Source organism: Limnobaculum xujianqingii, assembly GCF_013394855.1.
Lineage (GTDB): Bacteria > Pseudomonadota > Gammaproteobacteria > Enterobacterales > Enterobacteriaceae > Limnobaculum > Limnobaculum xujianqingii.
In genome coordinates, this window is sequence record NZ_JABMLK010000001.1 from 346030 (window position 1) to 461372 (window position 115343).

The window sequence follows — 115343 nt, forward strand, 5'->3', positions numbered from 1 at the left end:
TCCGGCGGATGCCATTAACAGTAATTGGCAAGTTGTTAGTATCGTCCATCAGGGAACCTTGCCTCAATCAGTCGCAGAAGAATCTTCTGACGCTGTTGCGGTAATAACCAATCAATTTAGTTTTATTCCGGGTTCTGTTGACTGGCGAGCACCGTTTTCACCCAAGCCAACTGTATATGGTGATGAGACAGCTACTGTTGTTGGACCGGCAGGTGAAGAAATCTACGTGAATGAATACGGTCAGATAAAAATTCATTTCCACTGGAATAAATATGATGCACCTGATGAGAATGCATCTTGCTGGATTCGGGTATCACAAAACTGGAATGGTGACGGTTTTGGATTTCTATCCACCCCACGAATAGGCCAGGAGGTTGTTGTCTCTTATCTGAATGGTGATATTGACCAACCTATTGTCATGGGTACGACTTATAACGGAAAAAACAGCCCACCGCTGGACCTTCCCGCCGCTAAAACTCAAATGTCAATAAAATCGAAAACCCATAAAGGGGACGGTTTTAATGAATTACGCTTTGAGGATTCAAACGGTAAGCAAGAGCTGTTTATGCACGCACAGCGGGATATGAATACCAGCGTGCGTAACAACCGAACTACTGACGTTGATAAAGACCATACCGAAAATATTGGTCAGCATCAGACGGTTAACGTAACGTCAAATCAGAGCGTTAATGTGGGGGGGAATCAGTCAATTGATGTTAAAGGTCAGCGTACAGACCATGTGGTGCTGGATGAGACCGTCAACATTGATGTCAATCAGACAATTACTGTCGGTGCCGATCAAAAAATTGAGGTCGTGGGGAATCGTACCGATCATGTCAAAGTTAATGAAACGGTAAACATTGATGGCAATCAGGAAACCACAATTAAAGGAACGCATACCGTTAAGGTTTCCCAAAAACAAGATGTCACTATTACCGGGCCAGAAACTACAACTTACGAAAATACCCATAACTTCACCATCAACGGCGTGCAAACCATTACGGCTAAACAGGCAAGAAATCTGACGGTTAACGGCAAGCTAACTGAAAAATTTACTGCTTCTCATGACATGAATGTCACAGGCAATCAGAAAATTGATGTGACGGCAAAACAGTCAACACATGCCAAGGTAATTGATCTTAACGGCGATGATGAAATCAATATTACCTGTGGGGGTTCATCATTACAGTTAAAGTCAGATGGAACTATTACGCTGAAAGGTAACAAGTTTGTTGTTGAAATGGCGGATAAAATGAGTGTTGATGCAGGCAAAATTGAGCTTAACTAGAACTTATCAAATAAGGGAGCGATGATTTATGTCGGTTGAAATCAAAAATCCGGTTGAGCGAAAAATAGCAGAGATTGAACAGCGTTGGCTGGAGGCGTCATCAAATACTGATGCAAGATTATTCATCTGGCGGGTGCCTCAGGAATCCGATCGTTTGATCCACGGTTTCTTTGCTCTACAACAGCAATCCGACAATGAATACAGTACTCAGGATCTGTTTATCAATTTTCAGGAGCCTTACGAAATTGCCTATCAGTATTGTCACGCTATTGAGCAGGCATTTATTGAGCGTTATGAATTAACTGATATTGAAGGTGAAAAGTGGGCGTATTCTTCATTAACACCCTGCTATCGTTTTACTGAACTCAATGTTTTATTAGAGAGCTTTATTGCCCATCACGGTCAGTTTTTTCGTTATTTGACAATTGTACTTATGCCTGGACAAATCAGTCAGAGCAATGCCTTTATTACCTGGCTTGGTGAGTGTTTAGTCGCGCCAGTTATGGACCGAATTCGCTTCGTGGTTACTGACACTACTGAAGAAAAAGTCTGGCAGCCTCTGATTGATGACCATCCGAAGTTCACTCATCTTATTGAAATTAATATTGATGAAATGGAGTTAATGCGCCAGATCCTCAACGAATCTCCCACTACTGATGGTGTTGATATGTTGCGTTTCAGGCAACTGATGGTTGATACCTTTATCGGTTTAAGCAAAGGCAATACCAGTCAATTAGGTGTTCGTGCGCAAAAAGCCATTGATATTGCAGCGAAAAACAATTGGTTCGATCAGCAAGTTGTCATGTATAGCATGCTGGCTGGCGTTTATTTAAAAAATGCCGACATTCCTGATGCCGTTAAAAATTACAGGCTAGCGCAGCAGGCGGCGACAAATATTCCATTAGAGCCTCAGCAACTGCTTCTACAGACTCAAAGTCTGTTTGGTGAAGCGGGAGCCTGGTTTATGGGCAAAGAGTATTTACGTGCTTCTGAGGCCTATTATTCAGCAGCGCTTTTAGCTCAAAAACTTCCTCAACCACTCTGGGTTATTGAAGGGTATCGAGTGTCGGGATTTAGCCTGTTGGAAGCCAAAGTTAATGAACGACCAAATGAAGTGGTTGATCGCTATTACCATGCATTTATGGCAGGTATTGCGTTGCCTGCTGATGAAAGAATGCAAAGTACATTTATGTTTATTTTTCAGGATATTATGCGGTTGGTGGATAATTCTTGCGTCGAGAAGTTGGTTCAATTAGCTGAAGTTTATTATCAGCGTCAGGGTGAAATTATCGCATCAATTGAAGAACGCCAAAAATCACTGAGTTATCCACCATCAGCAAGCCAGATTGCACAATATGATGATGAGTTGGAACAACAAATGGTGAAGCTGTTCTATTTGGTGTTACAGGCTCGTGAAGATTTGATTGCTCAGGCTGACGAGTCTTTTAAGCAGCTTATCAGTATCGCCCGCTTTTATTCACATCCTTACTGGAGTGTTCATCAGGATATTGTCCACCCGTTTGATGAGCCGAAAGAAGAGTGGCTACCGTTAACAGATTATACGGCCACCATTGGAATTGAGGACGATGATGTACCAGAAGCATTTTATGCGTTACTCAAACACATCATTATTCCTGATAAAAACCAAGGAGAAGCGGCATGAGTTGGTTTACCAAAAAATGGCTAATCATGGCGGTACTGATACTTATCGCAATCGCTGTCAGTTATTTGTGTCCTGAATATGTAAACGAGTTACGTGTTTTTTACGGCAAGTTGGTCGGGCATTCTGATTAATCGATAAACAAAAAGGGATTTGTTGATGAATGGAAGTAAACATTTCGACCCCCAATTAGGCGTTGATTTTCATACTTATATTGTTCCCCCTTGTGGGGGAGTGATCAATATTACATAGGTTAAGGGAAAGCTGGATAAGTCCGACGCCTTTAATTGCAAGGCTTGAGGCTCAGATTGATAAAATCTTGCTATTGCATAGGAATGATTAAAACTGAGCTTTCTTGCGCTATTTATTGCATAACTATAAGCAGAAACTAAAAAGGTTTAAACAGGTTTTAAACCTTATTTAATTATCACTATAAATTCCGACCATACCAAACAACTTTCCCTATGATGCAAAAATCGTTCGGCGGGTTGTTCAAATCAACGGTAAATGACTCGTAAGCCGGGTTAGCGCTGGAAAACTTTAATATCTCCCCCGGTAATCGCTGGACTAGTTTTACGAATAAGTGACCATCGATTCTAAGTACATAGATTCCCTCTTTTGCGTCAACATCAGCATGATTAATCAAGATAACATCTTTATCATTGAGAATGCCTTCCATCGAATAACCCTGAACAGATATGACGGATAGTTGTTTAGGGTCTGCGCGTAGATACTGCTCAATCCAATACTTGCGAAATGCCATTAAAAACGACGGTTCCTCTGTTTCATTCCAAGCCCCATCACCCGCCGCCGCACTGACGTTATAACGGGGGATAAAAGCAAACTCAGACGTGACGCCGCTATCATCTTTAAACTTCGGCCCTTCACCAGTAGCCAGCCATTCTATTGAGACACCCGTGTATTTTACGAGTGATAACAGATTATCTAATGTTGGTAATGTAGCCCCTGTTAGATATTTGTGTAATCCACCATAAGAAATCCCCACATCTTTAGCAAATGCACGAATACTTTGTTTAGGGCCGATAAGTTCTTTTAACCTAGTTGAAAAACTGGTTCCTATTTCATCCGCTTTAATCGGAACATTGATTCCTTTTGGAGTCGCTAGTTCCTTTGGTTTGTAACTCATTGATTCTTTTCCTCAATTAAAGCTAATAATTTAAGATTAAAAATATTCACAAAAAGAACCATTAAAAGCTTGATTGGTTCCTTTTATTGATCAATACTATTATTACTTTGTATAAGAACTATGGGTTATTACTATGCATAACTGTACAGAATCGCAGAAATTGACTCCGAATGGAATCAATAATCTTATTGACTGGCACCCAGCGGATATTATTTCAGCATTAAAAAAACGGGGAACTAACTTATCAAGGCTTTCTCGGGAGTCTGGTTTAGGCTCTCGAACACTACACAACACCTTGTATCGTAAATGGCCCAAAGGTGAAATTTTGATAGCAAATGCTCTCAACGTACAACCTGATGTTATTTGGCCTAGCCGGTACTAATGGGGTTGTTATGTGGATTACTGTTGCTGATCTTGTTGGCTGTAAAGGACTTCCATCAACTGAAAGAGGTTGCCGGAAGTTATTGGATAAAGTAGCCCTCAATATGCCCGATATTCGCCGTAAAAAGGCAGGCTCAAAGGCGTTTGAATATGACGTAAGCTATCTACCTAGTAACATTCAGTCACTAATAGAACCACACTTATTAAAACACGTCATCACATCAAGAGCACCTCAACGTAATGTGGCAAAACTGGACACAAAAAAGACAAGTAATTCATCAACACTGGATTTAATGCGTCAGTGTCCTTCGCTGCTTGAAAATAAAATAAATGAACTCACAGATAACCAGCGTCAAATTGCAGACGCAAGAATGAGTTTAGCTATTGAAGTTCTAAGAATTGAAGAGCAAGCCAGTACAAGTCGAATTCGGGCTATTCGTTTCATCATTGAACAGGCTAAAGCGGCAACGTTACCAGAAAGGTTAATGCTTGCTGTGAATAGAGCAAACGCCCGAAAAGGTTCTACAAGAGTTATTGGTGAGCGTTCTTTAAATCAATGGGTTGTTGATTATTTGCGGGGTAAGGATGCTGCTGAACGCCTCGCATTGTTAGCTCCCGGACATCATAAAGCCAAGAAGGCTGTTGAAATATCATGGCTTCCGATGTTTCTCGCCATCTACCGTCAACCGAACGGGATTTCAATTGCTGAAGCATATCGTCAATTTTGTGACGAATGGGCGGCAGTATATGAGGGGCAACCCGCAATGCTAAATGTGCTTCCCTCTCTTGATGCGGTACACCGTGCACTAGCTAAACTAAAATCACCCGAATGAAAGGCCGTGTCACTGGTGCTGCTCTTCGGGCAATTCAAACCTATGTTAAGCGTGACTGGTCACAACTAACTGTTAACGATGTTTGGATCGGTGATGGTCACGGATTAAAAATGAAAGTGGCACACCCGGAGCATGGACAGCCGTTTATTCCAGAAGTTACGCTAATTATGGATGGTGTATCACGATTTGTTGTGGGCTGGAGTATCAGTTTATCAGAAAACACCATTGCGGTTGCTGATGCTTTACGGCATGGAATGTCCCGCAATGGGCTTCCATTGTTCTACTATTCAGATAATGGTGGCGGCGAGAAAAACCATCTGTTCGATGCTGATATTACAGGTATTTTGCCACGTCTTGGCGTTGGTCATGAAACAGGTATACCGGGTAATCCGCAAGGCCGAGGCATTATAGAACGTGCTCACCAAACCATTTTGTTTCGCATTGCTCGCCAGTTTGCAACCTTTCACGGCTCCAGTGCTGATCGTGATTCTGTCCGTATCACATCACGTCAAATCGTGTCCGCAGTTAATGCAAGAAACCAAGACAAAGAGTTATCGACAACCCAACGAAACGCACTTGCAAACTTGCCCTAGCTGGAATCAGTTAATAGACGCTATTGAAAACGGTGTCGAGTGGTACAACAGCCATCATGAACACAGCGAGCTACCAAAACGCAACGGACGTCATATGACACCTGCGTCATATCGCGCAGAACTGCTGGAAAAAAACGAGTTGCACTATTTGTCTGAACTTGAACTTCGGGACATGTTCATGCCGCAAGTTGTACGCGTGGCGCAACGTGGGTGGCTTTCTGTATTCAATAACGAATATTTCGCCGAAGAGCTTATCAATGTTGATGGCGAGCGTGTTTCTGTTGCTTTCGATATTCACAGCGCAGACAGGGTCATCGTTAGAAAACTGGACGGAACGTTCGTTTGTGAAGCTGTGTTCAATGGCAATAAGCGCGCCGCATTCCCTGTCGCCTTCGTTGAAAAAGCCAGAGCAGAACGGACGAAACGCCGCCTTAATCTGGTTGAAAAGAAAGCTGAGGAAATCAAAGCAGAGTTACGCCCGGTTATTGGCATTGAAGATAAAGACTTTAGCTCCCTGCTGTCAGGTGAGTTCCAGCATATATCCGAAAATCCAGAACCGATTTTTATGTTTGAGTCAGAGCGCGAAGAGTATCGCGCAAAACAACTGAAAACCGCGAGGTAATACCATGTCTTTAATCAAAAATGAGTTAACAGAACTAATGGTGAACAAGGGCTTTAGCCAAGCCAAAGTAGCAAGGGCTATCAGTGTTAGCGGTTCAACGCTTAGCCAATATTTGAGCGGTAAATATCCGGGCAATATTACGGCGTTAGAAACCGAAATCAGCGCTTTTATTGAACGTTGCAATGAACGTGACCGGTCACACAATATTACTATTACATTTGTGATGACGCCATCCGCAAAAAAAGGATTAGAACTGATTAAACTCGCCCATGAGTGCAAGGAAATCAACGTTCTTTATGGTGAAGCCGGACTCGGAAAAACCATGATTTTAAAGCGCTATGCGGAGGAAAATAAAAATACCGTCATTTTGATTGAGGCCGACCCCGGCTACACCGCAAAAGTATTGCTTGGTGAACTATGCCGCCAATTAAATTTATCTGTTGTTGGCAACTTGCATGACCTGATTGAAGCCTGTGTCGGTAAGCTCAACGGTTCAGATATTGTCCTTATTGTTGATGAAGCAGAACTCCTGCCATTTCGAGCGCTGGAAGTCCTGCGCCGGATTTATGACCGTTCCGGAGTCGGTGTCGTTCTTGCCGGAATGCCTCGTCTGATTTTGAACCTGAAAGGCAAACGCGGGGAATTAGTCCAGCTCTATAGCCGCGTGGGATTTGCCTTGAATCTTGGAAATAGCTTACCGCGTTCTGATGTGAAGGCTATCTCAAGCAGTGTTATTGACGAATTAGACGAAGAAACTGAAGACGCTTTCTTCACTGCATCGAAGGGAAATGCCCGGCGCTTATCTAAGCTGCTGCGTGGTGCTGTTCGTGTTTGTCGTATTAACGATATGAATATCAATGCTGCGGCTGTTCAGCAATTCGCACAAATGCTGATTAATTAAGGGGGAATCATGTCACAAGTTAATAAAAATAATGCAGTGTTCACAGGCTCATTACCGAAAGTTGAATCAGCTTTGTTAGAGCTAACAGCTCAAGGAATTAATGTTACTAACGTTAATTTATGCCAGCCATCCGCACCAACAATTCACGTTGAATATAGCCCGTCTCTGGCTCGGTTTATTACTGAACGAATCGCGGTTTATTACGCTTTCGGGTGTAAAGAACGCGGGAAATATAAACAAGCTCAATATCCGCTACATGGCTGTCGTGTGGTGTGGGTTGAGTATCATCATTAATCAATAAAACAGGTGAAATATTATGGCTAAAACTCCTAAAAAACGTCTTAAATCTGCGGCAGCGGTTTATGTATCTCAATCCCGAGATGATGCTATCGCTGATATTAAAAAGATTGGCGACATAACTCGCGAGCTAATTCGCACGGAAACTGAAATGAATGATGAAATTGGCACAATTACCAAGCGTTATGTACCTGTATTAGAGGGGTTCAAATCTCAGGTTGAAACCCTTCAAACTGGCGTTCAAACGTGGTGTGAAACTAATCGTGACGAATTGACCAATAAAGGAAAAACCAAATCAGCAAACTTGATAACAGGTGAAGTTCAATGGCGAAACCGCCCACCATCTATAACCATTCGGGGTGCTGAAACGGTCATTGAAAATTTACGTCGTTTGAAGCTTGAACGATTCATTCGCACGAAGGAAGAAGCAAACAAAGAAGCCATGTTGAACGAACCAGATATTGTTAGGGGTATTGCTGGAATTACAGTCAACACAGGTATAGAGGATTTTGTCATTGTTCCATTTGAACAGGAATCCCGATAATGACTAATCGTGCTTTTCGAATTGTTTCACAACGAGCTGTCAATGCTGAGAAGTCCGGCAACTATGCGGCAGCTTATACCTACTGGCACGACGCTTCCTTGTTAGCCGTTAAGCCCGTTAACGTTTGGCATGCAGAAACCCGCCGGGACTTTTGCGCGACCTGCAACCGTTACGGATGGGGGAAGAAATATGCGAGCTAAAGAGTTTAATCAAAAATATCCGATCGGTACTGGTTTTATTTATCAACCAAATAAAATTTTACGGGGTGGTCGTGCTGTCCGAACGCTCGACAAGGCCAGAGATTTAAGCAATTGCACCACCGTTGAAATTAATTGCGAACCGTATTGGGTGAATGTTGATTCATTAACGGCAATTTCTGGAATAACTAAACAGTAATATTTTAATCAATATTTAAAGGCATTTTAAAAATTAATTGGCGTAAACCCGCCGGGGCTGGCTTACGCCAAAATCTAGAGGAATAGCAATGAAAGACAAAGAAAAATACTTAGCCAAAATTAAAAAGTTATTGAATTTGGCAAATCGCAGCTCAAATGCAAATGAAGCAGCAAACGCATTAAGTCAAGCGCAAAAAATGATGAATCAACATGGTGTTACATCAACCGATGTTGAATTGTCAGAAATCGCGGAAAGTGCCAGTAAAGGTGCGCCATCTGATGCAGCGACAATGCCTCGTTATATGAGCTTATTGTTTGGGATGATATGTCGAGCTTTTGGTGTTGATGGCTATTGGAGTTATCGAATTTCAGGTAAGTATGGAATTCCAAAACGCATCGCTAAATTTATTGGTGTGAATGAACGACCACAAATCGCAGCTTACGCCTTTGATGTGTTATCGCGACAAATAAAACGCGCTCGTAAAGAGTTTTTAACCACACAAAATAAACGAATTAAGACCAGCACAAAAACAGCCCGAGCCGATCAGTTCTGTGAAGGTTGGATCTCCGGTGCCTATAAAGCGGTAACGCCATTCATTATCCCTGATGATGAAAAAAACTTAATGGCTGTTTACATGGATAAACTTACAGAAGAACACAATTTAAAGGAAGGAAAGACCCGAGGCGCAAAAGATTGTCGGGGAAGTGATGACGCTCGCTTTTCTGGTTATTTAGCTGGTCGTGACGTTAAGTTACATGCAGCAGTTAACGGGGCAACCAATACTACTGTGTTATTGGGGGATTCATTATGACATGGCTTTGCACAGTATCAGGCCGTCAAGTTGATTACCTGAACCCAACCGCAGACAGTATCGATATTTCTGATATTGCACAAGCACTGGCCCATACGTGCCGCTATTCCGGACACGTTCGGTCATTCTATAGCGTTGCTCAACATTCCGTCATTGTGAGTCACATTGTACCAGAGTCGTTCGCTCTTGAAGGTTTGTTGCATGATGCCGCCGAGGCTTATTGCTGCGATATTCCCTCACCACTAAAACGCCTGTTACCTGATTACAAACGCATAGAGAATCGCTTTGATTGGGTTATTCGTGAAAAGTTCGGATTACCTTTACTCCCAAGCCATGAAGTGAAACAAGCTGACTTAATCGCACTGGCAACAGAGAAACTCGATCTCGGAATTGACCCACATAGAGAGTGGCCCATTTTAAACAACGTTGCTGCTATGCCCTTCAATATTGTTCCGCAATCCTCACACGTCGCAGAGGTGCTATTTATGGCTCGTTTTCGTGAGTTGTGCGGCGAACCATGCACAGGAACAGATTTACAAACCCTACAAGCGTTTGTCGCTTGCGATGGTGATGACGGCGAAGGTCAACGGCTTAACGAAAAGTTAACCAGTTTGATTAATTCCGCAGTGGAAGAAATCAAACATTATCGTTATGGGGTGAATAATGGCTAACCTCATTCAATTGATCCACATTGGAAAAAATGCGTTGCAATGGTCTGATGATGTTTACCGGGATGTTTTATACAGAATTACGGGCTGCACCAGTGCAAAGCAATGTAAGCCCGAGCAGCAACAGAAAATCCTTGATTACATGAAGGAGCAAGGCTTTACCCCAGAAAAGAAAAAAGACCACGGACGCCGCCCTAACGTTTCCGCCGGACGTCAGCGGACATTAAATAAAATCGAAGCTTTACTCACTGATGCTGAACGTTCTTGGGGGTATGCAGAAAGCATGGCGGGTCATATGTTTAAACAGCCTGTTATTGAGTGGTTGACCGACTCACAGCTAACAAAGCTTATGCAAGCTTTGATTGTTGATGCACGTCGCCGGGAGGATAAGCGATGAATCTTGAAGAGTTAAAAGATTTCTTGCCGGGTAATATTCAGGAAGCCGCCGAAATCATCGGATATCCGGCAACGTTGAAGCTGGTCGAGAAATTGGGTGGAATCACTTTTCCGTTTAGTAAGGGAGTAGGCGCATTCGGTAAAACCCGAATTGCACTGTTAGTTCAGGCCATTGGGAAAGATCACGCAGATAAGTTAATGTCACATTTCGGCGGAGAAGATTTTTATATCCCTCGTTGTGCGGAGGCACTACGCGAACACCGTAACCGCCAATTTTTATCCGCATTTGATGATATGAAGAACGCGGGAGAATCAGCATCAATGAGCCTGACAATTCTTTGCCCTCAGTTTGGTTTTTCTGATCGTTTTGCGTGGGAGTTATTAAGTAAGTACAATCGCACCGATGCCAATAAACAAGACACCTTATTTTAAACGGAGTTAGCGCCATGAAGTTAAAGGTATTCGCAGCCACAACATTGTTAATCAGCCCATTGTTATTCGCTGGTCAGGTTGATAACTCCGCGATGGTTAAGAAGTATCATGCGCAGTTAGAGGATGTAAAAAGTCTTTTAAATGAAACAATAGTAACAACAGTCCTTAGTGTTCATATTGCTGATGCTTATCGACAGTTTGGCGGCGTTCTGCCAGAAGTTACCGCACACAGCAAGCACATTCAACGATTGAAAGAAGATGCCGAACATTTGTTCGGGAATGCATTAACTGAGACGCCATTTCCAAATTGTCGAGAACTGGTTTATGATGCCGACAAGATATGGGGATTGCGGTTGGATTTAGCGAAAACCAACAAAACACCGGGCAAAGAGATATCTTCCGCCGAGGATAAGTTTGTGAAAGCTCAAAGCGCATGTGTTAATGAAATTAAAACACCGCCTCCAGCAAAAAAAGACGAGTCAAAAACGGCGATTATCGATATAACCTCTTAACCCCCTGAACCCCATCACACCGCCTAAAACCACATAAAAAGTAACACTAACACCATCTTTAATCAGATGGTGTTTTTTTATGTCATATATCAACCGAATTGTTATCCACTGCGCCGCGACTGCCAACGGTCGCCGCCTCGCCAATGCTCGGGAAACTGCCGCCGCTGTTATTGACCGTTGGCATAAAGACCGGGGCTTCCGTCGTTCAACGCCGTTCGTTAATGAATTTAGTCCCGGCCTGCGTCATATCGGTTATCACTTTGTCATTGATACAAATGGAACCGTTGAAAAAGGCCGGGCAATTGGTGAAACCGGCGCTCACGCCAAAGGCTACAACACCGGCTCAATTGGTATTTGTCTTGTAGGTACGGATAAATTCACGCAAGCACAGTGGGAAGCACTGGCGCTGCTTTATGCTGATTTAGTCGAAAAGTATCCTCGCGCCGTTGTTTGTGGTCATCGTGACCTGTCCCCCGACCTGAACGGCGATGGGAAAATCACATCAAACGAATGGACAAAAATTTGCCCCGGCTTTGATGTTGCCGGTTGGCAAGCCCTTTTATTGTCGCCTCGCTCTGAATGGGTTTGCGAGGAAAAGCCATGAGCAATCAGAAATACCAGTCCAAAAGTGATATGACATCAATAACTGAGCGTCTGTTACAGCTCATTACCAATCCGGGAAGCGGACGGCTTTCAACCTCCGATACGTTGTTAGTGGGTGCCTTCGTGGCATCAACTATCGTGTTGATTTATTGCACCTTTACTGACCATTTAACTGAGTGGCTTTTCGCCGGATATATGGCGGCATGGGTTGTCCAGTCTCAAGCCTCAAAGCAAGCCGCTATTAAACGTGATCGGGAGGCTGGAAACCATGAGTAGCTTTCTTTCATTTGTGATGAATCACAAAGCTGTCTTTATCAAACTCACTATCAGTACCTTGCTCTTTGGTGTTGGCTGGGTTGCCGGGGCGAAGGTATCTGCCATAGCTCATAACATGACGCTTAATGACTTACAGGCCAAACACGCAAAAGCTGAATTGCAATGGGAGTCTGAGCGGAAAGCCGCCGCAGAACGCCAAAATCGGGCGTTAGATGCTGCCGTTCAAAAGCAACAGAACGCCACCACAGAAAGTCAGCGAATAACAGCACAACTGCTGGAGACACAACAGCAGTTATCAAAAACTGAACGTGAACTTAAAAAAAGGATTAATGATGCGACTAAAAGTGATGGGCGCAATTTTAATGGTATTGGCCCTTACAGCTTGCAACTCTACCGCGCCGCGCTCGGATATCCCATTGATAGTCGATGTTTGTCCGCCAATACCAGCGGCGCTACTGATTCTGCCAGTGAAACCACCTGCCCCGGAGCCGGGTTATCACCAGAAGATATCCTCGATCATATCACCGACTACGGCACCTACTGCCGCACAATCGAAAAGCAATTAATCAGCATTGAAAGTTGGGAGCGCAATAAATGACTGTTGATATTGCATTTCAAATTGCGCTAGCGCTTGCCGGGGTGTTCGGTGGGATATGGGTTAAACGTTTACAGGATGATATTAGCCGACTACAGAACGAACAGCAGGCATTAAGAAAGGAACTCTACGAACGCTACCAGCTAAAAGAAGAAGCCCACAAAGACGTAGGCTCCATCAAAGAGTTAATCGGAGAGCTGAAACAGCAACTTAACCGCATTGACAGCAAACTCGACAGGAAAGCTGATAAATGAGTAAAGCAAAAAAGACCAAGCGCTTAACCAGTCGGAGCACTGCCACAGAACTGGAAGAGTTACGAAGCATTAGCGCCCAATTAAACCGGATAGAAAGTCGTATTGACGCCATCCATCCGGCATCAGTGAAAAGCGGTACCATTGCCGGAGCTGTGGCGGGTGGTATGTCCGGCGGTCTGGTGTATGCCGCCATCGAAATTATTAAAACAATATTAAAGGTTTGACGTAATGGCGCACCCACGCGAAACAAGAGACAGGCTCCGCCGTTCCTATGTGTTTGATGGGTTATCAATGGAGATTGCCGCAGCACAACTGAGCGTTTCATTTGCAACGGCTCGCCGCTGGAAAAAAGATGCGCTCGACAAAGGGGACGATTGGGAGAAACAAAAGTCCGCGCACATGATGGCAGGAGGTGGGCTTGAGGATGTTTCGCGTTCACTGCTCTCCAATATGGTTATTCAGTTTAAAAGCACGATGGAAGCTATCAACGGCTTTGATATGTCTGTCATTGAGCCTGAAAAGCAAATGCCTTTGCTGGCAAAGCGCGTCGAAATGCTGGCAAGCCTCGCAGATGCTTATAACAAAAGCATATCAGCCAGTAAACGCCTGTTACCTGAAACCAGCCAGCTAGCCCTATCTCTGGAAGTTTTACAAAAGCTAGGTGTATTTATTTCAGAACACTACCCGCAGCATTTGCAAGCCTTCGCAGAAGTCCTAGAACCGTTCGGCGAGGTGATAGAGAAATCCTATGGATAAATTTAACTATACCCCTGAACGATTAAATGTATTGTCATCTGGAGGCGGTACACAAAGTAATGCGATTATATGCCTAATTCATGCTGGGGTACTGCCTAAGCCTGATATCATCGTAATGTCTGACACCATGCGCGAAGCGTCAAACGTCTTCACTTATCAGCGCGATCACATCGCGCCGTTATGCGATGAAATAGGCTTGGAATATGTAATTATCCCTAAGTCAGATTATGCCACCCATGACTTATCTATATCTCCCGCACATGCGCCTTTACCGGGCTATTTCACCGAAATGAACGGCAGAAAAAAGACAGGTTATTGCTCTGGAAAACAACCGGCGTTTTGTTCGGACAAATGGAAAAAGGAAGTCATTCAACGCTATTTAAATCAACGCTATGGTGAGAAGTATTTAACCCGACGTGGTGTGGATATGTGGATCGGCATATCCGTTGATGAAGCAGCCCGCCGCGCAAAAACGACTAAGGGAAAATGGCGTCGCCGCTATCCACTCATTGAACTGAACATCACTCAACCGCAGTCAGTTAAACTGGTTGAGGATTACGGCTTACCAACGCCCCCACGCTCACTGTGTTGGATGTGTCCAAATCGGTCTGATGATATGTGGTTATGGATGCGAGACAATGTCCCGGAGGATTTCGAACGCGCTTGCCTGCATGAGCGCGAGATTCAGAAAAACTGGCCTCATTTATGGCTCACAAAATATGGCGTTCCGCTTGCTACTGCCCCGATATCGAATGGGGTAACTCATGGCTAAGAAATTCTCTATCCGCGAATTTAAAAAGAATCTGGCGGAGTATGCCGCCAGCGTTCGTCGAACCATTGAGGCTAATTGTGTAGGCTTTGACCCTGACCCGCTCGCAGTACAGGAGCGCCGGAAGTTAGTCAATGAACCGGACAGCGGCTATGAGTATTTCGTTAATAACTACTTTCCACACTATGTCCGCCACACCGACAAAAGCGAACTACACAAGCACCTGTTTAAGCGACTGCCTGAAATTGTATGTCAGTTATTAGGCCAAAATGATGCTATCGCCGCCCCGCGTGGTGAGGCAAAGTCAACGCTCGTCAGTCAATTATTTGTGCTCTGGTGCATCATTCGGGGGATAAAAAAATACCCGGTTATCATAATGGACAGCATCGACCAAGCTTACCCTATGCTAGAAGCCATCAAAGCCGAGATTGAATTTAACCCACGAATAGCAATGGATTTCCCCGAGATTGCCGGAGGGGGGCGCGTATGGCAAGCCGGAACCATTGTGACCCGAAATGATGTTAAGGTCACTGTTGCGGGTAGTGGTAAGGAAATTGCGGGGGCTTCGTCATGGTGCTTATCGTCCAGACTTGGTGGTGCTGGATGATATCGAAAACGACGAACAGGTCAGAAACCCGGAGCAGCGCGAGAAGCTGGAAAACTGGTTGAAAAAAACCGTGATGCCGTTGGGAGCCGCAGGGGGCAAGCTTGATATCGTCTATATCGGAACTATCCTGCATTACGATTCCGTATTAGCCCGGACGCAGAAAAACCCACTTTGGAAAACAGCCAAGTTTCAGGCCGTTATTGACTGGCCCGATAGTATGGATTTGTGGGATAAGTGGGAAGAAATACTCCGCAATGACAGCCCGGAAGCGGCAGAACTGTTTTATAAACAGAACGAAAATGACATGCTCAAAGGTTCCCGCGTTAGTTGGGCGGCTCGTCCGCTGTATGCCCTGATGTTGATCCGCGTTCGGGATGGTCATTCAACCTTTGACAGTGAGTATCAAAACGACCCGGTATCCGGCGAAGATGCCATCTTTAAAGGTTGCATTAACTTTTGGATTAACCGTTTAGCCGAGTGGGTTTTCTATGGTGCCGCAGATCCAAGTTTAGGGTTGAAAGGCGCGGGTCGTGACCCGTCAGCGTTACTTGTTGGGGGAATGAATCGGACAACCGGCATTCTGGACGTTGTTGAAGCCTCAATTAGAAAGCGGCTCCCGGACAGGATTATTGAAGATATCATCACGTTTCAACTTGAATACGGTTGCGTCTTATGGGTTATTGAAACCGTACAGTTTCAGGAATTTTTAAGAACGGAACTGGTTAAACGCTCCGCAGAACGCGGCATCCCCGTACCGGCTCGGGCTGTAATACCGCACACAGACAAAATATTGCGAATTGAATCCCTTCAACCGCATATGGCAAACAGCTTGATCCGTCTCCATCCATCACAAAAGACATTAATTAGCCAGCTTGAGCATTTCCCCAAGGCCGATCACGATGACGGGCCAGACGCCCTGCATATGCTGTGGGCGGCGGCGCAATCAGGCATCGGCGGTCAGTTCAAATACACGCGTGTACCCGGCAAACGCGGCTCGCGATTCGGCTCTAAGGGGGCTGGTAAATCATGGCAGTATCTAAGATAGTGGATGCTAACGGGCGTCCGTTCACCAAAAAGGATTTAAAGAAAACACAGACGGCAGAAATTGCCGGGCTGCGTCATTCGTTCACCGAGCACCCCTCAAAGGGACTGTCGCTGCAAAAGCTGGCCCGCATCATGGAATCCGCAGAGCAAGGCGACCTAGCAGCACAGGCAAGCTTATTTAACGATATGCTGGAGCGTGACGGTCATATCTTTTCAGAAATGCAAAAACGCAAAAATGCATTGTTAAAACTGGATTGGAATATTAATCCCCCCGAAGATGCAACCCCGACGGAGAAGACGTTTGCAGCAAAAGTCGCGAAATGGTTTAAATCAATTCCTGATTTTGAAGACGTTATCTTAAATGCGTTGGATGCTATCGGTCATGGTTTTTCCGCACAAGAAATTGAATGGGAACAGTATCAGGGCGACTGGCTACCAAAGAAACTGCATTACAGAAAACAGACATACTTTAAAACCACCACGGAAGACGGCAACACTTTACTATTAAATGACTCGATTGAAGGTTCCCCGCTATGGCCTTTTAAATGGTTTGTCCATAAGCACAACGCAAAATCGGGCGATATTGCAGAGTCAGGGTTTGTCCGAGCGCTAGTGTGGCCTTACCTGTTTAAGAATTTCGCTATCCGTGATTTAGCCGAGTTTCTCGAAATTTACGGCCTCCCGGCCAGAATCGGAACCTATCTTCAAGGCGCTACCGAAGAAGAGAAAGACGCGCTACTCGAAGCGCTGGTTACATTGGGCCATGATGCCGCCGGGATTATTCCTTCCGGGACGGAAATAGAGTTTCAATCCGCCGCCGAGGGACAAGCGGCAAACTACGAAGTCATGATTAATTGGTGTGAGCGAACACAATCAAAAATCATTCTTGGTGCAACGCTCACCAGTCAGGCCGATTCACGCTCAAACACGAACGCCCTTGGCAATGTGCATAACGAGGTCAGGCATGACCTGACGGTCGCCGATGCCTGCCAGTTGGAAAGCACGTTCCGTGAACTAATCTTGATGTTATGTCAGCTTAATTGTGGTGAGGACTTCGACGAACGTCGGTTGCCCCGGTTTGTTTTCGACACACGAGAGATTGCCGACTTAGTAAAACTCGCGGACAGTGTGTCGAAACTGGTTGACGCCGGGGTCGATACAATCCCGGTATCATGGGTGCATGAAAAAACCGGTATTCCTCTACCTAAAGACGGTGAACCAACATTAAAACGACGGGATACTATCAATCCGGTTGCGTTATCCCAACGATATAAATCGTTTGCAGCACTCAGCCAGAAAGCCGACGACGATATCGATCAGGCACAATCCGTGCTTGATGATGCACCGGCGGCCCCTGATGCTGTTAATCAGGCTATGTTAAAGCTGATTGCACCAATGGTCACAGCATTGCAACAGGGACAAACGCCGGACGAAGCGCTCGACATTATCGCCGCCAGCTACCCGTTATTGGATGACAAAGAGCAACAACAACTACTGATGCAAGCCATCTTTGTTGCTGATGTATGGGGGCGGCTCAATGCCAACAGCTAACGGCGTTGATTTAAGCTACGTAATCGGCGTGCCGCCCGCAAAGGCTATCGAATATTTCGAATCAAAAGGCTATGCGGTTGGTTTCAACTGGCATGATGTCGAAGCCAGCGCCCACGCAAGCGCCTTCACGGTTGCCGGAATCCTCAAGCAAGATATTTTAGAGGATATCCGAAACTCATTAAACGAGCACCTAAAGAACGGCGGCACGTACAGTGATTTTCAAAAACAAATTATCCCCATTCTTGAGAAAAAAGGCTGGTTGGGTTCGGGGCTGGTTGCCGATAGCGACGGCGTGTTGCAAGGTAAGCGCATACAGCCGCGCCGATTAGAAACTATTTATCGAACCAATATGCAGGCGGCCTATAATGCCGGGCGTTATCAGGAACAATTATCCAATAAGGACAGTCGCCCTTATCTGGAACGTGTCGCCATTGCAGAACGCGCCCGGCGCACCTGTCGCTAAATGGTTTTATTGCTCACATTGACGACCCTATATGGGCCATTCTTTATCCCCCCGATGGTTATCGCTGCCGCTGTCGTTGCCGTGCTCGCTCGGGTCGTGACGTCGAGCGCTTGGGGCTAACGGTACAATCCAGTGAGGGACTATTGGTGGAGGTGTCGCAACCGTGGGGAAATGGTGAAACGCGCACCGTTACCGCGTTTAAAAATCCGCATGATGGCAAACTGTACACGCCGGACGCGGGATTTGGTCACAATCCCGGACAAGGCTATCTGTCATCATTGGGACAGCGTCTGCTTGATCGTGCCACCGTCGCAGATGTCCGCCTTGCCTCAACGGCGGTCAATGAAACACTGAAAAACCCGGCGTTATTAAACGCTGTTTCAAAGGATGTTAAAACGTTTATTGATAATACGTTAATCAATAAGCAAGCCAAAGGAATGCAACGCCATGTCGGAGCGCTCCCAGCCTCAACACTCGACCGATTATCCGAAAAAGGATTACATCCTGAATCAGCCGTTATCACCCTGACGGATAATCATTTGTTAGAAGCTCAAGCGGGGTCAGCCAGTTTGCCTGCGACATTCTGGCAACAATTACCCGCACATGTGCATAAGCCGTCAGCAATATTATTTGACACACAACAGGAAACCCCAAAGTTGCTGTATGTTTTTGATATCGATGATGCCCCCGGAAAACATGTATTGTCAGTTGCAACCCGCTTTAAAAAGCGCGACACACCTCAAGTGAAATCAGACAGCCGGGCAAATCCTATCACTCATGCAGAAACCCTACCCGATGCCGGGACGTTACGTGGCTATGAAATTTTATTTGGTGAGGTGAAATAGATGGTCAGGATTGTTATTGATATCACCCGTGCTGAAAGTGCCTTAAACGATGTGCTCGACAGCCTCGAACACAGGGAACCGTTGATGCGGGAAATTAGCGGCATCATGGCGGATGCAGTGGAAGAAAATTTCGCACAGGAAGGCCGTCCCAAATGGCTACCAATAAAGCGGGACGGAAAAATCTTACAGGATAAGGGGCATCTTGCATCCAGCATCACACCGTTTTCTGATAATGATACAGCGGGTGCGGGGTCTAACTTGAAATATGCAGCAATACAGAATAACGGTGGCACTACTCGCCCACACGTTATCCGCCCCCGAAATAAAAAGGCGTTGGCATTTGGTGGGCGCTTTGCTAAAAAAGTTAATCATCCGGGGTCAAAGATTCCGGCCCGAACGTTCTTGAGTTTAATGGATGATGATTACGACGAAATAGAAAACACCGGGATAGATTATTTATCCCGGCCTTTTGATTAAATGAAAAACGCGCTGCAATTATCGTAGCGCGTTTTTTATGACAATTTGGTAGCGTTACATAGTCCACCCCACAATAAATCCTCCTGAGAGTTTTTAAACGACGTTTAAACGCGGTTGCAATGTCTCGTTTGAATGTGCAAGATAGATTTAATCATTTCCCCTCTTATAACACCCCCTGAACCCCATCACGCCGCCGCCGTTTAATCGGGCTGTCATCATGCCCGAATGAAACTAAAAATCGCCGCATTAACATTCGAACTTCAAGACGCCGGTAACACCATTCAATTACTCCCGGCGGGTAAGTTTCGCGCCACTGATGGTCGCCCGTTTGAGTGCGACGATTGGTTTATCGATGCCGATATCGCCGCAAGCTTGATTGCAAAAGCACAGGCAAAAGCGAATCGCCTCCCCATTGATTACGAACACCAGACATTAAAATCCGCGCAGAACGGCAAACCGGCCCCGGCTGCGGGTTGGTTTAAGCAGATGGAATGGCGCGACGTTGTTGGCTTATTTGCTATTGACGTGGACTGGACAGCCGATGCCGCAAAAATGATTGCGGCAAAAGAGTATCGCTATATATCAGCGGTATTTATCTATGACAAAACCACCGGGCGAGTAATTGAGGTGTTACATGCTGCCCTGACCAATACCCCCGCTCTTGATGGCATGGAAGAAGTAACCCTCGCGGCGGCGTCTTATGCTGCGGGCTACCTTGCCGACTTATCCCGAAACCCACAACTTAACATTGAGGATACAACCGCAATGGAAGACTTACTCGAACAGCTCCGCTGGATGCTGAACTTGCCCCTGTCCGCGACACTGGAAGAGGTAAAAGCAGAGCTGCAAAAGCTGATTGATAAACTTACTGACGGCGCAGGCACCACGGCTGCAAGCGTTAATTTAATCACTTTGTTACAAGAGAAAGAGCAAAAAATCACAGCGCTTTCTCAGCAAACAACCGCGTTAGCCTCGCAGGTTGCCACGCTATCAACCAACGTCCCACAAGACGTCGTTATTAAGCTGCAACATGAAGTTGCCGACCTGAAAGCCGATCGCGAAAAGCGCGCAAAGGATGAAATGGAAAGCGCGATTGTAGCGGCATTATCTGACGGACGCTTAACTAAGGCGCTGGAACCGTGGGCGCGTGATACTGCAAAAACCAATCCGGATGCGGTGAAATCCTTCCTCGCCTCTGCCAAGCCGATTGCATCACTTAATCAGATGCAAACTGACGGTAAAGATTTTGCTCAGTCAGATAAAACCTACGGGCTGGACGCTGACGCGCTGGCGATGTGCGCCACCTTAGGCGTTAGCCCTGAAGAGTTCGCCGCAACCATGAAGGGGGATGCGTAATGGATAGAAAAACCAGCTACCGGGATGGAGAAATTATTCCGGTTCAAATTGCCGCGAACACGGTTATTTATGCCGGGAATATGGTTTGCACAAACGCTGCCGGATTTGCTGTTCTGGCAAGTACTACAACGGGCCTGACAACCGTTGGCATGGCAACAGAATTTATTGATAACCGTGGCGGTGCAAACGGTGATGCTTTTGTCCTTGTGCGTCGGGGTAAAGCCTTCAACTTTGCGAATAGTTCATCCGCCCCGGTATCGCAAGCCCTTGTCGGCAAGTCATGTTATGTCGCGGATAGTCAGACTGTCGCGGCAACGGGAGATATTGTCGCCGGGAAAGTGCTTTTTATCGATGCTGACGGCATTTGGGTTGAGATTTAACAACGGAGAAATGAACTGTGACTATTAACGGTGGAGCAATTAAGAATATTTATGTTGGTTTAAAAACGCTTTTCCAAAAAGCATTTAAAGAAACCAACTCCGATTGGGAAAAGTTGGCAATGAAAGTCACGTCAACAACCAGTGAGGAGCATTACTGGTGGTTAGACCGCTTCCCAAAATTGAAAAAATGGATTGGCGAAAAAGTCGTTAAAGCACTGGGCGCGTTTAAATACACGTTGGTGAATGAAGACTATGAAGCCACCGTCGCCATTAAACGCAATCACATTAAAGACAATCAACTTGCCGGATATAACATTCAAGCCAGTGCGGCGGGTAAATCGGCGAAAGAATGGCCCGCTGATTTGGTTTTTGCATTATTGCCCGGTGGTTTCATTAATGAATGCTACGACGGTCAACCGTTCTTTGATACTGACCATCCCGTCGGCAAAAGCTTTGTTTCCAATAAAGGGAAAAAAGCCTTATCCGCTGCTACGGCTGCGGCAGCAAAAGCCAGTTACGGGGCAGCAAGAACGGCAATGCGAAAATTTAAGGATGATGAAGGAGCTGCGTTAAAAATTAAACCCAATTTATTAGTGGTTCCGCCAGCATTAGAAGATGTCGCCCGCACGATTTGTGAGGCTGAAAAGTTCGAGAACGGCGACCGCAACATCTACAAAGGCACCGCAGAAGTATTGGTCGTTGATGACTTGGACGACGACGCACAATGGTTCCTGTTTGATACTAATCAGATTATCAAACCTCTGATTTTCCAAGAGCGCGAAGCGCCAGAGTTTGTTAATCAAACCAACATAGACTCTGACGATGTATTCAATAAAGCAGAATACAAATTCAGTGTTGAGGCTCGCGGCGCGGCTGGGTATGGATTCTGGCAAATGGCTTACGGTTCAACGGGAGAGGAAGCGTAATGAAAGTTCGTATTACTGCAAAACGTGACGGCTTTTGCCGTTGCGGCATGTCGCACTCAAGCGAAGCAACAACCCACCCGGAAGGCACATTCACGAAAGCTCAAATCAAAGAGCTACAGGAAAGCCCACAACTGGTCGTTGAGTTATTGAAGGATGACAAGGAAGCCACACCACCAACGGATATCACTGCGTTGTTAGTTGCCGAGCGTCAGAAAATAGAAGACGAATATAATCGCCTGTTGGTGGAGGAGAGAACCCGACTGGCGGAGGAAAGCGCCGCTGCTCTGGAAACGGAAAAAGCCAAATTAACGGCAAGTCTCGAAGCTGACAAGGACGATAAATCCAAACAGAACGAGGCTGACACTAAAGAAGACAAAGCCGCGAACAAAGGTAAATAGCAATGTACGCACAGCGACAGGACATGGAAGACGTTTTTGGATTGAAAGAAGTTATCACCCTGACTGACAGAAACCGGCTGGGAGAGATTGACGACGTGGTTTTGCGAAAAGCTTTAGCGCGGGCCAGTTCTGAAATTGATAGTTACATCGGTAGCCGTTACACGCTCCCTTTGTCTGCTGACATCATCCCGGAGGCGTTAGTGGATCGTTGCTGTGATATCACTCGTTTCAAGCTCTGCGGAACAAGTGGCGTACAACTGACAGAGGAAATCCGGGCGCGTTATGAAGACGCCGTCCGGTACTTGGAGCAAATCGCGTCAGGCAAAATCAAACTAGGCACAGGCGGGATAGGCACAGCAAAGACCACTAACACAGTGAAATTTGCGTCCGGTGGTCGCCAGTTTGGCAGAGATAAAACCAATGGAGGTGCATTTTGAATCCAAGTGATATCGAGCATGCTATTTGTGAGCGTCTTCGGGCTGGACTCGGCAGGATGGTTGACAGTGTACAAAGCTATGGCGGCGAGCTGGATGGCAATCCGCATGAAATTATCCGGGTATTGCCGGGCGCGTGGGTGACGTTTGGTGGCATTCACAAGACTGAGAAAACCAACACTACCGGACGTAAATTTCGTGACCATGCACGCTTTGCGGTGATAGTTGCTGACCGAAACATCCGCAGCGAAACAGCCTCGCGACAGGGTGGCGTATTGGAAAGCGAAGTCGGAACAAACCTTCTTGTGACTGCCGTTCGTCGTTTACTGACTGGACAGTCATTGGGCTTAAAAATCTCTTGTTTGACTCCGGGTCGTGTTCGCTCGCTGTTTAATACACAGTTAGAACAACAGGCCGTATCAGCGTTCGCTTGCGAATTCGACACCAGTTGGTTCTATTCCTCATTGGACGATAGCCGATTCCCTGAAACCCCATTAAACCCGGCTGGCGAAGTAGACATCACGCATCCGGATTACCCGTTCACCCGTTATCGGGGTGCGATTGATGAGCCGTACCCGGACTTAAAAACCATCAAGCTGAAAATTGATGAAGTCAACACCCCGTTAAACCCTGACTTAGAAGGACAAGTCACCTATGACTAAGACATTAACGGTCATTGCTGCAACGGGCGTTGAAGTCCCGATGTATGCAGACCCTAAACACTATATTACTGATGCAGAAGCGGTCACGGTTGAGGATAACGCCTATTATCGCCGCTGTATTAAAAGCGGTGATTTAGTGTATCCACCTGCGCTGCCGGAACCCGAAGTCCTGACAGTCGCAACCGACAGCAAAGCCAAGAAAAAAGGGGCGACAGATGGCGAGTGATAACATTACGCTTGAACAAATCCCGGCAAGCACCCGTAAACCCAGCAAGCATATTGAATTCAATTTAAAACTAGCAGTAACAACGTTACCCACTAACCGTCAGACAGTATTAATCATTGGTCAGATGTTATCACCGATTGCCGGAACAATGGTGGCACCACTGACAACACAATATGTGTTTTCCGATGATGAAGCAGCAAGCTATTTCGGGCGTGGGTCGTTGGCGCATTTGATGGCAAAAGAAGCCATGACCGCGAATCCGTATATCAATTTAAGCGTTATCGGGGTTGAAGATGCGGAAGGAAGTCAGGTCGCAAAAGGTTCATTAAAACTGACCGGTACGGCAACCAATGCAGGCGTAATCAGCTTGTATATCGCCACCACTCGAATTGATATAACCAGTCGTAACGGTGATGACGCAGCAACGTTGATGGCGTCACTTGTCACCGCTTTAAATAAAAACCCTGACTTACCCGTCACAGCGGCAATCACAGCCGAAACGGTGACAATTACAGCTAAAAACAAAGGCGCATTTGGTAACGATATTATTTTGCGGGCAACCTCTACCGTTGCCGGAATTACCAGTGAATTAACGCCGATGGCAGGTGGACTGCTGGAAGTTGATATCCGCGATGCATTAGCGGCTATCTTCGCCGCACGATTTAACATTCTGGTTTGCCCGTTCTCGTCTGAGGATGCGTTAACCGCATTACGTGACCACTTGGACAAGGTAAGTCATCCGATGGAGCAACGTCCCGCGATTGGCGTTGCAGGTTGGCGTAAATCGTTTGCAACCGGAACCACACTGACCAAGAAAATCAACAGCGGGCGAGTCATGGTCGGTTGGCACAATGATTCAGCTCTGATGCCGTGCATTATTGCAGCAGGATTTGCGGCAGTGACCGCCAGCGAAGAAGATCCCGCCCGCCCGTTAAATGGCCTGCCGATTTTGGGGCTGGACGTGACGTCGCTTGAATCTCAACCGGGACGAACAGAACAAGAAGCCACGCTCTATAACGGCTTGACACCGTTAGAAGTTGGGCCGGGAGACAAAGTTCAAATTGTCCGGGCCATCTCAACATATACCGTTAATGATTCTGGAACGGATGATATCTCACTATTGGATATCACCACGATCAGGACTCTGGACTATACCCGAAAAGCGATTGTTGAGCGCTGGAGCCTACGTTTTCCGCGTGAAAAACTGAGCGAAAGAACCCCACCGAAAGTGCGTTCTGAAACGCTGGACGTTTTATTCCTGCTTGAACGATTAGAGATTCTGGAGAACGTTGAAGCAAACAAAGCTAAGTTGCTTTCAGAGCGCGACTTACAAAATCCGGGAACGCTTAACGTTAAGATTCCTGCGGATGTGGTTAACGGCCTGCATGTTATCGCTGGCGTTATCGACCTGTATTTATAAGGGGGGTTAAATGGCTGATGAATACGTCGGCGCTATCTCGCTGGAACTGGATAGTCGCGAAATCGAAGTCACCGAAGTTTCGGTCAATATACAAACAGGCCGAAAACTGGTTAAAACGATGAATAAATCAGGCCGTGCGAAGGGCTTTGCGCGTGGTGTTGAAGAAATTGAAATCGATGTTACCGCCGTTGTTCCGCTTGATGGTGAAGTCGATTGGAAAGGCATTGAAGGTGCGAAGATTACCACAACGCCAATCAGCGGCAGCGGTGGTAAACGAACGTCTTATCAAGACTGTTTTACAACCAGCGTTGGTCGTCAGTACACCGTTGATAATGAAGCTCGCATCAATTTAAAAATGAATGCACTACGTGAGGTTATCGAGTAATGAACGGTATACGCATAGCGTTAGATTATGGTGTTGAATTCGACGGTGTTATCCACTACGACTGTGAAGTCGGCTTGCCGACGGTGGGAGCTTCCAGTGCGGCGGTGGTTGAAACGGTAAACCGTTTCGGCTCAATGGATACGCAGGAAGCACAGACATTCTATTCTGTTGCACTCAAAGCCTATTCATTAATCAGTTTGGGAGATATCCCGAAAGAGGAAATCACCGGAGCACTGATTGATGCCGCCTTATTGGACGATGATTACGACCTGATTGTCGCTGCGATTAATGACCTGAAAAAAAAGCGCAAGCGCGGGAAGACGCGCTCGCCGGATACCGTCTCGCCGTCCTTGCCCTCGGACGATACGGAATCACCGAAGGCCAAATCGGGCGAATGAGCATGACAGAGCTTGAGGGATATCTTTCCGCGTTCGGCAAGTTAAACGGCAAGAAAACCTCTCGCTTACCTTCTCGGGATAAAGACGGACACACAAAGCGCTTTATATCAAAACGTCAGAAAAAAGGAGCTTAACGCGCCATGAGTAATCGAAACCTTGAAGTTGCAATGACGCTGACAGCAAACGATCGGGCATCAAAGCCGGTATCCGCTGCTGTTAGTCAGTTAGTCGAGGCGACAAGCAAAGCAACCAAGGCAAGCGAAAAGCAAGGCGCAGCACAGACGAAAGCCGCTGCCGAGGGTGAAAAAGGTACAAAACAAGCATCCAAAGCAGCGGCAGAACTGGCAAACAGTATCGGTAAGACTAACCGAGCCAGTGAACAACAGGTTAATGCACAGCGAAAAGCCTCAGCCGAGGGAATTAAAACAGCCCGAACGCTAATGAGCGAACAACAAAAAGCTGCACGAGCAAGGGAAACTCTCGGCATTCGCTCTGAACATAGTATCCGTCGGGAAATTCAACAAACCGAGGCCGCTTATAATCGTCTAGCCCGTTCAGGCACCCTGTCTGCCCGTGAGCAATCCCGCGCTTACAATCAGATGCGCGGGCGTGTTGCTGAACTACGAAAAGAAATGCAAGGCGTTACCCGGTTACAGCAGATAAAAAACATCGGTTCTGGTGTGGCGCAAATTGGTGCAGGAATCACCGCAGGCGCAATGGTGCTGGCTCAACCGGTTAAAAATCAAATGAGTTTTGATCGCCGGGTTGCCATGATGGCAAATACAGCTTATGAAGGTGAAGGTATCGAAGGCCGTATTAAAGGCAAAGAAACACTATCTAAAAGCATTCGGACGGCGGTTGAGTATGGAGGCGGCACAAAAGAAAGCGCCGCCGAGGTGCTCGATAAGATGCTAGCATCCGGCGCAGTTAGCGCGGATTCTGCAAACAATTTACTCCCTATTTTACAAAAATACTCGACGTCTACCGGGGCCAGTACTTCTGACTTAGCCGGGATTGCGATTAGTTTAAAACGCTCATTTGGTGTTGAAGATAAAGACATCGAGAAAGCGTTAAACATGGCAATTGTTGCCGGGCAAGCGGGTTCATTTGAATTGGCAGACATGGCGCAATATTTACCCAACCATTTAGCCGCCGCCGGTAATGCCGGTATGAGGGGGTTAGATGATTTCGCAACGTTGCTGGCCTTTAACCAGACATCAGCAATTACCGCTGGCAGCAGCCCGCGAGAAAGGCGTTAACGCAATTGATGGTTTTGTCGGCATCATTGATAAAGTGGTCGCCAATGACAATCAATATCAGGCATTGCAGGAAAAATTAAAAACCGCTAAAGGGGCTGATCGTCTTGAAACATTGAACTCGATGTCCTCAATTTTGGAAGGTTCAGCCGTTGGTAAAATGGTTAACGACCAACAGGCACTAAAAGCCCTTATCGGTTATCGGGCCAACCGGGATTATGCAAAAGAAGTGACCGACGCGAGCAACGCTCAACGAAACCTATCCGGCGACCAACTGGCAGGTAATGTCAACTTTGAGGTGATTAAATCAACCAATGATTTTCAAACAGAACGCCTGAGCAATGCAAAAGATTTCGGCAGCATGGATGCCATGACGCCGCTATCAAATGCTATCGGAAAAGTATCTCAGGAGTTAAGCGATTTAAGCTTGAGATTTCCGGATTTTACCGCATGGGTTGCAGGTTCCACCGATGGATTAAAAGCGCTTGCCGCTGCTGCAATGGCTATCGGTGGCGCAAAAATGTTGTTAGGTAATGGTGGTTTGAGTGGTGCTGGTGGTGGCTTAGGTGGCCTTACTGGCTCCGGTGGTGGTGGCGTGATGCGGTTTCCAGAACGTTTATTAAACGCGACACAGGGAACCACAAACGCCGTTCCGGTGTTTGTAACCAACTGGCAGGATAACCAAGGCTCAGGTAATGACGACTTTGAAAAACCAGACCTTGATACAGGTTTATTAAATGGTGCGTTAGCATTGGTTACAGAGCAATGGAACATTGCGGAAGAGGCAAAAAGACAAGGTATTTCACCGGCTGAACTTGCCGCCAGGCGCGGCGAAGAACGCGGAGAAAAGGCCAATAAATGGTTAGAGGAAATTGGATTTAACCCGAATAAATTTCTTGAAGAAAACGTCTTTTCACCTGTCTCTGGTTGGTTCAACTCCCTTGTATCTGGCGGCAATGTAAATCAGCCTCCGGTTGTTCAGGAAACCGCACCCATTAACCTTAGTAATATAACGAAATTAATTGTTGATGGACGCACTCTGGCGGAAGTGGTTAACCAGCATAACGATATACAAAATAAACGTGGTTATGTGGGAGCAGAATTATAATGGCATGGTCTGAATATATGCTTGATGCTTCATTTCGGGGCGTTCGCTTTGATGTCATTCAGACGCGGGACTCTGTATCACGTTCGGTGGCTGTTCATGAATACCCTTATCAGGACGGCGGCGACGTCGAAGATTTAGGCCGTCAGCCTCGCAATAGTCGCATGACTGCGCTGTTTTGGGGTGATACTTACGAACAACAATTACAAGCCTTTATCGTCGCACTGGATACTTACGGAAGCGCTGAACTGATACACCCGATTTTTGGTTCAATGCCTAATATGCAATGTATCGAATACGGCATCGACCACACCGCCGACAATGTCGATCATTGCTATGTTGAGCTGGTGTTTCTCGAAGCTACCCCGGCAACCCGTTTTTTATGCAAGAGTTCACTCTGTCAAAACTGGACGAAATACGCAATAAAATTCAGGGGTTACTTGATGGGTTGCAAGGTATTTTAGATGCAGTTATTGCGCCATTAAAGACAGCACAAAAATACATGGCAAAGATTAAAGCGCTTGGCTCTGTCATGGTTAATATGGTGACGGTATTTCGTGGTGATATTGTTGGTTTTATCAGTAGTGTGAAGGATTTTATTAACTATCCGGGCGCATTTCTTAGCGACCTGCGCTCCGCTTTAGACTTAACCTCGTTGAGTTCAAAATCATCAACAACAAACAGTATTACCGCATATAGTGATAATACGATTTCAGACTGGAAAGAAACCAAATATCAATTAAACGCGATTGCGGCTATCCCTAACGCCATGATAACCGGTGAAACTGACGCGCCGGTCAGTATGCCTGCCGGTGCCACACTGGATGATATCAAAGAGCTAAACGCCATTGTGACTGCCGAAGTTGCCGCCGAGCTGACAAAAAATGCCGTAGAGATTTTGACCGACAAAGAACAGCTTGAAAAGCTTTCCCCTGATGACATCGAAATGATTGTGAATGATGTCCGGGAATCACTACAGAACGTTATTGACCAACATCGCGAACTGTACGAGCCTGAAATGCAAAGCGTCAGCAGTAGCCCGACAGATATTGCGTTGCGCTGGCAACCGGTCGTCTTGTCGTTAAAAGATATCGCGCTTGATGTACAAAATCTTGGCAATGCCGCCATTATGGCCCGCCCACCACTGGTACGCCGACGCATTGAGTCTGACTGTAATTTCCATTTACTCGCGCATAAGTTATACGGGGATTATCAACGCGCCGCCGAACTGTATCGGTTAAATCCTACTATCCGGGATTCTAATAATATCAAACAAGGTGATTTCATTTATGCCTACGCCAGATAATCAAACTCAAGACAATATCGACATTAACACGGTGAGCGTGATTATTAATGGGAAAGCTCACAGCAGTTGGACGCAATACAGCATCGACTCAGATTTTCTGACCCCTGCGGATGCGTGGAGCGTGTCTCTTGGTATCCCGGACGGCATTTTCCCGGATGATATCGCCGCAGGGATGCCCGTTACGGTTCAGGTTGGAAATGATACGGTTTTAGACGGTCGCATAGACCGCCGCCGCCGTTCTGTTCGTCGTGGTCAGACTACGCTATCGCTTAACGGACGGGATAAAGCCGGGATGTTGTATGACTGTTCCGCCCCCATATTTACCGCAAAACAACTGACATTAGAAGAAATTGTCGCCAGTATTGTTCGCCCTTTTGGTATTACAAAAATCCGTATTGATGCTGAGGCAACCACTATTAGCGACAAAATCAGCGTTGAACCGGGGGAGTCAGCTTGGGAAGCGCTGACCCGTGCTGCTAAAAATAGCGGCTTATGGCCTTGGTTTGACCCTGATGGGACGTTAGTTATCGGCGGGGCCGACTACACAATGCCGCCTGTAGCGTCGTTAATAATGCGTTTTGAAGGGGACGAAAATAACGTGATTTCAATTGATGAAACCACATCAATTGAAGGCAGTTTTTCTGAGTTAACGTTATTGGGACAAGGTCACGCGCAACGGTCATCGGGTAGCAGCAAAAGTAAAGATATTGGCATTGTTGATATCAGTTCCAACGAAAGCAGCAATAATGATTATGTGACCAGTTCTGCCGAAATTGGCTCACACAACATGAAAGTGGTTGTCTCTGACCTTGACATCCCATTTTATCGACCTAAAATCGCTACAGCAGGCGATATTGATAATATTGAACAGTTACGCTATCAGGCGCGAAAAATGCTTTCTGATGCGAAGCTGAACGCGTTTGATTTGGTTGTCGAAGTCAGAGGCCACAGAACGTCTGATGACGTTTTATGGTCGCCCGGACAGCGCATTCATGTTATTAGCGAACCTCACGACATAGACAGCGTCTATTTTTTGATGTCTCGCACGTTTATTGGTGGGCGCAATTCTGGCACCTATACCGTATTGGGACTTAAACAAGATGGTGTCTGGATACCAGATGCATACAAGAAAAAGAAAGAAAAACGCAAAGCAAAAAAAGGCAGTAAAAAAGGCAAGAAGGAGATAGGCATTGTCGACATTAGCTGAAATCAGTAAACAGGTTAACCGTCAATTAAACGGCATTAGACAGGCATTTAGAGGGGTGTTAACTCGCGTTAACAGTACTGGAGCCGCACAGGCTGTGCAGGCCGAAGCTCTGAACAATGAACCGTTGCAAGACGTCGAATATTTCCAACATTACGGCCTGACCAGTAATCCGCCTGCCGGAACGGCGGCAATCATGCTACCGCTGAACGGTAAAACGAGCTATAGTATTGTTATTGCGACAGAGCATGGACAATATCGATTGCAGGGTTTGAAATCCGGAGAGGTGGCAATCTATACCGATGAAGAAGCAAAAATTGTTTTAAAGCGTGGACGAATCATCGAAGTTGATTGTGATATTTACCGGGTTAACTGCCTGTCATTCGAAGTCAACGCCAGTGATAAAACAGATTTTAATACACCCATGCTGACTACTAGTGAACAAATGACAGCAAAAGCCAAAATCACCGGGCAAGGTGGCATGGCGATATCTGGTGGAAATGGCGGCGTAAGCGCAACTATTGACGGAACGTTAAAAGCCACGCAAGATATTGTCGCTGGAACCGTTAGCGTACAAAAGCATATTCACAACGGCGACTCCGGCGGCACAACCAGCCCGCCGAAACAATAAATTCCCCCCTGAACCCCATCAACCCGCAATTGTTTATCCATGCAGCCATAATCGCTGCATGGATATGCTAATTGACCCAAAAACCCGCGATTACAACGGCTGTACAACTGACACACTGGCGAACGCCGTTTATTTGCGCCTGATGACTCCGCTTGGTAGTTGGTGGGCTGATCCGACATTAGGGTCACGACTTCACGAACTGGAGCGGGAGAAAGATTTATCCAGAGTTTATCGACTGGCGAAACAGTATGCCGAGCAGGCATTACAACCGCTAATTGATGATAAACGCGCTCGCTCTGTTACTGTCACGACAACCCGCTACCGAACAGGACTTTTGTTATTAAACGTTAGCGTTATTGATGCGACAGACAAAGAACAGGTATTTAAACACCCGGTGAGGCTGACATAGTGCCGTTCTTAACCAAGACTTTTGCCACTTTGCGCGATGAATTGTTGCGCGACCTGAAAAACGGTATCCCGGATGCTGATATCGACCCGGATAGTGATTATTTTATCCGGGCATCCTCTATCGCCAGTCTTGTTGCCGGAATTCATCGCGATCAGGCGTGGATTGTTCGTCAAATATTCCCCGATACAGCGGACACGGAATACTTAGAACTACACGCCCGGACGCGTGGTTTAAGACGTAAAAGTGCTACTTTTGCGACAGGTTCAATCACGGTTACTGGTGAACCGGGTTCCAGCCTTCCTGCGGGTTCCGAAATTAAGCGTGAAGCCCGGTCATTATTTACGACCGACGATGCCGTCATCGCTGATGATGGCGTCATTAATGTTCGCATTCAAGCGTCTATCGCGGGGACTCAAGAAAACACCTCTGCGGCAATGAATGGGACGTTAGTTAGTGCGCCGTTCGGTGTCGATAGTACAGTCATTATTGAACCGCTATCCGGGGGAACTGATAACGAAACCGACGCCGATTTACTCGCCCGGCTCTTAGAGTTAATCCGCCGCCCGCCTGCGGGGGGGAATAGATATGATTTTAGACGCTGGGCGATGGAGGTTGACGGCGTAACTGGTGCATATGTATATCCCTTACGGCGTGGTCTTGGTACAGTTGATGTTGTTGTCATCAGCGGTGCCGGTTTGGCATCACCTGAAATCATTCAAGCTGTTCAAGACTATATTGATGACGTCCGCTCAGTAACGGCAAAAAATATTCTAATTCTGACGGCAACATTAAAACCTGTTGATTTCGATATCGAAATATCGTTATCCGGTTTAACTGTAGAGGACGCATCAGCGCAAATCGTATCTGTTATTGAGGCTGCAATTACTCGATTAGCACCGGGAGAAGCCTTAATTATAAGCCAGATTGTCGCGCAGATACTGACCATAACAGGCGTTATGGACGTTAATATTGTTTCTCCTACTCGCAATATCTTGCCGACCGTTAATGAGCACGTCATTGAGTGGATTAAAGCAGGTAATATCCACATTAGGAGGATGTCCGATGAATAGCGCCAACCTCTTGGCGTTATTATTACCGCCAGTCAGTTATGATGATAAAGGCCCAAGGATAAGCGCTGAATTAGCCGCAGAAGGTGCACAACTCGATGCAGTGAAAGCAAAATCAATAGAGATATTAAGCGCGGTAACACCTTTTAATGCCGGAAATTTGCTTGCAGACTGGGAGCGGGTTTACGGTTTGGTTATACATGCTGAGGCAACTTATCAAGAGCGGTTATCTCGCGTTCTTGCAAAGATGGCGGAGACTGGCGGTTTATCTATTCCCTATTTTATCAACCTTGCTGCTGCAATGGGGTATGACATCACTATTGATGAACTACAGCCTTTTAGGGTGAGCGCTAATCGTTGCGGAGACACGCTCTACACTGAGGATATTATTTGGGTATGGCGTGTAAACATATTGAATTCAGAAATACCAACCTATCATTTCAGAACTGGCGCATCAGGTGCAGGCGAGAGATTATTAGCGTTTGGCGACTCACAACTTGAAACGGTTTTTAATGATCTAAAACCAGCCGAAACGTTGTGTATTTTTGCGTATCAAAAACCCCCTGATTTATCCCCAATTGATTTAACAACTCCAGAGTTAGATCTTCGCGTTCGTTATTTGTGTGCCAGTCCTCATGCTGAATGGGGTGAAGATGGCCTTCTACACTATGCGCCCCCTAACATCTGGCCTCTCGCATATAAGAATGGTATAGCTGTTGGTAGGCATGAGCCAGAGCGACAGTCCACGAACTATTTCCCACGAACAACCACACCAGAAACCGCGCCCAGCTCTAGCTCTGGCGCAGGCTCCGCGTTTTCTTCATCAAGAAAAACTATTGCGGGAATTCCTACAGCAACATACAGGTTTACGACCGCATCCAATTTAACGACTGCATATTCGTTAGTGGGTGGTACCAATTTCTTATCAGGTGGCGGGAAAATAGCGTATTCAGTTTTCGTCAGCACAGAGCAAGAGAATAAATCCATTGTTCTATATGCTGACATAACCGATTACACCCCCATTCCGATATCAAGTATGCCAAAGCGCCTCATGATTAAGCACGATAGACCGGTGGGGCAGCCGCGATTCTGTTGGCTAGGGCTTCGCGGAATAGCAGACGTCTTAATCGCTGATGTAAATGGATTTCAAGTCGAGGCTGGGGATATATGTAGTTCTCCTATACTGACGGGATCATCATCAGCAACACGTGAACAAGCTGATGTTTTCGTCCAAGCCATTGGCGCTAAGGGTATCAGGCTAATTTTCACCAACGGTGACGTGGAAGAACATCCGCACAATGGCGCATTTGAGTTCCAATTACCTCTATCTACTCGCGACTGGGGCACCAGATACTGCAAGCGGATTGAATTTATTACTAATTAATAAAAGGAGTGTCATATGAACAATCCTATGCCACCTATCAACACCCCGGACAATAAATTCCATGATGGAAATCCGTTAACTGGCGCTCAGGGGACAATTGTCACCGCTGATTTCATGAATAACACACAATCATCTGTTATTAATGTTCAGACTGAGTTAAAAAACATATTAACAGCCGCAAATATCCAAGCTAGTGATACTCAAACAGATCAAGTATTACAATCATTACGTTCATTATTTATGCAATGTGATAATAATTTTAATGATATTAATGATATAGCTACTGCCCGTCAAAATCTTAACTTGAAAGATGCCGCGCTCCGGAGCGTTGGCACTGGTGTGAATCAGATTCCTGATATGTCTTCGTTCAGCTCAAGCGTTGGCACGGGCGGAAGTTTGGGCGCTGCTGGCTTTCAGCGCCTCCCCGGTGGGTATATTCGACAATGGGGAACATCTGTTGCTAATGCCAGCGGCGACGTAACAATAAACTATCCAGTTGCTTTTTCGGTAAAACCGGATGCGGTTTACTTTGGATATAAGCAGTCGTCAGTGCCAACAGCCATACAGTCAATTATTGTCAATGATGCTGCGTCTTCTAATATTGGAGCAGTTTGTCGCGCTTATAAAATTGATGGGACAGGAGTCATTACGGGCAGTACTAATGCATTTTATTGGGTCGCAGAAGGAAAAATATAATGTTTTATTACAGTAAAGAAATGAACGCATTTTATCTGGCAGACGGTAAAGATAACTATCTTTCTGCTGGAACATGGCCTGCTGATGCCGTTGGCGTTTCACTAGATATTTTTAACGAATTTTCTGATGTGCCACCAGAAGGCAAAATTCGTGTAGCTGGTCAGGATGGATTACCTAAATGGCAAGACATTCCACCCCTTACGAAAGAGCAATCAATAGAATTTGCTGAAGTAGAAAAAAGTCGTCAAATTAGTAGTGTAAATAATTACATAAACAGTAAACAATGGCCCGGAAAAGCAGCAATCGGTAGACTAAAAGACGATGAACTGATGCAATACAATTTGTGGCTGGATTATCTCGACGCCTTGGAAGCAATAGATATAATTCAAGCTCCTGATATAAAGTGGCCCCAAAAACCATAAATAGGACACAGATGTTAAATAGTTATTAGGACAAGGTTAGTTCTCAGTGGTGTTGATCTATAAAAAACAATCTGTATTGCCGCCGCGATATTTATTGCATTGTGCAAAAGACTGGTAAAACATTAGCTGCTTAATATGCAATATACATCGCGTCGTTATGCAAAAAAAATCGCGTCGGTACAATGAGATAGCGAAAGGCAGTTACCGTAAGTTCGGTTTTTCAGGTTATGAGCTGGACCCACAAATGGGAAAAGCTGTTTTCTGGCAGAAGAAGCTGAGTTAAGCGTAAAGCAATCCGTTAGTTTGACGTAAAAAGGGCATCCCATAACAGGATGCCCTTTTAGTTGATGAGCAATTTTTATGTCTAAATCCAGAACATCAGTGCCAGAATTTGTGGTGACATAATTCTTAAAAACATCGCTAACGGGTATACCGTTGCATAAGCAAGCGCAGCGGCACCGCTGGTAGGGTGCATACCGTTGGCAAAGGCTAGTGCCGGAGGGTCAGTCATGGAGCCTGCCAGTAACCCGCAGATAACCAGATAATTCATTTTTGCCACGGTGTAGGCCAGCAGGCCTACGATCAACAAAGGAATTATGGTGATAAGTGCGCCATATCCCATCCAGACAATACCGTCACCGTTAAGTAACGTATTAATAAAGCTGGCACCAGATTTAAATCCTACAACGGATAAGAACAATACAATCCCCAGTTCACGCAAGGCCAGGTTAGCACTGGGCGGCATAAACCAATGCATTTTTCCCAGAGTGCCAATTCGACCAAGGATTAGTGCGATAACCAACGGTCCACCGGCCAGACCCAGGCGTAAAGCGGCAGGAAAACCGGGAATAAACAGTGGAATGGAACCCAATAAAACACCTAAGCCGATACCAATGAATACCGGCAACATCTGTACTTGCTGAAGGCGCTGTTGAGCATTACCGACAATATCAGCCACAATATCAATGGATGAGGGTTTTCCGACCAGATTAAGGATATCGCCAAAATGCAATGAAAGGCTGCGTCCTGCCATTAGCTCTACACCGGCACGGTTGAGGCGGGTGATTACTACGTCATAACGGTGCAGATTCAAATCGCCAATCTTCTTACCCATGACTTTTTCGCTGGTTACGACCACCCGGGCCATTTTCAGATCGCTGGTTCGGGTCGAGAGAGCTACATCTACCTCATTACCAATAAGTAGTTTAGCCTGATTAAGCTGTTGCCGATCGCCAACCAGATGCAGTAAATCACCAAGCTGTATTTGGGTAGACGCTGAAGGCACCATCAGTACATTATCTCGTTTCAATCGGGAGCAAATAATACTGTCGCCGTTAATAATCGGGATATCTTGCAGCTGTAAACCATTCAGGTTGGTATTACACACTTCTACGTTGATGGTCTGCAGGTTATCAGCAGAAGCCCCTGATTGGTTATCGAACTCTTTTGCTGACTGATCAACACTAACTTTAAACGCTAACCGAATAATCCACATCACCAGCAAAATGCCGCAAATCCCAAAAGGATAGGCCATCGCATAAGCCATACCCATTTGATTAACCAATACACCATTGGCGTGAAGATCGGTTAATACCTGTTGCCCTGCACCAAGAGAAGGGGTATTGGTGACCGCACCGGAAAAGATACCTAAGATAATCGGTAAAGGAATATCGAACAGTTTATGTAATCCGGCGGTCACAATACAACTGAGGATCACCAGTAAGAAAGCAAAGCCATTCAGGCGTAATCCGGAGCGGCGTAATGAAGAGAAGAAACCCGGACCAACCTGAATACCAATTGTATAAACAAACAGAATCAGCCCGAACTCCTGCACGAAATGCAGCATGTTTTCGTCGAGTTCAATATGATACGTGTGGGCGAAGTGACCCACAATGATGCCGCCAAATAGCACACCACCAATGCCTAACCCAACTCCACGGATTTTCCAGTTGCCAATCCATAAGCCGAGTACGGCAACCAGCGCTAACAGGCTAACTGTCAGGGCAATATCACTCATTATAACCATCCTTGCACAGGTGCTTATAGCTCTTGTCGGTTAATCATTTTTGTTTGATATCTTCAATCTGGTTCAGATACAGACAAATTCATCATAGAGAAAAGGGATATTAAAATTGTGACTGGCTTGGCGAAATGGAGGAATTAGCCACGATAAAAATTGATATTTATCATAATAATGGCATTTGCATGAAACGATTCAGGAAAGGATGGAAGAATGAATAAAATTCAGAGAACAGAGAGCAAAATAAAATGGCCAAAACAGAGAAAAGTCTGGTGACTAAATTAACCGCCAGACCATCTTGTCTTAAGGCAAACGGGGAAGGTTATTCCCACCAGATATCGTACAGCTCGCTGGTCTCAACATTTTCCATGCCGTTTTGTGTTAACCAGTTAGCGATCAGGGTACGGTGTTCTTCGGTGCAGCTACCGACTTTCTGCAGGCAGATAATGCCTTCCCAGTCTAAATGACCGCTGCCACCAAAACCAAGACCATTAGGCTCAATGACTTCTTTAATCATGCGATTAATAAAAGCGTCAATGGTATCGATATCGGTACCCTGAGCGAAATTCCAGTTAACGGTAAAACCAATTTCCTGAAACTCATCCAGATGTAATTTTTTACGTAAACGACGACTGCGCTGCTGAGCCATGAGTTCATCCTCTGAAAGAAAAAGGGAATCTTACTCGGATGTGGTGGTAGCGTCCAGTCAGTCAGAGAATGAACTCAAATATATCGAATTGATCCTATTTCTTCTTATCTTCTTCATGAGGATGTTTTTTCTCATGCTTTTCGCGACGTTTTTCTTCCGGAGTTTTCAGCGGTTTTTTCTTCTGATCGTGACTCATGATGTTTTCCCATAGTGAGTGAGTACATTAATGAGTTAAGACCGGGTTTAACAGTTATGCAAGTTAATGCCGAAAACCAACAAACAGAAAGCACTAAAGGGAGGATAACTGACTATTACCATTAGTTGTTTTAATACCAAGCGTTATGAATAGAAAGCAATGCGCACCAGTTTATAAACGCCATCTACAGGTTCAATCACCAGATTGTAGCCATTGTCACTGTTCTCATGCTCAATGATATAACCTTCGGGGCTAACGGCATCAAGAATCTGACTTTGATCTGCATCGCCCTGACGATACTGATTAGTTTTAATCAGCTTCACCATTTCAGCATCGAAGAGCTCATCATATTGAGACAGAAACTCCGCTTCATTCTGAAAGATCATTGGAGAGTGCTCGTAATCGCTAAATGGAAAGTTCATCATTTTAGCAACGGCCTGTTTATCCTGAGTACTTACGGCAAGCTGTAAATCATGCCAGAAAATGGTGAAATCTGAATGTTGATCAAACTGGTAGTGGCTCTCTGTAGCAGACGCTTCCTGCGCATTAATGACAGGAGAGAATGAAATACCAAGCATAACAACCAAAGCGCCTATCATGTTTTTCAGCATAGTGAGTTACTGTCAGTAAGATGTTATGAGATGAGTATAAATTATATTTGGTAACTGGTTTATTGGCTTACCAGTAAATAATTTAGTAGCTATCACAAAAATATAAAAAATATCTGAGCAGATTAAAATGTTGATTGCTGAATAGCAATCACCTCGTGAAGCACGAAGTGATTGCCGGATAAGAAATGAGCGCTATTCTGCTTTTGGCATAGTGTCCTGCAATGCACTGAGTGCTTTGGTGAAGTCTTCAAAAGAGCAAAAACCATTAACATCGATAGGGCAATCAGTCATCTCCAATACTACTCGCTTAGGGGGATGATTTAAGGTGAGTTTATCGCCGCGACGAATTTGCTCTCTGGTTTGATAAATATATTCAATTTTCATTAAATTTTTATCGGTGGCTTTATCTTTCCAACGTTCAAAAGCAATTTTTCCACCAATAGGTGTTTTCTCGAACTGGCCAGGCAGTTGGTATGGCTTAATTTTTAATACTGAAAGTAGAGAGACTGCATTAGAGTCATGGCCAACCAGTAGGTTGAATTTTGCCGGTTGGCGCATCACATCTTGAGTAAAGATGGCATTAATATACTTAATCAGCGGTGCGGAAACATCTTTAGCCACCAGCGGCGAGCCGAACAGCACTTCACCATGGCGATCTTTAATGGTTGCCAGCATTTTCCATTCACTGTCTGACTGTATGGCACCCCAGGCAATCTCCTGTGTCGGGAAGCCTTCATAATATTGCAGAATAAAAGCGTCAGAAATAGAGGTACCAATACGCAGAGGGCCACTTACGCCAGGTTCTTTATCTTTCTCAACGGTAAATTCGGCGGGTTCATTGTTTAAGTCACAGCGTTTATCTGTCAGGCAGACACTACCATTCTTATAGTCGGTAATTTTACTCAGTAAGTCATAAGACGGCTTTAATTCCTTGTTTAAACCCGCTAGTCCATTAGTACTGGCTTCAACATTCATTGCCGCAAGAGCAGATTGTTTAAACTCATCAGAACCATCGTGAATAATTGGATTAAAGTTTGGATCCATCACACCAAGGTCGGCCTGATGAAAAATCTTCACATCGCATCCGGGAAATGCTCCCAGAGTAAAATATTGTGCCGTTGCAAGCGTTCTTTGCAGGCTATTGGCATAAATGAAAGTATCTTTAGCCAGAGGGCAGGTATCTTTATTGAAGAGTTTTTCCTGTGTTAACCAGGAACTGACATATTCACCAAAATAACTTTCCAGAATGCCACCCTTAGAGGTGAGATGACCGCCTTTAGTCTCCCATTCTGGCCAGGTTTTTGGTGTTGATATGGCAAGAACACTACCTGAGTTTGCTAAAGGAGCACGCAGGCCATGACGACTGAATAAAACGACCTGTTCCAGTTGATATCCTTCAGGAGTGGCTGATCCCGCAGGCAAGCAAGGAAGAGAAATCAGCAGACCACATAGCAACGTTTGGTAGTTGAATTTTTTTATCATGACAATATCCATATATTGATATGAAGGGGAGCGATAGTTTACCTGTGAAAAACCAATGATGTGTTGGTTATTTATCACAAAGAAGTTGAATTTATTTCATCTGAATAGAAAATGTGTTGCAATTTGAGTATACAACTACGTTTTTCCCATTTGAGCAGGCCAAACAGCCTCTTCAGATGCATTAATCATGTTAGCGCCAGCAAAGAGAAATCTATGTTTAATGCCAATGGTTCCATCATTGATGTGCCCGGAATAAAAGTGGGTCATCAACATAATATTACTTCAATGACAGGATGTAGCGTGGTGATGACCGAGCATCCTTCGGTATGTGGCGTAGATGTGCGAGGTTCAGCTCCCGGTACCCGAGAGACTGACCTGCTGAGTGCAATTAATGCAGTGGATAAGATACATGCTCTGTTGCTCACGGGCGGTAGTGCCTATGGCCTGGATGCAGCAACAGGTGTGATGAAATATCTGGAACAGCAGCAAATTGGTTTTGATGTTGGCGTCGGCGTAGTACCCATTGTACCGGCAGCAGTGATATTTGATCTCTCATTTGGTGACGCGAAAGTTCGACCTGACGCCGAAATGGGTTATCTGGCGGCGCAAAGTGCCAGCAAAAATAGATTCCCTGATGGCAATACGGGTGCAGGCACCGGGGCAACGGTAGGGAAGTTGGTTGGCGATCGGTGGCGTATGAAAGGGGGATTAGGAAGTGCTTCAATAACCCTTTCTAATGGATTAGTTGTTGGGGCCATGGTGGTGGTAAATGCAGTTGGTGAAATTCGGGATCCCGATACACAACGAGTTCTTGCAGGAAGCCACGATGGTCAGGGCCGAACTCAGGATATGCTTTCTTTAATGCTGAAGAATATAACCGATCCGGGACCAGTTGGCACCAATACCACCATTGGCGTCGTTGCCTGTAATGCCAACATGAATAAAACCCAAATGACCAAAATTGCCCAAATGAGTCATGACGGACTGGCCCGGACTATCTATCCGGTTCATACCATGAGTGACGGAGATACTCTGTTTGCACTGGCTACTGGTGGTGTTGATGTTTCAGTAAATCTGCTGGGTACTTTAGCTGCAGAAGTGGTCGCCCGAGCGGTGGTAAACGGCGTGAAAGCCGCTGAAGGGGCACTTGGGGTTCCGGCATGGCAAGATCTAAATAAAAAATAATAAAGATAAAGGAAAAGTTACCTGATGAATTTATTGGATATTACTCGTCGTTCTGTTCCGGCTTTGCCGTGGGTATCTGGTGACAAAATTCCCTGGAACGATCCGGCATTTAGCCAACGAATGTTAGAGAATCATCTGTCGCAGCAACACGATTGGGCCAGTCGCCGTTTAATGATAATTAAACAGCAGGTCGAATGGATTTCACAGCAGTTACCTGACAAGCAGGCGAAAATATTGGATCTCGGTTGTGGCCCCGGACTCTATACCGGAATGCTGGCAGAACTGGGCTATCACTGCGTTGGTGTCGATTTTTCTCCGGCATCGATAGCTTATGCCACTGAGCAGGCCAAAAAGCAGCAAATGGATGTTGAATATGTTTTAGCGGATATTCGTGATTATCAGTCAGAACATAAGTTTGATCTGATTATGCTGACTTTTGGTGAGTTTAATGTGTTCACGCCCGCTGATGCTGAACAGATTTTAGCTAATGCTTCATCTTTGTTGAGTAACAACGGTATTTTGGTGATTGAAGTTCATACCTATGATGAAGTTCGTCGGCAGGGGGAAAGCTTATCATCATGGCAAAGCTATGAGACCGGACTTTTCTCCAGTAATCCTCACCTTTTATTACAGGAAAACTATTGGGACCAACAACAAGCTACCGCGACGACTCGTTATCTGGTTATTGGCGCGCAGCAGGCGGACGTTCTGGAATATGGTGCAACCATGCAGGCTTATACTGAATCCCAGTACCTGTCTATGTTTGAACATTGCGGTTTAAAAGCCGCCAGTCGGCTGATGCCGGAACAGTGGCCAGTTGGGGATACCTTTACTGATAAGCTGGTGGTTTATGTTAGCTATAAGTAACCATTAGTTGGTGTAAGCATAAATTTGTGAATTAAATTCATTTATTTATGCTTGCTAAAATAATCAATTAAAAGAAATAATTTATTACAATTTCATTTTATTAAAGTTTCCATCTTCTTATTTATAAGTTTTTTATTTATTTAATTCTTTATCATTAAAGAGTTGCTGGTTTCCTTTGCTTCATCTCTGGTAGCGGTGAGGGATACTCTGTTTATCACCCCATCAATGATAGAATCTCAATGGTGTTTTGATTAGTCATCAAGAGTTTTATTCTATTTTTTATTTAAAATCAATTAATTGATTGCTTTCTTTTGCATGCATTCCATTTAAAATTATATCAAAAAGAATAGTTAGATCGAAATTATCGATCGAATAATTCAATGTGATAGTATTTATCTATCAATTGTTGTGTGTTTGTTTGATAATAACGATTTGTTGTTTCATTAAATTAACATTACCTTTTCACGGTAATGAATAATTCCTTAAAGAGTGTTGGTGTTATTAATTAATGCGTTTTTATTTATACCTATGAGTTGGTGTCTTACTTTTAAATAATTGCCTGAAAGAATAAAAAATCATTAATTTTAATTAATGATGATGAAAAATTAATTTGTTTTTAACGAGTTATAGATATAAACCCCAATAAAATGAATAAGATAATTTATTCATTAAAGGATGTTGTTAGTATTTAATGGAGTAGGATGGATTAGTATGGATAGGTCTTTGTATAAAAAGGAATATCAGGGAAAGTTCTCCGGTAAAATCTCAAAAAGTATCTTACAGAATCAGTTAGCTATGAGTGGCTTACTGAGCGTTAGCGTACTATTTTTTCCACCGTTTGCTCTGTCACAGGATATTGGCAGTCAATCTTCTCAAACGATAGTACTGAACGATGGAGATAACATCAGGGCCGATCTTGAGAATAACGGTACCTTATATGGTGTATTGAACCGCTATAGCACACAGGCTTCAATTAATCTGGCAAATGATGTCACCATTACAGCTGAAAAACTAACGGGTCAGGCTAAAGGTGTCATTGTTGATGGCACCAACTCAACCCTGACGGCAAATCGCTTAACGGTCAACAGTAAAGGCTTGACCAGTACCGGTATTGATATTGGTGGTAGTAAAAATAATATCAATTTAGGTACCGGTAGCAAAATTACCGTTGAGGGAACTAACGACGTACAAGCTAACGGTCTTAGTGTTAGTGGAGCATCAATACTGAAAGCAGATGCTTTATCTATCGAGACTAAAGGCGGTAATGGTATTGGTGTTAGTGTGAATAACCAGGGAACATTAGTAGATCTTGGTTGGGGAAGTTCAATTACCACCAATGGACGCGGTAGCTTTGGTCTGTATATTTTTGGTGCCAACGGTAATGCTGCTAATGGACCTGCCAGTTTTAAAGCCACTGAACTCACTATTGATACCCAAGGCTATAGCGCTTATGGCATCAACGCTCAGAAAAATTCTGTAATTGACTTAGGTCAGGGCAGTACGATTAATACCGCCGGAAACTATGCTACAGGCATATGGAACTGGGGGATACTTAAGGCTGATGCGTTAACTATCAATGCAACGGGAGCAGACAGTATCGGTATTGAAACTCGTGAAGGTGGTACCGTTACCGTTGGAGCAAACAGCCATATCTCATCAGAATTAGCTGGTGGAATAATCGCTTCTGGCAATGGCGCTATCGTCGATTTCACCGGTACTGAATCAGCCCGAAATACTATTTTCTCCGGTGGCTCCTATGGCGCTTCGGCACAAGGTTCAGGCTCTGCCATTCACTTATATAATACCGATGTCACCATTGATCGTCGTGGTGCGTTAGGACTGGGGCTTTGGACATTGAGTGGTGGTGTAATAACGGCAGATAATCTGACGGTTAACGGTGCTGCGGCAACACGTGGCGTTTATGCCATGACCAATAGCCAGATTGATTTGACGGGTAATACTACCATTGCGATGGCCAATCCGTTAGATATGGCAATAGCCACCCAGCATAATGACGGTTATGCAGCCAGCCGGATTAACGCCTCAGGAAAAATGACCATTGATGGTGGTATTCTTTCCCGCGGAGGCCTGATCAATATAAATATGGCATCTGGTTCTCGCTGGACGGGACAAGCCTACAGTGACGGCGTTAATGGTGGTGCTTTAAATATTGCCATGACCAATAGTCGCTGGAACATGATTGCTGACTCTAATCTGGATAATCTAACGCTAAATAACAGTACCGTTGATTTTGCTGAAGATAAAACCGGTTCTTTATTAACGGTTAATCAGCTAAGTGGCAATGGTAACTTTATCATGCGAACGGATATCGTAGGTGATGGCGATGGCATCAATAACTCCGGCGATAAACTAGTGGTTACCGGCAGCAGTAGTGGTGCCCATACATTGACAATTCTCAATCGTGGTAGTCTGGCAACCAGCGGTAATGAAGTATTGACCGTAGTGGAAACTGCCGATGGTCAGGCGACTTTTGCCAGTTCATCACAGGTTGAACTGGGTGGCTATTTATATGACGTGCGTAAAGCAGGGAATAACTGGGAGCTATACTCTTCTGGTGTTTACGTTCCTCCACCAGAACCTGAGCCTGAACCGCAACCTGAGCCTGAACCCGATCCGGATCCAAATCCACTGCCGCCAGATCCTAACCCGGCACCGAATCCCGAGCCGGAAATAACCACCACCGCTGATGCCGGTGCTAATTTCCTGAACGTGGGCTATTTGTTGAATTATGCGGAGATCCAAACGCTGCTACAGCGCATGGGAGATTTGCGACAAAACAATGAACACGGCGATATGTGGCTAAGAGGCTATGCAGGGAAGTTTGACTCTTTCTCCGGTGCAAAACTGAGCCGTTTTGATATGAATTACAACGGGGTACAGATTGGCGTTGATAAGCGAATATCTCAGGAACTACCACTGTTTATTGGTACGTTTATGGGGCAAACGCGAGGTAGTCCAAACTATACCAGCGGTGATGGCACGGTAGAATCGAGCCATATGGGGTTATATACCAGCTTTATGGCACCTTCAGGGTTATATTTTGATGGTGTGGCAAAATACACTCGCCTGAAGAATCAGTTTAATGTGCTTGATAGCCAGAATAATCATGTTAACGGTAGCGGCAGTTCCGGTGGCGTAAGCTTTTCACTGGAATCTGGTCAGAAATTTAGTCTGAATCAACCGGGGAATGGTTTTTATATCGAACCTCAGTTGCAGTTCACTTATAGCCATCAGGACGCCACCAGAATCAAAGCGGCAAATGGATTGATTGTTGATCTTGGTAGCTATGAATCAATGATTGGGCGCGCCGGAGCGGTTGTTGGTTATGAAATATTAAGCGGTAATAATACGGTTAATGTTTATGTTAAAACTGGCTATTTGCGTGAATTCTCCGGAGATGCGGGTTATCGTTTAAATGGTTCTTTGGAAGACCATACCTTCAAAGGCAACTGGTGGAATAATGGTATTGGTGCCAGCGCTCAGATAAATAAGCAACATACCCTTTATCTGGATCTGGATAGTGCCAGCGGGAATAAATTTAACCAACGTCAGATTAACGGCGGTTATCGTTTTAGTTTCTAATCATCAGTCATTTGATATAACAGGCAGCGATTTATTCGCTGCCTTTTTTTATCCTCAATAATCCCTTTTTCAGTTCTGCTATTAACGTTTTTTGTTTTTTCCAACCCATTGTATTTCATTCATTATTGGCTGATTTTTCCATCATATTGGAATATTTGATGTAAGAATGTTGGATAAATAATATCCCGTGAGATGAGTATCACAAATTGGCAATTTGGTTATTGTTTGCCCGGTTAGACATGATAAATATGAAGTCTAATATAGAAGAATGAGTTCCAATATAATGGAAATGGATAAAAAATCGAAAGTCCCCGCGTTAACCAGAGCGCTCGATATTCTCAACTTTGTTGCAGAAAATGGTCATTGCACGGTAACGGATATTGCAACCAATCTGGCGCTGCCAAAAAGCTCGCTGTATCTAATGATTGATGAACTGAGAAATCTTCGATTACTGGCACAAAGTGAAGATGGTTCTCTGCGTTTAGGGCTGAAATTGATGGAGCTGGGCAGTCGCTCCGTTGAACAACTGGACCTGCGTCGTATCGCTAAAGACTACCTCACCCAATTAATGCTGGAGACTGGATTAGTTTGTCATTTGGGTATTCTGGATGATAACGACCCGATTTATCTACTGAAGGTAGACTCCAAAAGCACTATTCAGGTGCGCTCATGGGAAGGGAAGCGCCTTTCGTTATATAGCTCAGCATTGGGTAAATGTTTATTAGCCTGGATAAGTGTTGAGCGGCAAAAAGCATTAATTTCTGTCATTGAGTTCAAAGTCGTCACACCTTACACCTTAACCTCAGAAGAAGCGCTGGTGAATGAGCTGGCTCTTATTCGGCAGCGGGGCTGGAGCTTCGATAATCAGGAAGATTTACTGAATATCCAGTGTATTTCTGCCCCGATATTTGATTCATCCAACAAAATTATCGCCGCGATTTCAGCGGTAGGAACCACTTTGCAAGTTAATGAAAACAATTTGCAGATGTTAGCGGAAAGAGTAATGCATGCAGCAGAGCTGATTTCCAAAGAGCTGGGCCATAGTCACAAGTAAGGAGCAAAAATAGTCATGATTCGACCTTCTGGTATTTATAGCGCGATGCTGACTCCGTGGAAGAATGGAGTGCCTGATTTAGCGGAACTCAGAAAGATTGTTGATTTTCAAATCGAAGCGGGATTAACCGGTCTATTTCCGGTGAGCTCGGTTGGGGAATCCGGGCTGATGTCGTTTGAACAGAAGTGTGCGCTGATGGAAACGGTTATCGACCAGGCCGCCGGGCGAGTTCCGGTATGGTGCGGTATACCAGCCAGTACAGCACAGGAAAGTATTGCGTTGGGAAAATTTGCCAAAGAAAAGGGCGCGGCGGGTTTGGTTTTAATGCCTCCGGTTTTTTATCGCCATTCTTCAGAAGTGATTGTTGCCACGATGAAACAGATTATCGAAAGCACAACGCTACCGGTATGTCTGTATAACATTCCATTCTTTGCCGATGCGATTACACCAGCAATGGTCGCGGAGCTGGCGCAGTTACCAAATGTTGTAGGTATCAAAGACTCGGGCGGTAACGCCGTTGAATTTATGCAGATGCTCTCGCTCTGCGGTGAAGTTAACCCACAGTTTAACGTATTAACCGGACGTGAAGAGTTTCTTTATCCATCGCTAAAAGCGGGTGGAAAAGGCTGTATGACGGCAACGGCCGGTGTATTACCTGAAGTTATGGTGAAAATTTATCGACTGACAATGGAAGGAAAAGATCAACAGGCTCATCAATTACAAATGGCGGCACTGCCAGTCATGATGATGCTGTCTTCATTACCATTTCCACTGGGTTACAAACTGGGAATGGAAATAAGAGGATTCAACATGGGGGAAACACCATTCCCACAGGTTGATTCAGTAAAAGAAAAGGCTAACTCAATAAAAAATAAACTAGAGAAAGCCCTGCAACAACTTCTAAATATTGCCAACTAGCGAAACAGAGGATAACCATGAACTTACCTAAAATCAAACAGGTTAGAGCCTATTTTATGGGTGGAGCGACCGCAGCGAAGGGTTCTGGCGGAGCTGATTATCATGACCAGGGAGATAAACACTGGATTGACGATCATATTGCTACACCAATGAGTAAATATAAGCAGTATGAGCAATCCCGTCAGTCATTTGGGATTAACGTACTGGGTACATTGATTGTTGAAGTAGAAGCTGAAAATGGCGTGAAAGGCTTTGCCGTTTCAACCGGCGGTGAAATGGGATGTTTTATCGTAGAAAAACATCTGAACCGCTTTATTGAAGGTAAATGCGTGTCGGATATCAAATTGATTAACGATCAAATGATGAACGCCACCATGTATTATTCTGGCTCGGGCGGTCTGGTAATGAATACCATCTCCTGTGTCGATCTGGCGTTATGGGATCTGTTCGGGAAAGTAGTTGATCTACCGGTGTATAAGCTTTTAGGTGGTGCAGTACGTGATGAAATTCAGTTTTACGCCACCGGAGCTCGTCCTGATCTGGCGAAAGGGCTGGGTTTCATTGGTGGGAAAATGCCGACCCATTGGGGACCACATGATGGTGATGCAGGTATTCGCAAAGATGCGGCTATGGTCGCTGATATGCGTGAGAAATGTGGCCCTGATTTCTGGCTGATGCTGGACTGCTGGATGAGTCAGGACGTGAACTATGCGACTAAACTGGCTCATGCCTGTGCGCCATATAATCTGAAATGGATAGAAGAGTGCCTGCCACCACAACAATATGAAGGATATGCTGAACTGAAACGTAACGCTCCTCCGGGAATGTTGGTTACCTCTGGCGAGCACCACGGTACATTACAATCGTTCCGTACCTTATCTGAAACTGGCATTGATATTATGCAGCCAGACGTTGGCTGGTGCGGTGGCTTAACCACATTACTGGAAATCGCCGCTATCGCTAAATCACGCGGTCAACTGGTGGTGCCACATGGTTCATCTGTCTACTCACATCATGCGGTAATCACGTTTACCAATACGCCGTTCAGTGAATTCCTGATGACCAGTCCGGATTGTTCAACCATGCGTCCGCAGTTTGACCCAATTCTGCTGAATGAGCCGGTACCGGTTAATGGGCGTATGCATAAATCAGTACTGGATAAACCAGGTTTCGGTGTTGAATTGAATCCGGCGTGTAACTTAACCCGACCTTACACGCACTGATATTTGATTAGCCGTTAATTAAATAATAAGCCTGCCGATTAGACGGCAGGCAATATCAAACTATATATCATTAAGGATCTAGTCATGACTACGGTTCTCAACACGGCTGTAACTAAAACAAGGTGGCGTCTGGTTCCCTTTATGCTGACGCTGTATATTTTGGCCTTTTTGGATCGCGCCAATATTGGTTTTGCCAAGCAGTCTTATCAGTTAGATACCGGTTTAAGTAATGAAGCTTATGCGCTGGGCGCAGGTATCTTCTTTATTGCTTATGCCTGTCTGGGAGCACCAGCCAATCTGTTAATGAAAAAATTTGGTGCCAGAAAATGGATTGGTGTCACCACGCTATGCTGGGGTGTTTTATCTTCTGCCATGGCTTTTTGTGATACTGAATGGAAATTTCTGACGGTTCGTACGTTATTAGGGGCGGCTGAAGCAGGCTTCTTCCCGGGAATGATCTACCTGACCTCTCAATGGTTTCCACAGCGCACCCGGGCTAGTGTGATGGGGCTATTCTATATGGGTGCTCCGCTGGCATTAACGCTGGGTTCACCGCTGTCAGGTGCATTATTGGAAATGCACGGTTTTGCCGGACATCCGGGCTGGTTTTGGATGTTTATGATTGAAGGGGCTCTGGCCGTTATGGCTGGGTTCTGGACCTTCTGGTATCTGGATGACAATCTGGAGAAAGCGCGTTTTCTAACTGCTGAAGAGAAAAAAGCGTTAATCGAGCAGATAACCAGCGAAGAGTCGAAGAAACAAACGTCAAGACTGATGGATGCGATTAAGAATGTGCAGGTATGGCATCTGGCTATTATCTATATGCTGATTCAGATTAGTGTATATGGTCTGATTTTCTTCCTGCCAACTCAGGTTGCAGCATTGATGGGTACTACAGTAGGCTTTAAAGCTTCGATGGTGGCAGCTATCCCATGGATTGCGGCGATGTTCGGAACTTACTACATTCCTCGCTATTCCGACAGAACTGGAAACCGTCGTAATCTGGCAGCACTTACGCTGGCGATTGCGGGTATCGGTATCGGTGTATCCGCATTTGCCTCACCGGTCGTGGCCATTATTGCTCTGTGTTTTGCTGCCGCAGGTTTTATTGCGGTACAACCGGTGTACTGGACGATGCCAACCAGTATGTTGTCAGGCGTAGCACTGGCCGCCGGGATTGGGTTCGTCAATATGTTCGGTGCGATTGGTGGCTTCCTGGCACCGCTAATTCGAGTCAAAGCTGAAACAGTAATGAATAACTCCATGGCGGGTCTGCTGACGTTGGCTGTATTGACTATTGTGGGAGCCATAGTAATTATGGCGCTGAAGAAAGACAAAGTTGCCAATGCCACAACGGGAGCTGTTGCTGAGGTGAAGTGATAATTTCTGGTTGAGGTAAGAATAAGCCCCCGATTTTCGGGGGCTTATCTTTTACTATCAAACAGGTTTAGTTTGTTCTGATAAAGTGCCCGGCATGCCGCTGCTGGCTTGTTGTAGTTGAGACAGGGAGCAGTAAAGACGCCAAATCAATCCGGCTAATTCTCTGGCAGAGGCATCGTGATGGCGGGAAAGAACGGTACTCATCTTTAATAACTCTTCTAATGCGACTTCCAGCGAGCGTTGTTGAACGCCTTTTTCCGTCATGATGCCTTTTAAACAGCGAATACAAACTTCTCGTACCACCACCAATGGATCCGAACGAATTTCCCATTCGCGCAGTTGCCAAACAACGTGACTACAGTTAAGCAAAACAACACCCCAACGTAACACCCAAATACGAACCTGCTCATCTTTACTTTGTGTTAGCTGACTAATGCGATGATAAACCATAGACTCGAAATAGCTCTCGGTTTGAGAGGGTTTCTGACTTAGTTGCCCCATAAAATCACGACGTAATGCCCGAATGATTCGGCGGCTTTTCACCTTATCGGAACTTGGTCTTAATATTTGAAAGGCAGCACCGGCAAGAATAACTCCGGCCAGCTTGCCGAAGTCATCATTAATATAACTACTAAAGTCATAATCCGGTGGGTTGGTAATGGTTAAAAATGATCCCATAAAAACAATTAACTGACCCCAAAGTGATGCATAGCGAGGATGCTGCAACTTTAGCATCTGCATAGTGAGCAATACCGGCAGTAAAAAAGCGCAAAATACCCAGAAGTCATTGATTTGAATCATCAGGCCAAACTTAACCATATAGCAGACAATGGAAAGCAGTACGATGGCCTTAATTAACGTCATTACGCTATTAATGGGAGAGACTGTAGCAGAATAAAGAACACAACTGATAGCCGTTAATGTTAATGCAGATGCGCCTGCATCCCATTGAGTATTTATCCAATAGGCACAACCGATCACAATACATAAAAAGGTTCTTAATGCATTATAAGCGGCTTCGATAGAGTCAGTATGTTGAGCGATGCTTTTGACTTTCGGTGGTTGCAGGTCACTATCAGGCGCTGAAGCTTCCAGACGAAGCAACCAACGACTGGATTGTAAATAGAGCCAGCAAAAGTGACGCAACCGTAACCAGACAGTGTGATGGCGAAAGTCGCTTTTATCTGCGGGATATATTTCCTGTAAAATGTTAGCCAGACGATACTTATTGGTGTCAGGCTTGCCAAGCTCGGCCAGTAAACGATGTAAAACTTCAGACAGATTTTCAGGCCGATCCGGCCAGTTGATCATTAAACGACGAATACCGGAAATGACGCTGGTAAGCCGTAATTGCTGGTGCAGCATATAGTTGAGAATATTATTACGTCGGCGCAAACGATAGTGGCTCCAGACAGCCTGAATTCTCAATACGTTCATGGTCAGAATTTGGCTAATGATACCTTCATGAGAAGTTCGTACCTGAGGGGTAATTTCAGCCTGCCATAAGCTTTCTGCGTGTTCCAACAGGCGGTTATGTATTTTTTTCAGTGAATCAAGCAGTGTGGAACCATCAGAAGTACTGGGTAAAATCATCATCATGACGGCACCGCAGATAATACCGGTAACCACTTCGCACACACGAGCCTGAGTGGTATTAAAAACTTGAAGAGAGTCAGTACTGTCCGTCAGGGAGAAGGTAATAATGGCGGCAGTATAGCCAGCCAGAGCAAAAGCATATGAGACATTGTTCTGGTAATGGTTAGAGACATAGGTACATAAGGATAGCCAGCCAGCAATAGCAAAGGTAAAAAGCCAGGGATCGTTCAAACATGTGCCTGCAATCAGCATTGAAGCCAGAGCTCCTAACAGGCTACCCAAAATACGCCCAATGCTTTTACTGATAACCCCACCAATAGTAGGAAAGCTGACGACTGCAGCGGAGGTCATGGCCCAGTAAGGTGCATCTAAATCCAGCAAAAAGGCAACGCCAAGAGCCAGACACATGGCTATAGCGTTGCGTAAAGCATAGCGCCACTGTGCTTGAGTTGCTTTTCCCCAAGGGGTATTTTTCCATTCAAGCCAGGAAATATTCACACATATACCTATTGATGAATAGATACAGAGCAGGTGGTTCCGGCAATTAACAGAACATTTTCAGGAACCTTGGTAAGCTTTATTCTGACGGGAACACGTTGAGCCAGACGAACCCAGGGAACGTTTGGTTTAACATTCATTAGCATATCGATATTGCCATCAACACTTTGATCTGAAATCGCCCGACCAATACTTTCCACTTCGCCACTTAACGGAGTATTACCGTTATACAGAGTAATGCTGGCAGCATAGCCAGGCTTAATATGGCTTAGCTTAGTCTCTTCAAAATAGCCCATTACATAAAAAGAGTGAATGTCGACCAGAGCAACTAAAGGCGTGCCTGATGTGGCATAGCTGCCGACACGAATTTGTAAATTAGTCAGATAACCATCCGTTGGAGCATAAATATTGGTATGGGCCAGATTCCATTTAGCCTGATTGAGGCTGGCCTGTGCGGCTTTATAGTTTGCCTGCATAGCCTGGACGTTTAAATTGGCATCATCCAGCTCTTCTTTAGATATAACACCACCACTTAAGCGACCGCGACGTCCAGCCTCATGATTGGCTTTGCCTAAATCTGATAGTGCTTTGGCTAATGCCCCTTCGGCTTTATCGACTTCAATCTGGTAAGCGCTGGAATCAAGGGTAAACAACAAATCACCTTTTTTTACCATCTGATTATCAGCGGCATTAACCAGCATCAACTTACCTGAAACTTCAGGGGTAATATTGACTAACTCAGCCCTGATTTTAGCATCGCGCGTCCAGGGAGATTGCATATAGTAATTCCATAGCCACCAGCCGGCACTTAATGCAATGGCAAAAATAATGACCGTAGAGAAGTATTTTATGACATTAATCTTCATATGATTACCAATGGGTTAACATCCACATAGATCCGCTGACGGCAATAATAAAGATAGAGAGGTCCGTCAGGGTAGGATGCCAGATATCGCCAGAATATAGCCAGTCGCGAATGACTCGGTGAACTAATAGCCAGATGATGAAACCAAGAAAAAGTGCTTTAAATATTGGGGGGAAGTAAAGAGAAGCGCCGAACACCAGGTCGGATAATGCGCTGTTTTTATTTATTAAACCAATATCCACGTTATTGATACCTGCCTGATGTAATGTAAGTTATCTCTACCGGATATTGTGACATAAGACTTTACTGTATAACCTACATTTACTGCGAACATTCAACTAATACCAGCATAGCACTATCGAATTATAGTATCACCATACTTATCAGGCATTATGCGGGAATGAGTACTTTTCTTACTGATATTTACCCGATAAATAAATCTTAATTGCTGCTTGTGGTAGTATGCTTATAATAGAATACTTAGTATGGAAGTATGAGTTCACCTAAATTAAACTCTGGTTAACTAATAGCTGTTAATTGTTTTTGGCATAATGTTATCTATAATTTTGGCAGAAAATACTATTAGCCTGTTATTATTATTTTTCTATAATTCCCCTTTGTTTTTCTGCTGAAAATAGCGATTGAAAATTTATTTTATTTCGAAAAACATCCGTATATGAGATTAATTTGGTTATTGAGTTTGTAACAATTAAAATCAAACTTAGTAAACAAAAACAATCGGATAGACTTAATTTGTAAAAATTAGAACGATAAAAAAATCATTATCAATAGGTGTTAGCTATCAAAGTGGTTGTTATGTTAGGAATTAACGATTTGTAATCAAGTGGTTTTAGATATTACTCTCAGTGCCAATAGAGGTGTTTATTTATTCGTATTGGAGTTTTAAATTTTACCTGATAATTGTATTAAACTCTCATTAAAACGAATGGTTGAAGCAAATTAATATTATTAGATTATTTAGTTTCTACCGATTTGCCATTATCCTTTGAGGTTTAAGGTCAACTCTAAGAATAAATGGTGAAACAGATCATGTTTTTTTGTCAATGGAATGACGGGCATTTTGAGATTAGGATTTTAATTTAGAGAATATGTGCTGAAATTTTAGATATTTGAATAGCTATCGGGATTGTTACTCAATGACCCTGGCTTTCGGCTAGAGGAAAGGTCATAGCCGAAAAACAGAATTCACAATGTGGATAATGAAGTAAAAATAATAAAAAAGCTGAATGTTTTTGTTTTGACATAACAGCCAAAGAGAACGGCAACCGGAATCCAATATGGAATGGTGAGAGTGCCGTATCTCTATGATGTAAAAGGACAAGTGGTGGTTTGTTATATGCTCTTTTTATCAGAAGTATATGAGGAGAAGTAAGATGAAGGAAAATCTGCCTGTTTGTCACCACTGCAGTAAGATAGACAGCGTCCGTAAGCATGGATTAGCGCGCTCCGGGGTGCAGCGCTACTATTGCACATCCTGTAAAAGAACGTTTCAGGTTCGTTATATATATCTGGGAAATGAAACTAACATTTTGCGTCAGGTTAAGGCCTTGCTGGATGAAGGAAAGAGCAGGGTAGAAATCAGCCAGGTACTAGGGGTCAGTCAGGGAATTATCGACCGTCACATATACTTAATTACGCTGGAAGAAGAAGAAAAGATTGGGGCATAAGCGAAAGACGAAAGCGTAGTTGCTTGCTTAGTTTCATGATGAAATAGGTAATCTGTTATATCTTTAAAAGGTATCAGAATCATCATTTACATCATACGCCGGATCTTGGTTTAACCTGAGAGTGAACGCACATGACGGGAAGAGGAGGGCAGAACTCTTCCCGTTCATTATCTCTACCATTTGCCATTCAATCGATCCCTTCTATTCTATCCCTTCTGTTTTTAGTAACTCATATTAAAAAGATCATCTTTTACTCACGCGTCGTTAACTCCAATCAAATGAATTATTATGGTGGCTAATAATAACCATAAGGAGTGTTTTTGCCTTGATATAGAAAAGAATAACGTGATTGAAGTAGAAGAAGTACGGCGCGATGCAGTATAAAATACCCTTAACTTAATAGGTCTATTAGTAGGGATTAATCCCGCCATCAAAGGAAACAACAAAATGTCTAGAACATGGATATTAATTATCTCGGGTATTGTTATTGGAGCTATTGCATTAACGTTGGCGATTGCAGGAAATCCACCCAACATGGGGGTTTGTGTCGCTTGTTTTATTCGAGATAGTGCCGGGAGCCTGAATCTTCACTCAACGGCTACGGTACAGTATCTGCGTCCGGAAATATTTGGTTTTGTGATCGGCGCCTTCGCGACGGCATTAATATTTAAAGAGTTCAAAGCCAAAGCGGGTTCAGCTCCGGTCATTCGTTTCACACTGGGTTTTCTGATGATGATCGGATGTCTGGTCTTTTTAGGTTGTCCATTGCGCATGGTTTTACGTATTGGTGCCGGAGATTTAAACGCAGTAATTGGATTAGTTGGGCTAGTCGCTGGTATAGGTATTGGTAGCCTGTTCCTGAAAAAAGGATTCTCGTTGCCCCGTAATTATAGTCAATCTTCTATTGAAGGTATTCTGTTTCCGGTTATCTGTATTGTCTTATTAATGATGTTTTTGTGGAACAGCGGCATATTTAGCGCCAGTGAGAAAGGACCAGGAGCCAGCCATGCTCCCGTATGGTTATCGATAATTGCTGGTCTGGTGATTGGTGTGGTTGTCCAACGTACGCGTTTTTGTTTTATTGGTATGGCGAAAAATATTTTTTTATCGCGTAACTACAATATGGCATTGGGAGTTTTAGCTTTAACGCTGATTGTGGCAGCCGGTAATCTTTATCTGGACAAATTTACTCTGGGTTTTGATAACCAACCAATAGCTCATACTGACGGGGTATGGAATTTCCTCTCGATGATGTTAGTTGGGCTTTGTGGGGTATTCATTACGGGTTGTCCATTACGCCAATTAATTAGTGCCGGGCAGGGAAGTTCTGACGCTGCAATTAGTGTGCTGGGAATGTTGATTGGTGCCGCATTTGCACATAACTTTGCTTTTGCATCCAGTCCGGCAGGGCCAACAGAGAATGGGAAAACTGTGGTTATTGTTGGCATTATTCTGGTATTGGCTATTGGTGTCATTTATACCGTAATGACACGTAAAACGCTGGAAAATGCGACTGATGAACAATGAATATCTGTTTCTTTTCCATACACCCTTGGGTGTAATTCAGCTAAAAAAGAAATTAAATGATTGGGGTATCCATTTTCTGATCATTGATGCTCCGAGAACACTTTCCGCAGAATGTGGTATGGCAGTACGTTTTGAATTAACTGAGCGGTATCAGTATTCGACCCTGATAAATTCACTGGTTAAATCGGTTTATCAGATAAAGGCAGAAGGCTATGATATTTTGTGGCAAGATCAACAATAACTGAGCAAGCATTAATAACAAAAAAGCGTCCATTATATGGGCGCTTTTTTGTTATCTCGACCGATAGCAGAAGAAAATTATTTTTATTCACTATGCTGAAAGCCGTTAAAATCTATTAGTTCTGGTTTATCACGCTCACATTTTCATCAGTAAAATTGTGTGATAAGGCAATGCATTATCACTAAGCTGTTTATCAACTTTTTCTAATTGAATTTTGTTTGTCAATTTAATCCGCATTAACAAATCTATTAAAACGCAAAATATGAAATCTCAGCTATTTTTTCGCTTTTTGGATAACTACTTTTCTTAAATTAGTCTAACTTGTTACAGTTTTAAGATTAAAGATGTTTAAGAACTGACGTTTTATCAGCGAACAGTGCAATGAAGCGTTATTTCTCAAATAATTAATGGAACTCGATACAGTAAATGTTAATTCTTGTTATCGGGATGGCAAATGGCCTTCGGGAATACCTGTCTGCTGTGTATCGGCTAATTAGTCAGAATACTCTTATTGTGATTGAGTATACGATTGTTATTTAGCAAAACCACCGTGGTACGGGTAGATATTTTAAGACCATTAAAACCTCGTTTGACTGATTGGATAATAAAGCAACATTTTTAATATCCTTAAAGCGAAGTTTCTGCGAGAAAGAGTGCTAAATGTCCTCATCACCAATCTATCAATGTAATGTCTATTTTGGGCTGGATATAGCACGGGCTTCGGATATTCTTTATGGGGGGTATTTTGAGCATCGTCTGTCTTCTTCTGCCCAATTAAGCTTATATCATCAAAGAGTGACATTGGATGATATTCGATTAGAAACCGGCAACTATAGTTTCCCTATCATCGCCAGAGGATGTACTCCTTCGGATACTATATGCATTGGTTTTATGGCGCACGGAAGTGACGTGACTCGTTATAATACGGTGCCAATTGGTACCGATGAAATACAAATTTACCCGGAAGGAACGGAGCTACTGTACCAATCTTCCGGCGCATCTCGTTGGATTATCTATGCTGTTCCTCGTGCAATATTGCAGCAGGCAATGCTGGCATATAGCGGTCAGGATATGATGCTATCAAAAGAGAATGCCATTTCTTTAAAATTGCCGGAAGGAAGCATTGATAGTCTGTTAAGGCAAACTAATGACATTTTCACTATAGCCCAAAACAGTTCAAACTCTGGTTATCGGGGAGGTGCTCTTAATAGAATTCAGGAACAATTATTGGCTAGTTACAGTCGGGCTGTTTGTGATGCTATGTTAGAATCTTCCATTGAAAAGAAGAGCAGTGTATCGCAACGCCACAATAATCTTATTTTGGACAGCGAATATTTTGTTATGTCTTGTGATGATGTCAGTACCAGTTTGATCAATATCGCTCAGAGGACTGGATATAGTCTGAGGGCGCTTGAACTTATTTTTCGTAATTCGGTAGGAATGTCACCGGGAAAATGGTTTTTAAACCTGAGGTTAAACGGTGCGTTACGCGATCTGTTGATGGCAACACCGATGAGTACTGTATCTGGTATTGCTACACGTTGGGGGTTTCAGCATCTTTCTCGTTTCTCTGAACAATACCGTAAGACGTTTGGTGAATACCCAAGCCACACATTAAATCGTAGTAAAAAGAGAGAGGAAACAGCTTTTTTCGAAAGGGAGTTTGATGGGCAAGTAACCCCGTAACTGATTGATTTTATTTTTATAACATAGATTATCCAGAATCATGTCTGATAAGTGTAGTCACGCTTATGATAAATTTTAAAATTCGCAAAACTAAATATTTCAGTTTGATTATTTTCATTAATTGTTAAATAACAAAATATCCAAAAATATATTTCCTGTGGTTTTTTCGTTTTTTGGATAACGGAATAATGGAACATATATTACATTGTTCGTGTTGTTTCATTGAACCTAAACTAAAGCAGGAGCGCATTATGTTTAAGAAGAAAACGCCATGTCGTTATTGTCAGGATAATCAATCCGTCAGAAAACATGGAAAAGGACGTGCAGGTTATCAACGTTTTTATTGTGTAAATTGTAGTCGTACATTCCAGGTGAAATACGTTTATTCAGCTTATTACAAAAATCCAGAACCAGTTTTATCTTAATGATAAAATGAATTAGAAAAATTTGTTATAAAGTCAATTGCCAAATTTGAAACTAAGTAATAGCTCATATTGATATTAATTATCATTTCATGTGTTTTTCATTATGGCATAACTTCATGATGCTAAAGTAGATGCAATGTCCGTCACTTAATCTTGAATTGACCTGTTAATAAAATTGAAAATATCTACTGAATAAATAGTTTAATCCTGTTTATTCAATTTGAGAAGCCCGTTGTATAGCGGGCTTTCATTTTTACTGTATTTATAATTAACTTACTTATTAAGCACAGATGAAATTTTTTTAATACTCTTGTCAATAACCCATTCAACTTATTTAAAATAATATATTTCTTATTGAGTTTTATATTGATTTTAATAAAGAGTATGTTATTTGATGATGATGTCGAATTTTAATGCCTAATTTTAACATCTAATAAGTTAAATTAACTATTTTAGATTATTATAATAGTGCGCATACCTAATGTGCTAAGCCGCAACTCAATCAAATTTTGAAGTACCCTATGTTATAGGTCTGACAAGGTTTAGTGACCAAAACACCTTGTTTATAATGTACTATCAATATGCAGAAATAATATCACCCCCACTTTATGTGTGGGGGTAGCGATTTGAATAATATTATTTAATATCAAATAACGTATCAACAGCGGCCAACTGCTCTGGATTGAGTTTACCGCCATAATTACGGGAAATTGGCTCAAGATATTTATATTTTCTGGCTACAGTAGTTTTAATCGTAGTCACAAAATCGTCACCAATGGCATAAATGCCGGATAGCCTTCCAATTTCTTCATGTAGCGCGGCAACTTCAGCAAGATTGTTAGCCTGATAAGCTGTTTTAATTTTAGTAAACAGCTCAGGTACTACATTATTTAAACCCGAAAGTACGCCAGCACCACCATTCATCAGATTAGGCACAAAATATTCGTCGTAACCGGCAAATATTGAGAAATCTTTCCGCACTGGCGCCATAGCGCGCACAATAAGGCGAGTATGAGAAGAGCAGTCCACAGTATCTTTAATACCAACAAAATTAGGGCACTCTTTAGCCAGCTTCAACACCAATGCAGCATCTACATCACAACCGGTTCGGGCCGGGAAGTTATAAATCAGCCATTTGCCTTTAAAGCGATTGTTCAGATCGATAAAATATTCATACAGCTGTTTTGGCGTTTGGGCGTAATAGTAGTGGGGTAATGCCATTACTGCTTCATAGCCTTCTGCATAAGCGATATCGGCCAGATGCACCATATCATCAACACAAGTTGTTGATACATGGGCAATCATTGGTAGCTTAGTCATCTTACGTGCTTTTTTCAGTAAACTCTCACGCTCGCTGAGGCTCATGGTAACAAACTCGCCAATTGTTCCCATTAGCAATATACCATCGGTTCCTGAAGCAGCCAGACGATCAAAATGCTTTTGAAGTGCATCATAATCAATTTCACCGCTGGTTTTGAATGGTATGACAGAAGGGCACCAGGCACCGGAAAACAGGGCTTTATTACTCATTTCTTATTCCTCTGATGATTCACGACATAATTTCCCGGGCACGATACCACTAAATCATTTATGGCATTTATCAGACCCGGATGTCTGTTCTGATCGCTTACAACAGGAATGCGGTCATCACGGGTTATTTGCTACGATTTAATTTTAACTCTTATATGTGGGAGCTTAAATCTCATATATAAGAGCTATAAATATACCGAAGATAAAGCCCTTGTTAAAGCAGCGTAAGGGGTAATAAACGGAGACAGATCACAGAATTGAATGATGAATCCGCAGAAGGGCGATCTGCGGTTGATAAGAAAGAATAATTAACGAATGGATTCTGACAGCATGTTAGCTGCGGTTTTCACTAATTCTACGAATTCCGGAATTTTTTCTTCAGGAACTTGAAAGCTAACGCCAGACATACTGATTGCGGCAATGACCTTATTATTTCGATCAAACACCGGAGCTGAGATGCAGCTAACGCCGTCATAATCTTCTTCATTGTCAAATGCCCAACCCTGTCGGCGAACCGTGGCTAATTCCGCTTTAAATGCGCTACGGGTTGTGATGGTGGTTTTAGTTTTTGCTTCTAATCGTTCTTCCGGCAGCAGGCGATCAATTTCCGCTTCAGGTAACCAGGCCAGAAGGCATTTTCCCAAACTGGAACTGTGCAATGACAGGCGTTTTCCTAACCAGCTTCGTACAACTATGGCTCCCGGGCTTTCTATTTTTGCCAGATAAATTGCAGAAGTATTATCCAGAACGCCCAGATGGCAGGCTAGTCCGGTGCTATCCCGTAAAAAAGTCATCGGAGCAATCGCCAAATTCCGAATATCAAAGCTCTCAATGGCGCGAATACCTAGTTCAAACAATGTTAGCCCCAGATAGTAACGGCCTTTTTCCTGACGTAAAAAGCCATGTGCTACCAGACTATTAAGTAATGTAGCCGTTGAGCTTTGGGCCAGATCCAGAGTTTGATGAATTTGGCTAAACGTGACACTGCCTTGAGTAGAGACATACTTTAAAATGCGGGTCGTTTTATCAATGGCCGGTGTTTTGGTCGTAATCTCTTGCATAAGGCTCTGGGTCTTGGGGCAGATAGTAAATCGCAGTGTAAAGTAAAAATGAAGCAAATTCAAAATACTGACCACCAGTAACTGAGGTTTTGCGTAACTGACGTTATTATGAATAATAGTCGACTGTTATTAGCGTATCAAAGGCGGGGAACAGAAGTGCCATCATTTAAGGATATTGCAGAGCTTAGTGACTTACATCAGAGCTTACCGACGTTTGTTAATAAGTTACATCAATTGCTTACGCGGCTGGAACTGTCGCTGGAAACTTATTATGCGGACCATATTTCTGTTCGCTGTTTCCAGAAAACTACCGCGGATCGCTGGCGTCAGGGGTTAATGCAGTGTGGTGAACTGATGTCTGAAAAGATAATCAATGGTCGCCCAATTTGTCTGTTTAATCTGCATGAACCATTACAGGTTGGCCTGTGGCGAATTGACTGTGTTGAGTTGCCCTATCCGGGAGATAAACTTTATCCGCAGGAGGATTGGGAACACGTAGAATGGGTCGTACCTGGCGATGTGGAAAATTTCCATCAAACGGCACTGGCGCTGTTTTCAGACGATATTCTGTTGATGCCGCAGCTAAAACTAAAATTCAGTAATCCTGCTGGAGAAGGGGAAAGATTGCCCAATCCAACGTTGGCGGTAACAGATAATGGGGTAACCGTAAAATTTCACCCGTACAGCATTCAGGAAGTAGTTAAAAGCGAAAGCTAAATGATGGCAGTAAAGGAAAAGACGGTCACCATTATTTAATGATGACCGTGACCTGTCAGGCTAAAGCGGGTAAGGTTGCTACGGCGTTCGTCATACGCGTTAACGCTTGCTCCAGTAGCGCTCGCTGGCAGCCAAAATTCAGGCGAACAAAATTCGGATTACCAAAATCACTGCCTGGTGATAATCCAACGCCAGCTTGCTCAAAGAAAGCATGTGGATTGGTTACTGCTAATCCTGAAGCATCAATCCAGGCCAGATAGGTGGCTTCAACAGGCATCAATTTTAGTCCGGGAATTGCATTAATTCTCTCCATTACCAAATCCCGATTACCACGCAGATAGGTTAATTGCTCTGCAAGCCATTCATCACCGCCCTTGTAGGCGGCAGTTGCAGCTACATAAGCCAGAATATCGACGCTGGGAACAATACCGGCTCGCGCTTCGGTAAAGCGATGTCGCAATGCTGCATTTGGAATAACGGCAATGGATGCACCTAACCCGGCGATATTAAAGGTTTTAGATGGAGACATTAACGTTACAGAACGTTGAGCCGCATCTTCGCTGAGAGAAGCGAAAGGAATATGTTCCAGCCCTTCATCCAGCAGAAGGTCACAGTGAATTTCATCTGAACAAACAATCAAATTATGTCGCTGGGCGAAATCAAGCTGAGCCGCTAACTCATGGCGACGATAAACGGTTCCACCAGGATTCTGTGGATTACATAGCATCAGCAGTTTTTCAGAACCGGATAGCTGATTTTCTGTGGCCTCCAGATCTAGCACCCAGCGCTTATTTTGTAACTTAACTGGTGCAGAAACCTGATTACGGTTAGCAAACCGTGCAGCTTTCATAAATGGAGGGTAAATTGGATGGGGGGCAATAGTTCCCTGTTCCGGAGTAGTTAATGCCCGAACGCATAAGTTTAATCCACATACTAACCCCGGAAGAAAAACCAGCCATTCTGGTTTTACATCCCATTGGTAGCGTTGCTTCATTCGCTGAATGAACACCTCAACCAGCTCGGGTGAAGGATAGCCATAACCAAATACCCCATGGGCTACACGTTTTTGCAGGGCGTCAATAACAGCGATAGGAGATTTAAAGTCACTATCTGCAACCCATAGGGGAATAATCTCTTTATCTTCATATTTGTGCCACTTATCACTATCGGTGTGATGTCGCTCCACATACAGATCAAAATTAGATGCCATAATAAAACCTTTAGTGCGCCTTTGATTGGGTGTCATTTAATAAAGTGTAGACTACGCCAGATGTGTTCTCTTGCTCAAGAATTGTTTTGTTTTTACTTGATTTAGGGGGAAAGATGTCAAAACTGGAGGTGTGTTGTTATAGCGCCGATTGTGCCATAAAGGCCGAGCGCGCTGGCGCGGATCGCATAGAACTTTGTGCAGGCAAGCAAGAAGGAGGAATTACGCCGAGTATTGGCATGCTTGACTGGGTTTCTCATCAGGTTTCTATTCCGGTTCATCCTATTGTACGTCCAAGAGGAGGGGACTTTTGTTATAGCGAAAGTGAGTTCGCCATTATTAAGCGTGATATTGACCAGATCCGCGACCTTGGTTTCCCGGGTATCGTCATTGGGATCCTGACGGAAGATGGCCATATTGACGTTGAACGTATGCAACAAATCCTTCGCCAAACGGCAGGAATGTCTGTTACTTTTCATCGGGCGTTTGATATGTGTGCTAATCCGTTACTGGCACTAAGCCAACTGACGGATTTGGGAGTGGACCGTATTCTGACGTCGGGGCAACAGCAAACAGCTGAGGTTGGATTGTCCTTAATTCGTACCCTGATTCAGCAAAGCCAACGGCCGGTTATTATGCCCGGTGGCGGTATTCGCCTGACGAATATTCATAAATTTATCGAAGCTGGCGTTCAGGAGATTCACACTTCTGCCTGCCAAATCGTTCCATCCTGTATGCGTTATCGTAAGGCTGGCGTGAATATGAATACCGATAGTGAAGCAGATGAATTTGCTCAGTTTCAGGTTGATAGTGATATGGTGGCGGCGATGAAGGAGGTTTTCGCTCCCAGCGTTGTGAGGTTTCGCCAGCAGGTAGGCTAACAACGCTCATGATGACTAAGAGGCCAGATAATTATCTGGCCTTTCTACTTTTGTTATTCCATCAAATTTTAAAGCATTGTTTATTGCTGAGGAGTAATAAACAGCATTTGTGATGGGCTGCCAACAGGGGTAAAGCGGTTAGTGAATGTCAGTTTGCCATTGGTTGGGTCGATGCTGAACGTAGTGATGTTATCACTACGTTGATTCATCGCGTATAGGGAGTGACCATCCGGAGAAATAACCACTGTGCGAGTGTAATCGCCATGAGTCCAGATATTATTTGCCAGCGTTAAGCTACCATTCTCATTAATATTAAAATGCGAAATACTGTTATGCAGACGATTTGCCACATACAGATGGTGACCATCCTGACTGAGTACCAGACCGGAAGCGAAGCTGGTTCCTTTGTACCCTTCAGGTAAAGAGGATATCGTTTGCTGTTCCATCAATTTTCCACTTTCCATATCAAACAGATAGGTTGTCAGGGTGGAGGACTCTTCATTAATTAAATAGACATGCTTATTCGTCGGGTGAAAAACGAAATGGCGAGGTCCGGCACCGGCTGATGATGCAGCAATAAATGGTGGATTGTTAGCTGAAAGAACGCCGTTGCTGCTATCTATCCGCCATTGATAAATACGGTCTAAACCCAAATCGGTAGAGTAAACGAATTTTCCATCAGGGTCGCTGCCGATCATATGGGCATGTGGGCCGTCGTGATCGCTGAAGGCGAAGCTGCCTTCAACGGCAGCGGCAGGTTTGCTTGCACCAGGTTCTCCACTGCTTTGCTTCACGGATGCAGGTCGCCCCAGTGAACCATCTTTATTAATCGGAAAACTGGCAATAGAACCGCTGATGTAGTTTGCTACTAATAGAAACTTACCGTTGGGATGAATAGAAATATAAACCGGACCAGCGCCCTGAGAGTCAACTTCGTTCAGTTTTTTTAAACTGCCATCCTGACTATTTACAGCATAAGCGGTGAGAGAACCATGTTTCCCACCGTTATAGTTAGCCACTTCACTGGCGACATAAAGATGTTTGCTATCGTTGTCTAATACAATTTGTGCAGCATTAGGTATGTTGCTAACCAGTTTATCTTTTTTAAGTGAACCATCTTTATCTACCTTCATCAGATAGATACCTTCTCCATTAGGATTATAGGTGGCAACATAAGCCATTGTGTCTGAGGGAGTAATAGCAGAAGGTTCGGTATTGGCTAAAACGGGAAAAGCAGCAAGAGAAGATAATCCAATAATGATACTGCGGTAAATTGCTGTGGTTGCTGAACCATCCATGCGTTTTTTATTCATATAATCTCCTGTGCTTTTATAAACGTACGACACCTCTTAAATGTATAGATAAGACAAGAGTGAATGTCGTGGTGTGATAATTGACATTGGGATTAATGATTACCCCAGATCTTGAAAAGATCAAATAAACCATACTGAAATTTGGTAGAACCCCATTACTTGAAGCTAAAGAAGTCCTGAATTGAAGCGGTCGTGTTTTCAACGATACCTTTTTTCAAATGGCCTATATACAACAGTGGTTTATTTGGCGTCAGAGATGCGACATCACCTTCACGCATATGAAGAAGGTCTACCGGGCTAACCCAAACCGGGTCAGATGCGGTGATAGGAAGTCCTGCCTGATTGTAAGCTTCAATGACGAACTGAGAACAAAAGAAGCTACCTTTAGCATCATCGTCTGAGCCCAGTTGGACTTTAGCCAATGTGCTAATGCAGTTATTGCGGAATTTTTCAGAGAATGGATTCAGGCTGCATAGCTGACGCGTCATCATAAATGGGGCCATCAGTGCGACGCCATTATAATTATAACGTTGGCCAACTTGAGACTCTGAAAAATTACGAATCGCTAAAGCCTGTTCTGTTGATAGCTCAGGTACCCGGAAAACAATGATCTTGGAGTTATGATCGATCACTTTATCCAGAGATACGATTTGCACTCCGCTGCCACCCACAGCTTCAACTACCTGATCGTTACCTAAATAGATAGCCGCATGGCTAACTGTTGAAGCGCTAAACAGGCGAATTCCTAAAGAAGTTGGTCCATAAGGTGAGGTTAGCAGAATATCACCGGCAACCATTTCCGTAGCAGGAATAACCAGACTTCCTCCTTCAGGATAGGAATGAAGGCGCTGCATCTGAATTTCTACCGGTAGGGCGTTAGTTGTACTGAGTTGATTATCTTCTTTTTCAGAAATCTGCATAGTGCAGCCGCTAAGTAAAAAGCAGCCACTGAACACAATGGCAAACAGAGATGTAACGGGCCTGCAAAATGACATGGTTTAATCCTTTAATCCGCTAAACAGACCGGCAGTTATGGTCTTTTCGCTACAATAACAGCTCTGATTGGCGCTGGGTATCCTTCAATAGTCTTACTGTGATCCTGTGGGTCAAGAAATTCAGCTAAAGAATCACTGGTCATCCAATCTGTTTTACGTTGTTCTTCAACGGAAGTAGGGCAAACATCAACAATACGAATATCAATAAAACCACATTTTTCCAGCCAGTTAACCAGTGCCGCAGCCGATGGAATAAAATATACATTACGCATTTGAGCGTAGCGATCTCCGGGCACTAATACCTGATGTTCATCGCCTTCAATAACGATGGTTTCCAGTACCAATTCACCGCCTGAAACTAACTGATTTTTTAGCTGATACAAATGGTCGAGAGGTGAACGACGATGGTAGAGCACGCCCATGGAGAATACGGTATCAAAGGCCTTTAATTCGGGTAACTGCTCGATGCCTAATGGCAGCAGATGTGCCCGCTGATCGCCACCTAACAGTTTACGTATCGCTTCAAACTGGCATAAAAATAGTTGGGTAGGGTCAATTCCAACTGCTAAATGAGCACCGGCACCAATCATACGCCACATGTGATAGCCGCTACCGCATCCAACATCTAATACAGTACGACCAGCTAAAGAAGAGATATGGGGGACAACGCGTTCCCATTTCCAGTCCGACCGCCATTCAGTATCAATATGAATGCCATATAGGTTAAATGGCCCTTTGCGCCAGGGCATCAATGTTTTTAAATGCGTCAATATACCCAACTGCTGGCCTTCGCTCAGATCAGGAGAGATATTTGCGGTAACACTGTGTAATAAGTCTAACGGATCGGGTTTAATGGTTGGCATATATTCAACTGCATTAAACCATTGTTTGAATTGCCCGTGATGGGAACTCTTTTGCCAGGCAGCAATTTGGGCTGGTAGGGTTTCTAACCAGTGACTAAGAGGGCCTTTAGCGATCAGACGGTAAAAATCACCAAACTCGATCATGATTTAGCATCCTCTTTTACTGCAATCAATGAGCCAAAGTTAAAGCATTGAAACCAGGTTTCTGCATGGCTGAAACCCGCCTGATGCAGGCGAGTTTTGTGGGCTTCCACACTGTCGGTGCGCATCACGTTTTCCAACATGCTGCGTTTTTGGCTAATTTCCAGTTCGCTGTAGCCATTGGCACGTTTAAAATCATGGTGCATATCAAACAGTAACTCACCAATTTGCTGGTCTTCAAAACTGAATTTTTCTGACAGCACCAGAATGCCGCCAGGTAACATTCCCTGATAGATTTTATTCAGTAAACGCTGGCGATCATCGGGTTCGAGAAACTGTAGGGTAAAATTCAACACCACCATTGAGGCATCTTGAATTTCAACATCACGAATGTCAGCCTCGATGACCTCCACCGGAGTGACAGCACGAAAAGCGTCAATATGACGACGACAGCGTTCAACCATCGCCGGTGAGTTATCGACAGCGATAATATGGCAACCATCAACTTTAATGTTACGTCTAACCGACAGGGTTGCTGCACCAAGAGAACAGCCCAAATCATAAATGTGGGTATTAGGGCGAACAAAGCGTTCAGCCAGCATGCCAATCATCGAAATAATGTTGGAATAACCTGGAACGGAGCGTTGAATCATATCCGGGAATACTTCGGCGACCTGCTCGTCGAAAGTCCAGTCACCCAGTTTATTTATCGGGGCAGCAAATAAGGTATCGCGGTTTGGCATAGCAATAGAAAGAGTCAGTACAATGAATAAGAGGCACAGTTTATCAGAGCAGTGGGGGAATGTCTGTAAACCCGGCGGCAAATAACCAACCGCGTGATAATGATAATCACGTATTACTGTGATGCTAAATTAGTACAGAACCAAAATTTGCTCCCACGGCAAGTAATAGATATTGGCACAAATCATCATCACCATAGAAATATAGGTAGCGGCCATGCCAGAACGACGCCAAAACCAATCGCGGTGGCGTAATGCATAATAATGACTAAGGCGACCAGCGAATAACATAATTCCACTAACGTGAACCAACCACACGTTAGCGCCGTTCATTTCCATAATCACCATCAAAATTAGCGCAATAGGAATATATTCCACGGCATTACCGTGAATACGAACCGCCATCTGCAACTCATAAAAGCCACCATCGCCAAACGGAACGCGATATTGGGTACGAAGCTTTACTACATCAAGAGACAGCTTAAATAATAGTAGTGCGCCCAGCACAGCATACAGTGCGCTAACCATTCATCACCCCACAGATATAATTTTTGCAACAGAATAATAACCGGATATAACAAAAAATTCCGCTATAAAGAAATAAGTTTAGCTTACTTACTATTTTATAAGATAAAAAATTTAATCATAAAGCCGAATTATTATCATTAAATTAAATTTTCAGCGAAGTAATTAATAGAATTGTGGATCAGACAGATGCAGGATCTTTGTTTGTAAGGATGCTAATGATGAGTTTTTAAAACGAGAGTGCTGTTTTTTTGTTCGTTTAAGCATAAATTAGTTTGAATCCGGGCGATGTCACCTGATGTAGCTCTTATCGGCAGTGATAATTTCCTTTATAATAACCGCCTTTTGGGTGGCGCTATGATTTAACCGTTTAGCCTCATCCTGATTGAATGAAATAACAAACGATCGGTATTCAGAATCATTATTATGCCTATTTATGAATATGAGTGTGGTGTTTGCCACCATCGTCTGGATAAATTACAGAAGTTAGCTGATGCCCCTTTGGTGGAATGCCCTAAGTGTGGTGAGTCAGCATTAGTTAAATTGGTCTCCCCCGGAAATTTCCATTTGAAAGGTTCCGGCTGGTATGCGAGTGAAGCCCCGCAAAGCCGTAAGAATACTTCATCAGATACCCCTTGTGCTGGGGCCTGTCAGGCGAATTGCCCGGGCGCAGCATTGGCTGAATAAAAGGATAGATCGTTATGCGTACTCATTATTGTGGACAGCTCAACACTACTCATGTTGGGCAAGAAGTAACCCTGTGCGGCTGGGTAAATCGTCGTCGTGACTTAGGCGGTTTAATTTTTATCGATATGCGTGACCGTGAGGGTATTGTACAGGTGTTTTTTGATCCTGATTGCAAAGCTGCATATGAGCAAGCCTCTGAGTTACGTAATGAGTATTGCATCCAAATCGTTGGAACCGTACGTGCCCGTCCTGAAAGTCAGGCAAACAAAGATATGGTAACCGGTGGCGTAGAAATCTTTGCTCATACCCTGAATATCATTAACCGTTCAGAACCACTGCCGCTGGATTCTAATCAAAACAATACTGAAGAACAGCGTCTGAAATATCGCTATTTGGATCTGCGTCGTCCGGAAATGGCTGAGCGTCTGAAAGCTCGTGCGCGCATTACTGCATTTGTTCGCCGCTATATGGACGGCAACGGCTTCCTGGATATTGAAACCCCAATGCTGACTAAAGCGACGCCGGAAGGTGCTCGTGACTATCTGGTGCCAAGCCGGGTACATAAAGGCAAATTCTATGCACTGCCTCAATCACCTCAGCTGTTTAAACAACTGCTGATGATGTCTGGTTTTGACCGCTATTATCAAATCGTGAAATGTTTCCGCGATGAAGATTTACGTGCAGACCGTCAGCCAGAATTCACCCAAATCGACGTTGAAACCTCATTTATGAGCGCAGAACAGGTTCGGGCCATTATGGAAAAAATGGTTCGCGAGCTGTGGACTGAAGTAAAAGGTGTTGATTTAGGTCAGTTCCCAAGTATGACTTTCGCTGAAGCCATGCGTCGTTACGGTTCTGACAAACCAGATCTGCGTAACCCAATGGAACTGGTTGACGTTGCTGATTTGCTAAAAGACGTCGATTTTAAAGTATTCTCTGGTCCGGCAAACGATCCTAAAGGCCGTGTTGCTGTACTTTGTGTACCTGGTGGCGCTCAACTAACTCGTAAGCAAATTGATGACTACACTCAATTTGTTTCGATTTATGGTGCTAAAGGTCTGGCCTGGATGAAGGTCAACGATCGTAATGGTGGAATGGATGGCGTACAGAGTCCGGTAGCTAAATTCCTCACGGCTGAAATAATTGAGTCGATGCTGGAACGTACTCAGGCAAAAGATGGTGACATCCTGTTATTTGGTGCTGATAGTTTTAAAGTAGCAACCGATGCTATGGGTGCGCTGCGACTGAAAGTGGGTCGTGACCTGAAGATCACTAATGAAGACAGTTGGGCTCCGCTGTGGGTTATCGATTTCCCAATGTTTGAAGATGATGGTGAAGGTGGTTTAACTGCCATGCATCATCCGTTTACTTCACCGAAAGAGATGACGCCTGAGCAACTGGTTGCCGATCCGGAATCAGCCATTGCCAATGCCTATGATATGGTACTGAATGGTTATGAAGTCGGTGGTGGTTCAGTTCGTATCTATAATGGTCAAATGCAACAAGCCGTATTTGGTATTCTGGGTATTAATGAACAGGAACAACGTGAGAAATTCGGATTTTTACTGGATGCGCTAAAATATGGCACACCACCACATGCGGGGATCGCATTTGGTCTGGACCGTTTAGTGATGTTGCTGACGGGTACTGAAAATATTCGTGACGTTATTGCCTTCCCGAAAACCACGGCAGCGTCCTGTCTGATGACTGAAGCACCAAGCTATGCTAATCCAGCGTCGCTGAAAGAACTGTCTATCAGTGTCGTGACAGAGAAGTCAGATAAGTAATATGAAGCAGTTTAAGCGCCCGGAATCTGTGCTGGTTGTGATTTACAGCCGTGATAGTGGTCGGGTGCTTATGTTACAACGTAACGACGATCCTGACTTTTGGCAATCGGTTACCGGTAGCCTTGAGGCGGGAGAGTCTACGGAACAAACGGCGCTACGAGAAGTCAGGGAAGAGGTTGGTATTGATATTCAGGCAGAAAATTTGATTCTGCAAGACTGTCAATGTAGCGTTGAATTTGAAATTTTTACACATTTTCGCCACCGTTATGCACCGGGTACTACGCATAATCTGGAACATTGGTTTTGTCTGGCACTACCCACAGAGCGTGAAGTTGAGTTGTCTGAGCATCATGCTTACCAGTGGCTGGATAAAACACAGGCTGCTCAACTAACAAAATCGTGGAGCAACCAACAGGCGATTGAAGAATTTGTTATTTCTCATTAAGCCTTAACCGGCTTTCGACTGGAGATTTTTTATGGCAGGTCATAGTAAATGGGCCAATACCAAGCATCGTAAAGCGGCACAAGATGCAAAACGCGGTAAAATTTTTACAAAAATCATTCGTGAGCTGGTAACAGCTGCCAAGTTAGGCGGTGGTGACCCAGGATCGAACCCGCGTTTACGTGCTGCTATCGATAAAGCATTATCAAACAACATGACGCGGGATACCCTAAACCGCGCCATTGCCCGCGGTGCGGGTGGTGATGACGATAACGATATGGAAACCATCATTTATGAAGGTTACGGCCCGGGCGGTACAGCAGTTATGGTTGAGTGTTTGAGTGATAACCGTAACCGTACCGTATCTGAGGTTCGCCATGCGTTTACTAAAACCGGTGGTAACCTGGGTACTGATGGCTCCGTTTCTTATCTGTTTACCAAGAAAGGCGTTATCTCTTATGCGGAAGGTGCCGATGAAGATGCGGTAATGGATGCAGCGTTAGAAGCCGGAGCAGACGACGTTGTTACTTATGATGATGGTGCTATCGATGTATTCACCACACCAGAAAGTTTTGGTGATGTGAAAGATGCACTGGATGCCGCTGGTCTGGTCTCTATCGCAGCAGAAGTCTCTCTGATTCCATCAACTAAAGCTGAACTGGATGCAGAAACTGCACCAAAACTGCTGCGTTTGATCGATATGCTGGAAGATTCCGATGACGTTCAAGAGGTTTACCACAATGGTGAAATCTCTGATGAGGTTGCGGCAACACTTTAATGGCCATCATTCTTGGCATTGACCCCGGCTCGCGAATTACTGGCTACGGCGTAATTCGTCAGCAGGGGCGTAAGTTAGAGTATCTCGGGAGCGGTTGCATTCGCACCGCTGTCGACGACCTTCCTACCCGCCTCAAGCTGGTCTATGCTGGCGTCAGTGAAATTATCACTCAGTTCCAACCTGATTTTTTTGCCATTGAGCAGGTATTTATGGCTCGCAATGCGGACTCCGCATTAAAGCTGGGCCAGGCGCGCGGCGCTGCAATTGTTGCGGCGGTGAATGCTGATTTACCCGTCTTTGAATATGCGGCGCGTCAGGTGAAGCAAACGGTAGTAGGGCATGGTGCGGCAGAAAAATCACAGGTACAGCATATGGTGAGAACCTTGCTTAAACTGACTGCTAACCCACAGGCAGATGCCGCCGATGCGCTGGCAATCGCCATTACTCACTGTCACTTGAGCCAGAATACCATTCGCATGGGCAATGCCAGATTAACGCTGGCCCGTGGTCGGGTTGGGGAATAATTGAGTGAAAAGCTGAAGCTAAGTGATGCAGCGATCAAATTAATAAAACAAAAGCTGGATATTTATCCAGCTTTTGTTATGTAATACGTGTATAAATAGAGACGTTAAGCGGCAGGCCACTTAAGATGAACTTTATCTTTAGTTTCTGCCCTGTGTAAGCCATAAGGAGCCTGAATCGTGATTGGTCGTTTACGTGGAGTTATTCTGGAAAAACAGCCCCCTGAAGTTCTGCTTGAGGTGAATGGTGTTGGTTATGAAGTATTTATGCCAATGAGCTGTTTCTATGAATTACCCGATCGGGGTCAGGAAGCCATTATCTTCACCCATTTTGTGGTGCGTGAAGATGCGCAATTACTGTATGGCTTTAATGATAAGCAGGAGCGGGCGCTGTTTCGCGAATTGATTAAAGTGAATGGCGTTGGGCCAAAACTGGCTCTGGCGATTCTCTCTGGTATGTCTGCCCAGCAGTTTGTTCATGCCGTAGAACAGGAACAAATTAGTACATTGGTTAAGTTGCCGGGTGTTGGTAAGAAAACCGCTGAACGCCTGGTGGTAGAAATGAAAGATCGCTTCAAAGGACTCAATGGCGATCTGTTTAACAACAATAACGACTTGCCTCCACTTAGCCCGTCGAAAAGCGCGGATAATGATGCAGAGTCGGAAGCGGTATCTGCACTGGTCTCTCTGGGTTATAAGCCACAGGAAGCCAGCCGACTGGTCAGCAAAGTGGTAACGCCGGGTGCCGATAGTGAAACCCTGATCCGTGAAGCATTGCGTTCTGCACTGTAAGTAGAAAGAGAAAAAGCATGATTGAAGCCGATCGTTTGATTTCACCCGTAGCGCAGTTTGAAGAAGAAGACCCTATCGACCGTGCGATGCGCCCTAAACTACTAAGTGAGTATGTTGGGCAGCCTCACGTTCGTGAACAGATGGAGATCTTTATTCAGGCCGCCAGATTACGAGGTGATGCGCTGGATCATCTGCTGATTTTTGGTCCTCCCGGCTTAGGTAAGACCACATTGGCTAATATCGTTGCCAATGAAATGGGGGTAAATCTGCGAACCACTTCAGGACCTGTTCTGGAAAAAGCAGGGGATCTGGCAGCGATGTTAACCAATCTGGAACCTCATGATGTGCTGTTTATTGATGAGATTCATCGTCTTTCGCCAGTAGTGGAAGAGATTCTGTATCCGGCAATGGAGGACTATCAGCTGGATATCATGATTGGTGAAGGTCCGGCTGCGCGTTCTATTAAAATTGATTTACCCCCGTTTACTCTGGTTGGCGCCACAACGCGTGCAGGTTCACTCACTTCGCCGTTACGCGATCGTTTTGGTATTGTGCAGCGTTTGGAGTTCTATCAGGTTGCCGATCTGGAATCGATTGTTTCACGTAGCGCTCAGTGTATGGATCTCAATTTGTCACAGGAAGGAGCCAATCAGATTGCCCGCCGGGCACGAGGAACACCGCGCATAGCTAACCGTCTGCTACGTCGGGTGCGTGATTTTGCCGAGGTTCGGGCAAATGGTGCCATTGATGGTGATGTGGCAACTCGGGCGCTGGATATGCTGGATGTCGACGCTGAAGGTTTTGATTTTATGGACCGTAAGCTATTACTGGCCATTATCGATAAATTTATGGGTGGTCCGGTTGGATTGGATAACCTTGCTGCCGCGATTGGGGAAGAGCGGGAAACTATCGAAGATGTTATCGAACCTTATCTGATTCAGCAGGGCTTCATTCAGCGCACGCCAAGAGGGCGCATGGCAACTCAACATGCCTATCAACATTTTGGCATTACCAGAGATGACGAACGGCGTTAATATTAACCGTCAGAAAAGATAAAAAAACCGGAGAACATAGCTCCGGTTTTTTATTGAGTCAGGTTGATTATCAATAATTATTGATACAGGCTCAGGTTCTCTTTTGCGTAAGCTTCAAAATCGGTGCAACCACCAATATGAACCTGATCGATAAAGATTTGAGGTACGGTTTCTACTGGTTTACCGACGGTTTTTTCCAGGTCGGCTTTAGTAATACCTTCTGCGTGAATATCAACATAGTTATAGCTGAAATCGTCACGTTCCTGACTTAATTTTTCTGCTAATTCTTTAGCACGAACACAATAAGGACACCCAGGACGTCCAAAAATCACAACAAACATGAATACTCCTTAAAATTTTTAGAATGTTCGGCTTTTCGCCGTTAGCCAATATGATAAAAACTGCCGATACTATGCCCGTCACAGGCAGTAAAAAAAAGCAGGAATTACCTGTCAGTTTGATAAATCTTACCTATCTGACACTAACTGCATAAATTTATAAAGAAAAATTTGTGTAAAAAAACATATAGCAGTCAGCCGCTGGGGAATCACTTTCTGTCAGAGGAGCTGTATATGTTACGATAACCCGTGTTTTAGCTACGTTGTCAGGTTACACCAACAAAAATCAGGACTTTCTATGACGCCAACTATCGATCTTATCTGCTCCCATCGTTCCATCCGTGCTTTTACCCCTCAACCGGTGACGGATGAACAGCGTCAGGCAATTATTCGGGCCGCGCAGTCAACATCAAGCTCCAGCTTTTTGCAATGCAGTTCGATCATTCGGGTAACCGACCGGGATTTGCGTTTGGCACTGGTGGAATACAGCGGTGGTCAAAAGCATGTGGCTCAGGCGGCAGAGTTTTGGGTGTTTTGTGCTGACTATCATCGCAATCAGGAAATCTGCCCTGAAGCTGAACTGGGATATGCAGAACAATTATTGTTAGGTGCGGTTGATACCGCCATGATGGCGCAAAATGCCTTAACGGCAGCAGAATCATTAGGGCTGGGTGGTGTGTATATCGGTGGGCTAAGAAATAATATCGCAGCAGTGACCGAGCTACTGCAACTGCCAAAACATGTATTGCCGCTGTTTGGCCTGTGTCTGGGTTATCCCGATCAACAGCCTGAACAGAAGCCTCGTTTGCCTGCGGAGATAGTAGTGCATGAAAATAACTATCAACCATTAAACCGGGAACTGCTGGCGCAATACGATGCCCATATTGTGGCTTATTACGAGGCTCGTTCAGAGAATAAAAAGCACGTTAGCTGGAGCGAACAAATAGCCGCTACGGTTCGTAAAGAGCGTCGTCCATTTATTCTGGACTATCTGCATAAGCAGGGTTGGGTAACCCGCTAAGTTAGCGAAATTGGTTATTGGATAGCTGGTATTGATAGCCAGCATCCGATAGCTTTTTGATGAGTGCATCCCGGTCAATCTCATAACTACTTACCAAATCGTCAAGGGATTCGAACTCATCTCTTAGTTTCATATTGATGAGGCTAAATAGCAGGTGGGGATCCATAGTTAAAAAGTTTCGACGTTGCATATTTTTTCCGGTGATGACGTAAAAACTCATAATAACTTACCTCATCAGGTAATAAATAGGGTAATATTCGTGCGTTATTGCACTTTCTTTTTGATTTACTGAGGACATACCATAATGGATAAGCTGATCGTCCCTGATCTGGCCCTAATGCGTAGTTGGCTTGAACAGTTGGGCATCGCCTTTTTCGAATGTGATTCTTGTCAGGCTTTACATTTACCATACCTGCAAAGCGTTGATGGTATTTTTGATGCCAAGGTCGATCTACTCGAAAATGTTATTTTATTCTCTGCTGTGGCGGAAATTCGTCCTGTGGCACTGATTCCTTTGGTTGCCGATCTCAGCCAAATTAATGCCTCATCATTAACCACTAAAGTATTTATTGATGTTCAGGATGACAACTTACCTAAGATGGTTATTTGTCAGTCTTTGAGTGCGGCTGCGGGTATCACATTAGAGCAGTTCCGTTTGCTACTGCAGGAAGCAGAAGAACAAACCACTCAAATTATTATGGAAGCCAGAGCCAATGAGCTACTGACTGTCAGTGATAACGAGCGTGAGACTGAAGATGATATTCAGGTGCTTCGTTCAATTACCCATACCATTCATTAATTTTTCCTATATCTGCTTAATCCAGTGTTCCGGAGTCCGTTCTGATGCAGTGCCAGCTTCATGCCGCAGGGCTTTGTTATTCATGCCAATGGATAGATAAACCCTATTCACAGCAACTGGAAGAGAAACAGCAAGGGCTGGCAATATTGCTGGATTCGATCCCCGTTGAGCAGTGGTGTATGCCGGTATCAGGTGTTGAGGCTGGCTTTCGCAATAAAGCAAAAATGGTGGTAAGCGGTAGTGTTGAACGTCCGATATTAGGGCTACCAGTTAAACAGGGTGAAGCGGTCGATTTGTGTGACTGTCCACTTTATCCTGAGTCTATGCGCAATGTGTTTCCATACCTCAAACAGTTTATTGCCCGGGCAGGATTAACACCCTATAACGTAGAACGTAAACGGGGCGAATTGAAATTTATTCTGCTTACTGAGAGTCAGTTCAATGGCGGATTAATGCTGCGTTTTGTGCTGCGTTCAGAAAATAAACTCCAACAGTTGCGCCAGGCTATACCCTGGTTACAGGCACAGTTACCTCAACTACAGGTTATATCGGCAAATATCCAACCGATTCACATGGCGGTGCTGGAAGGGGAACAGGAAATCATTCTCACTTCCCAGGATGCGTTAGAAGAACAGTTAAATCATATTCCGTTGTATATTCGGCCGCGCAGTTTTTTTCAGACTAATCCTGAAGTAGCAGAAAAGCTGTATGCCACCGCAAGAGAGTGGGTATCAACGTTGAATATTCACAGTATGTGGGATCTGTTCTGCGGTGTGGGGGGCTTTGGCCTTCATTGCGCGGCTAATTCTGAGATTAAACTGACGGGTATTGAAATCAGCGCGGAAGCTATTGAATGTGCTAAACGCTCGGCGGCTTCCATTGGATTGAATAATATTGAGTTTGATGCACTGGATTCAACTCAGTTTGCCCGTAGCAAACATCAACAGAATATTCCGGATCTGGTTCTGGTTAATCCACCGCGTCGGGGAATTGGTGAAGAGCTTTGTGAATATCTGAGTCAAATGTCCCCGGACTGGATACTTTATTCCAGCTGTAATGCGCAAACGATGACAAAAGATATTCATCAGCTTACCGGCTACCGGATAGTGAGGGTTCAACTGTTTGATATGTTCCCTCATACCGCGCATTATGAAGTTCTGACTTTACTACAACGTATTGAGACAAAATAAAGCCTTAGCGTTTATTCTCTTTATAGGGAATGCCTTCCAGCTCCAGCAGTGCTTTCTTCACGTGTAAACCACCAGAGTATCCGGTTAATGAATTATCTTTTCCCATCACCCGATGGCAGGGAAGAATAATAGCAATAGGATTAGCCCCTACGGCTCCACCCACCGCTTGTGCACCTTTAGGTTTATTGATCGCTGCGGCGATATCGCCATAGCTGACGACCTTTGCGTAATCAATAGATTTAAGCTGATGCCAGACGCTTTTTTGAAACTCTGAGCCTTCTGGCTCGCAAGGGATTAGGCTGAAATCTACTTTTTTACCGGCAAAATAATCAGTAAGAGTTTTAACCACTAAACAAATAATCGGATGCTGAGCATCGTCAATCCATGTGCTCTCCGGCTGGCGGCGCTCAACTTCATTTGGTAGCCAAAGCTGTCTCAGGGCAATATCGTCCGCCACGATACGCAATTGACCCACAGGGGAGAGATAGAGTTGATGATACATAGCAGGTTATCCTTTAACCGGAAACGAGAGAAAAAGTATATTAACACTGCGAAACTAAAAGTAAAAATGGCCTCATAAAGAGGCCATTTTTATGTCTGGGACAATGATTTATTGCGGAAACCACTTATGACTGATTTGCTGGTAGGTGCCGTCCTTTTTCACTGCTTCCAGCGCGGTGTTGATTTTATTCATCAGCTCAGCGTTATCCTGACGTACTGCAATACCTAAACCTGCACCAAAATAGGCTGGATCGGCAATATGCTCACCTAAAGTGACCAGCTCAGGGCTGGTTTTTAGCCATTCGTTCACCGCCGCAGTATCACCAAATACGGCATCCAGACGACCGTTCTTCAGGTCGATAACTGCAGTTTGGTAGCTATCATAAGGAACGGTTTTAATTTCAGGATGCTTTTCATTCATGTATTTCTGATGAGTGGAACCATTCTCCATACCCACTTTTTTGCCTTTCATCTGGTCAACAGAAGTAATGGTACCTTTACGTACAATAAGCACTGCAGAGTTAGCATAATAAGGCTGGCTAAACAGAACCTGTTTGCTACGTTCGGCGGTGATATCCATACCAGAAATTACCACATCATAACGACGGAATTTCAAAGCAGGGATCAGGCTATCAAACGCATGGTTGGAAAAAGTACATTCTGTTTTCATCTCTTTGCAAAGTGCTTTGGCCAGATCGATATCAAAACCTGCAATATTGCTGTCTTTATCCATAAACTCAAACGGAGGGTAAGTTGCAGATGATGCAAAACGGATGGGATCGGCTGCCTGAGCAGATAACGCGGCACCGGCTAATAACAGAATGGCTACAACTTTCTTCATGGTACAGACTCCGATAATAAAAAATGGCTATGAATATTTATTCGCATAAATCGAATATATATTCATTAAATATGAATAAGCAAGCAAAATCTTTATTAAAGATGAAAGAGATGAAAAAAGCGTCAGTTTAATCCTCCTGACATATCCAATCCTGAAACAGCTGCATCGCTGAAGTCAGACGTTTGGATTTCAGTCGGGTTAGCCAGTAGCTGCCCATATCGATCTCTGTTTTGAAGGGGCGGATAAGAACACCGGTTGTTAACTCTCGTTCAAACATTTTTGCTGGGGCCAGAGCGACCCCGACATTTTGTATGGCGGCCTCAACCATCAAACGAGAAGAATCGAAAATTATGCCATTTGGTCGCCATGGGCTGAGACCGGCGTGAATTAGCCAGCGCTCCCATTCTTCTTCACGGTAAGAGCGAAGAAGGGTTTCTTTCTCAAGATCGCCCGGTTCTGCCAGACGTTTAGCGGTCTCTGGCGAACATAACACCGTTAATGGAGCATCGAATAATAGCGTATTGTCACTGGTCGACCAGCTGCCTTCACCAAACCGAATGGCGAAATCCAAACCTTCGGCAGCAAGATTGACCACATTGTTATTGGTGAGTAATTTCAATTCAATGAAAGGGTATTTTTCACGGAATTTCCACAGTCTGGGAAGTAGCCAACCCACAGCAAAAGTACCTACGGTAGCAATCGTAAGTACCTCATGAAATTCTCCTCCTTCAAAACGTTTTAATACCGTCTGAATATGATCAAATGATTCAGTTAATACCGGAAGTAAAACCTGAGCTTGTTCAGTCATCTCCAGGCCACGGGGCAAACGTTTAAACAGGGCTGTGCCCAGTTGTGCTTCGAGCAAGCGAACCTGTTGGCTAACCGCTGCCTGAGTTACGTTTAATTCAAGCCCGGCACGGGTAAAGTTCAGATGTCTGGCTGAAGCTTCGAAAGCACGTAGCGCATTAAGAGGAAAAAAAGATCGCATTAATGAACACCTATAAGTTTTTCTTTACCCTTGGTGAAAATAACCTTGCTTGTGAATCGTTTTATAATGATTGATATTGCTCGGATTATCACTAATCCAAAGTATTAATAGAGCAGGGCATGATGATTAATACCTGTCATCATAGCGACTAATCTGGCTATGGTAATAGTATTTCTTTTGATAAGCGAATTACCCATTGAAGTGATAATGCATAACCATTTGAGAGAACGACTTTTGTAAAATATTTCATTTAACGAGACTAATATGACTAAAAATATGTTGCGTAAAAGCATGTTGGCAGTAGCCGCTTTTGTACCGTTTATCACATTTTCTACACCATTGTTGGCCGCTACAACCAACCAGACTTCAATGATCCAACAGAATCTGGCTGATTTAGAAAAAAGTACCGGTGGACGATTGGGCGTGGTTCTAATTAATACTGCGGATAATTCACAGATTATCTATCGCGGTGATGAGCGTTTCCCAATGTGCAGTACCAGTAAAATGATGGTAGTTGCAGGAGTATTAAAACAGAGTGAATCACAAAAAGGCCTTTTGGATCAGCAGGTGGATATTAAAAAGAAAGACCTGGTTAGTCATAGCCCGATTGCTGAAAAGCGTTTAAACAATAAAATGTCATTAGCAGAGCTGAGTGCCGCTACATTGAAATACAGTGATAACGCAGCAATGAATAAACTGATAGAACAGTTGGGTGGCCCCCAAAAAGCCACGGCGTTTGCGCGTTCTATTGGTGACCAATCATTTCGTTTAGATCGTACTGAACCAACGTTAAATACGGCAATTCCCGGTGATAAACGTGATACCACAACGCCGCTGGCTATGGCGGTCAGCCTGCAAAAATTGACCTTGGGAGAGGCGCTTGCTGCACCACAGCGTGCCCAACTGGTGGAGTGGCTAAAAGGAAATACTACCGGAGCCGCCAGTATTCGTGCTGGATTACCGGCTGAATGGGTGGTAGGCGATAAAACGGGTAGCGGTTCTTATGGCACTACTAATGATATTGCTGTTATCTGGCCAAAAGATAAAGCCCCCCTAATTCTGGTTACTTATTTTACCCAGAATGAAAAAAATGCTAAATCTCGTAGAGAAGTTTTAGCGTCAGCAGCAAAAATCGTCACATAGGGCCTCTGATCTTTGATATTAAACAGGATGGGTGTTGAACATTGAGCAGACAAATGATGACGTTGTCGGATGGGATAACCAGATTACGCGACTATGTAACCCTTTGGCAGCTTACTGAAGACGGTGAGCCGTTCTACACCCATTCCAACTGTCTGCAGCGAGTTTACTATGGTAACAGACGGGCAATGCTAAAAATTCCTCTGTCAGCAGAAGAGCGAAGAGGCTCAGGGTTAATGATAGGGTGGAATGGTCAGGGTGCAGCGCAGGTATTGAAGCAGGATCATGACGCTATATTGCTTGAGTATCTGTCAGGAGAACAATCGCTGCTTGAGATGGCCATCGGTGGGCAAGATGATCAGGCAACCCGGATAATTTGTCAGGTAACCAATCGGCTACATGCACAGCAAATACCTTCTTATTCCGGATTAGTTTCTCTGCCTGAGTGGTTTAAATCACTCTCTTTGGCTGCAAAAAGTCAGAGCGGAATTTTTAGCAGAGCTGAATCTATTGCGTGTCGATTATTTTCACAACCGCAGGATACAAGGATTCTTCATGGTGATATTCATCATGGAAATATTCTGGATGCAGGAGAGAGAGGATGGCTGGCAATTGATCCCAAGGGATTATCAGGTGAACGAGGATTTGATTTCGCCAATATCTTTTGTAATCCTCGGGCAGATATTGCTACCAATCCACAACGATTTAGCCGACGTCTGGAAATAGTAAGCGAAACAGCAAATATCGAGTGTAATCGACTGTTGGCATGGATTATTTCGTGGTCGGCACTTTCGGCAGCCTGGTTTATTGAGGATGGTGAAAACCCGGAAACGCCATTGGCTGTTGCAAGGCTGGCGCTTGATGAACTGAGAGATAGAGATTTTTAGTCTGGTTGATATAAAAATCCCGGCTGATAGGCGCCGGGATTTTTATTAGCCAAATACGTGCAGCATTATCTTGCTACAGAACCCCACAGGTCGTATTCGTCAGCATTTTCGATAGTGACTTGAACAATGTCGCCCACTTTAACCTGGCGTTCTTCATTCAGATAAACCACACCGTCAATTTCTGGTGCATCAGCCATACTGCGGCCAATAGCGCCTTCTTCATCAATTTCATCAATAATAACCGGCAACGTCAGGCCAATTTTGTCCTGTAAGCGTTGGGCAGAAATTTGTTGTTGCAGCTGCATAAAGCGATGGAAGCGCTCTTCTTTTATCTCTTCCGGTACCTGATCGGCAAGTTCATTGGCGGCTGCACCTTCAACCGGGCTGTATTTAAAACAACCTACGCGATCCAGCTTAGCTTCACGCAAGAAGTCCAGCAGCATTGCGAAATCTTCTTCTGTTTCACCAGGGAAGCCAACAATAAAGGTGGAGCGCAGCGTTAATTGAGGACAGATTTCTCTCCAGCGTTTAACTCGCTCCAGCGTGCGTTCTACTGAACCAGGACGTTTCATCGCCTTCAGAATTTTTGGGCTGGCGTGCTGCAGAGGAATATCCAGATAAGGCAGAATCTTGCCAGCGGCCATCAATGGAATAACATCATCCACGTGTGGATAAGGGTAGACATAGTGTAAACGCACCCAAATTCCCATAGTGGAAAGTTGCTCACACAGGCTTACCATATCAGTTTTAACCGGCTGACCATTCCAGAAACCGGTACGATGTTTAACATCCACACCGTAAGCTGAAGTATCTTGTGAAATAACCAGCAGTTCTTTTACACCAGCATCGACTAAACGTTTTGCTTCATCCAACACTGAGCCAATCGGGCGACTGTCCAGATCTCCCCGCATGGAAGGAATAATGCAGAAGGTACAACGATGATTACAGCCTTCGGATATTTTCAGATAAGCATAATGTTTAGGGGTCAACTTAACACCCTGAGCAGGAACCAGACTGGTAAAAGGATTGTATTCTGGTTTTGGCGCATAGGTATGAACGTGAGCTAATACTTGTTCATAACTATGGGGACCAGTGATTTCCAGCACCTTAGGATGGACTTCACGGATCTGATCTTCTTTTGCACCCAAACAGCCCGTTACGATAACTTTGCCGTTTTCGGTTAATGCTTCCCCAATGGCTTCCAGAGATTCTTGCACTGCGCCCTCAATAAAGCCGCAGGTATTAACGATAACCAGATCGGCACCTTCGTAACTTGGAACCACCTGATAACCTTCAGTGCGCAATTCCGTGAGGATACGCTCTGAATCGACCAGATTTTTAGGGCAGCCTAAAGAAATAAATCCGACTGTTGGAGCATGAGGTGTTGTAGTTTGGGGCATTATGAAAAACTCATTGATTTAGTAATTCAGCCGTATATCGATTTGTCGATATTTGCAGCTGTTAGCGACTGGGATGGAATTCTACCGATGTCGGAGCCAAAATTATATAGCCAGCTGCGGTGATTTGCTGGTAGATAGCTGTAGTAGTTTAGAAGATCGGGCAGATAAAACCAGAATATTTGAGTTTCAAAATAAATCAGAATGAGATGAGCATGATAATGAATGGTAATTCAACTTGTTTGTTGAGTTTATTTTAAATTTTAACAACTCAATAGATTTTCATTTTAAATAGTTATAGATCTTGATTTTCATTTTAACTAATAAGTGTTGCTCATCTGTTGATTAATAAATAATCAAAAGTAACTGGTATTAGGGGAATATCAGGTATAGCAAGGATTTCATGGTTATCATTTTTGCATAAAGTGGCAGGGCATTGCTCAGACTTCATCAGTTATCGCCCATGTAATGGGATGTATCAAGTATTCACCCACTGATTCGTGGACGTTTTTTATTCTAAAATGTGTGGATCTATAATGATACTTTGGTATCATTACTCATCTGATTTATTACCTGTCTATTAATTTTCAAACGCATTAAATAATATTAATTACTCTTATCCTGGATAGGATATGGTTGCAAATATAAAAGGGATTGTTTTGAACAACACATTTAATTATTCAAAATCAAACGGTAAACATTCTGATTATGCGTTTAAAAAGAAACGCATTGCGCTAGCCGTTATTGCCGGAGCCTTCTCCACTCTCTCTGCTACCTTTCCGCAATCCGTTAATGCAAATGGCAGTAACATCATACTTCATCACGATCAAGAGATGACCATTGATACAGAAATGGACATCAGGCCAACTAATGTATCAAGTACCGGCCGCGTTCTGATTGGATTTGAAGAGTATATAAAAGAAGGATCTAATGGAACGCTTACCGTTACAGAAAACGGTATTCTTACTGCCAGACTTATCAACCTTGCCCGTAATCCAAACTCTTATGCGGTAATGAATGTTGAAAAGGGCGGTAAAGTCCAGGTCATTAATACCAGTTATGCTTATCCAATGGCGATTGGTGGTGATGGCGGAACAACTAACTCCGTTGGGGCTGTTGGCATACTGAATATTACCGGACCAGGGAGTGAAGTTATAGTTACACCATTAAACCAATCGCTTTCTCTGGGGAGCGGTGAGGTTTCAATTGGTAGTAATGGTGCCACTGGTTATCTGAATATCACTGATGGCGGAAAGTTTAGCGTCAGAGATAATGATGGCACAGGTAGAGGTGTTGGAATATATATTGGTAGCCGTGGCGCTAATACCACCAAAGGTTATGTGACGGTTGATGGCACGGGTAGTGAGTTTTATGCTGAAAATAGAATCCTTGTTGGTACCTACAACCAGGGAATACTAACGGTTACTAATGGCGGAACTGTAAAAGCGGACTCCTATATTAGCGTTGGTCGCGTGGAAAATATTCAGGGTGAAAGCCTGCTTTCTATTACCGGAAACAATTCATTAGCACAGGCAGAGAATATCTATATTGGTGAAGGTAACAAGAGCCAAAGCGCGATTGTTGTAGCTGATGGTGGAACCCTGACCAGTGAAAATAATATTCATATTTCCAGATACGCAGGCTCTCTTGGTGAATTAATTGTTGGTGGACGAGCCGGTGAAAGTGCACTGGCGGCTGGTACTGTTAATGCCAATATCATTCAATTTGGTCAGGGTAGTTTTGTTGGTGACGGTAAGATTACCCTTAATCATACCAATGATGATTATCAACTGGGAGCCGCTATTGTTGGTCAGGGCGCCATTAATGTTCTGAGTGGTAATACAGAATTGACTGCCGATAACAGCGGTTTTACCGGTAAGTTCACCATTGAAAACGACGGAACTCTGACGGCTCAACAGCAGCAAAATTTGAGTAATGTCGCTATCTCGAATAATGGCACGTTGACCCTTCTCGGTAATAGCGATTGGGAACTGATTAACCGGATTTCAGGCAATGGCCTGATTAACGTTGATACTGATAATAATCAGTTTAGCTTTGCTGACAATACCAATAGTGCTTTTACCGGGACGGTAGCACTAAACAATACTCGCTTTGCGCTTGATTCGCTGAACGCTCCACAAAATCTTCAGTTTTTGCAAGGGACAACACTACAACTTAATCATGGTAGTCAGGCAACCGTTGGAGTTGGGGCTCAGTCCATTGGCGGACTGACGTTTAATGGCGGTCAGTTGTCTTTTGACTCCACTATCACTCCGGGAGAACTGCTATCTTCAAATTGGGTAGAAACTGATGCTAATAGCGTTTTGGATATTAGCGGTGCAGGTTCTGTACAGGTCTCCATGCCTTCGGCTGTACCTAACGACATCCCGGTGATTAACGGCAATAAATCGTTATTAGAGCAGGATGATGAACAGACTCTGGTGATGTTGATTAAAGCCAATGGCAGTGTTTCCGGAACCGGTGGTCAGCTTGATCTGATTGATGAGAACGGTAACGCGATCAGCAATGCCCAGCTGTTGGATGTATCTCAAAATGGGAGTGTGGTTGCCAAAGGAACTTACGATTTCCAGTTAAGCAGCGGCACAAACAATGACGGTCTGTATATTGGTTATGGATTGAAACAGTTGGAACTGCAGGGCAGTGGTGATAATGCGCTGATCCTGACACCTGATGCGGGCTCTATTGGCTTAGCAACCGACTTACGCGCTAAACTAACCGGAAGTGGCGATTTGGCCATTGATGCCGTGAGCCAAACCGTTTCATTATCCAATGGGGGTAATGACTACACGGGTGAAACCTTTATTCGTCAGGGTGTATTGTCGCTGGCAAATAATAACGTGCTGGGGCAGACATCTCACCTACAGCTGGATGCAGATACTCAAGTGTTGATGAATAACTATCAACAGTCAGTGGGTAAGCTCAGTACGGCGGTTGACAGTCAGGTCAATCTTAGTGATGGCAGCCAGCTTACTATTACTTCAGCACAACGAACTGTTGGTGATAATTATGGTGGTCTGATTGCTCAGGACACACTGGTCGGAACGGGCAGCCTGATATTGGATAGTAGTGCCGTCGTAGTGAATGGTACCAATGAACAGTACAGCGGTGATGTAACGCTGAACAACAGCTCATCCATTGCTTTGGATCAGGTGAATGGCCTTGGAGCAACAGGAAAAATTACTCTGACTGGGGCTGATGATAAATTAACGTTATCCATTACACCGGATAGTGCCGTGCCGACGCATGCCTTTACTCGTACTCTGGCGGGCCAGGGCGTGGTGTCTCTGCAAGACAGCACTGATATTACGCCGGATGCAGATAACAGCGGATTTAGTGGTCTGTTTGCAGTAGCTCAGAATTCCACATTACGCGCCGTTAGCGCTTCCCAATTGGGGAGCGCCAGTATCGATAATCAGGGTGAACTTTACCTGACGGCCAATAATAGCTGGGTGCTGGAAAATGATATCTATGGTAACGGTGACCTGTACAAGCAGGGCGCTTCCATGATGATCGTCAACCGCGATCTAACCTATACCGGTAATACAACGGTAGAAGATGGCACTCTGGTGATTGGTGACAATACGGATTCAACGGGTGCACTTTCTGCCAGCGCACAAGTGAAGGTGCTATCAGGTGCAGTACTTGGTGGTAGCGGTAATGTTGGCGGATATATTGATAACGCCGGTACGGTTTCTGCTTTGAATGCATTATCAGGGTATGAATCTGCTGCGGCCAGTCACTTTACCGTTGGCGGTCTCAACAACAGCGGTACCATTCTTTTGGCTGGCGGGACTACCGGCAACCGACTGAATATTAATGGTAATTATGCCGGAAATGACGGTAGCCAGTTAATTATTAATACCCAACTGGGCGATGACAGCTCAGTAACGGATAAATTAGTCATTAGTGGTGACAGTGCAGGAGCTACCGACCTGATAGTCAATAACGTTAATGGTGCCGGTGCAGCAACCCAAAATGGTATTCAGGTTGTGAACGTTAACGGTGCATCAAACGGTGAGTTTAAATTGGCTAACCGTGCGGTAGCCGGTGCTTATGAATACTTGCTGTATAAAAATGGCACGATTGCAGAAGATGGGCACTGGTACCTGCGTAATACCACCGAAGAGCAGTCTGGTGGTGAGGATAATGGCAATGGCGCTAAGCCTGAAGAAGTCACGCCAGACGAAGGTACATCGATTTATCGTCCGGAAGCGGGTAGCTATATTGCCAATATGGCTGCGGCTAAAACCATGTTTAACCTGCGTCTGGAAGATCGTGAAGGTCGCGCAGAAAACAGCAGTATGTGGTTGCGTCAGTCAGGTAGCCATAATCGCCAGCGTGAATCATCCGGGCAATTACGTACTACTACCAATAGCTATGTTATACAAGGCGGTGGTGAAATTCTGTCTCATCAGTTTGGTGAACAGGATCGTTTAGGCTTAGGGGTGATGCTGGGATACGGTAATGCCAGCAGTAAAACGCGTTCTACCTTTACCGGTTATCATTCCAAAGGTCGTGTTGATGGTTATACCGCAGGGGTTTATGGCACCTGGTATCAGGATGCTAAAACCTTAAATGGTCTGTATCTGGATAGCTGGTTGCAATACAGCTGGTTGGATGCTTCAGTCAATGGTGAGAAGTTGTCACAGGAAGACTATGACATTAAGGGATACAGTGCATCACTGGAAGGTGGTTATCGTCTTCCGGTTTATCAGGGCCTAAATGGTAATGTATTTATCACGCCTCAGGCTCAAGTCATCTTTAATGCATTGGACATTAACGATTATCGTGAAGCAGGTGGTACCGATGTTCGCTCCAGCGGTAAAGACAATGTTCAAACCCGTTTAGGGCTAAAAGTTTCCCGTGAAGGCGTTCATGATAAAGACAAGGGAACCAATAAACTGTTTACCATCTATGCCGCACTTAACTGGTTGTATAACAGTGAGTTGACCGGTGTTTATATGAACGATGTGCGTCTGGAGCAGGTTGGCAGCCGTAATATTGGTGAACTGAAACTGGGTGCTGAAGGGCAAATAAACAGCCATCTTAATCTGTGGAGCAATGTGGCTCAGCAAATGGGTGGTGATGGTTACAGTGATACCTCCGTTAACTTTGGTATTAAGTACCGTTTCTGATTAGCCATAGCGATAAAAAAGGCAGCCTTTTGGCTGCCTTTTTCAATTTATAGAGACGATAACTTATTTAACAATAGAACCATCAGGGCGCTTCAGGTCTTTACGGTCACGCCAGTTGGTAATAACCGTTGGTAATGCAGCCTGAATAGCAATCAGAACAAACCAGATAATCCAGCCCAGAATTTTCATTACCGTATAAAAAGAGAATCCGGATGCATCAAACCCATCAACGGGCTTAATTGAGATAATGTTCTTGAACATATGAACCATATTAAAACGCCAGCCGTAGTGAACTACGCGGGTGATTTGATTGGCATCGTTAGCAGATTGAGCCTGGGCTTGAATATCAGCGCTATTAAATTTGAAATACCATGGGAAGCTCCACCCGGTATCTTCATTGCGGTAAACCATAATCTTTTTATTTTCGTTGATAGTATAAATGTAATACACATCACGAGTTGGGCCATCAGCCGGGTTTTCTGCCGAAATTGGGCCATCATTATCAACGCGTTTAACTTCAGAACCGGTGATTTTAACAATATCAGTTGAAGGCAGATAAAAGCTGCAAAGAAGGGCAGTACCAATAGCAAAACAGACCAGATAACCGATAAATATTTTCTTGATTAATGACATAAGAATCACGCTTCCCTATGAGTTTGGGGGTAATGCACTTCTTACATTGTATGTCATTGCGTAATGACATGCATGAACAAATCGTGAGAGTGACTGAATTACAGGCAATAAAAAACCCGATAAGTATGAAACGTAAAAATGACTTATCGGGTCAACCTCAATGAGGGAGTTCTAAAGTAAAGCAGTGGCACTATTTAAGACGTGAATACGTTGAAATAGTTCATCACGTAAGCAAGATTTTTTTCACTTTTTTTACACTATTAGATAATGCCATGATTTATATGTAATTATTCTATAGCAAACTTGGCCAAATGATAATGATTAATGAACCGGCCAGCGTTAGTAATACGTTAGCAATCGCATAGGTACCCGCATATCCCAAAGCTGGAATATTGCTACGGGAAGTATCGCTAATAATTTCCATTGCAGGAGCACAGGTTCTGGCACCCATAATGGCACCAAATAACAGGGCACGGTTCATGCGTAGAACATAGGCACCAAACAGGTAGCAAATAACTACAGGAACCAGGCTAACCAATAAACCGGCAACCAGCATTTGACCACCAACCAGTCCCAGATTGTTGCCGATGCCGCTACCGGCACTTAATCCGACACCTGCCATAAATACCATCAATCCGAACTCTTTGACCATATTGAGGGCACCCTGAGGAATATAGCCAAAGGTTGGGTGATTAGCCCGCATAAAGCCCAGCATAATGCCAGAGAACAGCAGACCAGCAGCATTACCAATACCAAATGAAAAGTTACTGAACTGGAAAGTGATCTGACCAATCATCAAACCAAGAATAAAGAAGGCACAGAAGGCCAGCAGATCGGTAACCTGACTATGGATAGAGATAAAACCAATACGTTCCGCAACGCTTTTAACCCGATGAGCATCACCGCTGATTTGCAGAACATCACCCGCATTCAGCACAATATTATCATCAATAGGCATCTCAATCTGGCTGCGGATAACCCGGTTCAGGAAGCAACCATGGTCAGTCAGGTTAATTTGGCTCAGACGTTTGCCTACTGCATTATTGTTTTTGACCACAATCTCTTCGGTAACAATACGCATATCCAGCAAATCGCGCTCGAATACCTCTTTACCATTGCGAAAACTGGGATCTAATCGGGCATGGGCGTCAGGATAACCCACCAGTGAAATCTCATCATTGACTTGTAAAACCGCATCACCATCAGGCGAGGCGATAATACCGTTACGGCGAATCTTTTCGATATAACAACCCGTCTGGCGATAGATACCCAACTCACGCAGGTTTTTACCCGCTGCCCATGCCACCAGCTCCGGTCCTACACGATAGGCGCGAATCACCGGCAGATAAACCTTACGCTGACTATCATGATCCAGACCACGCTCTCTGGCAATTTGCTGGGCACAGGTAGATAAATCCTGTCGCTGTAGTTTTGGCATATAGCGAGCAGCAAAGATTAAGCTAACCAGGCCAATCAGATAAGTCAGGGCATAACCCAGACTGAGGTGATCCTGAGCGGTAGCTAATAGGGCGGCATCCGATGTGGTATGGCGTAACGTATCACCTGCGCCTACCAGTACCGGTGTTGAAGTCATCGATCCGGCCAGCATACCGGCGGTGAGGCCGATATCCCACTTAAGGAATTTACCCAATCCCAGTGCAATGCACATAGCACTACCAACCAGAACCAGTGCCAGTAAAAAATAGTTTTTTCCATCACGAAAGAAGATAGCAAAGAAGTTTGGACCGGCTTCAACACCCACACAGAAGATGAACAGCATAAAGCCCAGACTTAAGGCTTCGGTGTTAATCGTAAAATGCTGATAGCCTAATAATAAGGAGATAACCAGTACGCCAATCGATCCGCCCAGTTGAACCGAACCCAGCCGAATTTTCCCTAAACACAAGCCTAATGCTAATACTACGAACAGCAAAAGAATGTAGTTACTGTTTAGCAGGCTGATAATATCAATATTCACAATGTTAACTTTACGTCATTTGCAATGGAGGAATAGTGAATTCATCTTTAGAATTCACATAAAAAAGAGTCTTGCACTGACGAAAAATCTGCCATCTGCAAGACCTTTATATTTCTGACGGGCTATTTTAAAGCTTATTACCGTATCATTCATACTAAAAAATACGACTTTACCTCACGAGATCAATAAATTTATATTCTCTTTATTTCTCATAAGATTAATCAGATTGTCTTTTCATCAGACTGAGTATGAACAGACAGCAAGAGCAAAGCACCACTGAAGGGCCTGCTGGCGTATCGTGGAAAGCGGAAAGGGTTAAACCACCGGTTACGGCAATAATGCCAATAATAACCGCAAAGCCAGCCATTTGTTCTGGTGTTCTGGAGAATCTGCGCGCCGTAGCAGCAGGAATAATCAGTAATGAGGTGATAATCAGAGCTCCAACAAATTTCATTGCCAGACCAATGGTTAGTGCTGTAACCAGCATCAACAACAGGCGAACCCTTTCAGGATTAATACCGTCAACATGTGCCAGTTCAGGATTGATGGTGACAGATAATAATGAACGCCATTGCCACCATAAAATTGCCAGTACCACAATTACACCCGCACCAATCATCCACAGGTCATTAATGGTGACAGATAGCAGGTCACCAAACAGATAAGCCATCAGGTCAACGCGTACGTTCGACATTAAACTGATAGTAACCAAACCTAAAGACAGGGCACTATGGGCTAAAATTCCTAGTAGCGTATCCACCGCAAATTGAGGGCGGCGCTCCAGCCATACCAGACCAACAGCTAACAGTAGAGTAATGGCAATCACCGCGTAAAACGGATTAATGTTCAATAACAGGCCAAAGGCTACACCCAATAAAGATGAATGGGCGAGTGTATCGCCAAAATAGGACATCCGACGCCAAACAACAAAAGAGCCTAAAGGACCCGCCGCCAGGGCCAGCAATACGCCCGCCATCCAGCCTGGAAATAACAGTTCTATCATGCTTTATTACTGCCTGAAGTTTTAAGAACAATACGACCCTGTAGGTCATGTTGATGATTATGCCGGTGATGGTAGACCGCTAACTGTCTGGCACCACGATGGCCAAACATAGCAATAAACTCCGGATGTTCTGAGACAGCCTCCGGTGCTCCAGAACAGCAAATATGCTGATTAAGGCACAATACTTCATCAGTTTTTGCCATCACTAAATGCAGATCGTGAGAAACCATTAATACCGCACAATTCAGTTCAGTTCGTAGCTTCTCAATCAGGTCATATAACGCCAGTTGTCCATTAACATCAACCCCCTGAGTCGGTTCATCCAGTACCAGCAATTGAGGGCGATTTAATAAAGCCCTTGCCAGTAAAACGCGTTGGGTTTCCCCACCAGAGAGTTTCTGCATCGGCATTTTTACTAAATGTTTGGCCTGAACGCGGCTGAGGGCTGGCAGAATATCTTCTTTCTTTACCCCAGGACGCAGGCGCATAAAGCGCTCAACGGTTAGTGGCAAGGTAGGGTCAAGGTGCAATTTCTGCGGTACATAGCCAATACGTAAATCTTTGGGGCAGCTAATCTTCCCTGAGGCAGGTGAGACCAGCCCCAAAACAACACGGACCAGCGTTGATTTACCCGCACCGTTAGGGCCGAGCAGGGTAAGGATCTGCCCTTCATTCAAGGTCAGTGAAACATCGGACAGAACTTTCCGGCTACCGAAAACAACAGAAATATGTTCTAACTTAAGCAAACTGGACATTTTTCATTTTTCTTGCAGAATTCAAGATGTGTTATATTATAACATATCAAAGGCAATTACTATTCAAATGAGATTAGAACAAATGCAGCAAACAGCAAATACAAAATGGTTTAACCGCATGATTTTGGCAGGAACATTATTAACAGCAGGTGTTGCTATTAACGCGTCAGCCGCCGTTTTAACCTCAACAAAACCGCTGGGTTTTATTGCATCAGCCATTACCGAAGGGATAATGCCGGTAGAAGTACTGCTTCCGGATGGTGCATCGCCGCATGATTATGCGCTTCGTCCATCAGATGTCCAGAAAATACGCTCAGCGGACCTGGTGGTATGGATAGGCCCGGATATGGAAGCTTTTCTGACTAAACCATTGCAACAGGTGAATGAAAAGAAACAAATTCCGTTAGCCACGCTGGACTCAGTAAAACCATTATTGATTAAAGGCAATGAAGATGACGATCATGAAGAAGGGCATCAGGAACAACACATTGATAACGCTCATAATCATGACGAACATGACCATCACCATGGTGACTACAATATGCACATTTGGATGTCGCCGGATATAGCAAAACAATCCGCAATTGCAATTCATCACAAATTATTGGAACTTATGCCACAAAATAAGGACAAACTAGATGCTAATCTTAGTCAGTTCGAGAAACAACTAGAGCTGACAAAAGAAAATATTGCTAATATAATGCAGCCGTTGCGTGGCAAAGGATATTTTGTTTTCCATGACGCTTATAATTATTTTGAGAAAACATTCGGTTTAACCCAATTAGGGCACTTTACAATAAACCCCGAAATCCAGCCCGGAGCGCAACGTTTACACAATATACGAACACAGTTGGTTGAGCATAAAGCGGTATGCGTTTTTGCTGAGCCACAATTTCAGCCAGCCGTCATAAATGCTGTCGCCCAAGGGACGAATGTCCGCATCGGAACACTGGATCCGTTAGGCAGCAAAGTAACGTTAGGTAAAGATAGCTATGTACAGTTTTTAACTGAGCTATCCCAACAGTTTACGAGCTGTCTGGAGTAACAGAACGAGGAATTCGAGTAGTGCTCCAAGTAGTTAGAACCATTGCGCTGTTTTATAATAATTTACCCCGGCCTCATAAGTTTACCTTTGGGGCTCTTCTGTTTCTCACCTGGAGTATGTTGGTTTGGCAGGCGGCAGTATATAAACCGATAACGGAGTCGCCGCTTCCATTACCTACAACCACCGCAACCGATGGCAGCGTTTCAACCGATGCTGATGACGCTGAACCGATGGATCAGCCAACACCTGACGATGAAATTCCGAAGGATGAGTTGGATGAAACAACGGGCGATGCATCAACGCCGAATGAATACGTTGTTTCTAACGGTGATACCCTCGGCAGTATTCTGACCCAGTTTGGTATGGATGCTTCTGACATCTATTTACTGGCAAATAAGAACAGTGCGTTAGCTAACCTGAAAATTGGTCAGCAACTGAATTGGGTGCTGGATGATGAGGGTAATCTGCAATCTTTGACCTGGGTGGTTTCTCGTCGTGAAACGCGAGTATATGATCGCGCAGAGAACGGCTTTAAAGAGACAATCAATACTTTAAAAGGCGAATGGAAGAATGCGGTCGTAACCGGAAAAATGGATGGAAGCTTTCTGGTCAGCGCCAGAGCCGCAGGGTTAACTAATTCAGAAATTCGAGCCGTCACTAAAGCGCTTCAATGGCAACTGGATTTCCGTAAGTTACGCAATGGCGATCGTTTCTCGGTATTGCTTTCCAGAGAAGTATTGGATGGCAAAAATGAGCAAAGCCAACTGATTGGCGTAAGAATGCAAAGTTCCGGTAAAGATTATTACGCTATTCGTTCCAGCGACGGTAAATTCTACGATCGTGAAGGTTCCGGTTTAGCCAAAGGTTTCCTGCGTTACCCAACACCGAAGCAATATAAAGTGACATCAGCGTTTAACCCTCGTCGTCTGCATCCCATTACCCGGCGTGTAGCTCCGCATAAAGGGGTCGATTTCTCCATGCCGATCGGTTCTCCCGTTCTGGCGGTTGGTGATGGTGAAGTGGTCGTGGCCAAATTTAGTGGTGCGGCAGGTAACTATGTGGCGATTCGCCATGGTCGCCAGTACAGCACACGCTATATGCACTTGAATAAAATTCTGGTGAAACCGGGTCAGAAAGTTAAGCGGGGCGATCGCATTGCATTATCCGGTAATACTGGCCGTTCCACCGGGCCTCATCTGCATTATGAACTGTGGGTTAACGAGCTGGCAGTAAATCCATTAACCGCAACGCTCCCACGTTCGGATTCACTGATCGGTAAGGATCGTTCAGAATACCTTGCCCAGGTTAAAGAAGTTATTCCACAACTTCATCTCTGAGAATAAAATAGAACGCTGCTAATAAGTTGGCAGCGTTTTGTTTTTCAAACACTGTTTAATTATTTCTATTCATCAGGTGAGCAGGCTATTATCAACTGCAGGATTGTTCATCTATCTAATGAGTTTTGGCATGCAAAAACAACAGCGTTCAAATATTGAGTTTATTCCCTTATTTAAGAAGTCCTTCTTTCTACCTAAATATTGGGGAGTCTGGCTGGGAGTTGGCGTCATGCTTTTATTGGCCTATGTGCCAGTAAAAATTAGAAATCCAATGTTAGGCTCACTGGCTAAATTTGCCGGACGGTTTGTGGGCCGTGCCCGACGCCGTGCCCGAATCAATTTATATTATTGCTTTCCTGAGTTAAGCGAACAGCAGCGCGAAGAAATCATTGAGCAGATGTTTGTTACCGCCGTTCATTCCACCATGTTGATGGTGGAGCAGAGCGTACGCAGCCCGGAGTTTCTGATGAAGCGCGTGCGTTGGCATGGTGATGAGCAGCTGGATGCTATTCGTGCTTCCGGACGTAATGTGATTTTTATGGTGCCACATGGTTGGAGCGTAGATATTCCGGCAATGATGATGGCAGCGCGTGGTCAGCCAATGGCCGCCATGTTCCATAATCAGAAAAATGAACTGGTTGACTGGATGTGGAATACCGTACGTCGCCGTTTTGGTGGTCGTATGCATGCCCGTCAGGATGGTATTAAACCGTTTATCAGTTCAGTGCGTCAGGGCTACTGGGGATATTATCTGCCGGATCAGGACCACGGAGCTGAGCACAGTGAATTTGTTGATTTCTTTGCTACTTATAAAGCTACGTTGCCTGCGGTTGGCCGGTTAATGAAAGTATGTCATGCCGCGATTGTACCGCTATTCCCGGTTTACCGTTCTGATGAGGGTATTTTAGATATCTACATTAATCCGGAAATGAGCGATATTGCCGACGCAGACCAACATACTATTGCTCGCAGAATGAATGAAGAAGTCGAGAAACTGGTTCGTCCTAATCCAGAGCAGTATGTTTGGGTGCTTAAATTTTTGAAAACCAGAAAAGAGGGTGATACAGAGCCTTACAAACGCCAGGATCTGTGGCCAAAGGATAAGTAATTTCTATTTATCGCTAACTCATATCGCTAATAAAAAGGGCCCATTCGGGCCCTTTTTACATATTAAAACTCAATCACTCAATACGCAGAATACGACAGGTATTAGTACTACCAACCAGTGCCATTACGTCACCTTGAGTAATGATAACCAGATCGCCAGACATCAGGAAACCGCGATCGCGCAGCTGATTAGTTGCAGCCATTGCCGCAGCCAGACCATCACAGTCACCGGTGAACATGACCGGCGTTACGCCACGATAAAGGGCGCACAGATTCAGCGTTTGTTCATGACGGGACATAGCGAAAATCGGCAGGCCTGAGCTGATACGAGACATCATCAATGCAGTACGACCCGATTCAGTCATGGCGATAATGGCGCTAATGCCTTTCAGGTGGTTAGCTGCATACATAGTAGATAACGCAATAGTGTCTTCAACATTATCAAACTCAACGTCCATACGGTGCTTGGATATGTTCAGACGAGGCATTTTTTCTGCGCCAACGCAAACACGCGCCATGGCTGCGACAGTTTCCGCAGGGTATTGACCAGCAGCAGTTTCTGCTGAAAGCATCACGGCATCGGTGCCATCCAGTACGGCGTTGGCAACGTCCATGACTTCAGCACGGGTTGGCATAGGGTTGGTAATCATTGACTCCATCATTTGGGTCGCAGTGATAACCGTACGGTTTAGTTGACGGGCACGTAAGATCAGCTTTTTCTGTACCGCTACCAACTCCGGATCGCCAATTTCAACTCCCAGATCGCCACGGGCTACCATGATAGAATCTGATGCCAGAATGATATCGTCGATAGCTTCGTCTGTTGCAACTGCCTCTGCACGTTCAACTTTAGCAACGATTTTAGCGTTACAGCCAGCATCGCGAGCCAGGCGGCGAGCATAATTCAAATCTTCGCCAGTACGAGGGAAAGAGACGGCTAAATAATCTACATTGATTTTTGCTGCGGTGATGATGTCTGCTTTATCTTTTTCGGTTAACGCATCGGCAGAGAGGCCTCCACCCAGTTTGTTAATCCCTTTATTGTTTGATAGCGGACCACCCACAGTGACTTCGGTAAATACTTTCATTCCCTGAACTTCGAGAACTTTTAGCTGTACACGACCATCATCCAGTAACAGGATATCGCCAGGAACAACATCAGCAGGCAGGCCTTTATAGTCGATACCGACTTTTTCTTTATCACCATCACCAACAGAAAGGTTGGCATCTAATAGAAATTTATCGCCTACATTCAGAAATACTTTACCTTCTTTAAAGGTAGATACACGGATTTTAGGCCCCTGCAAATCACCTAAAATGGCGACATGTTTACCTAATTTTGCTGAGATTTCTCGGACTTTATTGGCGCGGAGTTGGTGATCTTCTGGGGTTCCGTGGGAGAAGTTTAAGCGGACTACGTTGGCACCTGCGGCAATTATTTTTTCTAAGTTATTGTCACGGTCAGTTGCAGGGCCTAACGTGGTAACAATTTTGGTTCTTCTAAGCCTTCTGGACATGTATCACTCCATTCAACATGATAAGTTTTGACCTAATCAGTGTGTTTTTAAAGCATTAGTACTAACAAAAGTCAGGCATATTGAATCTGCCTGACTCTAAAAATTTCAGTTGTCTTAATTTCTGAGGGGTTTTATACCACTATCCAGCTAGCTTCTCAAATAAGAGCTGTCACGTTTCATATCACACTAAGCTAATCGTTTGCTTAATATCAAATTATCAGATTCAGAGAATTAGCTGTTTCTTTATTTTATTAAAACGGTGGATGAAATAAAGATTAACGGTCTTTATCAAAGCGAGATTGTTTTAACGCATCTTTAACCCGTTTCAGATTATCTCTGGCAAGACTGCTGCGCAGAGTGAATCCGGTTGCCAATACGTCAATTATGGTTAATTGAGCAAGACGAGAAACCATTGGCATATAAATGTCGGTATCTTCCGGAACATCAAGCAAAATGGAAAGGGTGGCAGCATTTGCCAGCGGTGTACCTTGAGAAGTAATGGCAATGACAGTAGCACCGTTTTGGCTGGCAATATCTGCCAGCTCGACCAGACTCTTGGTTCTGCCGCTGTGGGAAATTAACACTACCACATCGCCCTGATTGGAATTCATACAGCTCATTCGCTGCATGACGATGTCATCAAAATAGATCACCGGAACGTTGAATCTGAAAAATTTATTCATGGCATCGTGCGCGACAACTGAGGAGGCACCATAGCCAAAAAATGATATTTTTTTCGCTTGAGTCAGTAAGTTAACTGCCCGATTAATAGCTATAATGTCAAGACTGCTCTTCGCCATATTCAGACTGGCAACGGCAGATTCAAAAATTTTATAGGTAAAGGCATCTGTGGTGTCATTTTCATCTACATTGCGATTTACATAAGGCGTTCCATTAGCCAGACTTTGCGCCAGTGCCAGTTTAAAATCGGGGAAGCCTTTAGTATTCAGCCTGCGGCAAAAACGGTTGACGGTTGGCTCGCTAACGTTGGCAATTTTAGCTAAGGTAGCAATGCTGGAATGAATGGCAGTTTGTGGCGCAGCTAAAATAGCATCAGCAACTTTTTGCTCTGATTTGCTTAATGAATCTCGAAATTGGTGAATTCTTTCCAGCATATTTATATCCCGCTGCATTTGCCTATTACATTCAAAGGAGAAATCAATCTTTGATTTGTGGAAATATACTACGTGATATCAGATCGTGCAGTAATAAAGCATCGTTTTGTAATTTTTTTTCAGAAAGTTTGACTCACATCTGATTTTAACGTTTTAACAGCACGAAAAGAGTAAGTGGATAACTAAATATTTTTTATATTTAATGGGTTATCTCTTAGCTTCACAAGGGTTTACAACAGGTTTTTACTTTTTTATCCGCCTATTTACGCCAGTCAGATAAAGAGGTACATTACTTATGTAATAAAATTACAAGATTTTTTAAGTCGTACACCTACATTTTTACGGCTTAACTGAGGAGATAGTTATGGTAGATGATTCGATAGCTCAAGCCTGTGATTTAGTCATTTTTGGCGCTAAAGGTGACCTGGCTCGCCGCAAGCTATTACCGTCACTTTATCAACTGGAAAAAGCCTGTCATATTCATCCGGATACTCGAATTTTAGGCGTTGGTCGCGCTGAGTGGGATAAGGCTGCCTATACTGACGTTATCGAAAAAGCGCTGACCACCTTCATGAAAGAAGAGATCGATCCAGAGGTTTGGAAACGATTAAGCGCACGTTTAGACTTCTGCAATCTGGATGTTAATGATATTCCTGGATATAACCAACTGGGCCAGATGCTCGATCAAACCAGCAGAGTTACCATCAACTATTTTGCTATGCCACCCAATACATTTGGTGCAATTTGCCGCGGTTTAGGTGAAGCAGGATTAAATAAATTCCCCAGCCGCGTTGTGATGGAAAAACCGCTGGGTACCGATTTAAAATCTTCTCAAGAAATTAATAATCAGGTGGCTGAGTATTTTGATGAATCTCAGGTTTACCGCATTGACCACTATTTAGGTAAAGAGACAGTTCTGAACCTGCTAGCACTGCGTTTTGCTAACTCCCTGTTCTCCGCGAAGTGGGATAATACTGCCATTGATCACGTTCAGATTACTGTTTCTGAAGAGGTCGGTATTGAGGGTCGCTGGGGCTACTTTGATAAAGCCGGGCAGATGCGTGATATGGTGCAGAATCACCTGTTACAGATTCTGACCATGATTGCGATGTCTCCTCCGGTGGATTTAAGCGCTGACCGTATTCGTGACGAAAAGGTTAAAGTGTTGCGTTCTCTGCGTCGTATCAATCATACCAATATTCGTGAAGCAACGGTCAGAGGCCAATATACCGCCGGGTTTGTTCAGGGACAAAAAGTTCCGGGCTATCTGGATGAAGAAGGCGCTAACAAGCGCAGTAATACCGAAACCTTTGTCTCTCTGCGAGTGGATATTGATAACTGGCGCTGGGCTGGCGTGCCGTTCTACCTGAGAACCGGTAAACGTTTGCCGTCCAAATGTTCAGAAGTGGTTATCTATTTCAAGAATCTGCCAATTAATCTGTTCCGGGATTCTTACCAAACATTGCCACCAAATACTTTAACCATTCGTCTTCAACCTGACGAAGGGGTTGATGTACAGATCCTGAATAAAGTACCAGGTCTGGACCATAAACACCGTCTGCAAACCACTAAGCTTGATCTGAGCTTCTCAGATACCTTCCACGAACAGCACGTAGCTGATGCCTATGAACGTTTATTGCTGGAAACTATGCGCGGTATTCAGGCTCTGTTTGTTCGCCGTGATGAGGTAGAAGAGGCGTGGAAATGGGTGGATTCTATTATGGAAGCCTGGGCTGCAGATAATGAACCACCAAAGCCGTATCAGGCAGGTACCTGGGGACCAGTAGCATCTGTTGCTATGATCACCCGTGATGGCCGCTCATGGAGCGAATTTGAATAAATAAGACAAAACGATACCATCCCGTCAGATTAGAATAGGATGGCTATAACGATTGTTAATGAAGGTAACTACCATGGCAAACTTAACTAACTTCCCAACAACGGATGATTTAAATCGCCGCTTAGCGCAACAGGTGGTCTCTGAGTTGCAAAAAGGAATTGATACCAAGGGAAAAGCGAGTCTTGTAGTCTCCGGCGGTAAAACCCCGTTAGGTTTATTTAAATTGCTCAGTCAGCAGCCGTTGGCCTGGGAAAAGGTCACCATTACTTTGGCTGATGAACGTTGGGTGGACAGTAATAATGATTCCAGCAATGAAAAGTTGGCACGTGAAAACTTATTGCAGGAACATGCAGCTACGGCACATTTTGTCTCATTAAAGAATGAGAGTCTTACACCATTTGAGGGCGCGTCAGGGATTGAAAAATCACTGAAAGAGATAGCTAAGCCTTTTGATGTTGTGATTTTGGGTATGGGTGATGATGGGCATACGGCATCATTGTTTCCTGGTGCTGAGAATTTATTTCCGGCTCTGGATATGAAGTCTAAACATCTGTGTATGGGCATGACGCCATTAACAGCACCATTAGACCGATTAACGCTGACGCTACCTGCGCTACTAAACAGCCGCCATATTTTCCTGCATCTGGTAGGAGAGAATAAGCGTGCTGTTTACCATCAGGCACAGGAAGGGGATGACGTAAATGAAATGCCTGTCCGTGCGGTAATACACCAAACCCATACGCCAGTAGATGTGTTCTGGTCTGCATAACGATTTAAATAATCCTGCGTGTGGCGAGTCAGTTGCACGTTTATGTTAACGGCTGCGACGAGCCTGACTGGATCAGGTATTTGATTAGCCACATGGAGATCTGTTGAGATGAAAAACTGGAAAGTAAGCGCTGAAAGTATCCTGTCTGATGGACCGGTGGTTCCTGTTATTGTTATTAAGGAACTGAAAGATGCTGTTCCTCTGGCTAAGGCATTAGTCGCCGGTGGTGTTCGTGTACTGGAGGTAACTTTGCGTACTCCTTGTGCAATGGATGCTATTCGCGCTATCGCCAAAGAAGTGCCAGAAGCTATTATTGGCGCGGGTACGGTGTTGAATCCTCAGCAACTGGCTGAAGTTGCTGCCGCTGGCGGTCAATTCGCTATCAGCCCGGGTTTGACCGAGCCTCTGTTACAAGCAGCAGTTGAGGGCAATATGCCTTTAATTCCGGGAATCAGTAGCGTTTCTGAATTGATGCTGGGTATGGATTACGGTTTACGTGAGTTTAAATTCTTCCCGGCAGAAGCTAACGGTGGTGTAAAAGCGCTTCAGGCGATTTGTAGTGCGATCTCTTCCGTTCGCTTTTGTCCTACCGGTGGCATAACCCTGAACAACTGTCGTGACTATCTGGCATTGCCAAGTGTGCTGTGCGTAGGTGGTTCATGGTTAGTACCGGCAGATGCGATTGCGAAGGGTGATTTCAACCGTATTACTGAACTGGCTCGTGAAGCGGTAGCGCACGCTAAAGGTTAATTATCTCTGCTGTTTTGTTATATCAATCCCGTCGGTTTAACTATTGGCGGGATTTTTTATAGCTGAAATTTAATTATATTAAATGAATATTAATGCATAGCGATTAATCTGGTGCAGGTATAATTTATTTGATGCAATCACTAAAGGTGGTTAAATTTAAAAATATATTATCTTTTGTGTGTTTACTTTTATTATTTCCCTGTGGTAAAAATAGAGCTGTAAATAAACTATTCTGGAGGGGTAAGTGCAAATCGTGGTTTTATTACACGACTGACAACCAAATTTCATGATGAACACTCAACGTTCTGTGCTACAAACATCAACTTTCGTCTTCTTTATTTCAGCTATCTTAGCCAGTGAACTTAACTGGAGCTCTGCACTTTAGCGCCTTCTCCTCGCCTGTTTGGCATATCAATACATTAATTCCTGGTGTCGCTAACCTATTTTTGCGATGAATAATATTTGCTATCGGTAAATGTTATTTTTGGCATCAAAATATTTAGCGGTCGGGATTATTAAATAAAAATAATCTGGAGAAGAAAAATGATTTATTGGCTGCTTTTATTAATGGCTATTATTACTGAAGTTATTGGTACTCTATCGATGAAATATGCCAGCGAAACGGGAAGTATTTATGGGCATATTATTATGTATATGATGATTACCATCTCTTATCTTTTATTGTCGCTTTCGATTAAACGTGTTGCATTAGGCGTGGCCTATGCGCTATGGGAAGGGGTTGGGGTTTTATTGATAACGGCATTCAGCGTGTTGTTGTTCGGGGAAGAGATTTCGGTAGTTAAAGCGGTTGGTCTGGCAGTACTTCTGCTGGGTATCATATTGATTAAGTCAGGTACACAGAAACCAAACAAACCGACAGGGAAATCACAGCCCAAAATAGTGGAGAAACATCATGCAACAGCTTGAGTTTTACCATATTGCATTTTTGGGTCTGGCGATTGTACTGGAAATTATCGCTAATATATTTCTGAAACTCTCAAACGGTTTTAAGCGTTTTTGGTTAGGGATACTCTCATTAGTCTGTGTTTTAGGCGCTTTTAGCTCGCTGGCTCAGGCAGTCAAGGGAATGGATTTATCCATAGCCTATGCGTTATGGGGCGGTTTTGGGATTGCAGCAACGATTGCTGCCGGTTGGATTCTGTTTGGCCAGAAGCTAAATGCCAGAGGCTGGGTTGGATTACTGTTACTGCTGCTTGGGATGGTTATTCTTAAGTTAGCGGTTTGATGTTGAAATTAAAAATAGTCATCATTCACTGTGGTGTTTAAATAGATCAGATAAATTGACATCAATGAATATTCCGGTCGTAAAATCTAAAATGTTTATATTGGCATTGCGCTCGACCGGAAGACCATCAGTACTTAACGTTGGAGTGCGTTGGGCCTGGCCGGGTTAGGGGCGCTTCGTTGGCTTACGCCAAGTCGACCCCAACACCCGTCCCTCCCAACGATTGGCTATCTTAAGGTACAGAACTGATCTATCGCGATTTATCATCAGTCTGGGGGGGAATAACTGTGTGGCAAACCCAGAATTTCTTATACCTAACAAGCAGCAACAATCTTAATTTCCACTTTATATTGTGGCTTCATTAATGCGGCTTCTACCGTACAACGTACTGGTGCATTACCATCCGGAACCCAGGCGTCCCACGCGGCATTCATTGATGCAAAATCAACCCGATCGGCTAAAAAGATGGTGACATCCAGAATGCGCTCTTTACTGGAACCCAACTGGCTAAGCATGATATCGATATCTGCCAGTACGTTAGCCGTTTGAGCGGTTACGTCGGCATCCAGATTGTCAGGTACGCTGGTATAGTAAATCGTATCGTTATAAATCACAGCATCAGACCAGCGTTTGGCAGGGTTAATTCGTTTAATTGTCATGGTGTATTGCTCCTGAAATTATCATGGTGATTTCATATTAATGGCTTAAGGTTAAGATAACCACTCTTGTGGATCAATTCCCTTGTAGGATCTGGCCTATATCCATTATGACAAAGACAGATTAGATGAGCCGTTGCCGGGAAAATTAATCAACTGAATTTCTGGCAATTTTTTGTTATATGAGCAAACAGGGTGGTGGTGACTGGTCAGGACAGGCATAATAAGCAACTTCTTTACCGTATCTGCTCAATGCTGGCGGTCAGACTCATTCAAGCTTAACCCAACGGATACTCATACTTGGCAGATGATTTCGCACCCAAAGGTGCATTAGCTCAGGCAATTAAAGGTTTTAAGCCGCGTGAACCGCAGCGTGTAATGGCCAAAGCTATCACTCAGGCAATCAAGAAAAAACAGGAACTGGTGGTGGAAGCAGGTACCGGCACGGGAAAAACCTATGCTTATCTGGTGCCGGCAATACGTTCTAAACGTAAGGTTATCATCTCAACCGGCTCAAAAGCCTTGCAAGACCAACTGTTTGCTCGTGACTTGCCAACGGTAGCTACCGCACTGGAATTTAACGGTAAGCTGGCGCTGTTGAAAGGGCGTTCTAATTATCTGTGTCTTGAGCGCATGGAACAGCAGTCAATGACCGGTGGAGAACTGACGAATTCAACCCTCAACGATCTGGTGAATTTGCGCCGTTGGTCATCCAGCACCGTAGATGGTGATGTCAGCACCTGTACTCAGGTGGCTGAAGATAGTTATATCTGGCCTCTGGTCACCAGTACTAATGACAATTGTTTAGGTAGCGACTGCCCATATTATAAAGAGTGTTTTGTGGTCAAAGCTCGCCGTCGGGCGATGGATGCGGATCTGGTGGTGGTTAACCATCACCTGTTTTTAGCTGACATTGTGGTGAAAGAGACCGGTTTTGCTGAGCTGATCCCGAATGCCGATGTCATGATTTTTGACGAGGCCCATCAATTGCCAGATATTGCCAGTCAATATTTTGGTCAGCAGGTTACCAGTCGTCAGCTACTGGATTTGGCAAAAGATATTATTATCGCTTACCGCACTGAAGTGCGGGATATGGCACAGTTACAAAAAAGCGCCGATCGTTTAACTCAAAGTACTCAGGATTTTCGGCTGGCACTGGGAGAACCTGGCTTCAGAGGCAATCTGCGGGATGTACTGGAGCAACCAGCTATTCAGCGAGCGCTGCTGTTAGTCGATGATGCGCTTACCTTGTGCTATGACGTAATCAAAATGGCGCTCGGCCGCTCGGCCTTACTGGATGCCGCCTTTGAAAGAGCCACTCAGTATCGTGCGCGCCTCGACCGTTTGAAAGATGTCACTATTCCCGGCTATAGCTATTGGTACGAATGCGGTGCCCGTCATTTTGTATTGGCCCTGACGCCGCTTTCCGTATCGGATAAATTCCGTGATTTAATGGACGAAAAGAAGGGTAGTTGGATTTTTACTTCAGCAACGCTTTCTGTAAATGATTCTCTCGATCACTTCAGTCAACGCTTAGGATTGGAAAAGGCAGAAAGTTTAATTCTTGCCAGTCCGTTTGATTATGAAACGCAGGCATTGCTGTGTGTACCGCGTTTTCTACCATCGCCAAATCAGTACGGCGGGGCGAAACAACTGGCGGCAATGCTGCAACCGCTTATTGAAGCCAACGATGGCCGCTGTTTCTTTTTATGTACTTCACATCAAATGATGCGTGACTTAACGGAGGCCTTCCGTGAGAGCATGACCTTACCGGTACTAATGCAGGGAGAAACCAGCAAAGGCAAACTGCTTTCTCAGTTTGTTGATTCCGGCAATGCATTACTGGTGGCAACCAACAGTTTCTGGGAAGGGGTGGATGTACGCGGTGATGCGCTCTCTTGCGTCATAATAGATAAGCTCCCGTTTACCTCACCGGATGACCCATTGCTTAAGGCTCGCATTGAAGACTGTCGCCTGCGTGGCGGTGATCCTTTTAATGACGTTCAGCTTCCGGATGCAGTTATTACCTTGAAACAAGGGGTAGGACGACTGATTCGTGATACTGACGATCGTGGCGTTATTGTCATTTGTGATAGTCGATTAGTGATGCGTCCTTACGGAGCTATTTTCCTTAACAGCCTGCCACCGGCTCCCAGAACCCGTGATTTGACCAAAGCGATTGAGTTTCTTCATCAACGATCAAAGTCTGATGTTGAATAAAACTGCTCACCTAATGAATAACAACCATCATCAATATGATATGATTGGCGGATTATTTTTATTTGTAATCCCGCCTGAGGTTTTCTATGTCAACGCGAATTCTTGCGCTTGATGCAGCCACAGAAGCGTGCTCCGTCGCCATCTGGAATGACGGTAAAGTTCATGCTTTGTACGAACTGTGTCCTCGTGAACATACCCAACGTATTTTGCCTATGGTCCAGCAGATTTTAGCTGAAACCGGGTTAACTCTGGCCCATATGGACGCTCTGGCTTTTGGCCGTGGTCCGGGTAGTTTTACCGGTGTTCGAATTGGTATCGGTATTGCTCAAGGATTAGCTTTAGGAGCTGACTTACCCATGATTGGTGTTTCAACCCTGAATACCATGGCTCAGGGTGCTTATCGCATGACCGGAATGACACAAATTCTGACCGCCATCGATGCCCGAATGGGGGAAGTTTACTGGGGGCAATATCAACGATCGTCACAGGGTGAGTGGAGCCTGGTTAACCCTGAGCAGGTTCTGTCACCGCAGCAGGTCAAAGAACAGTTAAAGTCAACGCATGGTGAATGGGCTATCGCCGGTACCGGATGGGAAACTTATCCTGATATGGCTGACGGCACCGATGTGATAATTCGTAACGGTAAAATGCCGTTGCCGCAGGCGGAAGATATGTTGCCTTTAGCCGTTTCCTGCTGGAAAAAAGGCGAAACTCAAGCGGTAGAATCAGCAGAGCCGGTCTATTTACGTAATGAAGTAACCTGGAAAAAACTACCGGATCGGGAATAAACGGAAACTACCGTCGTTTTCCCCCTATATTTTTGTCAGAGAATGTAATTTTTTGATATTACAGTAGTAATAGAATATTAGCCTATGGTAACCATAGGGTTAAGTTCACTGTAATGAGCCTTATTCTGTTTAAAGAATAACAACCACAGAATGAAGGTAAGATGCCAGATACAGGAGTATTTCATTGAATAAGGTATGGTTATCCCGTTATCCCAAAGATGTTCCGGCAGAGATAGATGCTCAACGCTACTCATCACTGGCGGATATGTTTGAAAATGCGGTAAATCGCTTTGCCGATCAGCCTGCTTATATTAATCAGGGAAAGGTAATGACTTTCCGTCGATTAGAGAAGCGCAGCCGGGCTTTTGCCGCCTACCTGCAAAATTCACTGGGATTGAAAAAAGGTGACAGGGTAGCGGTAATGATGCCAAACCTGTTGCAATATCCTATCGTACTGTTTGGTATTCTGCGTGCGGGTATGGTGGTGGTGAATGTGAATCCACTGTATACCCCAAGAGAGCTTGAACATCAGTTAAATGACTGTGGTGCTAAAGCAATTGTGATTGTGTCAAACTTTGCCCATACGCTGGAAAAAGTGGTTAAGCAGACGCAAATCGAACACGTGATTCTCAGCGGCCTGGGCGATCAACTCTCCGTTGGTAAACGATCTCTGGTTAACTTTGTTGTTAAGTACATAAAAAAATTGGTGCCGAAATACAATTTACCAGGCGCAATATCATTTCGCAGTGCTTTACATAAGGGTCGTAATCAGCAGTATATTAAACCACGCTTATCACCTGACGATCTGGCTTTGCTGCAATATACCGGTGGAACCACCGGAGTGGCCAAAGGTGCAATGTTGACCCACGGAAACCTGCTGGCTAACATGGAACAAGCCCGCGCAGCCTATATTCCATTGCTAATTGTAGGTCAGGAACTGGTAGTAACGGCTTTGCCGCTTTATCATATTTTTGCTTTAACCGTAAACTGTCTGCTGTTTCTTGAGGTGGGGGGATGTAACCTGCTCATTACCAATCCACGTGATTTAAAAGGCATGGTAAAAGAGCTTTCTCGTTATCCATTCTCCGCATTGACCGGAGTAAATACTCTGTTTAATGCTCTCATCAATGATGAAGATTTCCGGGAGTTGGATTTTAGCCATCTGCGTATTACCGTTGGTGGAGGAATGTCGGTTCAGCGCAGCGTCGCAGATCGTTGGCAGCAGTTGACCGGAACTCATTTGCTGGAAGGTTATGGTCTGACTGAGTGTTCGCCATTAGTTGCGGGTAATCCTTATGATTTACAGCAATACAGCGGCAGTATCGGTCTACCGGTTGCTTCTACGGAAATTCGCCTGGTTGACGATCGGGGTATTGATGTACCAGAAGGGCAAGCGGGTGAGCTTTGGGTCAAAGGCCCACAGGTAATGCAAGGGTACTGGAATCGCCCTGAAGCCACCAACGAAGTGTTAAAAGATGGTTGGCTGGCAACCGGTGATATTGTGGTGATGGACGAGCAGGGATTTATGAAGATTGTCGATCGCAAAAAAGACATGATTCTGGTTTCCGGATTTAATGTTTATCCTAATGAAATTGAAGAAGTGGTAGCCAGTCACGCTAAAGTACTGGAAGTGGCTGCCATTGGTGTACCAAATGAAGTTTCCGGCGAAACCGTGAAAATTTATGTGGTTAAAAGAGATCCAAGTCTGACTAAGGATGAACTTTTAGCTCATTGTCGCAGTGGATTAACCGGCTATAAAATTCCGCGAATTGTTGAATTTCGTGATGAATTGCCTAAGTCTAATGTGGGTAAGATCCTACGTAAGGATCTGCGTGACGAAGCCATTAAGCAGCAAGCGGGTAATAAAGAGTAACCGGCTTGTGATGAAACATAAATAACGCCGGAAATCCGGCGTTATTTATGCCAGAAACTAACAAACAAGAGATTATGTTTTGGATTATCAACTGATAACAACTGATGACGAATTACAGCAGGTTTGCGAACGTGCCAGTCAGGTTTCACGCATTGCGTTAGATACCGAATTTGTTCGAACCCGCACTTATTACCCTCAGTTAGGGTTGATTCAACTTTATGATGGTGAACAGCTCGTTTTAATCGATCCGCTGAATATTCAGCAATGGGAGCCGTTTCGCGCACTATTGATTAATCCAAAGGTTATTAAGTTTCTTCATGCCTGCAGTGAAGATCTGGAAGTCTTTCTCCATGAGTTTGGTGTATTGCCTGAACCCATGATCGATACTCAAATACTGGCGGCATTCAATCAACGTTCGCTTTCTACCGGATTTGCGGCATTGGTTGCGGAGTATCTGGATATTGAACTGGATAAAAGCGAATCCCGAACCGATTGGCTGGCGCGTCCATTGACCGAAAGACAATGTATTTATGCGGCAGCGGATGTTTTCTACCTGTTGCCCATTGCTGATGCCATTTTGCAAGAGACTGAACAATTAAAATGGCTGGATGCTGCGAAAAATGAATGCATCATGATGAGTAAGCGCCGCTGTGAGCAGCTTACTCCTGAAGACGCCTATATTGATATTAATAACGCCTGGCAGCTCAATAACCGCCAGTTGGGTTGTCTGAAGCTGTTAGCCGCCTGGCGTTTGAATTATGCTCGCGAGCGGGATATGGCGGTTAACTTTGTGGTCAGGGAAGAGAACCTGTGGCAAGTAGCCAGACATCAGCCTTCATCAATGGGAGAGCTGGAACCGTTAGGATTAAGTGGGCCGGAAATTCGTTACCACGGTAGAACCATGCTGCGTTTAGTGGCTGAAGGGCTGCAATTGCCAGAAGAAGCCTTACCGGAAAAGATATCGCGTATTGTGGATCACGCAGGCTATAAGAAAGTATTTAAAGATATTAAAACTCTGATCCAGACTATTTCTGGTGAAAGTGGGCTGAATGTTGAGCTTCTGGCATCACGCCGCCAGATTAACCAGTTACTGAAGTTTTTTTGGCAACAGGATGCCAGTGAACAACCAGAGTTGATGCAAGGATGGCGCGGAGAATTAATGCGTGAACGTTTAGCTGCACTGCTTGAACAGGAAGCCAGGCCTTTTATGTAGGTTAGGTAGAAATGTCCGGATTAAAACAGAAAACCGCCGTTTAAGGCGGTTTTTCTCATTTGATAACGCTAAAAATTGCTACGCTTAACGCTTAGCTTCATCATTTTCAGGTAGCGTCACGTTAAGTTCCAGCACCGAGATATCATCACCTTTTTGCTCCAGCTGTACGGTAACCATTTCCGGGTCAATCTGCACATATTTGCAGATAACCTCAAGCAGGTCACGCTTCAACTGAGGTAAGTAGTGCGGCTCACTATCACCGCGACGACGTTCCGCAACGATAATTTGTAGCCGCTCTTTAGCGATATTGGCGGTTGGCTTTTTACGGGACAGGAAAAAATCTAACAATGCCATGGCTTATGCCCCTCCAAACAGTCGCTTTAACAGACCTTTCTTCTCTTCAGTCAGGAAACGGAATGGTATTTCTGCACCTAACAAACGCTCAACGGTATCCGCATAAGCTAAGCCAGCATCAGATTCGGTATCCAGAATAACAGGTTCACCCTGGTTGGAAGCACGCAACACTGACGGGCTTTCTGGAATAACACCCAACAGAGGAATACGCAGAATTTCCAGTACGTCTTCAACGCTTAACATATCACCACGGTTAACGCGGCCTGGGTTATAGCGGGTAACCAGCAAATGTTCTTTAATGGGTTCCTGGCCATTTTCAGCACGGCGGGATTTTGATGCCAGAATACCGAGAATACGGTCGGAGTCACGTACTGATGAAACTTCCGGGTTAGTTGTGATAATGGCTTCATCTGCGAAATACAGCGCCATCAGGGCTCCGCTTTCGATACCGGCCGGAGAGTCACAAACGATAAAATCGAACTCCATCTCACCCAAGTCTGCCAGAACCTTTTCCACGCCTTCTTTAGTTAATGCATCTTTGTCGCGAGTTTGGGATGCAGGCAGAATATAGAGATTTTCTGTACGTTTATCTTTTATCAGCGCCTGATTAAGCGAGGCATCACCCTGAATAACGTTAACAAAGTCATATACGACACGGCGTTCACATCCCATGATTAAGTCGAGATTACGCAGTCCGATATCAAAATCGATAACGACAGTTTTATTTCCTTTTTGTGCTAAACCAGTTGCAATGGCAGCGCTGGAGGTGGTTTTACCAACGCCCCCCTTACCGGAAGTAACAACAATAATTCGTGCCATAAGGTGTTCCTTGTAAATAAGGCTTAATTTAATGATTCAATAGTTAAAATGTTATCTTGCAAAAACAGTCTTGCGCCGCGCTCATAGAATGTAGATGGAATTCTGTCACTTAGCCAATATTCACCGGCAACAGAGACTAATTCAGCAGCAAGCTGGGTACAAAAAACCTGACTGGTCACATCGCCACTGGCACCCGCCAGCGCGCGACCACGCATCATACCGTAGACATGAATATTGCCATCGGCAATCAGCTCAGCACCTGAACTAACCGAACTAATAACCACAAGGTCGCAACCGCGAGCATAAATTTGCTGACCGGTACGAACGGGAGTGCTGATTATTCGGGTTTTTGGTGGAGGAGGAGGTGGTGGTGCAGCTTTGGTTACTTTTCCTGCTTTGCCTTCTGTCAGTAGCGGTAAACCGGCAGATTGGATAGAGCGTTTTTGTTCATCACTATGAAAACCACTTACACCAACCACGCGTAAGCCAGCATCCATTACTGCTCGCTGCACTTGCAACCAATCAGCATCAGGTGTGAGTGCAGCAACGTTCAAAACCACGGGTGCATTCTGCAAAAAAGCGGGAGCTTGCTTCACCTTTTCAGTTAAAGCTTCGCGAATGATATTCGGTTCTGAATGATTCAAATGAACAACAGACAGAGTAAAACTGCTGCCTTTCAATTCAACTGGCGATTGTGACATCTATCCTACTCAGTTTTTGGCTCCCGCTATTATAGCCAGAGCGCTGTTTTAATGTTCAATATTGTAAAATGCACGAACGTATAACAGCATGTTATAGTTAGCGGCATATCTAGGCAAGTCAATGACTCAATTAATTAGAGCGAAAGAACAATGTTGTGTGCAATTTATCGTAGCAATAAACGCGATCAGACCTATCTTTATATTGAACAGAAGGATGACTTTTCCAAAATCCCTGAAGCATTGATGAATAGTTTTGGTAAACCTGTGTTTGTGATGACTCTGGAATTAGAGCAAAGAGCGAAATTGGCCTCGGCAGATATTGCCAGAGTGAAACAAGATTTGATTGAACAGGGATTCTATTTACAGGTACCACCTCCGGTTGAAAGCCTGCTAAAAACCCCTGATGATTTTGACGATTAATCCGCATTTAGATTTTAACAAAAATGATTTGATATTGTTTTTCGTTTTCATGGCCTTGTAAAAATAGATTTATTTATGCGGTTTGCGTCAGAATAATTTGGGATGAAGATAGTGAAATTATCAATGATAGCCTGGTTGACAGGTGTGGTTCTACTGGCCGGATGTAGCGGTAAAACCCTTCAGGCTCAACCCATTATCAAAAATACTGCAACCAGTGCTCCAACAGCGGAACAGAGTACCGCTTATAATGAGTCTCAGTTTCCTGCCTATGTAGAAAAACTCAAGGCCAGAGCATTGAGCGAAGGCATCAGCCAGCAAACTATCGATCGGGCGTTTGCGAATGTCTATTTTCTCAGTCGCGTAATTGATTCAGATAAAAACCAGTTAGAGAAAAAGATCACACTTGATGATTATCTGCAGAGAGTGTTACCAGACTGGAAAATAGATCGTGCTCGCCAAATGTATCAAGCTAATAAAAGTAAACTCAATAAAGCCAGTAAACGCTCTGGCGTACCGGCCAGCTATATTGTGGCGCTATGGGGTATGGAGAGTACTTTTGGTAAACGTCAGGGGAAAGAAGATATTATCTCTGCCTTAGCGACATTAGCTTTTGAAGGACGCCGCGAAGAGTTTTTTACCAAACAGTTGATAGCCGCGCTGCAAATTTTACAACAGGGTCATATTCAGGCTGATAAATTTAAAGGCTCATGGGCAGGGGCAATGGGACAATGCCAGTTTATGCCGACCTCATTCCTTAAATATGGGCTGGATGGTAATGGTGACGGGCGGATTGATATCTGGAATGACAAGGATGATGTATTCGCCTCAACGGCAAATTATCTGGCGACTGAAGGCTGGAACTCCAATGAAGGTTGGGGACAAGAGGTCAAATTAACCAAAGCACTGACTGATGCAGCTATCGGACTGGAAGATGCTAAAGCGAAGAGCGTCGCCGAGTGGCAGAAACAGGGTATTGTTCTTTCACATAAAGTTCCCGGAAAGCAGCAGGCCTGGATCATACAGCCTGATGATGCACAGGGGAGAACGTTTATGGTATTTAACAATTTCCGAACCATTATGCACTGGAACCGTTCTACCTACTTTGCGATCAGTATCGGTACTTTGGCAGATAAAGTTGTACAAAACTAAGCGCTTAATCTAAGTTTTTGTTACCGATGTAATGATACTATCGGACGATAACAATCGGACTACGCCAAATGGCCCGGCATAATGTCGGGTTGAGAACAATAATAAATCACTACATTGATAAAATCAGACAAAGGTTATGAAGGAGTAGCAATCATATGTATCAACATCGGGATTGGCAGGGTGACCTGTTAGAGTTACCTGTGAGCAAAGTAGTTTGCGTGGGCAAAAATTATTCAGACCATATCAAAGAGATGGGGGATAACACGCCTCAACAGCCGCTACT

General features: G+C 44.4%; 122 protein-coding genes and 3 pseudogenes (2 of these 125 only partly in view). 93 read left to right on the top strand and 32 right to left on the bottom strand.

The window, feature by feature from the left end:
• The 3 genes in view from GOL65_RS01205 to GOL65_RS22345 are tightly spaced (at most 28 nt apart) and all read left to right on the top strand, a layout consistent with a single transcriptional unit that may run on beyond the window.
• Window positions 1–1288: the 3' portion of a type VI secretion system Vgr family protein gene (locus tag GOL65_RS01205; protein WP_140921337.1), read on the top strand. Its footprint begins 890 nt before the window's first position; 1288 of the gene's 2178 nt are visible here — the last part of the coding sequence; its start codon lies off the left edge, out of view; it ends in the stop codon at window positions 1286–1288.
• A 28-nt stretch (window positions 1289–1316) separates the two neighbouring features.
• Window positions 1317–2951, top strand: coding sequence for a hypothetical protein (locus GOL65_RS01210; protein WP_140921336.1), 1635 nt, complete (start codon window positions 1317–1319; stop codon window positions 2949–2951).
• Window positions 2948–3082 (top strand): hypothetical protein, encoded by a 135-nt coding sequence (locus tag GOL65_RS22345; protein WP_267313812.1) that lies wholly within the window; start codon window positions 2948–2950, stop codon window positions 3080–3082. Before GOL65_RS01210 ends, GOL65_RS22345 begins: the two co-directional genes overlap by 4 nt.
• A gap of 296 nt (window positions 3083–3378) precedes the next feature.
• On the opposite strand, the gene GOL65_RS01215 is transcribed toward GOL65_RS22345, so the two are convergent.
• Window positions 3379–4095: a LexA family transcriptional regulator gene (locus GOL65_RS01215; protein WP_140921523.1), complete on the bottom strand. Its 717-nt coding sequence runs from the start codon at window positions 4093–4095 to the stop codon at window positions 3379–3381.
• Between the two features lie 133 nt (window positions 4096–4228).
• Here GOL65_RS01215 and GOL65_RS01220 point away from each other — a divergent pair, with 133 nt between their 5' ends.
• From GOL65_RS01220 to GOL65_RS22350, 48 genes and pseudogenes are all read left to right on the top strand, one after another.
• The gene (locus GOL65_RS01220) at window positions 4229–4477 is read left to right on the top strand and encodes a helix-turn-helix domain-containing protein (RefSeq protein ID WP_130590485.1); all 249 of its coding nucleotides are present in this window, start codon (window positions 4229–4231) and stop codon (window positions 4475–4477) included.
• 10 nt (window positions 4478–4487) lie between these two features.
• Window positions 4488–5309, top strand: coding sequence for a hypothetical protein (locus GOL65_RS22105; RefSeq protein ID WP_228723024.1), 822 nt, complete (start codon window positions 4488–4490; stop codon window positions 5307–5309).
• Window positions 5306–5902, top strand: coding sequence for a hypothetical protein (locus tag GOL65_RS22110; RefSeq protein ID WP_228723025.1), 597 nt, complete (start codon window positions 5306–5308; stop codon window positions 5900–5902). The genes GOL65_RS22105 and GOL65_RS22110 overlap by 4 nt, the downstream gene beginning before the upstream one ends.
• Window positions 5886–6524: a Mu transposase C-terminal domain-containing protein gene (locus GOL65_RS22115; RefSeq protein WP_228723026.1), complete on the top strand. Its 639-nt coding sequence runs from the start codon at window positions 5886–5888 to the stop codon at window positions 6522–6524. The genes GOL65_RS22110 and GOL65_RS22115 overlap by 17 nt, the downstream gene beginning before the upstream one ends.
• A gap of 4 nt (window positions 6525–6528) precedes the next feature.
• Window positions 6529–7425 (top strand): AAA family ATPase, encoded by an 897-nt coding sequence (locus GOL65_RS01230; protein ID WP_140921521.1) that lies wholly within the window; start codon window positions 6529–6531, stop codon window positions 7423–7425.
• A gap of 9 nt (window positions 7426–7434) precedes the next feature.
• Entirely contained in the window at window positions 7435–7719 is a 285-nt protein-coding gene (locus tag GOL65_RS01235) for a hypothetical protein (protein WP_179038117.1), read from the top strand.
• A 22-nt stretch (window positions 7720–7741) separates the two neighbouring features.
• A complete protein-coding gene (locus tag GOL65_RS01240) occupies window positions 7742–8266 on the top strand; it encodes a host-nuclease inhibitor Gam family protein (protein WP_140921519.1) in 525 nt (174 codons plus the stop codon).
• On the top strand, window positions 8266–8466 hold the full coding sequence (locus GOL65_RS01245) for an ANR family transcriptional regulator (protein WP_140921518.1): 201 nt from the start codon (window positions 8266–8268) through the stop codon (window positions 8464–8466). The genes GOL65_RS01240 and GOL65_RS01245 overlap by 1 nt, the downstream gene beginning before the upstream one ends.
• On the top strand, window positions 8456–8662 hold the full coding sequence (locus GOL65_RS01250) for a hypothetical protein (RefSeq protein WP_140921517.1): 207 nt from the start codon (window positions 8456–8458) through the stop codon (window positions 8660–8662). The genes GOL65_RS01245 and GOL65_RS01250 overlap by 11 nt, the downstream gene beginning before the upstream one ends.
• An 88-nt stretch (window positions 8663–8750) precedes the next feature.
• Window positions 8751–9473: a DUF2786 domain-containing protein gene (locus GOL65_RS01255; RefSeq protein ID WP_140921516.1), complete on the top strand. Its 723-nt coding sequence runs from the start codon at window positions 8751–8753 to the stop codon at window positions 9471–9473.
• Window positions 9470–9979 (top strand): annotated as a pseudogene (locus tag GOL65_RS01260) (HD family hydrolase); the annotation flags it as partial. The gene GOL65_RS01255 and the pseudogene GOL65_RS01260, both read left to right, overlap by 4 nt.
• Before the next feature lie 157 nt (window positions 9980–10136).
• Window positions 10137–10538 carry a gp16 family protein gene (locus GOL65_RS01265; protein ID WP_140921515.1) on the top strand — a complete coding sequence of 134 codons (402 nt, stop codon included), beginning with the start codon at window positions 10137–10139 and terminating at the stop codon, window positions 10536–10538.
• Window positions 10535–10969 (top strand): Mor transcription activator family protein, encoded by a 435-nt coding sequence (locus tag GOL65_RS01270; protein ID WP_140921514.1) that lies wholly within the window; start codon window positions 10535–10537, stop codon window positions 10967–10969. The genes GOL65_RS01265 and GOL65_RS01270 overlap by 4 nt, the downstream gene beginning before the upstream one ends.
• Before the next feature lie 14 nt (window positions 10970–10983).
• On the top strand, window positions 10984–11481 hold the full coding sequence (locus tag GOL65_RS01275) for a hypothetical protein (protein WP_140921513.1): 498 nt from the start codon (window positions 10984–10986) through the stop codon (window positions 11479–11481).
• Window positions 11482–11560: 79 nt separating this feature from the next.
• Entirely contained in the window at window positions 11561–12085 is a 525-nt protein-coding gene (locus GOL65_RS01280; RefSeq protein ID WP_179038118.1) for an N-acetylmuramoyl-L-alanine amidase, read from the top strand.
• The gene (locus GOL65_RS01285) at window positions 12082–12360 is read left to right on the top strand and encodes a hypothetical protein (RefSeq protein ID WP_228723027.1); all 279 of its coding nucleotides are present in this window, start codon (window positions 12082–12084) and stop codon (window positions 12358–12360) included. The genes GOL65_RS01280 and GOL65_RS01285 overlap by 4 nt, the downstream gene beginning before the upstream one ends.
• Window positions 12353–12958, top strand: coding sequence for a hypothetical protein (locus GOL65_RS01290; protein ID WP_140921511.1), 606 nt, complete (start codon window positions 12353–12355; stop codon window positions 12956–12958). Before GOL65_RS01285 ends, GOL65_RS01290 begins: the two co-directional genes overlap by 8 nt.
• Window positions 12955–13209: a hypothetical protein gene (locus GOL65_RS01295; protein ID WP_130590468.1), complete on the top strand. Its 255-nt coding sequence runs from the start codon at window positions 12955–12957 to the stop codon at window positions 13207–13209. The genes GOL65_RS01290 and GOL65_RS01295 overlap by 4 nt, the downstream gene beginning before the upstream one ends.
• Window positions 13206–13433, top strand: a complete 228-nt coding sequence (locus tag GOL65_RS01300; RefSeq protein WP_140921510.1) for a hypothetical protein — start codon at window positions 13206–13208, stop codon at window positions 13431–13433. Before GOL65_RS01295 ends, GOL65_RS01300 begins: the two co-directional genes overlap by 4 nt.
• A 4-nt stretch (window positions 13434–13437) precedes the next feature.
• Window positions 13438–13965, top strand: coding sequence for a DUF1804 family protein (locus tag GOL65_RS01305; protein ID WP_130590466.1), 528 nt, complete (start codon window positions 13438–13440; stop codon window positions 13963–13965).
• On the top strand, window positions 13958–14737 hold the full coding sequence (locus GOL65_RS01310; RefSeq protein WP_140918442.1) for a hypothetical protein: 780 nt from the start codon (window positions 13958–13960) through the stop codon (window positions 14735–14737). The genes GOL65_RS01305 and GOL65_RS01310 overlap by 8 nt, the downstream gene beginning before the upstream one ends.
• A pseudogene (gene terL / locus GOL65_RS01315) lies at window positions 14730–16386 on the top strand (phage terminase large subunit). Before GOL65_RS01310 ends, terL begins: the two are co-directional and overlap by 8 nt.
• Complete coding sequence (locus tag GOL65_RS01320) at window positions 16368–17936, top strand: DUF935 domain-containing protein (protein WP_140918444.1); 1569 nt, start codon at window positions 16368–16370, stop codon at window positions 17934–17936. Before terL ends, GOL65_RS01320 begins: the two are co-directional and overlap by 19 nt.
• A pseudogene (locus GOL65_RS01325) lies at window positions 17923–18419 on the top strand (phage head morphogenesis protein); the annotation flags it as partial. The gene GOL65_RS01320 and the pseudogene GOL65_RS01325, both read left to right, overlap by 14 nt.
• Window positions 18420–18551: 132 nt before the next feature.
• Window positions 18552–19244, top strand: coding sequence for a hypothetical protein (locus tag GOL65_RS01330; protein WP_228723123.1), 693 nt, complete (start codon window positions 18552–18554; stop codon window positions 19242–19244).
• Window positions 19245–19721: a phage virion morphogenesis protein gene (locus GOL65_RS01335; RefSeq protein WP_140918446.1), complete on the top strand. Its 477-nt coding sequence runs from the start codon at window positions 19245–19247 to the stop codon at window positions 19719–19721.
• Between the two features lie 225 nt (window positions 19722–19946).
• Window positions 19947–21077: a phage protease gene (locus GOL65_RS01340; protein WP_140918447.1), complete on the top strand. Its 1131-nt coding sequence runs from the start codon at window positions 19947–19949 to the stop codon at window positions 21075–21077.
• The gene (locus GOL65_RS01345; protein ID WP_140918448.1) at window positions 21077–21457 is read left to right on the top strand and encodes a hypothetical protein; all 381 of its coding nucleotides are present in this window, start codon (window positions 21077–21079) and stop codon (window positions 21455–21457) included. The genes GOL65_RS01340 and GOL65_RS01345 overlap by 1 nt, the downstream gene beginning before the upstream one ends.
• Window positions 21458–21474: 17 nt before the next feature.
• Window positions 21475–22383, top strand: a complete 909-nt coding sequence (locus tag GOL65_RS01350) for a Mu-like prophage major head subunit gpT family protein (protein WP_228723028.1) — start codon at window positions 21475–21477, stop codon at window positions 22381–22383.
• Window positions 22383–22781: an HI1506-related protein gene (locus GOL65_RS01355; protein ID WP_140918449.1), complete on the top strand. Its 399-nt coding sequence runs from the start codon at window positions 22383–22385 to the stop codon at window positions 22779–22781. The genes GOL65_RS01350 and GOL65_RS01355 overlap by 1 nt, the downstream gene beginning before the upstream one ends.
• Before the next feature lie 2 nt (window positions 22782–22783).
• On the top strand, window positions 22784–23218 hold the full coding sequence (locus tag GOL65_RS01360) for a gp436 family protein (protein WP_140918450.1): 435 nt from the start codon (window positions 22784–22786) through the stop codon (window positions 23216–23218).
• Window positions 23215–23877, top strand: coding sequence for a DUF1834 family protein (locus GOL65_RS01365; protein ID WP_140918451.1), 663 nt, complete (start codon window positions 23215–23217; stop codon window positions 23875–23877). Before GOL65_RS01360 ends, GOL65_RS01365 begins: the two co-directional genes overlap by 4 nt.
• Entirely contained in the window at window positions 23870–24103 is a 234-nt protein-coding gene (locus GOL65_RS01370; protein WP_140918452.1) for a DUF2635 domain-containing protein, read from the top strand. Before GOL65_RS01365 ends, GOL65_RS01370 begins: the two co-directional genes overlap by 8 nt.
• On the top strand, window positions 24093–25523 hold the full coding sequence (locus GOL65_RS01375; protein ID WP_140918453.1) for a phage tail sheath subtilisin-like domain-containing protein: 1431 nt from the start codon (window positions 24093–24095) through the stop codon (window positions 25521–25523). The genes GOL65_RS01370 and GOL65_RS01375 overlap by 11 nt, the downstream gene beginning before the upstream one ends.
• 10 nt (window positions 25524–25533) lie before the next feature.
• On the top strand, window positions 25534–25908 hold the full coding sequence (locus GOL65_RS01380; protein WP_130590454.1) for a phage tail protein: 375 nt from the start codon (window positions 25534–25536) through the stop codon (window positions 25906–25908).
• On the top strand, window positions 25908–26306 hold the full coding sequence (locus tag GOL65_RS01385) for a hypothetical protein (protein ID WP_140918454.1): 399 nt from the start codon (window positions 25908–25910) through the stop codon (window positions 26304–26306). Before GOL65_RS01380 ends, GOL65_RS01385 begins: the two co-directional genes overlap by 1 nt.
• Window positions 26307–26446: 140 nt before the next feature.
• A complete protein-coding gene (locus GOL65_RS01390; protein WP_140918455.1) occupies window positions 26447–27565 on the top strand; it encodes a phage tail tape measure protein in 1119 nt (372 codons plus the stop codon).
• Complete coding sequence (locus GOL65_RS01395) at window positions 27489–28670, top strand: hypothetical protein (protein ID WP_140918456.1); 1182 nt, start codon at window positions 27489–27491, stop codon at window positions 28668–28670. Before GOL65_RS01390 ends, GOL65_RS01395 begins: the two co-directional genes overlap by 77 nt.
• On the top strand, window positions 28670–29131 hold the full coding sequence (locus GOL65_RS22120; RefSeq protein ID WP_228723029.1) for a DNA circularization N-terminal domain-containing protein: 462 nt from the start codon (window positions 28670–28672) through the stop codon (window positions 29129–29131). The genes GOL65_RS01395 and GOL65_RS22120 overlap by 1 nt, the downstream gene beginning before the upstream one ends.
• The gene (locus GOL65_RS01400; RefSeq protein WP_228723030.1) at window positions 29050–29973 is read left to right on the top strand and encodes a multidrug DMT transporter permease; all 924 of its coding nucleotides are present in this window, start codon (window positions 29050–29052) and stop codon (window positions 29971–29973) included. Before GOL65_RS22120 ends, GOL65_RS01400 begins: the two co-directional genes overlap by 82 nt.
• A complete protein-coding gene (locus GOL65_RS01405) occupies window positions 29957–31180 on the top strand; it encodes a phage baseplate assembly protein (protein WP_140918457.1) in 1224 nt (407 codons plus the stop codon). The genes GOL65_RS01400 and GOL65_RS01405 overlap by 17 nt, the downstream gene beginning before the upstream one ends.
• Window positions 31164–31808, top strand: coding sequence for a phage baseplate assembly protein V (locus GOL65_RS01410; RefSeq protein WP_140918458.1), 645 nt, complete (start codon window positions 31164–31166; stop codon window positions 31806–31808). The genes GOL65_RS01405 and GOL65_RS01410 overlap by 17 nt, the downstream gene beginning before the upstream one ends.
• A gap of 58 nt (window positions 31809–31866) precedes the next feature.
• Window positions 31867–32217, top strand: a complete 351-nt coding sequence (locus GOL65_RS01415; protein WP_140918459.1) for a phage GP46 family protein — start codon at window positions 31867–31869, stop codon at window positions 32215–32217.
• Window positions 32217–33287: a baseplate J/gp47 family protein gene (locus GOL65_RS01420; protein ID WP_140918460.1), complete on the top strand. Its 1071-nt coding sequence runs from the start codon at window positions 32217–32219 to the stop codon at window positions 33285–33287. Before GOL65_RS01415 ends, GOL65_RS01420 begins: the two co-directional genes overlap by 1 nt.
• On the top strand, window positions 33280–34668 hold the full coding sequence (locus tag GOL65_RS22440; RefSeq protein WP_140918461.1) for a YmfQ family protein: 1389 nt from the start codon (window positions 33280–33282) through the stop codon (window positions 34666–34668). The genes GOL65_RS01420 and GOL65_RS22440 overlap by 8 nt, the downstream gene beginning before the upstream one ends.
• A 15-nt stretch (window positions 34669–34683) precedes the next feature.
• A complete protein-coding gene (locus GOL65_RS01430) occupies window positions 34684–35364 on the top strand; it encodes a gp53-like domain-containing protein (RefSeq protein WP_140918462.1) in 681 nt (226 codons plus the stop codon).
• Window positions 35361–35786 (top strand): tail fiber assembly protein, encoded by a 426-nt coding sequence (locus GOL65_RS01435; protein ID WP_407657488.1) that lies wholly within the window; start codon window positions 35361–35363, stop codon window positions 35784–35786. Before GOL65_RS01430 ends, GOL65_RS01435 begins: the two co-directional genes overlap by 4 nt.
• A gap of 157 nt (window positions 35787–35943) precedes the next feature.
• On the top strand, window positions 35944–36069 hold the full coding sequence (locus GOL65_RS22350; protein WP_267313813.1) for a hypothetical protein: 126 nt from the start codon (window positions 35944–35946) through the stop codon (window positions 36067–36069).
• Between the two features lie 81 nt (window positions 36070–36150).
• On the opposite strand, the gene GOL65_RS01445 is transcribed toward GOL65_RS22350, so the two are convergent.
• From GOL65_RS01445 to agp, 4 genes are all read right to left on the bottom strand, one after another.
• Window positions 36151–37803, bottom strand: coding sequence for a putative transporter (locus GOL65_RS01445; RefSeq protein ID WP_140918464.1), 1653 nt, complete (start codon window positions 37801–37803; stop codon window positions 36151–36153).
• A gap of 325 nt (window positions 37804–38128) precedes the next feature.
• Entirely contained in the window at window positions 38129–38455 is a 327-nt protein-coding gene (locus GOL65_RS01450; protein ID WP_140918465.1) for a YggL family protein, read from the bottom strand.
• 339 nt (window positions 38456–38794) lie between these two features.
• Window positions 38795–39229, bottom strand: coding sequence for a hypothetical protein (locus GOL65_RS01455; RefSeq protein ID WP_140918466.1), 435 nt, complete (start codon window positions 39227–39229; stop codon window positions 38795–38797).
• A 225-nt stretch (window positions 39230–39454) separates the two neighbouring features.
• Window positions 39455–40744: a bifunctional glucose-1-phosphatase/inositol phosphatase gene (gene agp, locus GOL65_RS01460; protein ID WP_140918467.1), complete on the bottom strand. Its 1290-nt coding sequence runs from the start codon at window positions 40742–40744 to the stop codon at window positions 39455–39457.
• A gap of 213 nt (window positions 40745–40957) precedes the next feature.
• On the opposite strand from agp, the gene GOL65_RS01465 reads away from it, so the two are divergent.
• The 7 genes from GOL65_RS01465 to GOL65_RS01495 all read left to right on the top strand — a co-directional run bounded on the left by GOL65_RS01465 (window position 40958) and on the right by GOL65_RS01495 (window position 50974).
• A complete protein-coding gene (locus GOL65_RS01465; RefSeq protein ID WP_140918468.1) occupies window positions 40958–41929 on the top strand; it encodes a P1 family peptidase in 972 nt (323 codons plus the stop codon).
• Between the two features lie 24 nt (window positions 41930–41953).
• On the top strand, window positions 41954–42796 hold the full coding sequence (locus GOL65_RS01470; protein WP_140918469.1) for a class I SAM-dependent methyltransferase: 843 nt from the start codon (window positions 41954–41956) through the stop codon (window positions 42794–42796).
• A gap of 711 nt (window positions 42797–43507) precedes the next feature.
• Window positions 43508–46399: an autotransporter outer membrane beta-barrel domain-containing protein gene (locus GOL65_RS01475; RefSeq protein ID WP_407657450.1), complete on the top strand. Its 2892-nt coding sequence runs from the start codon at window positions 43508–43510 to the stop codon at window positions 46397–46399.
• A 283-nt stretch (window positions 46400–46682) separates the two neighbouring features.
• Window positions 46683–47453 (top strand): IclR family transcriptional regulator, encoded by a 771-nt coding sequence (locus tag GOL65_RS01480; protein ID WP_179038121.1) that lies wholly within the window; start codon window positions 46683–46685, stop codon window positions 47451–47453.
• Between the two features lie 15 nt (window positions 47454–47468).
• On the top strand, window positions 47469–48371 hold the full coding sequence (locus GOL65_RS01485) for a dihydrodipicolinate synthase family protein (RefSeq protein ID WP_140918471.1): 903 nt from the start codon (window positions 47469–47471) through the stop codon (window positions 48369–48371).
• Window positions 48372–48388: 17 nt separating this feature from the next.
• Entirely contained in the window at window positions 48389–49594 is a 1206-nt protein-coding gene (gene rhmD / locus GOL65_RS01490; RefSeq protein WP_140918472.1) for an L-rhamnonate dehydratase, read from the top strand.
• An 84-nt stretch (window positions 49595–49678) separates the two neighbouring features.
• Entirely contained in the window at window positions 49679–50974 is a 1296-nt protein-coding gene (locus GOL65_RS01495) for an MFS transporter (protein ID WP_179038122.1), read from the top strand.
• 57 nt (window positions 50975–51031) lie between these two features.
• Here GOL65_RS01495 and GOL65_RS01500 read toward each other — a convergent pair whose 3' ends face one another.
• From GOL65_RS01500 to GOL65_RS01510, 3 genes are read right to left on the bottom strand one after another with little or no spacing between them, the layout of a single operon-like run.
• Window positions 51032–53068, bottom strand: a complete 2037-nt coding sequence (locus tag GOL65_RS01500; protein WP_140918473.1) for an FUSC family protein — start codon at window positions 53066–53068, stop codon at window positions 51032–51034.
• An 8-nt stretch (window positions 53069–53076) separates the two neighbouring features.
• Entirely contained in the window at window positions 53077–53934 is an 858-nt protein-coding gene (locus tag GOL65_RS01505; protein ID WP_140918474.1) for an efflux RND transporter periplasmic adaptor subunit, read from the bottom strand.
• Between the two features lie 4 nt (window positions 53935–53938).
• On the bottom strand, window positions 53939–54175 hold the full coding sequence (locus tag GOL65_RS01510) for a DUF1656 domain-containing protein (RefSeq protein ID WP_140918475.1): 237 nt from the start codon (window positions 54173–54175) through the stop codon (window positions 53939–53941).
• Window positions 54176–55327: 1152 nt separating this feature from the next.
• Here GOL65_RS01510 and GOL65_RS01515 point away from each other — a divergent pair.
• The 5 genes from GOL65_RS01515 to GOL65_RS22620 all read left to right on the top strand — a co-directional run bounded on the left by GOL65_RS01515 (window position 55328) and on the right by GOL65_RS22620 (window position 59500).
• Entirely contained in the window at window positions 55328–55621 is a 294-nt protein-coding gene (locus GOL65_RS01515; protein ID WP_140918476.1) for an IS1 family transposase, read from the top strand.
• A 447-nt stretch (window positions 55622–56068) separates the two neighbouring features.
• Window positions 56069–57148: a YedE family putative selenium transporter gene (yedE, locus tag GOL65_RS01520; RefSeq protein ID WP_140918477.1), complete on the top strand. Its 1080-nt coding sequence runs from the start codon at window positions 56069–56071 to the stop codon at window positions 57146–57148.
• A complete protein-coding gene (locus GOL65_RS01525; protein WP_179038123.1) occupies window positions 57138–57389 on the top strand; it encodes a DUF3343 domain-containing protein in 252 nt (83 codons plus the stop codon). Before yedE ends, GOL65_RS01525 begins: the two co-directional genes overlap by 11 nt.
• A 660-nt stretch (window positions 57390–58049) precedes the next feature.
• A complete protein-coding gene (locus GOL65_RS01530) occupies window positions 58050–59075 on the top strand; it encodes an AraC family transcriptional regulator (protein ID WP_140918479.1) in 1026 nt (341 codons plus the stop codon).
• Window positions 59076–59326: 251 nt separating this feature from the next.
• Window positions 59327–59500, top strand: coding sequence for an IS1/IS1595 family N-terminal zinc-binding domain-containing protein (locus tag GOL65_RS22620; RefSeq protein WP_456152035.1), 174 nt, complete (start codon window positions 59327–59329; stop codon window positions 59498–59500).
• A gap of 636 nt (window positions 59501–60136) precedes the next feature.
• Here the strand turns inward: GOL65_RS22620 and GOL65_RS01535 are convergent.
• Window positions 60137–61030 (bottom strand): dihydrodipicolinate synthase family protein, encoded by an 894-nt coding sequence (locus tag GOL65_RS01535; protein ID WP_140918480.1) that lies wholly within the window; start codon window positions 61028–61030, stop codon window positions 60137–60139.
• 308 nt (window positions 61031–61338) lie between these two features.
• Complete coding sequence (locus GOL65_RS01540) at window positions 61339–62091, bottom strand: IclR family transcriptional regulator (protein WP_140918481.1); 753 nt, start codon at window positions 62089–62091, stop codon at window positions 61339–61341.
• Window positions 62092–62247: 156 nt separating this feature from the next.
• Between GOL65_RS01540 and GOL65_RS01545 the strand changes: the two genes are divergently transcribed.
• Complete coding sequence (locus GOL65_RS01545; protein ID WP_235893723.1) at window positions 62248–62808, top strand: VOC family protein; 561 nt, start codon at window positions 62248–62250, stop codon at window positions 62806–62808.
• 55 nt (window positions 62809–62863) lie between these two features.
• Here GOL65_RS01545 and GOL65_RS01550 read toward each other — a convergent pair whose 3' ends face one another.
• Entirely contained in the window at window positions 62864–64018 is a 1155-nt protein-coding gene (locus GOL65_RS01550; protein WP_179038124.1) for a MalY/PatB family protein, read from the bottom strand.
• Between the two features lie 113 nt (window positions 64019–64131).
• Between GOL65_RS01550 and cutC the strand changes: the two genes are divergently transcribed.
• Window positions 64132–64896, top strand: a complete 765-nt coding sequence (gene cutC / locus GOL65_RS01555; RefSeq protein ID WP_140918484.1) for a copper homeostasis protein CutC — start codon at window positions 64132–64134, stop codon at window positions 64894–64896.
• Window positions 64897–64976: 80 nt separating this feature from the next.
• Here the strand turns inward: cutC and GOL65_RS01560 are convergent, their stop codons facing one another.
• The 5 genes from GOL65_RS01560 to GOL65_RS01580 form a co-directional block, all read right to left on the bottom strand.
• On the bottom strand, window positions 64977–66194 hold the full coding sequence (locus GOL65_RS01560) for a lactonase family protein (protein ID WP_140918814.1): 1218 nt from the start codon (window positions 66192–66194) through the stop codon (window positions 64977–64979).
• 170 nt (window positions 66195–66364) lie between these two features.
• Window positions 66365–67204 (bottom strand): YaeF family permuted papain-like enzyme, encoded by an 840-nt coding sequence (locus GOL65_RS01565; protein WP_140918485.1) that lies wholly within the window; start codon window positions 67202–67204, stop codon window positions 66365–66367.
• A gap of 35 nt (window positions 67205–67239) precedes the next feature.
• A complete protein-coding gene (gene cmoB / locus GOL65_RS01570) occupies window positions 67240–68211 on the bottom strand; it encodes a tRNA 5-methoxyuridine(34)/uridine 5-oxyacetic acid(34) synthase CmoB (protein ID WP_140918486.1) in 972 nt (323 codons plus the stop codon).
• The gene (gene cmoA, locus GOL65_RS01575) at window positions 68208–68951 is read right to left on the bottom strand and encodes a carboxy-S-adenosyl-L-methionine synthase CmoA (RefSeq protein WP_140918487.1); all 744 of its coding nucleotides are present in this window, start codon (window positions 68949–68951) and stop codon (window positions 68208–68210) included. The genes cmoB and cmoA overlap by 4 nt, the downstream gene beginning before the upstream one ends.
• A gap of 129 nt (window positions 68952–69080) precedes the next feature.
• Window positions 69081–69476: an MAPEG family protein gene (locus tag GOL65_RS01580; protein ID WP_140918488.1), complete on the bottom strand. Its 396-nt coding sequence runs from the start codon at window positions 69474–69476 to the stop codon at window positions 69081–69083.
• Window positions 69477–69899: 423 nt separating this feature from the next.
• On the opposite strand from GOL65_RS01580, the gene GOL65_RS01585 reads away from it, so the two are divergent.
• The 7 genes from GOL65_RS01585 to ruvB all read left to right on the top strand — a co-directional run bounded on the left by GOL65_RS01585 (window position 69900) and on the right by ruvB (window position 75514).
• The gene (locus GOL65_RS01585) at window positions 69900–70160 is read left to right on the top strand and encodes an FmdB family zinc ribbon protein (RefSeq protein ID WP_140918489.1); all 261 of its coding nucleotides are present in this window, start codon (window positions 69900–69902) and stop codon (window positions 70158–70160) included.
• 14 nt (window positions 70161–70174) lie between these two features.
• Window positions 70175–71947: an aspartate--tRNA ligase gene (gene aspS, locus GOL65_RS01590; protein WP_140918490.1), complete on the top strand. Its 1773-nt coding sequence runs from the start codon at window positions 70175–70177 to the stop codon at window positions 71945–71947.
• Window position 71948: 1 nt separating this feature from the next.
• A complete protein-coding gene (nudB, locus tag GOL65_RS01595; RefSeq protein ID WP_140918491.1) occupies window positions 71949–72392 on the top strand; it encodes a dihydroneopterin triphosphate diphosphatase in 444 nt (147 codons plus the stop codon).
• 31 nt (window positions 72393–72423) lie between these two features.
• The gene (locus GOL65_RS01600; protein ID WP_140918492.1) at window positions 72424–73167 is read left to right on the top strand and encodes a YebC/PmpR family DNA-binding transcriptional regulator; all 744 of its coding nucleotides are present in this window, start codon (window positions 72424–72426) and stop codon (window positions 73165–73167) included.
• Window positions 73167–73691, top strand: coding sequence for a crossover junction endodeoxyribonuclease RuvC (gene ruvC / locus GOL65_RS01605; protein WP_140918493.1), 525 nt, complete (start codon window positions 73167–73169; stop codon window positions 73689–73691). Before GOL65_RS01600 ends, ruvC begins: the two co-directional genes overlap by 1 nt.
• A 177-nt stretch (window positions 73692–73868) precedes the next feature.
• Window positions 73869–74480 (top strand): Holliday junction branch migration protein RuvA, encoded by a 612-nt coding sequence (ruvA, locus tag GOL65_RS01610; RefSeq protein ID WP_140918494.1) that lies wholly within the window; start codon window positions 73869–73871, stop codon window positions 74478–74480.
• Window positions 74481–74497: 17 nt separating this feature from the next.
• A complete protein-coding gene (ruvB, locus tag GOL65_RS01615; protein WP_140918495.1) occupies window positions 74498–75514 on the top strand; it encodes a Holliday junction branch migration DNA helicase RuvB in 1017 nt (338 codons plus the stop codon).
• A 77-nt stretch (window positions 75515–75591) separates the two neighbouring features.
• Here ruvB and GOL65_RS01620 read toward each other — a convergent pair whose 3' ends face one another.
• Entirely contained in the window at window positions 75592–75855 is a 264-nt protein-coding gene (locus GOL65_RS01620) for a GrxA family glutaredoxin (protein WP_108899566.1), read from the bottom strand.
• A gap of 295 nt (window positions 75856–76150) precedes the next feature.
• Here GOL65_RS01620 and nfsA point away from each other — a divergent pair, with 295 nt between their 5' ends.
• Window positions 76151–76873, top strand: a complete 723-nt coding sequence (gene nfsA / locus GOL65_RS01625; RefSeq protein ID WP_140918496.1) for an oxygen-insensitive NADPH nitroreductase — start codon at window positions 76151–76153, stop codon at window positions 76871–76873.
• A gap of 1 nt (window position 76874) precedes the next feature.
• Here nfsA and GOL65_RS01630 read toward each other — a convergent pair whose 3' ends face one another.
• Window positions 76875–77093 (bottom strand): DUF4250 domain-containing protein, encoded by a 219-nt coding sequence (locus tag GOL65_RS01630; protein ID WP_228397812.1) that lies wholly within the window; start codon window positions 77091–77093, stop codon window positions 76875–76877.
• A gap of 84 nt (window positions 77094–77177) precedes the next feature.
• Between GOL65_RS01630 and GOL65_RS01635 the strand changes: the two genes are divergently transcribed.
• Window positions 77178–77672 carry a type III secretion system chaperone family protein gene (locus GOL65_RS01635; RefSeq protein ID WP_140918497.1) on the top strand — a complete coding sequence of 165 codons (495 nt, stop codon included), beginning with the start codon at window positions 77178–77180 and terminating at the stop codon, window positions 77670–77672.
• 44 nt (window positions 77673–77716) lie between these two features.
• The gene (rlmC, locus tag GOL65_RS01640) at window positions 77717–78862 is read left to right on the top strand and encodes a 23S rRNA (uracil(747)-C(5))-methyltransferase RlmC (protein WP_140918498.1); all 1146 of its coding nucleotides are present in this window, start codon (window positions 77717–77719) and stop codon (window positions 78860–78862) included.
• Between the two features lie 4 nt (window positions 78863–78866).
• Here rlmC and GOL65_RS01645 read toward each other — a convergent pair whose 3' ends face one another.
• From GOL65_RS01645 to GOL65_RS01655, 3 genes are all read right to left on the bottom strand, one after another.
• Entirely contained in the window at window positions 78867–79364 is a 498-nt protein-coding gene (locus tag GOL65_RS01645; protein WP_140918499.1) for a methylated-DNA--[protein]-cysteine S-methyltransferase, read from the bottom strand.
• A 108-nt stretch (window positions 79365–79472) separates the two neighbouring features.
• Window positions 79473–80204: an arginine ABC transporter substrate-binding protein gene (artJ, locus tag GOL65_RS01650; RefSeq protein ID WP_140918500.1), complete on the bottom strand. Its 732-nt coding sequence runs from the start codon at window positions 80202–80204 to the stop codon at window positions 79473–79475.
• 127 nt (window positions 80205–80331) lie between these two features.
• Window positions 80332–81192, bottom strand: a complete 861-nt coding sequence (locus tag GOL65_RS01655) for a LysR family transcriptional regulator (RefSeq protein WP_140918501.1) — start codon at window positions 81190–81192, stop codon at window positions 80332–80334.
• A 264-nt stretch (window positions 81193–81456) separates the two neighbouring features.
• Between GOL65_RS01655 and bla the strand changes: the two genes are divergently transcribed.
• The gene (gene bla, locus GOL65_RS01660) at window positions 81457–82335 is read left to right on the top strand and encodes a class A beta-lactamase (protein ID WP_140918502.1); all 879 of its coding nucleotides are present in this window, start codon (window positions 81457–81459) and stop codon (window positions 82333–82335) included.
• 53 nt (window positions 82336–82388) lie between these two features.
• Window positions 82389–83219 carry an aminoglycoside phosphotransferase family protein gene (locus tag GOL65_RS01665; protein WP_228723032.1) on the top strand — a complete coding sequence of 277 codons (831 nt, stop codon included), beginning with the start codon at window positions 82389–82391 and terminating at the stop codon, window positions 83217–83219.
• Window positions 83220–83284: 65 nt separating this feature from the next.
• On the opposite strand, the gene rimO is transcribed toward GOL65_RS01665, so the two are convergent.
• Complete coding sequence (rimO, locus tag GOL65_RS01670) at window positions 83285–84619, bottom strand: 30S ribosomal protein S12 methylthiotransferase RimO (RefSeq protein WP_140918503.1); 1335 nt, start codon at window positions 84617–84619, stop codon at window positions 83285–83287.
• A 629-nt stretch (window positions 84620–85248) separates the two neighbouring features.
• Between rimO and GOL65_RS01675 the strand changes: the two genes are divergently transcribed.
• The gene (locus GOL65_RS01675; RefSeq protein WP_140918504.1) at window positions 85249–89772 is read left to right on the top strand and encodes an autotransporter outer membrane beta-barrel domain-containing protein; all 4524 of its coding nucleotides are present in this window, start codon (window positions 85249–85251) and stop codon (window positions 89770–89772) included.
• 63 nt (window positions 89773–89835) lie between these two features.
• Here GOL65_RS01675 and GOL65_RS01680 read toward each other — a convergent pair whose 3' ends face one another.
• The 4 genes from GOL65_RS01680 to znuC all read right to left on the bottom strand — a co-directional run bounded on the left by GOL65_RS01680 (window position 89836) and on the right by znuC (window position 94141).
• On the bottom strand, window positions 89836–90405 hold the full coding sequence (locus tag GOL65_RS01680) for a DUF1523 family protein (protein ID WP_130591452.1): 570 nt from the start codon (window positions 90403–90405) through the stop codon (window positions 89836–89838).
• A gap of 292 nt (window positions 90406–90697) precedes the next feature.
• Window positions 90698–92383, bottom strand: a complete 1686-nt coding sequence (locus GOL65_RS01685) for an aspartate:alanine antiporter (protein WP_140918505.1) — start codon at window positions 92381–92383, stop codon at window positions 90698–90700.
• 217 nt (window positions 92384–92600) lie between these two features.
• Window positions 92601–93386 (bottom strand): zinc ABC transporter permease subunit ZnuB, encoded by a 786-nt coding sequence (znuB, locus tag GOL65_RS01690; protein WP_140918506.1) that lies wholly within the window; start codon window positions 93384–93386, stop codon window positions 92601–92603.
• Window positions 93383–94141 carry a zinc ABC transporter ATP-binding protein ZnuC gene (gene znuC, locus GOL65_RS01695; protein WP_140918507.1) on the bottom strand — a complete coding sequence of 253 codons (759 nt, stop codon included), beginning with the start codon at window positions 94139–94141 and terminating at the stop codon, window positions 93383–93385. Before znuC ends, znuB begins: the two co-directional genes overlap by 4 nt.
• Before the next feature lie 67 nt (window positions 94142–94208).
• Between znuC and znuA the strand changes: the two genes are divergently transcribed.
• The 3 genes from znuA (at window position 94209) to lpxM (ending at window position 97631) form a co-directional block, all read left to right on the top strand.
• Window positions 94209–95186 (top strand): zinc ABC transporter substrate-binding protein ZnuA, encoded by a 978-nt coding sequence (gene znuA / locus GOL65_RS01700; RefSeq protein ID WP_228723033.1) that lies wholly within the window; start codon window positions 94209–94211, stop codon window positions 95184–95186.
• A 20-nt stretch (window positions 95187–95206) separates the two neighbouring features.
• Complete coding sequence (gene mepM / locus GOL65_RS01705; protein WP_140918508.1) at window positions 95207–96523, top strand: murein DD-endopeptidase MepM; 1317 nt, start codon at window positions 95207–95209, stop codon at window positions 96521–96523.
• Between the two features lie 130 nt (window positions 96524–96653).
• Window positions 96654–97631, top strand: a complete 978-nt coding sequence (lpxM, locus tag GOL65_RS01710) for a lauroyl-Kdo(2)-lipid IV(A) myristoyltransferase (RefSeq protein WP_140918509.1) — start codon at window positions 96654–96656, stop codon at window positions 97629–97631.
• A 73-nt stretch (window positions 97632–97704) separates the two neighbouring features.
• On the opposite strand, the gene pyk is transcribed toward lpxM, so the two are convergent.
• Both pyk and GOL65_RS01720 read right to left on the bottom strand, forming a co-directional pair.
• On the bottom strand, window positions 97705–99147 hold the full coding sequence (pyk, locus tag GOL65_RS01715) for a pyruvate kinase (RefSeq protein WP_140918510.1): 1443 nt from the start codon (window positions 99145–99147) through the stop codon (window positions 97705–97707).
• 275 nt (window positions 99148–99422) lie between these two features.
• The gene (locus GOL65_RS01720; protein ID WP_456085570.1) at window positions 99423–100280 is read right to left on the bottom strand and encodes a MurR/RpiR family transcriptional regulator; all 858 of its coding nucleotides are present in this window, start codon (window positions 100278–100280) and stop codon (window positions 99423–99425) included.
• Window positions 100281–100626: 346 nt separating this feature from the next.
• Here GOL65_RS01720 and zwf point away from each other — a divergent pair, with 346 nt between their 5' ends.
• The 5 genes from zwf to mdtI all read left to right on the top strand — a co-directional run bounded on the left by zwf (window position 100627) and on the right by mdtI (window position 104867).
• Complete coding sequence (gene zwf, locus GOL65_RS01725) at window positions 100627–102102, top strand: glucose-6-phosphate dehydrogenase (RefSeq protein ID WP_140918511.1); 1476 nt, start codon at window positions 100627–100629, stop codon at window positions 102100–102102.
• A 73-nt stretch (window positions 102103–102175) separates the two neighbouring features.
• Window positions 102176–102871, top strand: a complete 696-nt coding sequence (pgl, locus tag GOL65_RS01730; protein WP_179038125.1) for a 6-phosphogluconolactonase — start codon at window positions 102176–102178, stop codon at window positions 102869–102871.
• A gap of 108 nt (window positions 102872–102979) precedes the next feature.
• Window positions 102980–103621, top strand: coding sequence for a bifunctional 4-hydroxy-2-oxoglutarate aldolase/2-dehydro-3-deoxy-phosphogluconate aldolase (locus GOL65_RS01735; protein WP_130591442.1), 642 nt, complete (start codon window positions 102980–102982; stop codon window positions 103619–103621).
• A 543-nt stretch (window positions 103622–104164) separates the two neighbouring features.
• The gene (mdtJ, locus tag GOL65_RS01740) at window positions 104165–104548 is read left to right on the top strand and encodes a multidrug/spermidine efflux SMR transporter subunit MdtJ (protein ID WP_140918513.1); all 384 of its coding nucleotides are present in this window, start codon (window positions 104165–104167) and stop codon (window positions 104546–104548) included.
• A complete protein-coding gene (mdtI, locus tag GOL65_RS01745) occupies window positions 104535–104867 on the top strand; it encodes a multidrug/spermidine efflux SMR transporter subunit MdtI (RefSeq protein WP_140918514.1) in 333 nt (110 codons plus the stop codon). Before mdtJ ends, mdtI begins: the two co-directional genes overlap by 14 nt.
• 314 nt (window positions 104868–105181) lie before the next feature.
• On the opposite strand, the gene GOL65_RS01750 is transcribed toward mdtI, so the two are convergent.
• Window positions 105182–105526 carry a RidA family protein gene (locus tag GOL65_RS01750; protein WP_130591439.1) on the bottom strand — a complete coding sequence of 115 codons (345 nt, stop codon included), beginning with the start codon at window positions 105524–105526 and terminating at the stop codon, window positions 105182–105184.
• Window positions 105527–105823: 297 nt separating this feature from the next.
• Here GOL65_RS01750 and GOL65_RS01755 point away from each other — a divergent pair, with 297 nt between their 5' ends.
• From GOL65_RS01755 to rnd, 4 genes are all read left to right on the top strand, one after another.
• Complete coding sequence (locus GOL65_RS01755; protein WP_140918515.1) at window positions 105824–107743, top strand: ATP-dependent DNA helicase; 1920 nt, start codon at window positions 105824–105826, stop codon at window positions 107741–107743.
• 86 nt (window positions 107744–107829) lie between these two features.
• Window positions 107830–108531: a tRNA (adenosine(37)-N6)-threonylcarbamoyltransferase complex dimerization subunit type 1 TsaB gene (gene tsaB, locus GOL65_RS01760; RefSeq protein WP_179038126.1), complete on the top strand. Its 702-nt coding sequence runs from the start codon at window positions 107830–107832 to the stop codon at window positions 108529–108531.
• A 184-nt stretch (window positions 108532–108715) separates the two neighbouring features.
• On the top strand, window positions 108716–110404 hold the full coding sequence (gene fadD / locus GOL65_RS01765; RefSeq protein ID WP_140918517.1) for a long-chain-fatty-acid--CoA ligase FadD: 1689 nt from the start codon (window positions 108716–108718) through the stop codon (window positions 110402–110404).
• 79 nt (window positions 110405–110483) lie between these two features.
• On the top strand, window positions 110484–111617 hold the full coding sequence (gene rnd, locus GOL65_RS01770) for a ribonuclease D (RefSeq protein ID WP_140918518.1): 1134 nt from the start codon (window positions 110484–110486) through the stop codon (window positions 111615–111617).
• A gap of 84 nt (window positions 111618–111701) precedes the next feature.
• Here rnd and minE read toward each other — a convergent pair whose 3' ends face one another.
• Genes minE through minC form a run of 3 tightly spaced genes read right to left on the bottom strand, consistent with a single transcriptional unit; the run spans window position 111702 to window position 113491 of the window.
• Window positions 111702–111971 carry a cell division topological specificity factor MinE gene (gene minE, locus GOL65_RS01775; protein ID WP_140918519.1) on the bottom strand — a complete coding sequence of 90 codons (270 nt, stop codon included), beginning with the start codon at window positions 111969–111971 and terminating at the stop codon, window positions 111702–111704.
• A gap of 3 nt (window positions 111972–111974) precedes the next feature.
• Complete coding sequence (gene minD / locus GOL65_RS01780) at window positions 111975–112790, bottom strand: septum site-determining protein MinD (RefSeq protein ID WP_140918520.1); 816 nt, start codon at window positions 112788–112790, stop codon at window positions 111975–111977.
• Between the two features lie 23 nt (window positions 112791–112813).
• On the bottom strand, window positions 112814–113491 hold the full coding sequence (gene minC / locus GOL65_RS01785; RefSeq protein ID WP_140918521.1) for a septum site-determining protein MinC: 678 nt from the start codon (window positions 113489–113491) through the stop codon (window positions 112814–112816).
• Between the two features lie 150 nt (window positions 113492–113641).
• Between minC and GOL65_RS01790 the strand changes: the two genes are divergently transcribed.
• The 3 genes from GOL65_RS01790 to GOL65_RS01800 form a co-directional block, all read left to right on the top strand.
• Entirely contained in the window at window positions 113642–113911 is a 270-nt protein-coding gene (locus tag GOL65_RS01790) for a YcgL domain-containing protein (protein WP_140918522.1), read from the top strand.
• Between the two features lie 111 nt (window positions 113912–114022).
• Complete coding sequence (locus tag GOL65_RS01795; RefSeq protein WP_228723110.1) at window positions 114023–115060, top strand: lytic murein transglycosylase; 1038 nt, start codon at window positions 114023–114025, stop codon at window positions 115058–115060.
• Between the two features lie 155 nt (window positions 115061–115215).
• Window positions 115216–115343 carry the beginning of a fumarylacetoacetate hydrolase family protein gene (locus GOL65_RS01800; RefSeq protein ID WP_140918523.1) on the top strand. It continues 529 nt past the right edge of the window, so only the first 128 of its 657 coding nucleotides appear in the window; its start codon is at window positions 115216–115218; its stop codon lies beyond the right edge, outside the window.

Coding starts and splice junctions, on each gene's coding strand:
- GOL65_RS01210 (WP_140921336.1), top strand. CDS start 1,317: ATGTCGGTTGAAATCAAAAATCCGGTTGAGCGAAAAATAGCAGAGATT.
- GOL65_RS22345 (WP_267313812.1), top strand. CDS start 2,948: ATGAGTTGGTTTACCAAAAAATGGCTAATCATGGCGGTACTGATACTT.
- GOL65_RS01215 (WP_140921523.1), bottom strand. CDS start 4,095: ATGAGTTACAAACCAAAGGAACTAGCGACTCCAAAAGGAATCAATGTT.
- GOL65_RS01220 (WP_130590485.1), top strand. CDS start 4,229: ATGCATAACTGTACAGAATCGCAGAAATTGACTCCGAATGGAATCAAT.
- GOL65_RS22105 (WP_228723024.1), top strand. CDS start 4,488: ATGTGGATTACTGTTGCTGATCTTGTTGGCTGTAAAGGACTTCCATCA.
- GOL65_RS22110 (WP_228723025.1), top strand. CDS start 5,306: ATGAAAGGCCGTGTCACTGGTGCTGCTCTTCGGGCAATTCAAACCTAT.
- GOL65_RS01230 (WP_140921521.1), top strand. CDS start 6,529: ATGTCTTTAATCAAAAATGAGTTAACAGAACTAATGGTGAACAAGGGC.
- GOL65_RS01235 (WP_179038117.1), top strand. CDS start 7,435: ATGTCACAAGTTAATAAAAATAATGCAGTGTTCACAGGCTCATTACCG.
- GOL65_RS01240 (WP_140921519.1), top strand. CDS start 7,742: ATGGCTAAAACTCCTAAAAAACGTCTTAAATCTGCGGCAGCGGTTTAT.
- GOL65_RS01245 (WP_140921518.1), top strand. CDS start 8,266: ATGACTAATCGTGCTTTTCGAATTGTTTCACAACGAGCTGTCAATGCT.
- GOL65_RS01250 (WP_140921517.1), top strand. CDS start 8,456: ATGCGAGCTAAAGAGTTTAATCAAAAATATCCGATCGGTACTGGTTTT.
- GOL65_RS01255 (WP_140921516.1), top strand. CDS start 8,751: ATGAAAGACAAAGAAAAATACTTAGCCAAAATTAAAAAGTTATTGAAT.
- GOL65_RS01265 (WP_140921515.1), top strand. CDS start 10,137: ATGGCTAACCTCATTCAATTGATCCACATTGGAAAAAATGCGTTGCAA.
- GOL65_RS01270 (WP_140921514.1), top strand. CDS start 10,535: ATGAATCTTGAAGAGTTAAAAGATTTCTTGCCGGGTAATATTCAGGAA.
- GOL65_RS01275 (WP_140921513.1), top strand. CDS start 10,984: ATGAAGTTAAAGGTATTCGCAGCCACAACATTGTTAATCAGCCCATTG.
- GOL65_RS01280 (WP_179038118.1), top strand. CDS start 11,561: ATGTCATATATCAACCGAATTGTTATCCACTGCGCCGCGACTGCCAAC.
- GOL65_RS01285 (WP_228723027.1), top strand. CDS start 12,082: ATGAGCAATCAGAAATACCAGTCCAAAAGTGATATGACATCAATAACT.
- GOL65_RS01290 (WP_140921511.1), top strand. CDS start 12,353: ATGAGTAGCTTTCTTTCATTTGTGATGAATCACAAAGCTGTCTTTATC.
- GOL65_RS01295 (WP_130590468.1), top strand. CDS start 12,955: ATGACTGTTGATATTGCATTTCAAATTGCGCTAGCGCTTGCCGGGGTG.
- GOL65_RS01300 (WP_140921510.1), top strand. CDS start 13,206: ATGAGTAAAGCAAAAAAGACCAAGCGCTTAACCAGTCGGAGCACTGCC.
- GOL65_RS01305 (WP_130590466.1), top strand. CDS start 13,438: ATGGCGCACCCACGCGAAACAAGAGACAGGCTCCGCCGTTCCTATGTG.
- GOL65_RS01310 (WP_140918442.1), top strand. CDS start 13,958: ATGGATAAATTTAACTATACCCCTGAACGATTAAATGTATTGTCATCT.
- GOL65_RS01320 (WP_140918444.1), top strand. CDS start 16,368: ATGGCAGTATCTAAGATAGTGGATGCTAACGGGCGTCCGTTCACCAAA.
- GOL65_RS01335 (WP_140918446.1), top strand. CDS start 19,245: ATGGTCAGGATTGTTATTGATATCACCCGTGCTGAAAGTGCCTTAAAC.
- GOL65_RS01340 (WP_140918447.1), top strand. CDS start 19,947: ATGAAACTAAAAATCGCCGCATTAACATTCGAACTTCAAGACGCCGGT.
- GOL65_RS01345 (WP_140918448.1), top strand. CDS start 21,077: ATGGATAGAAAAACCAGCTACCGGGATGGAGAAATTATTCCGGTTCAA.
- GOL65_RS01355 (WP_140918449.1), top strand. CDS start 22,383: ATGAAAGTTCGTATTACTGCAAAACGTGACGGCTTTTGCCGTTGCGGC.
- GOL65_RS01360 (WP_140918450.1), top strand. CDS start 22,784: ATGTACGCACAGCGACAGGACATGGAAGACGTTTTTGGATTGAAAGAA.
- GOL65_RS01370 (WP_140918452.1), top strand. CDS start 23,870: ATGACTAAGACATTAACGGTCATTGCTGCAACGGGCGTTGAAGTCCCG.
- GOL65_RS01375 (WP_140918453.1), top strand. CDS start 24,093: ATGGCGAGTGATAACATTACGCTTGAACAAATCCCGGCAAGCACCCGT.
- GOL65_RS01380 (WP_130590454.1), top strand. CDS start 25,534: ATGGCTGATGAATACGTCGGCGCTATCTCGCTGGAACTGGATAGTCGC.
- GOL65_RS01385 (WP_140918454.1), top strand. CDS start 25,908: ATGAACGGTATACGCATAGCGTTAGATTATGGTGTTGAATTCGACGGT.
- GOL65_RS01390 (WP_140918455.1), top strand. CDS start 26,447: ATGAGTAATCGAAACCTTGAAGTTGCAATGACGCTGACAGCAAACGAT.
- GOL65_RS01395 (WP_140918456.1), top strand. CDS start 27,489: ATGATTTCGCAACGTTGCTGGCCTTTAACCAGACATCAGCAATTACCG.
- GOL65_RS22120 (WP_228723029.1), top strand. CDS start 28,670: ATGGCATGGTCTGAATATATGCTTGATGCTTCATTTCGGGGCGTTCGC.
- GOL65_RS01400 (WP_228723030.1), top strand. CDS start 29,050: ATGCAAGAGTTCACTCTGTCAAAACTGGACGAAATACGCAATAAAATT.
- GOL65_RS01405 (WP_140918457.1), top strand. CDS start 29,957: ATGCCTACGCCAGATAATCAAACTCAAGACAATATCGACATTAACACG.
- GOL65_RS01415 (WP_140918459.1), top strand. CDS start 31,867: ATGGATATGCTAATTGACCCAAAAACCCGCGATTACAACGGCTGTACA.
- GOL65_RS22440 (WP_140918461.1), top strand. CDS start 33,280: ATGAATAGCGCCAACCTCTTGGCGTTATTATTACCGCCAGTCAGTTAT.
- GOL65_RS01430 (WP_140918462.1), top strand. CDS start 34,684: ATGAACAATCCTATGCCACCTATCAACACCCCGGACAATAAATTCCAT.
- GOL65_RS22350 (WP_267313813.1), top strand. CDS start 35,944: ATGCAAAAAAAATCGCGTCGGTACAATGAGATAGCGAAAGGCAGTTAC.
- GOL65_RS01445 (WP_140918464.1), bottom strand. CDS start 37,803: ATGAGTGATATTGCCCTGACAGTTAGCCTGTTAGCGCTGGTTGCCGTA.
- GOL65_RS01450 (WP_140918465.1), bottom strand. CDS start 38,455: ATGGCTCAGCAGCGCAGTCGTCGTTTACGTAAAAAATTACATCTGGAT.
- GOL65_RS01455 (WP_140918466.1), bottom strand. CDS start 39,229: ATGCTTGGTATTTCATTCTCTCCTGTCATTAATGCGCAGGAAGCGTCT.
- agp (WP_140918467.1), bottom strand. CDS start 40,744: ATGATAAAAAAATTCAACTACCAAACGTTGCTATGTGGTCTGCTGATT.
- GOL65_RS01465 (WP_140918468.1), top strand. CDS start 40,958: ATGTTTAATGCCAATGGTTCCATCATTGATGTGCCCGGAATAAAAGTG.
- GOL65_RS01470 (WP_140918469.1), top strand. CDS start 41,954: ATGAATTTATTGGATATTACTCGTCGTTCTGTTCCGGCTTTGCCGTGG.
- GOL65_RS01475 (WP_407657450.1), top strand. CDS start 43,508: ATGGATAGGTCTTTGTATAAAAAGGAATATCAGGGAAAGTTCTCCGGT.
- GOL65_RS01480 (WP_179038121.1), top strand. CDS start 46,683: ATGGAAATGGATAAAAAATCGAAAGTCCCCGCGTTAACCAGAGCGCTC.
- GOL65_RS01485 (WP_140918471.1), top strand. CDS start 47,469: ATGATTCGACCTTCTGGTATTTATAGCGCGATGCTGACTCCGTGGAAG.
- rhmD (WP_140918472.1), top strand. CDS start 48,389: ATGAACTTACCTAAAATCAAACAGGTTAGAGCCTATTTTATGGGTGGA.
- GOL65_RS01495 (WP_179038122.1), top strand. CDS start 49,679: ATGACTACGGTTCTCAACACGGCTGTAACTAAAACAAGGTGGCGTCTG.
- GOL65_RS01505 (WP_140918474.1), bottom strand. CDS start 53,934: ATGAAGATTAATGTCATAAAATACTTCTCTACGGTCATTATTTTTGCC.
- GOL65_RS01515 (WP_140918476.1), top strand. CDS start 55,328: ATGAAGGAAAATCTGCCTGTTTGTCACCACTGCAGTAAGATAGACAGC.
- yedE (WP_140918477.1), top strand. CDS start 56,069: ATGTCTAGAACATGGATATTAATTATCTCGGGTATTGTTATTGGAGCT.
- GOL65_RS01525 (WP_179038123.1), top strand. CDS start 57,138: ATGAACAATGAATATCTGTTTCTTTTCCATACACCCTTGGGTGTAATT.
- GOL65_RS01530 (WP_140918479.1), top strand. CDS start 58,050: ATGTCCTCATCACCAATCTATCAATGTAATGTCTATTTTGGGCTGGAT.
- GOL65_RS22620 (WP_456152035.1), top strand. CDS start 59,327: ATGTTTAAGAAGAAAACGCCATGTCGTTATTGTCAGGATAATCAATCC.
- GOL65_RS01535 (WP_140918480.1), bottom strand. CDS start 61,030: ATGAGTAATAAAGCCCTGTTTTCCGGTGCCTGGTGCCCTTCTGTCATA.
- GOL65_RS01540 (WP_140918481.1), bottom strand. CDS start 62,091: ATGCAAGAGATTACGACCAAAACACCGGCCATTGATAAAACGACCCGC.
- GOL65_RS01550 (WP_179038124.1), bottom strand. CDS start 64,018: ATGGCATCTAATTTTGATCTGTATGTGGAGCGACATCACACCGATAGT.
- cutC (WP_140918484.1), top strand. CDS start 64,132: ATGTCAAAACTGGAGGTGTGTTGTTATAGCGCCGATTGTGCCATAAAG.
- GOL65_RS01560 (WP_140918814.1), bottom strand. CDS start 66,194: ATGGATGGTTCAGCAACCACAGCAATTTACCGCAGTATCATTATTGGA.
- GOL65_RS01565 (WP_140918485.1), bottom strand. CDS start 67,204: ATGTCATTTTGCAGGCCCGTTACATCTCTGTTTGCCATTGTGTTCAGT.
- cmoB (WP_140918486.1), bottom strand. CDS start 68,211: ATGATCGAGTTTGGTGATTTTTACCGTCTGATCGCTAAAGGCCCTCTT.
- cmoA (WP_140918487.1), bottom strand. CDS start 68,951: ATGCCAAACCGCGATACCTTATTTGCTGCCCCGATAAATAAACTGGGT.
- GOL65_RS01580 (WP_140918488.1), bottom strand. CDS start 69,476: ATGGTTAGCGCACTGTATGCTGTGCTGGGCGCACTACTATTATTTAAG.
- GOL65_RS01585 (WP_140918489.1), top strand. CDS start 69,900: ATGCCTATTTATGAATATGAGTGTGGTGTTTGCCACCATCGTCTGGAT.
- aspS (WP_140918490.1), top strand. CDS start 70,175: ATGCGTACTCATTATTGTGGACAGCTCAACACTACTCATGTTGGGCAA.
- nudB (WP_140918491.1), top strand. CDS start 71,949: ATGAAGCAGTTTAAGCGCCCGGAATCTGTGCTGGTTGTGATTTACAGC.
- GOL65_RS01600 (WP_140918492.1), top strand. CDS start 72,424: ATGGCAGGTCATAGTAAATGGGCCAATACCAAGCATCGTAAAGCGGCA.
- ruvC (WP_140918493.1), top strand. CDS start 73,167: ATGGCCATCATTCTTGGCATTGACCCCGGCTCGCGAATTACTGGCTAC.
- ruvB (WP_140918495.1), top strand. CDS start 74,498: ATGATTGAAGCCGATCGTTTGATTTCACCCGTAGCGCAGTTTGAAGAA.
- GOL65_RS01620 (WP_108899566.1), bottom strand. CDS start 75,855: ATGTTTGTTGTGATTTTTGGACGTCCTGGGTGTCCTTATTGTGTTCGT.
- nfsA (WP_140918496.1), top strand. CDS start 76,151: ATGACGCCAACTATCGATCTTATCTGCTCCCATCGTTCCATCCGTGCT.
- GOL65_RS01630 (WP_228397812.1), bottom strand. CDS start 77,093: ATGAGTTTTTACGTCATCACCGGAAAAAATATGCAACGTCGAAACTTT.
- GOL65_RS01635 (WP_140918497.1), top strand. CDS start 77,178: ATGGATAAGCTGATCGTCCCTGATCTGGCCCTAATGCGTAGTTGGCTT.
- rlmC (WP_140918498.1), top strand. CDS start 77,717: ATGCAGTGCCAGCTTCATGCCGCAGGGCTTTGTTATTCATGCCAATGG.
- GOL65_RS01645 (WP_140918499.1), bottom strand. CDS start 79,364: ATGTATCATCAACTCTATCTCTCCCCTGTGGGTCAATTGCGTATCGTG.
- artJ (WP_140918500.1), bottom strand. CDS start 80,204: ATGAAGAAAGTTGTAGCCATTCTGTTATTAGCCGGTGCCGCGTTATCT.
- GOL65_RS01655 (WP_140918501.1), bottom strand. CDS start 81,192: ATGCGATCTTTTTTTCCTCTTAATGCGCTACGTGCTTTCGAAGCTTCA.
- bla (WP_140918502.1), top strand. CDS start 81,457: ATGACTAAAAATATGTTGCGTAAAAGCATGTTGGCAGTAGCCGCTTTT.
- GOL65_RS01665 (WP_228723032.1), top strand. CDS start 82,389: ATGATGACGTTGTCGGATGGGATAACCAGATTACGCGACTATGTAACC.
- rimO (WP_140918503.1), bottom strand. CDS start 84,619: ATGCCCCAAACTACAACACCTCATGCTCCAACAGTCGGATTTATTTCT.
- GOL65_RS01675 (WP_140918504.1), top strand. CDS start 85,249: ATGGTTGCAAATATAAAAGGGATTGTTTTGAACAACACATTTAATTAT.
- GOL65_RS01680 (WP_130591452.1), bottom strand. CDS start 90,405: ATGTCATTAATCAAGAAAATATTTATCGGTTATCTGGTCTGTTTTGCT.
- znuB (WP_140918506.1), bottom strand. CDS start 93,386: ATGATAGAACTGTTATTTCCAGGCTGGATGGCGGGCGTATTGCTGGCC.
- znuC (WP_140918507.1), bottom strand. CDS start 94,141: ATGTCCAGTTTGCTTAAGTTAGAACATATTTCTGTTGTTTTCGGTAGC.
- znuA (WP_228723033.1), top strand. CDS start 94,209: ATGAGATTAGAACAAATGCAGCAAACAGCAAATACAAAATGGTTTAAC.
- lpxM (WP_140918509.1), top strand. CDS start 96,654: ATGCAAAAACAACAGCGTTCAAATATTGAGTTTATTCCCTTATTTAAG.
- pyk (WP_140918510.1), bottom strand. CDS start 99,147: ATGTCCAGAAGGCTTAGAAGAACCAAAATTGTTACCACGTTAGGCCCT.
- GOL65_RS01720 (WP_456085570.1), bottom strand. CDS start 100,280: ATGCAGCGGGATATAAATATGCTGGAAAGAATTCACCAATTTCGAGAT.
- zwf (WP_140918511.1), top strand. CDS start 100,627: ATGGTAGATGATTCGATAGCTCAAGCCTGTGATTTAGTCATTTTTGGC.
- pgl (WP_179038125.1), top strand. CDS start 102,176: ATGGCAAACTTAACTAACTTCCCAACAACGGATGATTTAAATCGCCGC.
- GOL65_RS01735 (WP_130591442.1), top strand. CDS start 102,980: ATGAAAAACTGGAAAGTAAGCGCTGAAAGTATCCTGTCTGATGGACCG.
- mdtJ (WP_140918513.1), top strand. CDS start 104,165: ATGATTTATTGGCTGCTTTTATTAATGGCTATTATTACTGAAGTTATT.
- mdtI (WP_140918514.1), top strand. CDS start 104,535: ATGCAACAGCTTGAGTTTTACCATATTGCATTTTTGGGTCTGGCGATT.
- GOL65_RS01750 (WP_130591439.1), bottom strand. CDS start 105,526: ATGACAATTAAACGAATTAACCCTGCCAAACGCTGGTCTGATGCTGTG.
- tsaB (WP_179038126.1), top strand. CDS start 107,830: ATGTCAACGCGAATTCTTGCGCTTGATGCAGCCACAGAAGCGTGCTCC.
- minE (WP_140918519.1), bottom strand. CDS start 111,971: ATGGCATTGTTAGATTTTTTCCTGTCCCGTAAAAAGCCAACCGCCAAT.
- minD (WP_140918520.1), bottom strand. CDS start 112,790: ATGGCACGAATTATTGTTGTTACTTCCGGTAAGGGGGGCGTTGGTAAA.
- minC (WP_140918521.1), bottom strand. CDS start 113,491: ATGTCACAATCGCCAGTTGAATTGAAAGGCAGCAGTTTTACTCTGTCT.
- GOL65_RS01790 (WP_140918522.1), top strand. CDS start 113,642: ATGTTGTGTGCAATTTATCGTAGCAATAAACGCGATCAGACCTATCTT.